Genomic DNA, 88,500 nt, shown 5'->3' with positions numbered 1-88,500 from the left:
TTGTCGCGGCGACTTGTATATAATATCAACACCCCAATATAATGTCAACACTTTTTTTGAAAAATATTTAAATTTATTTTTTGTTTTTCAAAAAACCGCAGAAACCTGCACAGAAAGCGGCTTTACGGCATTTCAACCGCTCATGTTAAACGAGATATTTTAAAACCGGCGTATAATTAACCGATAAATTATTGCATATCTGCATTATTGTATAATAAATTTAATACAATACATTTATTAATTATAATTTGTGTCATATTTTTCCAAAAACATATCATCTAATATTTTTATACCGCTTTCGGTTTTAAATATGTTTTCTCTTATATTTTCCGCTTTACCGGATAAATCGGGATCCTCAAAAAGGTTAACAAGAAAATCAGCCTCAACCAATATCTGATAGTCCATTCCGGATATTTCCGTATATGTATGATGATGTCCAATAAGATAGCATATTCTTTCTTCTTCCTTCTTTGATATACCTTTGATATCTTTCAACAGTTTTTCCGCCTCCGACGGACCTTCAATCTCCTGATACTTTCCGTCGCAGGAATTATATTTTTCTTCACTCTTATGTATTCCTATATCATGGAGTACCGCTGCCGCTTCCAATATAAACTGCGTTTCCTCATCCAACCCCTCTGTTTCACCTATAACTCTGGCAAAATTATGCACTTTAATAAAATGCTGTATTCTCGCGGCATCGCCTTTATCATAATTTATCATTTTCATTGTTATTTCCGATATCCTTTTGTCCATAACTTCCTCCGATTAAATTTTAAAACATGACTGTTAATATTACTTACCGCAACGGCGTTTATCAGACTGTTCACATATTTACGCAGCACGGCATTTATTAAATATAATAACGCTTTGTCCGTTTTAATCAACGGATAAATCAACGTCAACATATGCAAAAAATCCCCGTTATCCAGACACTGTTATGGTAGTATCCGGACAACGGGAATTCAGATATATTGAAAAAAGGTATGAACAATTATCATTATAGTTAATACCATTATTTTTTTAACCCGTATACGGGGATAGAAACTAAATTTATTTTAACTAAACTTATTTTAAACTAAATTATACTGTATATATTATATGACGGAATCAACCAGGTTTTTTGTATACTCATTCCGAGGGTTGTTAATTATATCATCAACATCCCCCTCTTCCACGGCTTTACCGTTATGCATTACGATTGCTCTGTCACAAAAGCTTTGAACTACTCCCAAATCGTGCGATATGAATAAATATGACATATCCATTTCTTCTCTGAATTCATTAAGTAAATCAATTATTTCTCTCTGTATTGTAACGTCAAGAGCGGATGTACACTCATCACATATAAGAAGCTTCGGACAAATTGAGATCGCCCTGGCGATACCCGCTCTCTGGCATTGACCTCCCGAAACCTCATGGGGAAACTTATCGAGAAGTTCCTTTGATAAACTGCACCTTTCAAAAAGTTCTTCTGCTCTTCTTAAGGCGTCTGCCTTTGTGTATCCGTTATTAATCATAGGCTCTATGATACTTCTTCCCAATTTATGACGTCCGTCAAACGAGTCATAAGGTGATTGAAATACCATTTGCATATTTGCATACGCCTTTCTTAATTTTTTGCCTCTGATGTTAGTAATATCCTCTCCGTTAAGTATTATTTCCCCGTATGTCGAAGGAAGAAGTCTTGTGATCATTCTTACGAGTGTCGTTTTTCCGCTTCCCGATTCTCCCACTATTCCGAGGCTTTCGCCTTTATTTAGAACAAATGAGATATTGTCAACAGCGACGAATTCCATTCCCTTCTTTTTAAAAATCTTTGTTAATTTGTTTACTTCTAATATATGTTCCATATATTATCTTCCTTAATTTTAGTTTTAACAGGCATATGCCACTGTCTAAGAATATCAAATGTCGGATATAAATAATATATTGCACTGACACATACCCATATAACGAGTTCCCTGTCAGCTTATTATATGCATACGGATATATCCGTAAATTATTTACGTCTGTCTCTTTACCGGGCTTTTTTTATTTTAATCACAGAATTCATAAGAAGTTTGGTATATTCATCCCGCGGATTATTGATTACTTCTTTTGCATCGCCGAACTCTCTGATTTCACCGTCCTTAAGGACAACCACCGTATCACACATTTTTTCAACCAATCCTATATTATGCGTGACAACTATCATGGATGTCCCGTATTTATCCCGCATTTTCAACATTTCTTCCACTACTTTTTTCTGTGTCGTAACGTCAAGTGCGGATGTAGGCTCATCCGCCAACAGAACCTTCGGATTCATAAGCATCGCCATACAAATACCTACCCTTTGGTTCATACCACCTGATAATTGAAAAGGATAACTGTCGAGAATTCTGTCATAATCCGTAAGACCGATAATATTCATTATTTCGCCGACTCTTGTCCTGAATTCTTCTTTTGAAATCCTGAAATGCTCATTTATGCTTTCGTAAATCTGACTGCCGATTTTTCTGATTGGACACATTGAAAGTCCTACATTCTGAAATATCATTGCCAGTTCCGGTCCGCATATTTTCCTTAATTCTTCGCCTTTCAAATCCGGAAGGTCGTAATTCCCGTACCATATGTCGCCTTTGGTAACCAAACCGTCCTCTCCCAACAAATTCATGGCCGCTTTTATAATAGTGGACTTACCGCTTCCGGATTCACCCACAAGCCCCATTATTTCTCTCTCACGGAGAGTGAAGCTCACATCTCTTACCGCCTTTTTACCCCTATATGAGATATCCACATGTTCATATTTCAGTATGGGTTTATTTTCTGAATAATTGGTCATAATACTGCTCCGTATTTGTTAGTTATTTCATAACCATGTACATATATCACCGGTAACGGCTCTTTGATTATGCTTAAATATCACGTTATAAAAGCAATTTGTCGGCAGGTTTCATGTATGTGTTACTTATGACATATGTACATGGTTATAAAAAGGAAAGCCATGTGTACATAGCGAAATAACCGTCACCGTGGCTTTCCTGTGTTTATATTCTTATAATTATACTGTTATCAGTTTTTATCAAGATCGGCAGTTACTTCATAATAATCGCATGGATGAGGTTCGAGACCTGTTACTCCTGATTTAGTTACAATACCCATCTTTAAGTGAGACGCAAAGAAGTATGCGTTGTCGTCGAGTATTATCTGTGACATCTGTGTAGCAATCTTTCCTCTTTCGGCTGTATCAAATGTGCCGTGAAGAGTCTTTGCCAATGCGTCAAGCTTGGCGTTGCTGTATCCCTCATAGTTTGAAGGCGCACCCGTAACCGCATGCGTGTTGAAGAAATACTCAGGATCTCCCGTAGGAGCTGTTACCATTGCGCTTACATATATATCAAACTGTCCGCTCTTCCACAATGATTTGTGGTCCTGTGTTGAGTTAACCTGAATATCCACACCTATATTTTTAAGAGACGCCTGTGCCGATTCTGCGAGAAGAGGCAATTCCTGTCTGCCCGGATATGTTACCCATCTGAGTGAAAGTTTTTGTCCGTCCTTTTCTCTTATTCCGTCGCCGTCTGTGTCAACCCAGCCTGACTGTTCCAAGAGTGCTTTTGCTCCCTCCGGATCGTATGAAACCGTATTCACGGTATTATCGCCAAAGGTGAACGATGCCGGGAAAGGTCCCTTGGATACGGCGCCGTGTCCGTTAAGGAGTGTATTAACAAATCCCTCTTTATCAATTCCCATGGAGATTGCTTTTCTTACGTTCTGATCCTTAAGAGCGGCAGTATTATAGTTAAATTTACCAAAGAACTGACGGCTTGTTTCCACATAACTTATCTTATAATCAGAGTTGTTCTCAAAAAGTGAGTAGCTCGCATAAGGAAGACCGTATGTTGCGTCGATTTCTCCGTTCTGAAGTGCATTTGTGAGAGTCGTTCCGTCCACAATTCCCTTAACGGTTAACTTATCAAGCTTAACATCTCCGCCCCAGTAATTAGGATTCTTCACAAGATCGATCTGTGTATCCGATACGCTTGTTGCGATAAACGGACCTGTACCGGCAACTATCATATCCTTTTCAGGAACATTCATATCTATAATACATCCGTAAGGATCGCTTAAGAAATTGATAATGGCAGGTGTAGGCTCGCTTGTCTCTATTATGACAGTATAGTCTCCGTCTGTCGTAATATTGGCAATCTTTAAATCGGAAGGCGCTCTGTCATTGACCTTTATTAAGTCGTCAAGGCATTGCTTAACCGCAGTGGCGTCCATTTTTCTTCCGCTTGAAAATGTTACGTCATCACGAAGCTGGATTTTAACATGAGTGTTGTCGATAAACTCATATGATTTTGCAAGCCATGGCTGAATCTGCATTGAATCGTCATACTTAAAAAGAGTTTCTCCGATACCGTATCTTAACGTACTCCATCCCGTATATCCGTCATGAGGGTTGGTTCCCACATTGAGCATGTCTTTTCCGTATCCCGTGGTTCCGTATACAAATGTTTTCTCAGCCGTTGAATTACCCTGACCTGAACCGTTTCCGCATGCGGCAAGCGGAACTACCGCCGATGCAATCAATCCCAACGTAAGCAATTTTGATTTAAGTTTCATTAATATTCCTCCAAACAAACTGACAATAATATAAACATAACCGAACCTTGTATATAACTTAATTCGTATGCTTATTACTTAGTTCTCTGTCTTGGATCAAAGTAATCTCTTACTGTATCTCCAAGCATATTAAATATAACGACCGATATGAATATTGCTATTCCCGGTCCGAAAGCAACCCACGGAGCGGTTTGAATAAATTCTCTTGCCCCGCTCATCATGCTTCCCCACTCGGCTACCGGAGGCATGGCTCCCAGTCCGAGATATGAAAGTCCGGCAATCTCCATCATGGAAGTTCCGATATCCAGTACGGCGGTGACTATAATCGGCCCTATTATATTAGGCATTAAATGCCATATTATAATATGAAACATACCGTCACCGGATATTTTAGCCGCATCCATATATTGTTGTTTCTTTTGGGCAAGCGTTTGGCTTCTTGCAAGTCTTGCAAACTTAGGCCATCCCACGGCCGCAAGAGCTATAATTGCATTTTGCACGCCTCCGCCGAGAGCCCCGGCTACCGCAAGAGCAAAAACAAGCCCCGGAAAGGCAAGAAATATGTCGGATATACGCATTATAATCGTATCAATAATTCCGCCGTACAAACCTGCAATCACTCCAAGCACAGTTCCGACTACCGTCATAACCGCCACAAGGAGCAGTGTAGAATATATACTTGTCTGACTTCCTATGATTATTCTTGAAAGTAAATCTCTTCCGTATCTGTCCGTGCCGAGCCAGTGTTCCGCCGACGGCGGCTGCAAAGATTTGCTCAGATCCTGCGCATACGGATCATACGGGCATAACAGCGGAGCAATAACGGAACATACCAATAATGCCGCCGCCAGAATGCCGAACACAATAAGCATTGTCCTGGTTCGATTCTTTCTGATTTTTTGTATACGGACGGTCGGTGTATTATTCATCACATACACCTCCTATCCCAAGACGCACCCTCGGATCCAGGTAATTATAAAGCAAATCGGTTATTAAGTTTACAATTACATAAATGATTGCCATCCAAACAACATATGCCTGAATCATGGGATAATCTCTCATGGTAATCGAATCGACCGCAAGCTTTCCGACTCCGTCCCATCCGAAAATACTTTCGACTATTGTTGTTCCTCCCAGAAGCGAACCTATGGATATTGCAAGCAATGTTACTATGGTAAGCATCGACGCCTTAAGCACGCTTCCCCAGAGAATGACTTTGCCTCTTACGCCTCTTGCTTTTGCACCTGTAACATAATCTTTGTTCAATTCCTCCAGGACGGTAGCCCTTACCTGTCTTAAATACTTGGCGCCCATGGATATGGCAAGGGTAAGAGTCGGAAGGATTGCGCTGTATAAAGATGTACCCTTAGAAAGTATGGGAAACCATCCCAATTTTATGGATAAGAAGTACATTAAAAGAATCGCAACCACAAAATTAGGCAAAGAATTGCCTATGAGAGATGCTATTCTTATAATATAGTCCGTTATTTTATTTTGTTTTACAGCCGCAAGTATTCCGAGCGGAATTGAAATTGCCATGGTTGCAATAACCGAAGTCAGAGTAAGAAGAAGTGTTGCCGGGAGTTTTGAAATAAAAGTGCCGAAAACATCTTTGCCCGAGACATAACTTATTCCCATGTCCCCCTGCAACAAACCGCCCAACCAACTGAAATATTGGATTATAAAAGGTTTATCGAGCCCAAGCGCCTCCCTCGCTCTTTGCATAGCCTCGTCGGAAGCAATTATTCCCGTATTGTTGGCCGCCTGTTCAACAAAGTCACTTCCTGCCACCTGCATCATGGCAAAAGACAGAAACGTTATTCCCAAAACGATGGGAATAAGCTGTAACAGTCTTTTTATTACATACTTTGTCACAACACATACCTCTTCTTTCGATTTTATTCTTTGTATATAATACATACATTATGGTTTTTAATTATCCCCCCCCTACGGTTACGGATAAAATTTTTTTCACATTTTATTTATAATTAAAGTAATATTATTAAATTTCTTCAATAAGTTTTGTATCTTTATTGTAATGTATTTGCCGCATATTAGTGTACATAAAAATAAAGGTGTATTATATTCGGTTAGATCCGTATATATTATGAAACATATACTGATCTAACGAGCTATAACACAGCCTTTTAATATATAATCATTAATACGGCATATTAAAATAAAATTATAATCATGAATCCAGCTTTTCGATTAATTCCTGAATACTGAGCCCCGTCTTTTTGGCAATAAATTTTAAGTCATTATATTCATATTTATGTCTTACGGTTCCGTAGCCAAATCCGGTTTTCACCCTTACCATACCGTAATCCGTTGTTAAAGAGTCTTCTTTTCTGTCAAGAATATATCTGTGACATAAAGTTTCACGGATTCCTATGGTTGTGGTATGTTTAAAAATAAGTTTTATTATCTTTTCTCTGTTTTCTTCCTTACATATGACGGTAAAAAGTGTACCGAGACGCCCTTTTTTCATCACAACCGGCGTTGAATATACATCAAGAGCACCGTTACCCAACAAAACCTCACTCGCATATGATATTTGTTCCGGCGACTGATCGTCTATATTGCATCTCAATTCGATAACCCTGTCGGTAATGCCGTTTTCGTAAAATGAGTTGGCGGACTCTTTTGCAATGTCATAAATTTTTGTATTTATGAGTTTTTTCTTCTGACTGAGTATTGTGCCCAGTACATCTCCGTTATCCGATCCGATACTTTCCGTATGCACGGAATCCCTGCCATGCTCGGCAAAACCGGAAATATCTATCATATTACCAAGTGAAATTCTTAAAATATTGGCTCTTGCATAATCCTTTTTACCTGCGCCGTATCCCACTTTTATTACGTCCATGGGAGGCATGTTTCCGTATGCGTTGGCATAATATTTTATTATTGCCGCTCCCGTCGGAGTACATAATTCGCCCTCTGTTCCGTCCGAATATATGGGAACTCCAGTCAACAGATCAATGGCAGCCGGAGCGGGAACAGCCATAACTCCGTGAGCGCTTCTCACGGTACCGCATCCGACATTGACCGCAGAAGTAATTATGTTTTTTACCTTTAATTCATTTATCAGAAAACTTACCGCTGCAATATCGGCTATTGCATCATATTCACCGATTTCGTGAAAATGCACCTCCCCCGCGGGTTTTCCGTGTATTTTACCTTCAGAATCGGCTATGAGTCCGTATATGGCCTTCGTATCTTCCTTTGCTTTTTTCGGCAGATTTAAAGTATCTATAATATTTTTTATATCTTCAAGAGTATGATGTGTGTGCCTGTCGGCCTCTGTTTTATCATCCGTATTGTCGTTTTCCGTCACACCGTTTATGAGAACCTCCACATTTGTTCCCATAATTCCGGCTTTATTAACCTTACTTAAACGATATTCAACATTCGGCACTCCGATTCTGTTAAGCCTGTTCAGTGTACTTTTTTCATTTGGCATAAGTTCCAACAATGCCGCTGTTATCATGTCTCCGGCGGCTCCCATTGACGCGTCTATATACAATGTCCTCATTTATATTACCCCATATGATTTATTCTGCTTGCCATGGTTCCTGCACCGAATCCGTTATCTATATTTACCACGGCAATTCCGTCGGCACATGAATTAAGCATCGAAAGAAGAGCCGCAAGTCCTCCGAATGAAGCTCCGTATCCCACGCTCGTAGGCACGGCGATTACCGGGCAGTCGGCAAGACCTCCCATTACGCTTGCAAGAGCTCCCTCCATGCCTGCTACCACAATGATTACACTTGCTTTCATTATTTCATCTATATGTGAAAGTGTTCTGTGTATTCCCGCAACTCCCACATCGTATAATCTTGTAACAATATTTCCGTAAACTTCGGCAGTAACGGCTGCTTCTTCCGCAACCGGAATATCACTTGTCCCTCCTGTCGCAATAAGGATATTTCCCGTTACGTCAGGCTCAGGTATCTTTCCGATTATTCCAATTCTTGCTTCCGGTCTGTAATCCATGTCACGGACTTTGCGTATTGAGTCCGCCTTCTCTTTTGAAAGTCTCGTAATAAGAATTGCATTTTCCGTTTGTTTTTTTAATACATTCGCAATTCCGATTATCTGCTCCGCGGTCTTACCTTCGCCGTATATGACTTCCGATGCTCCCTGACGTACTCTTCTGTGCAAATCCGGTTTAGCATATCCTATATCCGCAAAAGGCTCTCTTTTTATCTGCAGAGCGGCCTCTTCCACAGATATTTGCCCCGACTTCACTTGTTCTAAAATATTTTTTATGTCACTGTTCATAATCTTTACTCTGTCTCATAAGAAAATTGCCCTTCGAAACCATAAACTTATTCATCTCTTGATTTCAAATCAAGGACGACGTCTTTATAAAATTTTTTAAATTCCATAATTATGGTGTGTCTGTGCTTTAGAATGCGTTCCATTTGTTCCGACGGAACCTGTATTTTAGCCGTTCCGTCAGCATACCTTACCCTGAAATCGGTAAAACCCAGAGAAAAAAGAAAGCCTTCGGCTTTCTCCGTATTCTCTAATATTTCTTTTGTAATGGGACTTCCTACGGGAACTCTTGTTGCAAGACATGCATATGACGGCTTATTCCAGGTAAATAAACCAGCGTCTTTGGATCTCTTTCTTATTTCCGTCTTGGTCAGACCGCACATTCTAAGAGGAGAAAGTATATTTAACTCCTCCAGGGCTTTCATCCCCGGTCTGTCACTTGGGTCATCCGACGCATTGGTTCCGTCCGACAGATACTCATATCCGTCTCTCTCAGATATCTCTTTCAGCTTTCCGAATACCGCATTTTTGCAATAATAACAACGAAGTTCATCATTTGATATAACCTTTTCATCAGCGAAAATGTCATTGTTGATTATTTCCATATCGGCTCCCAGCTTATCGGCAAGCTTCAATGCATCTTCAAGTTCAAAAACCGGCTGAAATGCCCCCTTTACAAAATATGCTTTTACATCCGCTCCGTGTGCCATAGCTTCATACAACAGATATGAGGAATCCGTTCCCCCTGAAAACGCTATTGCAATTTTCGGATATTCTCTGAAAAAATCATCCAACGTATAGTCCATATCCACCCCCGAATTATAATGAAATTTTAATCAAACGATAATTGCATCACTTTCCTCTCTGTCTTGCGGCTTCAAAACAAAGTATGGAAGTAGCCACGGCGGCATTAAGACTTTCCACTTCTCCCGACATCGGGATATTTATATTAAAGTCCGATAAAGCAATCATTTCATCTGTAAGGCCGTTTCCTTCATTTCCTATTACAAATGCCGTCGGTTTTTTATAATCGCATGAATAATATTTCGTCGAATCATCAAGAGTGGCGGCAAAAATATTTATCGACTTATTTTTAAGCTTTTCAACCGTACTTAGCAAGTCTTCGGAATAGATAACAGGCATTCTGTATATGGAACCCATACTTGAACGTATTGTCTTCGGATTATAGACATCAACGGTTCCGCTTCCCGTAATTACCGCATCAACGCCCGCTGCTTCACTCATTCTCACAATAGTACCCAAATTTCCCGGATCCTGAATATTCTCTAAAATAACAAAAAACGATTTATCATTTATATAATTATCCAATACAAAATGTTCACGCTTAACTACCGCCAGAACTCCCTGAGGTGTCTTTGTATCCGAAATTTTATCAAACACTTTATCGCTTACCAGCTCCAATCCGTGTTCAAGCCGGTTGGCGGTATCCTCTATCCACGGGTAACGTCTCAAAAAGCTCTCCGTGCAAAAACAGCTTAAAAGCCTGTCTTTAGGTACTTCTCTGAGCATTCGCATGCCTTCGGTAACAAAAACTTCCTGAATATCTCTTTCTTTCCTTAGGGTCTGCAGCCTGCTTACCCACTTAATTCTTTCATTTGATGTTGAAGTTATCATTATCGCTCCTAAAGTTATATTATGATTAACTGTCTGTAAGTCCTGCCGCATGTCCCATGAAGCCATGCACTGCGGCGAACTTTTGACGCGGTATCATATTATTTTAATTCTTCGTTATATACGGCTCTGTCGCCTCCGACAAACTTAGCTCTCGTTCTGGCAAATGTCACATGCGCATTTCCGATTCTGTCCGTATGTACTCTTACGGGAACCACCACATCTCTCATATGCATTCCGATAAATGTATCTCCTATGTCTATTCCCGCTCCGGCCTTTTTTTCAAGGGATTCAACGGCATACGCCTCTTCAAATCCATTGTATGCCGCCGTACCGAAAGAACCTCCCGCCTTAAGTACCGGAACAACATTAACCCTTGTTAATCCGTACTTCAAAGCACATTTTTTCTCAACAATAAGAGCTCTGTTAAGATGCTCACAGCATTGAGCCGCAAGATAAATGCCCTTTTCGTCACATACATTTTTTATCGCCGAAAATACTGTTTTTCCTATTTCCTCACTTGAGTATGTGCCTATCATATGAGCCGCAATTTCACTTGATGAACATCCGACAACAAGAATATCTTCCTCTTCGAGTTTTGCCGCATCAATAAGTTCTCTTACAGACTGTTCCGTCTCTGATTTAATCTCATTTATATTAATATCCGTACTGTCAGCTATTCCAGCAGCCATGGTAACCTCCTAATAAAATACAGCCAATATTTTTCTGAATGCAGACCTCGAAAATCCCTCTTCAAACAAAAAGTCCTCCGTAAGCTGCTCCATGTTGTCTTCAGAATATTCAAACTGCCTTGAAATCATTTTAATTTGTTCTATTCTGTCTTCCAATGTCATGACATTATTATTTATCTCAAGATAATATATATCGAATAACCTGAGACATATATACATCGCCACGGCAAATTTTGCCTTAAGTAAAATGTCTCCGTCAAAGACAGCCTTTCCGAAATATCTGTAAATCAGATATATGATAAACTTATCGTAATCATCCGCACGTTTCTGCTTTTCAATAACGTTTCGGCTATCTTTAAATGCTTTTATTATCTTTTTTCCGTGATATTTCTTTGAAATAAGCTTTTCAAGCTTTGTATGTGCTTTTTCATACTCTTCTTCCATATCCGGTACTTCAAAAAACGCCGTAAGTATTTCCTCTGTCTCGGCACTTATGTCATCCTTATATGAGGCTTTGTGCAAAACATCGAAAGTTACTCTTTCAATCGTGTCATAAATCCTATTCTTATAATCCGCGTCTTCTTTCAGAAACTCTTCCGAATTAATAACGTCCTGCAATTCAGAGCATACATTTAAATATATTGTAAGTTTTCTGCCGGAAGACATTTTTCCGTCGGCAAATATCTTAAACAATTCTTCTCTCAACGTGAATACAAAATCTTTTAGTTTTTCGTTTATTTTTTCAGCACAGCTTTCATCCGAAACGTCGTACGCTTCTTCAATTTCCTCTGTTTTGAAATTAATATCCGATTCTAAAATAATTCTTACGGCTTCTTCACAGGCACAACCTATGCCCGTTTCCTTAAAATCTCCGAAATATTCGGTAAATCTCGGAAACTGTACGCATACATTTGCAAGATATTCTTCTCCGAAACGCCCGTACATTCCGCACAGACCGTTTTTTTCCAACCAGACACATGCTCCGTTTTTCTTTTTGAAGCAATCATAACCTTCCGTATCCTCTATTGAATTCATCAACTTATCTTCATATATGGATGCTTTGTAATAATTTACGGCATCTTCATCCACTTCTATATCCCATGAGGCCCTGCAGCAGTTATCTTTGCATTTGCTCATTGTACATTTGAATTGTTTATAGTAATAAGGCTGTCGTACTTTCATTATTTCTCCGTTATATCAACTGTTTATAACATCTCCATATTCATAAATCTGTCATTAAGCATCTCAATAGTCTCAAGTTTTTTTCTGTCCGTAACCCGTACTCCCGATTCAAAGTATATTACTCTCGGCTCTCCGTCCGTTTTGTCGGCATCTGTTGCAAGAAGTCCGTTTTGTTCAAGACGTCGCTTAAGCTGCATGGCGGTTCCCCTGCCTCCGTCTATAATTTGTACTCCGTCTATAAGTTCCCTGAAACTGTCCTTAAAGAAAATGTAATGGGTACATCCCAGTATCAATATTCCGTATTGATCCAATGTATACCCCTTAAGCTCCTCTTTAAGATACGGAAGTATTATTTTCTTATCAAATATACCGTCTTCGGCATATTGGGCAAGATTTTTCAGACCTTTTTTATCTATTCTGTGCTCCGTGTCATATTTGTTAATAAGAGTTTCAAGCTTTTCACCCTCAATTGTTGCATTGGTTGCCAGAAGAAGAATTCTTTTATCCGTTTTATATTTTAATATTGCAGGCTTAACCGCAGGTTCTATCCCTATTATCGGAATATCGGGATATTTCCGCCTTATAACCTCCGCTCCTGCGCTTGTCGCGGTATTACAGGCTATTACCACGGCTTTAGATCCATGCTCAACCAGGAAATCAATTGCCTCTTCCGAATATTTTAAAATGTCTTCTCTGCTCTTATTTCCGTATGGAACATTCTTTACATCGGCATAGTATAAAAAATTTTCCTTCGGGAGAACTTTAAGCGCGTGATTTAATACGGATAATCCGCCAAGCCCCGAATCAAAGAATCCTACTCTCATTGTAACCTCTTTAAAACCGTTAATCAGATACGCATTATATATGACAAAACGCCGAATTAAGTACAATGCGCAATAATAATTATTTGTATTATATTACTTAAATATATATTTGTCATTGAATACAGGTTATTTCGTTTTATATGCAGTTAACCGCATGCATATTAAAATACATAAACACAAAAAGAGACGCTTTCCGCATTGTGCCCCATATCATAATGATATGCTGCACTCTTCGCGGTATACGTCTCTTTTTAATATATCAGATTGAACCTGTCTTTTCCGCAAGCAGGTCAACAAGCTGCTCTATATTCTTCTTTCCGAATGAAATTTCGCTGTCATTTATTACAAGGCAAGGAACACTTTGAACATTGTATTTGTTCTTTAATTCCTCATAGTTCATAACATCAAATACTTCCGTTGTAATATTGTCATTTAATGTTGCCATTTTCTGAGCCGCAACAACAAGATCCGGACACATTGTACATGAAAGTGAAACAAGTACCTTCATGTCTATAGGTTCTTTAACATTTTCTATTCTTGTCTTTACCGAATCGTCGATGCTCTGGCCTGAACCTGACGCATTGTATAATCCTAAGATAAATGATGTAAATTCATGTCCTCCCGGAACTCCGTGGAACGCAAGTCCGGTATACTGTCCGTTTTCGCGATAAACCTTTACACAAGGCATGTAATCGGTTGTTTCTCCCGTTTTCTCTACAATGATTTTATCCGTTAAGTTGCCTATTGCATTCATGTAATTTTCCAACTCTTCGGCCTTTTCGCTGTTATCAAGATAGAGCTTAAGGATAACCTTTGATTCCATTCTGTCAAATACGGCGTTGAGCTGGGCAAGCATTTTGTCATTAAATAAACCGCTTGCATCCTTTGCAGCCGGAGCATTGCCTGCATCCGCAGTCTTCTCAGGCTCCTTCGCTTCCTTAACCGCAGGAGAGAATCCTGTTTTTTCATGAAGCTTAGCCACATATTTTTCCAGCTCAGTTGCGGCAATTGCGCCGTCCGCCACAGCCGTTACCACCTGTCTGAGGTTCTTTATACATACATCTCCCGCAGCATAGAGACCGTCGACACTCGTCTTCTGATTTCTGTCTGTAACAACATAACCCCTGTCAAGTTCGGCTATTCCGTCAAGAAGTTCTGTTTCCGGCTCGTATCCGGCAAATACGAATACACCGAAATTCTCATCTGATTTGTATTCCGTAACTTCACCTGTCTTGGAGTTTTTATATCTGATGTAATTTACGCCGTTATCATCGCCGCTTACTTCTTCGACATTTACATTGGTAATAACCGTTATTTTCTCATGATTCTTTGTTTTATCCGATACCGACGCCGCGCAGGAAAAATCATCCTTTCTTACAAGAACCGTTACATGTTTTGCAAATTTAGTTAAGAATACGCTTTCTTCAGCTGCTGCAAATCCGCCGCCTACCACAAATACTTCTTTTCCCGTAAAGAATTCACCGTCACATGTGGCACAATATGCAACGCCCCTTCCCTTAAATTCAGCCTCGCCGTTAAATCCTATCATTCTCGGATGTGCTCCGGTTGCGAAAACAATTCCATACGCATATAAATCTCCTCTTGATGTGGATACCGTCTTGATATCTCCTTCAACGTTCAAAGACTTAACTTCCGCGGACATAAATTCAGCACCGAAGTTCTCGGCCTGAACTCTCATTGTTTCCGTAAGTTCGGCACCGCTTGTCTGTAAGATACCCGGATAATTAACAACTTCTTCCGTTATTGTTATTTGTCCTCCGAAATTTTCTTTTTCAAGAACAAGTACGCGGTATTTTGCTCTCGCAAGATATATCGCCGATGTAAGACCTGCAGGACCGCCTCCCACTACAATCACATCATACATTTTACTTTTATCAATATCGTTAATATTCATAATCATCACCTCTTATCTCAGTACAGTTAGTCTATAGCAACTAACTTGACACTATTGTACTATGAATAAATTATTTATCAATTGTTTTTATAAGAGTTTTGTTCTAAAAAAAGTGCTCTTTACATATGAGCATCAATATGTAAAGAGCACTTTCATTTAATAGCTGTTGACCGTATCGTCAAAATTAAAGCTTACCTACAAGGTCAAGGCTTGGCTCAAGTGTCTCTGCACCAGGTGTCCACTTAGCAGGGCAAACTTCGTTACCGTGCTCTGCTACGAACTGGCAAGCCTGAAGCTTTCTGAATAACTCATCTGCGTTACGTCCTACGTTACCGTCATTTACTTCGTATGCAACAATCTTTCCTTCAGGATTTACGATAAATGATCCTCTCTCAGCAAGACCTGACTCAGGGATAAGTACTTCGAAATCTGTTGAAAGTGCATGTGTAGGATCTGCAAGCATTACATACTCAAGCTTCTTGATTCTGTCTGATGTATCAGCCCATGCCTTATGTACAAAGTGTGTATCTGTTGAAACTGAGTATACTTCACAACCTGCTGCCTTGAAATCAGCATATCTGTTCTGAAGATCTTCAAGCTCTGTAGGGCAAACGAATGTGAAGTCTGCAGGGTAGAAGAAGAATACGCTCCACTTACCTGCGATGTCTGCCTTCTTTACTTCCTTAAATTCACCTGCCTGATAAGCCTGTACTGTGAAATCTGCAACTTCTTTATTGATTAATGACATAATAAGTTCCTCCTAAATTTTAAAATAAATCTTTGTTTTGTTATCAGTAATGATTAATTATCATGTATCTGTTCGATGACGTAATAATAACTCTTATTATTAAATTCGTCAATAGTAATAATTACTATTATTATGATTTTATTTTTTCTTTATATATTTTTTTACATATCGACGCATATGTAATTTAAATTACCTCCTCCGATGACAATTTTCTTAATTCTCATGTTCTTTTTTATTAATTCATGCACAATTTCCGGAGAATATTTTGCTTTTATTTCATTTAGGATAATATTTCTGGCTCTAAATCCATGTATAAAAAAGAAAAGGGAAAACAGAAAAATAACTTTAATATGCGCCGGTATGATATTCCATAAAGCAGTATACATTTCAATATTAATAACCGACAGAGTAATTAACAGGACAGCATATATTATCAATGTAAATAAATACGATACAAGCCACTCGTTCACGCTTACGGACGTATATGCTTTAAACATGTTTTTATACATTTTCTCATCTTCTTCGTCTATCTTATATTGAAAAGTTGTTTCTTTGCCCCTGTTCTTATGAAGATAATTATTACGTCGATTTCCATCATTATACAATTCCGCATACTTCATAAACATCCCCCCTCTCACATATTAATTCGTATTTAACAGAATTTTAAACCGTACGATAAAATACCGTTTTTCGTGTAAAATATTATTTTATGTTTTTATATTAATACCATTATGTTAATCACATTTAACTTTTTATATGCATATCTTTAAACAAAATTTGAATAATATGTAAACACCTGCTCTTGACCGAGCATTATGTCCAAAAAAATGTTATACTTTATAAATAATATGTCGAAAGGAACTTGGGATATGAATTGGAAAGAACAGCTAAAGACAAATATTACGGAAGCGAAAGACCTGGCAGAACTTCTCCATTTGTCGGATAACGAAACCGAACAATATCATGATTTACTTGAAAAGTATCCTATGACGGTAACAGATTATTATTTATCGCTTATTAATTGGGAAGACAAAAACGATCCGATAAGAAAAATGTGTCTGCCTTCACTTGATGAATTTGACACGGACGGTTCTCTCGATACAAGCGGCGAGGCATCCAATACGGTTATTGAGGGATTACAGCATAAATACAAACAGACGGCTCTTATTCTGTCCACAAATATCTGCGCAATGTACTGCAGACACTGCTTCAGAAAAAGACTGGTAGGTCTTTCGGGAGAGGAGATTCTGAAGGAATATCCTAAGATTGTAGAATATATAAAGGAACATAAAGAAATATCAAATGTTTTAATAAGCGGCGGCGATGCATTTATCAATGAAACCTCCGTTATCGAAGCGTTTTTAAAACCGTTGGCGGAATTGGATAATCTTGACTTTATACGATTCGGAACAAGAACACCAGTTGTTTTCCCTCAAAGAATCACTGAGGATAAGGAACTTGTAGATATCCTTCGAAAATACAACGAACGCAAACAGATTATGGTTGTTACGCAATTTAATCATCCGAATGAGTTTACACCGGAGGCCGTTGATTCAATAAATAAATTGAGAAATGCCGGACTTGTCATTAAAAATCAAACGGTTCTTCTTAAAGGAATAAATGATAATCCCGAAGTGCTTTCAACTCTTCTCAGAAAACTCACATCAGTCGGTATCGTTCCTTATTATGTGTTCCAATGCCGTCCCGTTACGGGAGTTAAGCACCAGTTCCAGGTACCTATAAAAAAGGCCGTAAATATCATTAATGAGACCCGTTCTCTGCTTAACGGGCAGGCAAAGTGCTTCAGATACGGAATGTCTCATCCGCTTGGAAAAATAGAAATTATAGATAATCTTTCCGACGGAACCACATTATTCAGATTCCATCAGGCGAAATATGATGCATATAACAATAAACTCTTTGCCGTTAATCTCGGAGATGATCAATGTTGGCTTGAAGATGATATTAAACCGTAATAATTCGGAAAATTACGAATTATTTAAACCACCTATATATAACCATACTGTTATTAAAACATATAAAAAGTCATTACCCGGGCAAAATACCCATGTAATGACTTTTTATATTATCTTCTGTTATATCTGTATTTATTTTTATGATTATATATCGGTTATATGACTTAATCAAAACCCGATGAACCGGATTTTAATAAAATCACTGTATTTCCCTGAGGATATTTTTCATCTCTTCATCCGAAAGATTGATTACACAGCAGTCCGCATCGTATTTTCTCGACTTATCAATGAGAGATACGAATTTATTATAATCCACTCTTTCTCTGTCATATTTATCAAATGTAAGAAGAACATCCCTTTTTATTACATTTACGGGCTTTTTTGAAAATACTCTCGGTACTATCGGAAAAATTGTATCACGGCCGGCAGGAACGGTGTGAGTAACACTTACATCCGGCTTCAATCCTTTTGTCCTGTTTTTTCCGAAAAACCCCTTGGTCTTTTGGTCTATCTTTTTCTCAACCGTTGATATGGGAGCCGAATAATAATAATCATGCTGTTGCATTTTATCCATATACTCCGCAAATTCGTCTATATCAGACCCGAATTGTTCCATCTCATTTTTATCTATCGCAATCGGATTCTTTACACCGAATATAAAATATACCGGTACTTCTCCATTGTTAATCTTATCCGCCATTTCGCTTAAAGCTCTTTTTGTGTTATCTATGTCAATATCAACAAGATTGTCAATATCGGATAAAAGCATTTTTATACCGTTATGCGAAAACTTTTTTACATTCATTTTTTCGCAGATCTTTCTGAGATATTCGTAAAAACCGTATATTTCCTTTCTGGAAGTCGGATCCGAGTGTGTGAGAGATACAAAGTAATTGGCTCTCTCCAAATTGATTCCCCTTGCTATTTTCTCATCTTCATAAACAAGCGTATTGTTGCCTATGTCCCCCGGCTCAAGGGCAAATCCCTTATCCCATGTTCCGTATTCCCACCCCGGCAATAACAATTCCTGAATAACAGGCGGTTTTTTAAATACTGCCGCAGGCTCTATGTTAACTCTTACTGACATTTGACTATGCTCCCTTTCTTATTGCACCTTTATATATCGTAAGTACCATATTCGAAATGACAAATAACTATTTCATAAATCTTTTTCAGCCGTATTCCGCAGATTAAAATCCGTGAATACAAAAAGTAAGGTGTATTTGAATTATAACATTTCGGGGCACCGCAATATAGCTTGTAATTATAAAATTCATATAACATGCTCTTACGGATATTTTGTCAAAGAATAAAAGCCGAATTATTGATGCAAATGCATCAATAATTCGGCTTTTATTCTATATAAGTATTAAGGCTCTCTTTTGTGTCTGTTAAGATATCCCGTACCAATAAGATTAAATTAAAGAAAAACAATCATTGAACGGAAAAACGGATTATTTTACGGCATTAATCATAAACATTGGATTATTCTTATAATTCTCTCTTTCTTCCGATGTCAAAACATTATAGACGTCTTCCGTTCCCGCATTCGCTTTGCTGAAACCTATATCCTTTAACTTACATATATCCCAATTAGGTCTGATTATATATGTCAAAGGAATCTGTCTTGCGATATCCTCCATCCAATCGTTGTCGATACCTTCACCGTCAAGAAAATAATCATATACCCCGTTTCTTTTAAGATCTTCTCTGGTAATATCGTATTCTCTCTTCTTGGCCTCATCGCTTAAATGGCAATACCAGTTTGCATCAAAGTTAAGGAGCTTGCCGCCGTTCTTTAAAACTCTGTACCACTCCTTATATGCCTTCTCCGGATCTTCCAAAACCCATGTCAAATTTCTTGTCACTATGAGATCGAACTCTTCGCTTTCAAATTCAAGGTTCTGAGCGTCCATTCTTCTGAAATCTATTTGATCCCCGAGAGGACCGGCATTATTCTTTGCTTTTTTAAGCATTTCTTCGGTACAGTCCACGGCGCTTACATTATATCCTCTTTCCGTAAGAAGAATTGAGAAAAATCCCGGACCCGTACCGATATCAAGAACTTTAATTTCTTTTTTATCCTTAACATTCTTTAAATGCTCCGGCATATTTGCTTCAATAAGATTGCCCCAAAGCATTCTCTGAGCTCCGGCCAGTTCCTGTTTGTTGAGCTTGGAATATCCTTCTGCTCTGTTGGTCCAGTATGATTCTATTTCATTAAGTAACATGACACACACCTCTTATATTCAGAAAATCAAGTATCATACACATACAATACTTTATATGCTGTATATTAATTAATCTGTATACATATCTTAACCCCCCAGGGGGTATCTTTCGATGCCTTATCATGATGAATTTATACACTTAGTTATAATAATAAATAAAATTTTACGTATTAGGAAACAGAACTTTATTATGACACGGACCCAAATCAAACATTTACTCTTCCGTTAATTCATTTAATAAATTCATTTCCTCCGTGAAGTCGGACTTAAGCAATCTTCTGTTATATTCAAAAAATTTTTCATAATTATGTTCCGTCATAAAGAACATTCCGGATTTTCCCGCTGCCAGCTCTGTCGTAAACAATGTAAGTTCTTCCGCTTTTCCGTATACATCTTCAATAAAGCCGTAAAATCTGTCCAATTTATTTTTTAAAGCACTGTTAAAGTTCTCGACTTCTTCATTTCTTTCAAAAAATTTCGCCTTTAATTCTTCCGTATCCGCGGATTTTGAATACCAATCTTTAAAAACGGAATATGAAATCCTTTCAAAATGATCTTCCGCCCTGATATCCGAAAGAGAAACTCCGTCCGCAGAAGCTTTTATAAATTTATAAAGTCCGTCCTGAACTTTTGTCATTTTTTCAGATTCCTTAAAGTCTTTATTTAAATGAGCAATTATAATTCCTATAAGACTTACCCTTCCGTCAAACGGAATATTGACATAATCCTCTTTAATATATTCACCTGAAAGTATCTTATCCATATCAAATACTTTTTCGTATTTTTTATAGAGCAGATAAAAATTATAAAAATCGGACGCTGTCTGTTCGTCGGTTATATATTCTATTATGGTTTCTTCTTTTATTTCCAGACCCAATTTCGTGTATGCTTTAATACAATCCGATAAATCTTCCCAACCTCTTGCCGTTACAAATGACATACCGTCTATATTCAGTTCTGCTTTATAAAAATTATCACTTTTTATGCTCAGATACGAATTGACGGACCCGTCTATTCCGTTATTAAGCGCATACTCTCTCCATATTTTATAATCCGGCTGAATCCATATCTGCCTCACTCTGTCCAAGGTCACCATGTCAAATTCTTTTACCGACTTGTTATATTCTTCCGGATTTCCCGCACATACAATGACCCAACCGTCCGGAATATTTAAACGTCCGAACATTTTATTTTGCAGCAGCTGCAATACAATAGGGCTCATGGTTTCCGAAACACAGTTTATCTCATCTAAAAACAGTATACCCCTGTCCGTGTTTTTTTCGTTCATTTCATCATATACGGAAGCTATGATTTCACTCATTGTATACTCCGTGACCTTCACTTTTTTACCGCCGTATGTCCTTTCGGATACAACGGGAAGTCCCAGCGCACTTTGTCTTGTATGATGAGTCATATTATATGTTACCAGACCTATACCCATTTCATCGGCAATCTGTTCCATTATGGCTGACTTTCCCAATCCGGGCGCTCCCATAATCAAGATGGGTCTTTGACGATTTCGGGCAATAAGCATGTTGCCGTTTTCATCAGTCAGAGAATACGCCTTTACGGTATTCATTATTTCTTCTTTTGCTGTCTTAATATTCATTATTTAATTATTCCATCCTTAAGCGTATATTTTATTACCCATGAAGGCGCCGTATATTCATTCATCCGATCCGCATCTGCCGCAATATTAAATCCGTTTTCCCTGTCGGAATATACAAATGCGCTTTTCCATGCAGGTTTTTTCTTCGGATAGACTCCGCGCCCGTCGGTAAAATATATAAGACCTCTAAGAGATTTTATTTCCCTTTTCCCAAGCAAATCGTTTATATATTCAAATACCGGTCTGAAATCCGTTCCGCCGCATCCCTTAGGTGAAAAATTACGGAAAATTCCGTCAATATCCGTATTTTTATCTGCAACCGTAACTCTTTGAATGATATTGTCACACTCTATTATATAGATTTTGGTGTTTTTCCCCATGACATTTTCGGTTTTTAAAATCCCATATGTTGTATTTACAAATCTTTCAACAAGATCTCCGCTGCATGAGCCTGATGTGTCAACAGCAATTACCAGTCCGTCTACGGCCTCTTCTTCCGAAACCTCCGTTTCTTCTATAAGAGCAATATTTTTATACAGAGATATGCCATAGTTATAATATCCCATATCGAAACTGTCCAAATCCGGCTTATTGTCTTCTTTCAGACTCATAAATTTTTTAAGGAATAACCTGTATGAGATTTTCTTTTGAATGGCGTTGTCAAGAGATCTTGCCAACTGCTTAAATCTGTCGCCCGTTCCGGATGAAGCAAAGAAACCGTTAGTCTTTTTCGCCTCATCGGACCATTCTTTCTTTAATTTATCGCGCCTTATGGCAACTTTATGCGTATAAGATTTTTCGGATTCATCAATTCCCTGATTTCCTCCAATTCCTTCTTTTTGTTTATTATCTTTTTGACTGATTTCTTTGTCATTCTTAATATTATTATCACTTTTATTATCCTGCGGATTTTCCTTTTGTTCATTTTCATGCGACTTATCCCCGTTATAATCAGATTGTTTGCGTCCGTTGTCGTTTATTTTATACCAATACGAATGATCGTCCGTATAAAAATATTCCGCAAGTTTATATTTTTCGGTTTCGGGCCATGTCTTTATAATATTGTATATTGAATTTATACTGTAAATATCTCCGTTTTCACGCAGTTTTTTATATATGCTTTCCTTTATGTCAGACTCCGGACTTAAAATACACGATATATCCATGGAATCTATTATTGATTCCGCATGAATGTCCGCCGCAAGATTCCAGTCGAAATCTTCGCTGTCCGGTCCCGTAAAGGGAGCCAGAAAAAGACAGTGTAGACTTATGTGAAGGTATGCTCTGTTTATATATACCGGATCTTCCGTATATTTTTGAACAAGCAGCATGGGATTAAAATATATATTTTCTCCGTCCGTTGACATAAGCTTCGACTTTGGGTCCGGTATAAAATCAAATCTGTTAAATACCGCAAACATTCCTCTCATTGCGATAAACAAGTCTTTTTTTACATTTTCGAGAATCTTTTCTCCGACAGAAGCATATCTGTCCATTGAAGTCTCTTTCAATCTCCCGTCCCCTTTACCGTTATTCCGCATATGTTTACATAAGTTACGAATAGTGAATATTATCAGAATTCGTATTTCTTTTTTTCCCGTCCGTATAATCTGTTGTACTTATCAAGAAGCAGACTCTGTATGTCCGTATAACCCTTTTCACGCATTATGTCGGTAATTTTCCATAATTTTGTCTTATCCGTTATGCAAATATCCGTAAGCCTCTCTATGTCGGTGGACCTGCCGGATTCGGCAAGCATGATAACCGCCTTACAAATATTTTCGATGACAAAGTCTTTGTATTTAATCTCTGCCTGCTCCGATAAGCGATACGGATATAACAGCCTTTCCACGGCTATTCGTATTCCCGCTTTATAAAGATCCACATTCATGCCTAAAATAAATGTTTTATCGTAATCTCTGTAATTAATCTCTCCGGCCGAAATACTCTCTCTGTAAAGACTCCCAGAACCTTCGGATATTTCGGTTATTATCCTTGCAGGCGTATTTTCTTCGTAATTATCTATACCGTACGGAAATATCAAGGAAGCCTCTCCGTCGCCGTAAAAAATATGAACTTTTACTTCCGTATGTATATCCGCAAGTATTGACTTGAGACTTTTTAAATTACCGCCGTTTCCGTAATATATTAATATTTCCCTGAGGCGCTCGCAATTTTTAAATGCTCCGTCGCCTATATCCACGGCTGCATTTTTTAAGGTGAGTCTGTAAATGCTCCTGCAATTATAAAACGCATGAGCGCCTATTTTTTTTACGCTTTCCGATATATATAACTCTTTAATGTCCCTGTTTTCACTATATGCAAACGGAGCAATTTCCGTGGGATATTTTCCCGTTATATCGGACCCGATTGACAAAACTGTATTATCAGTCATTTGCATGCCTTTCACGATAATATTTATAAGAATATATATCCTTAATATATGAGGATAATACTTCATTTCCTTTATTATAGTCACAACTTCATGTAATTGGTATCAAACCATACATTTAATTTCAATTGTACAAGAAAGAAATTCTCCGTTGCAATAGAATATAACATATATAAGTGCAATTAAGTTTGTAGTCAATCTCATAAAAGCATGTGCGACGTCAAGCTTTTACACCGTAATTATCATATAAAATCAAATGTTACTTATTTGGATATAAACATATTATTTATTAAAGTTTGGGGATGGGGTAGTTATGTTTTCAATAAGTAAGCGCAGAAATCTACGCAAAAGCGTGTTTTTTTTAATATTCCCTTTAATAATGGTTGCATTACTTCTGTTTACAACCATTTTTTTCAATGCACGTACAGAAGCTGAAAATACACCTTCAATCACGAGGACGCAAAATACAGGCTCACCGAATATTAACAATTCGGGCAGCGCTCCCAATTCGCCGAATGCCGAACATCAAATCAACGCTTCAGTCGTAAATATTCAGGATATTAAAGCATATATACTTAAAGACGAGAATATAGAAAGCGTTAAATTATATTATGAGGATCCTGTAGGATCGGAACAATTCAAACCAACGGACAGTGCAAAGGGGATACTTGGAAATACAAGGATGAAAATAGCCATAACAATGAAAAATCTTCCTCATGAAGAGGTTGCGGCCAATGACTATACGGTAGCCACCGAACTTCCGAATATATTTGCCGGTATATCTCCGCCGTACGATTATAAAACCAATGAAAAGTTCAATAAAATAGTTGAAAACGGTATTGAGATAGGAACCGTGGATACTCCTGCCGGTACTAATATAATAACAATAAAGTTTGATAAACAGTGGGTGGATTCTCAGGAAAGACTGTATGACGAATCCGAAGACCCTGCCGCAAGAACGTTCAATTTATATGCCGTACCCAATATTAATGTAATAGACGGCGGCGACGTAAAAACAAGCATCGGCGGCAGTGACATCAACATAAATTTCGAAGACGATTTAAAATCGAAATACGGCAAAATTCAAACAACGAAAAGTAATCCGGTATTAAGAGAAGATAACGGAAATTTTTACCTTGATTATGAACTTAAGGTAAAAACGGAAAGTAATCCCGTACCTGATGTCAAGGTAATCGATTCATTCAGCAATCAGTCCGAATTTGCACAAATACTCTCCGAAAATGTCAATACGTCCGTACAGGGCAATCAAATTACATGGAATGTCGGAGATATGAATGCCAATGAAGAAAAAAGTTTAAAATATTCCCTAAAGATAAAAAATACGGATATATTGGATCCATATGTCAATACAGCCGATACTTATTCCAAAACGTATAAGAGAGATTCCGATACGGTACGATATACTCCGAAATCCAATGTAAGGATTGTAAAGAAAGCCGGAAACGTAATTAATAATAACGACGGCACATATACCATACATTATACACTGGACGTAACATCGGAGTCGGATCTTCCTTTGAAAAACGTAAAGCTCGTAAGCAATGTCGATAAGGATTATACTCAATATACCAATATAAACGGGGGAAGCAACACATCAGTAAACGGAAGAACCCTCACGACATATATAGATTCTCTTCAAAAAAACGAACACAGACAGATAACATATGATTTGATTGTAAGCGAAGAGATATTTACAAAATACGGAAATCAAAGAATTAACATTAAGGATAATACAACCGCCACTTCCAATACGAATAAACAAATCGGCAAATATACCGTTAACAGAGATATCGGACAAAAGTTATGGGATACCAAACAAAGCGAGATTACAAAATCCGATCAGACAATAACAACAGATAACGGTACATTTACGGTTCCGGCAGGTTCGGTAAAATACACCGTACAGGTAAATATCACTCCCGACTTTGATGCAAGCACATTAAGCTTTATTGACAGGCTTGGTTCTGACTATCTTGTTTATACGGGATATTTAAAAATTGACCAAACCGACACAAACAATGTTGTCACCACCAGATACATCAATATCGACGGAAAGAACAACTTTACGACATCTCCGCAGAATATAGGACTTCCCGGAGGAAACTATAAATATACGCTTACATACTATGCCAAACCACAAAATGTGGATAATATAGCTAAAGTTCAGGTTACCAACTCTTTCCGATTGGACGGCAATGTCATCGGAAAGGGCGGAACATATTCCCTAAATCCGTTCAATACGAATGTAACCACGGAGATTTCCGGAGGACTTGATTACTCAACAAAAAAGAAATTCTGGTACTTCAGTAAAAATGATTCCGACAGTACATATACTCACGGAACCATATATTGGACCATTGAAATTACCGGAAAGCGTATCCCGCAGAGCATATACTTCAGAGATCTGATCGGAAATACCGAGAATCAACGACTTCAAATCGAAGACGGAATAAGCGTATACAAAGTTCCCAGCGACTTAACGTTCAGTCAGTATAAAGACGGCAATTCCGTTACCACCGTTGATGAACTTAAAAAGCATATATTATATACATACTCCGGCGTAAATGTATATAATATTATAACGGATGTCAGCAAAACCGCGGAATATTCATATAACGGCAGCGGTGATAATTTTAATATACGTTTTAATAATTTGGTAATTAACGACGGTGAAAAGATTTTAATCCTGGTAAAGACTAATCCATATAAGAATCTTTCCAGTAAAGAGTCTTATATGCAGGTAACCAATACCATATACAGCGGAAATTACTACAACGACTTAAGCAATCCGTCAAGAGATCAGAGAGAAATATTCCTGAACGAGAAAATATATAAGGAATTCAGGGCTTACGGTGATTATGACGGCAATACCGTTACCAATTTACACTGGGGTCCGAACAGCGTAAGAGACATATATCCCGACAGTCAGATACTCAAATCCATAAATGCGCCTAAAGGCACTTATGCGGACTGGCATATAAAAATAAATTATGAAGGCAATGTCGGCGGAAGCGTCATACTTGAAGACGATATACCGGAAGGTCTGGAATTTACATATCTCAAGGTATCGGCAATTCATAACGGATATACCGCACAAAACTATCCGCGCATAACGGAGATTGACAATCCGGGAGACGGATGGGAAAAAATAACATATAACATACCGTCAGGAAGCTTCGACAGTTATCCGATAACCGTATATAAGAAGGGCAATAAAATTAAATTTAAAGTTGACGGACTTATTGCGGGAAACAAGCAATATGACTATGCAATAGGCTTCCAGCTCGTAACAAGAGTTACCGACGATGCGGTAATGCACGGCGGACAAAAGCAGTTTATTAATAATGTAAAAGAGTTTCAAAATGACGCTGAAATAGGTCATGACAGCGACTATGTAACAATACAAAAAGACACTTTAAAGAAACAACTGGGTAATACAAGTACGAGCAGCAACGTATATCCTTTTACTCTTACCATAAATAATTTATCCGAAGATTTAGATCCTAACTCCGACAGATTAACAATCGTCGATAAATTAAATTCTTTAATACCTCAGCTGGACAGTTTTGTCGTGACCAACAGCATTACCGAAGAAACACTTACAAAGGGAAGCACAGATGCAAACGGATATATTCTGTCTCTTGATGACAGCGATCACACACAGCCTGTTATAAGGATAAATGTACCTGATAATACGCCTTTAACAATAAAATATGATACATTGCTGGCATTTGCACCGGGTGTATCCGGAACCATAAAAAATACCGCAAGCTGGGACGGATATACTGAAACAAAATCAACCACAATTACAAAGACCACCGAATTCAGAACTGCAGGTTCGGGTACCGGCGGATCTAATCCGCATATAGTAATTAATAAAATGGACAGAACAAACTCGTCCGTTAAGTTAAAGGGAATTGAGTTTAAACTTGAAGAAATACAGGATTCCGAAGACGCAGGTGTCGGAGACGGCGCTCCGGATAAAGACGGTGCAGGTAACGATATTGTCCTTAATACATATACAGGCACTACCGATGATAACGGTAATCTTACCTTCGGCGTTAACGAACATCTTTATTTCAACAGGATATATAAGATAGTAGAAGTAAAATCCGCAAACGGATATGTCCTTGAGCCTATTAACAGATATGTGGCCATTGCAAAAGCAAATACCGACGGAACATATCCTAAGACATTCCGCAACGATGTACATGTTCAATACAACGGCAATACTCTGAACGTAAATATAACCAACCGACGTCCTAATATAGTAGTTCATAAAATCGTTAACGATACAAGAGACGGAACGGCGCATATAAATGCGACATATAACTTCGGCCTTTTCAAGCTCAATAACGACACCGGCCGTGTAGATCTTTCACACCCGATAAGCACCAAATCCATAACTTACAACGGTGAAATTTCGGGAACGGAAAAAACGGCCGTCTTCGATAATCTGGAAACCGGAACTTATTATATTTACGAATTGGATGATAATGGAAATGTACTTTATAACGATTTTAACGTATACTTTTCCGGAAATTGGCACCATTTACTTTACAATATAGACGGAGAAGCAACCAACAAGATAAGCATTTTCCCTAATTTATCTTATAACGGCGACTTGAGTATTAATGTTGAAAATTATATTTATACTCCTAATACTGTTATGCTGCCTTTCACGGGCGGTACAAAGACTGCCGTTGTGGTTGTTATCATTACAAGTATTTCAATATTCGGGGCAGCGATTGTATTCTTAATACTGTCAAGAAAAAGATATATTAACAATACAAATGACCCGGACGATGAATACTATATTTAAAAAATAAATATCAGTATATTAAGACACTTATACAGATATTCATTACTCATAATTCATATATTTACAAAACATTGCATGAAGCACAAACCGCAATATTCATTGTTATCCGAAGCTTCATGCAATGTTTTTTGCACTCATTTTGTTTTGCATTTCATACGTTTATACAATATGATACCTTTGACAGCTGATAAAAACATTCAAATGTGCAAGAATTGTATGGCATTATTATGTTAATTAACTGCTTGCATTGTGTAGGTATATCCGGAGGTATCATGAAAGTCGGAATAGTTTTTGAAGGCGGGGCTTACCGCACCATATTTGCCTGCGGAGTAATAGACGCTCTTTTGGCAAATCACATTTATACGGATTATATGATAGGAGTTTCCGCAGGAGCGGGATACGGTGTATCCTACGCCACCAGGCAATATAAACGAAATCTTAAAATTATCATGAGATACTGCGACGACAGTCGTTATCTGAGTCTAAAAAATTGGTTTAATAAAAACAACCGCTCAATATTCGGCCTTGATTTTGTATATAATAAAGTTCCAAACGAATTAATTCTCTTTGACTACGACGCATATATTAAAAACGGTGTTGATTTTATTTGCGTGGGAACAAATACGGCAACCGGTAAGGCTGAATATTTTTCTTTTGACCCAAACGATAAAAATATGGTGGCTCTACAGGCCACATGCGCGTTACCCGTTCTTTTTCCAAGAATAGAATTAAACGGAAAGCAGTATTTGGACGGAGGTATAACAGATCCCATTCCGTTTAAAAAAGCTTTTTCGGACGGATGCGATAAAGTCATCGTTGTATCCACAAGAGAAAAATATTACAGAAAAAAAAGCAACGACAGACTTAAACATCTTCTTCCGTTATTTAAGAAAAATCATGAATTATTTGTGGCTTTAAGCAACTTCCATGATAATTACAACCGTTCTGTCGAAGAACTGGAAAAATATGAATCCGACGGGAAGGTAATTGTATTTCGCCCCAAGACAACAAAAGGATTCAAAATGATGGAAAGAGACAGAAAAAAACTTATTACAATGTACAATGACGGTTATAAACAGACAATAAGAAGATTGGATGAACTTAAAGAATATCTGTCTTAATAATAAACCGTAATGTTATTTATACGCGAATCCGTTATAAGGAGTTCTTTATGATATATATAATAAAAAGAAATAACGAAAAACAGAAATATAATAAAAACAAAATTGCCAATGCAATAAAAAAATGCTTTATTGCATGCGGTACTCCCATTCAGCAGGACAAGATTGACCTTATCGTTGAATACGTGGACAATCTTATCGTAAATTCAAGTGATACATGGTCTGTCGAACAGATACAGGACTCCGTTGAATATGCTCTTATGAAAGAGGGATATCTTACGGAAGCCAAAAAATATATATTATACCGTGAAAAACAGGCCGGTCTTCGCAATATTAAACATCAGATAACTGAAAAAACAGGCATTCCGGAATTATTTGATGTGCTGAGTAAAATAAAAAACGATTTTACCGAAGACGTATACTCTCTTTCAGTCCTTAACAATAAATTTAATAATTTTATTAAGGCCGGAGATACAAAAGAGGAAATAACTGAGGCTCTTATATATGCCGCCGCCGAACTTTCAAGTGAACAGGCTCCCAAGTGGGAGTACATTGCCGCAAGACTTCTTAATTTTAAATTTGCGACAGAACTTAAGGAAAAAGAGAAAGCTCACGGCATTAATTCCTTCTATGAAAAGATTTTATATCTTACGAATGAAGGACTTTACGGAGATTATATTATTTCACACTACAGCCGTGAAGAGATTGAGGAAGCATATTCATATATAGATGAATCCAGAAATGAATTATTTACATATTCCGCTCTTGAACTTCTTTTGAAAAGATATGTTATACGAAACAGAAAAAATATTCCTCTCGAAAGTCCTCAGGAAATGTATCTTGGTATATCCCTTCATCTTGCAATGAATGAGAAGAAGGACAAAATGAAGTGGGTCAGAAAGTTCTACGACACCTTAAGCAAGCTCTATGTAACAATGGCAACTCCTACCCTGTCCAACGCCAGAAGACCGTTTCATCAGCTTTCAAGCTGTTTTATCGACACGGTTCCGGACAGCCTTGACGGCATATACAGAAGTATAGATAACTTTGCGCAGGTAAGTAAATCAGGCGGAGGAATGGGGCTCTATTTCGGAAAGGTCAGAGCAAGCGGAAGTTCAATCCGAGGTTTTGAAGGCGCCGCAGGAGGCGTAATAAGATGGATACGACTTGCAAATGATACGGCTGTTGCAGTCGATCAGCTTGGTGTGCGCCAGGGAGCCGTTGCTGTTTACCTTGACGTATGGCATAAGGACCTTCCTGAATTTTTGGGGTTAAGAACAAATAACGGCGACGACAGATTAAAAGCACATGATGTATTTCCTGCTATATGTTATCCTGATTTATTTTGGAAGCTTGCAAAAGAAAATATAAATGCCGATTGGTATATGATGTGCCCGCATGAGATATTGTCCGTAAAGGGATATTCCCTCGAAGATTATTACGGAGAAGAGTGGGAAAAAAGATATCTTGATTGTGTAAACGACAGCAGAATAAGCAAAAGAACAATGTCAGTCAAAGATATTGTAAGGCTTATTTTAAAATCTGCCGTTGAAACGGGAACTCCTTTTGCATTTAACAGAGATATCGTCAATAAAATGAATCCTAACAAACATCAGGGTATAATTTATTGCTCCAATCTCTGTACGGAAATAGCACAGAATATGTCTCCCATAGAAACAATAAGCCGTGAGATAAAAACCGAAAACGGAGATACTGTTGTGGTAACCACAACAAGACCGGGAGATTTTGTTGTGTGTAATCTGGCAAGTCTTTCGCTCGGACATATTCCGTTGGATGACGATTCCGTTTTAAGGGATACGGTTCATACGGCAATCAGAGCTCTTGATAACGTTATAGATTTAAATTCATATCCTACGCCTTATGCAAAAATAACCAATCGCTCATACAGAAGTCTGGGCTTGGGCGTATCAGGATATCACCATATGCTGGCCAAACGAAAGCTCATATGGGAAAGCGAGGAACATTTGTCATTTGTTGACAGGCTGTTTGAAAAAATAAATATGTATGCAATAGAAGAAAGCTGCGAACTCGCTAAAGAAAGAGGTTCGTATGATTACTTCGAAGGAAGCGATTGGCAGAACGGATCTTACTTCAGTTCCAGAAATTATACTTCAAAGGAGTGGGCATCCGTAAGAGAAAATGTGTCGAAGTACGGAATGCGCAATGCATATCTTATGGCTGTTGCTCCGACCGGATCGACATCCATTATCGCCGGAACAAGCGCAGGAGTAGATCCTGTTATGAACAGATTCTTTCTTGAAGAAAAGAAAGGACATATGCTTCCGAGAGTCGCTCCGGAATTAAGCATCGACACATACTGGTTTTATAAATCGGCATATGTAACAGACCAAAAATGGAGTATAAAGGCCGCAGGCATAAGAAGCAGACACATAGATCAGGCACAGAGCATGAATCTGTATATTACGGATAAATTCACCATGAGGGGAGTTCTTGACCTTTATATCGAAGCCTGGGAAAATGATGTAAAAACAATCTATTATGTACGCTCCAAATCTCTCGAAGTCGAAGAATGTGAGAGCTGTGCAACATAATATTCAGAAAGGACATTCATATGGATAAATTAACAAAAAGACCTCTGTTTAATCCTGACGGAGATACTGATATATATCTCAGAAGAATGATAGGCGGCAATACCACCAATCTCAATGATTTTAATAATTTGAAATATCCATGGACAAGCGACTGGTACAGACAGGCCATGAATAACTTCTGGGTTCCCGAAGAAATAAGTCTTGCACAGGATCTTAAAGATTATCCAAAGCTTTCCGTATATGAAAAAAATGCATACGATAAAATTTTAAGTTTTCTTATATTTCTGGACTCCATACAGACAGCCAATCTTCCGAGAATCAGCGAGTATATAACCGCAAACGAAGTGAATTTATGCCTCTCCATACAGACATTCCAGGAAAGTCTGCACAGCCAAAGCTACAGTTATATGCTTGATACAATATGTTCTCCCGAAGAGCGCAATGACATTTTGTATCAATGGAAAGACGACAAACATCTGTTGGACAGAAACACCCTTATCGGAAACATTTATAATGAATTTACCGAATCTTCCGATAAAAAAACTTTCTTAAAAGTTCTTATGGCAAACTATATATTGGAGGGTATTTACTTCTATTCGGGATTTATGTTTTTCTATAACTTAAGCCGTAACGGAAAAATGCCGGGATCGGCTCAGGAAATAAGATATATTAACCGAGACGAAAATACTCATTTATGGTTATTCAGAAACATAATTCTGGAACTGCAAAAGGAAGAACCGGAACTTTTTACGGACGAAAATATAACCATGATTAAAGAACTCCTTAAACAGGGTGTAAAACAGGAAATAGAATGGGGTAAATATGTAATAGGCAATAATATTCCGGGACTTTCTTCGAAAATGGTAGAAGACTATATATTATATCTCGGCAACCTCCGTTGGTCCGGACTGGGATACGGTACACTGTTTGAAGGACACAACGAAGAGCCTGAAGACATGAAATGGGTAAGCCAATACTCCAACGCCAATATGGTAAAGACCGACTTCTTTGAAGCCCGCAGTACGGCATATGCCAAAAGTACGGCTCTTATAGACGATTTATAAGATTCATAATATGTAATAAAATATAAAAATACAGCGTAATGCGATTAACACATTACGCTGTATTTTCTTTTGTTTATATTATTCTTCCGGTCTTATCTTTTTAATAAGAAACGGTCTGAAATCATTAAGAGTTCCCTTCGTAAATTGTTCTTTATGAATAGGAATTACTTCTTTCTTACCGATCTGCAATACCACAAATGTTTCGGTTTCTCTTACTCTGGTTATTTCTTCATATGAATAATGCTTTCCCTGATTAAGAGTGACATCCTCCATTGTAAATTCATCTTCGGAAAATGCGGTTTCACATATCATGTGTTCACCGATTTTTCTGCGATATCCGCTCAATGTCTGCTTTGCAAGTATTGTAGGTTCCAATATCTTAAATACCGATAAAGCTCCGAGAAGAACCATTGATATAATAAGGAGTTGTAAAAGTCTTGTTTCACCCATTATTGCGAATATGATATTTGCAACAACATTGGCGGCAAGAATACAATAAATAAAAATCGAATTAACTCTTCTTGCCTTATCCCACTTTAAAACACCTTTATATAACTCTTTAAGAAGAGGCGTCGTATATTCAAAATTATTTCTATACAATATCTTCTCTTCATAGGCAGCTTCATCAAAAGATGTATCAACATCCTCGTCAAATTCATCGGAATCGGCATTGCCGTTTACATTATCCTGTTCGACATATTCCTCAGAATCTGCAATCTCTTCTTCCACAATCTCTGTTTCTACATCATCAGATACTTTACCTGTTGAATTGTAGATATCTCCAAAACCCTTCTTATTATCTTCCATATTATCTCAATGCCTGTCTCTTTTTATAATTCTCATAGTATTCACGGGTTTTAACATAGATATTATCACATGAACCCTTGTAAAATACTACTTCAATACTGTCAACTTCTTCGCCTCTGATACCTGATTCCATATCTCTTATTGTAGCAATAGAATCAGCAACTATACCGTCTGCAAGAATATCAAGCTGCTTTCTTGCATCTTCCTTTTCCGCATCGGTAGCGTTCTTATCTTCAAGAATATCGTGAAGAAGAAGACCCTTTCTTCCGATCTTTCTTGTGATAATACACTTATAATTATCATTGGCCGTAATGGCAATCTCCGCAATATCCTTATCGCTGTTCTCTACCGAATTGGCAACCGCATCCGCAAAGCTGTCATATGCCGTTAAATCTCCGTCTGCTGTTCTACAAACAATAATATTCTCTTCCATTATGAAATCTCCTCTCAAATTCTGTTTTTTATTATAACAATTTTTGTACTCTTTTAACAAGATATTTAAATTCAAAAATAATAATAAAAACTAACAAATTAAAAATGTAAGCCGCAGAAAATATCCGCAACTTACATTTATAAAAATAATTATCTGACTGTTGTATTCATATCAACATCGGTACTTATTCCGTTAACTCTTCCTACACTTGAATACTGCCAGTATTTATAAGGAATACTGCTGTTTAAATTAAGTGTATTGGTATCGGTCGGGGTATTGGTATAATATCTTGCAACCCACATATATCCCTCTAATTCGTCAGAATACAGAACATCTTTAAAGTAAGATTCACTTGCATATACGCCGACGCTGTATCCCTCTGCCTTTAATCTGTCACAGACTCTCTTTGTAACGTCCGTAATCCTTCTTCTTGCATAAGAATTATATATATTTCCGAGCTTTTCCTGATATACCACCGTGGACTCAATATCAATATAAACACCCCTTGAAGGATTCTTTCCTTTTATGGCATTTATAATTGCATCTGCTTCTTCATCGGCCTCGGCAATGGTTGTTGCTGTTGAGTAGAAGTAAACTCCGTACGGCATACCGACTTTTTCGGCATTTGAAATATTCTCCTCAAACTTTACATCCTTGCCTATATTTCTTTTTCCGGTTGTCGTACTTGTATATTCCGATCTGTAACCGGATCTGATTATCGCATAAGAAATGTTGTCGGCCTTTACCTTTGCCCAATCAATGGTTCCGTTGTGGTATGAAACATCAATTCCGACTTCCGGCTTATTGCCGTTTTCGTTGAAGTAATACTTTCTGTCACCGCTTATATACCAGGCACTGCCCTTACTTAAAGTAAATTTTTGCGTATTATCCTTTTCGTTATAATCCGCAAGGGTAAGCGGTGCTCCGTTTCCGATTCCCGAAGCGTCCAATACGAGACTGTCATCAAGGACAGATCTGAACACATATCCGTCTCCTACCTTTGTTATCCTCCAGCGCTGAGTATTCAAGTTATTGTTTGTCCATTGGTCAATTACTGCATTTGCCGTATTTCCGCCCAGTACATCTATACTTGAATTATAGAAAGTCGCGCCTGTATTTATAATATATTCACCGTTTCCGGCATATTGTATTCTGAACAGCTGGGCAACTCCTCCGTTTCTGTTCATAAGCTGTATTTTGGTTGCATTTTTGGAGCTGCCGTAAGCCACGTCAAATACATAATTGTTATTTGACGCCAGACCTATTGTATATGTTCCGTTCGGTATTTCCTGTACATATGAAATATTTGCCGTTGTCGGAACAAGATTCCATTCCTGAGTATTTGCTCCGTAATAATCCCATGTCCATACATTGGTACCTGCCGTTGTCTTTGCTCCCGTAAGGTCAAGAACCTTATCTCCCGTGGATGATACAAATATATAATTGCCATCCGTATCTTTATACAGCTTCCAATGTACGGCATCTCCTCCGTAGTATTCCCACTGACCGACATTGGTGCCTCTGTCGGGAGATGCTCCGGATACGTCCATGGCTTTGGTTTTATTGCTTACGGCTGTTTTAACTGCATATTCATTGTCGCCCACGGATTCAATATAAAACTTCTGACTGTTACTTCCGCTCTTTGTATTACCGAAAATATTGGCGCCGTTTTTATCGGCTCCGTCCTTTACTTCCAGTGCAAGATTGCTGTTTGCCGATGATGTTATCTGATACCATCCGTTATTTATCTTTGCCGGAACAATGTCATTTACCTTATTGAGCTTCCACTCCTGAGTATTCGCTCCGTAATAATTCCATGTCCATACATTGGTACCTGCCGTTGTCTTTGCTCCCGTAAGATCAAGAACCTTATCTCCCGTGGATGATACAAGCACATAATTGCCGTCATCGTCCGTATATAACTTCCAGTGTACCGCGTTTCCGTCATAATATTCCCACTGTCTTACATTTACTCCCTTTTCGGGTGAGCCCCCCGATACGTCAACGGCCTTTGACTTATTGCTTACATATGTCTTTATTGCATACTCGTTACCGCCTACGGATTCAAAATAAAACTTTTGATTGGCACTGTTATTTTTAGTATTTCCGAAAATGTTTGTGCCGTTTTTATCGGATCCGTTCTCAACTTCAAGCGCTAAATTATTATTTGCCGAAGATAATATCTGATACCATCCGTTCTCCACGGTGGCGGGTTTTAAAGAATCTATAGGATTTGCAACCGGGACAAGTTTCCATTCCTGTGTTCCCGCTCCGTAATAATCCCATGTCCATACATTGGTACCTGCCGTTGTCTTTGCTCCCGTAAGATCAAGAACCTTTTCTCCGGTGGATGATACAAGTACATAATTGCCGTCATCGTCCGTATATAACTTCCAGTGTACTGCATTTCCGTTATAATATTCCCACTGCCTTACGTTTACTCCTCTTTCAGGCGAGCCTCCGGATACGTCTACGGCTTTTCTTTTATCACTTACGGCTGTTTTTATGGCATATTCATTGCCGCCTACGGATTCAAAATAAAATTGTTGATTCTTACTTTCACTTTTTGTATTTCCGTAAATATTAGCACCGTTTTTATCGGCTCCGTCCTTAACTTCCAGCACAAGATTATTGTTTGCGGAAGATGATATCATGTACCATCCGTCCTGCACGGTGGCAGCTTTCAGATTATTCAACGGAGATATAACATGGTTTACCGAACTTACGGGATTAAGTTTCCATTTTTGAGTTTTTGCGCCGTAATAATTCCATAACCAGATATTGGTATTATTTGACATTACGGTTCCGCATATGTCCAATACTTTATCGCCCGTTGATGAAAGGAATACATAATTTCCGGATGTATCCTGATATATCTTCCATTTCTCGTCGGATGACGAGCTTGAATAAGTATACTGATTTACATTATCGCCTAAAGAATTATCACCTTTAACGGCATTAAGTGTAAGATTTCCGTTACTTGCACCTGTATTTATCTTATATTCGCCGTTTCCGACAGATTCTATATAGAATTTCTGCTGTTCTGAACCGTTATTTTTATATAATCTGAGATTTTTATTTTTCTCCGGACCGCCGACATTTATATCAAGTACAAATGATTCATCCTGTACACTTGCGAATGTGTACCAACCGTCCTTTACGGATACCTGTTTAAGGTTAGATAAAGTCTCGGCGGCATATGTATTAACAATTCCTGTTCCGATTCCCGCGGCTGTGCCGCCTATAGCCATTCCTCCCGCTAAACTCAGGGTAAACCCGCTTTTTAAAGTATGTTTTATCTTTTTATTCATAGATTCACCTTCATTTATCTGTATTCAATCTGTCCGTTAATCCGGGTAAGTCGTCTACCGATTCAATAATATAATCGGCAATTTCTTCCAAATCACGTCTTGAACTTACGCCTGACAACACTCCTATGGCAGTTCCTCCGTTATTTTTCGCAAACAACATATCATTGAAAGTATCTCCCACCACCGCAATCTCATCGGCGGATAATCCTGTTTTGTCAATAAATTCAACAAACATGTCGGAATACGGTTTAGGTCTTCTTATGCCGTCATCCGATCCTATATAATCAAAATAGTCAAATATTCCCAATTCTTTCAGAGTTTTATATGCAGACTCTTCTATATCCGATGTGGCAAGACCTATTCTTATCCCCTTCTCTCTTAAATTCTCCATAAGTTTAGGGGTATCCGTAAATGTAATATATTTCATGTTTGCATTTCTCATGGTGTCGTTAAACATATCTTTTATCTGTCTGTAAACACCGTTTACGGTCATGTTAATACCGTATTTGTTTAAACAATCACATATGTCTTCGGATATTTCCGTATATGATTTATATGCAAATGCTCCCCTGGGATCTACCACCCCTTCATGAAGTCCGATACTTTTGAAAAGATCCTCTTCCATATCTTTATGTTCATTTAATCCGTTTAATTCAAGAAATGCCGGAATTACCCTCTTTGCTATCTCCGGCCATATAGAAAAGAAGTCAATAAGAGTTCCGTCTTTATCAAACAATATGCCTTTTATCATTAATTCTCCCTAATAAAACAATAATATAATTGTTAAAAAAATAACCATATATAATATTTACATTTCAGTATAATATATTTAGCAGAATTTATCTTTATTTTCGGCAAATTTAATAATTAGCAACTTTAATATATCAATATTCCCAATGAGGTTCCGTATTATTAACCCATTTTCTTCCCGTTACCACCGTCTCATAATAACCATGGTCTTCTGTATGATACTTATCCGGAACTTTCTTACTTACATTCAAATAGTTTCCTATATAACCCTCTTCTTTCATTTTCTTAATAATAATTTTGTTAAAATCTTCCATTGTAAATCCGTTTTCCAACCAATATGTTTCCCCCCCTTTAGTGGTCCATACTGTTTCTGATTCTTTTACATAAAGCTTACATCCGTATACAATATGCTCAGGCTCATCAACTATTTTTAATATATTCGGTTTCCACACCTGTTTTGTGGTATTTTCCCAGTGACCTTTTCCGTCAACCCATCGTCTGTCCTTAGTCAGGTTCCATTTTTGAGTATTCGCTCCGTAGTAATCCCATGTCCATACGTTTGTGCCGGCTGTTGTCCTTGCTCCTGTTATATCAAGTACTCTGTCTCCTGTAGATGATACCATTACATATTTATCGTCATCTGATTTATACAGTTTCCATCTCACAGCATTTCCGCCGTGATAATACCATTGTCCTACATTTACTCCTCTGGCAGATGAACCCCCCGAAACATCTAAAGCCTTATCTTTATTGCTTACGGCTGTTTTTATGGCATATTCATTGCCTCCCAAGGATTCGAAATAGAATTTCTGCATATTTTCATCTTTTTTATTGTTAATAAAAATATTGGCTCCGTTTCTGTCGGCTCCGTCTTTTACTTCCAGTGACATATTATTGTTTGCGGATGACGTTATCCGATACCAACCGTTTTCTACCGTTGCCGGCTTAAGATGTTCGATTGCAGGTATATTACTGTCCGAAACTTTATTAAGTATCCATTTTTGTGTATCTACATTGATATAATTCCACGTCCATATATTTGTTCCGGGAGTTGTCTTTGCCCCCGTAAGGTCCAGAACAATATCTCCTTTATTATATGGAAGTATGGCAGATTTCAATAAATATTTGCCGTTATTATCCTTATAAAGCTTCCAACGTACCGCATTACCGCCGTAATATCTCCACTGACCTACATTAACTCCGGCAAACGGACTCGCACCTGATACGTCCAAAGCCTTTGTCTTATTACTTGCAGCTGTTTTTATGGCATATTCATTATCCCCCAGTGACTCAAAATAAAATTTCTGACTGTCACTGTTACTTTTCCTATTACCGAATACATTGGCACCGTCTACATAAGATCCGTCTTTAACATCAACGGCCAAATTACTGTCAGCCGCAGATGTTATCTGATACCATCCATCTTCCACGGTTGCCGGTTTAAAAGAATCATCAAAAGTATAATCTGTCTTAATGAGTTTCCATTTTTGAGTTTTCGCTCCGTAATAATCCCATGTCCATACATTTGTTCCCGGAGTTGTCTTTGCTCCCGTAATATCAAGTACTTTGTTTCCCGTAGAAGATTCAAATATATAATTTCCATCTTTGTCCATGTAGATTCTCCATCTCACCGCATTGCCGCCGTGATAATGCCATTGTCCTACATTTACTCCTCTGGCAGGCGATCCTCCGGAAACATCCAATGCCTTCTCTGTATTGCTTACGGCTGTTTTTATTGCATACTCATTTCCGCCCGGTTTCAAATTATTAATAAAAAATTTTTGGCTGTTGCTGTCACTTCTCTTATTGACATATACATTGGCGCCGTTTACATTAGCTCCGTCCTTAACTTCAAGTGCTAAATTACTGTCGGCTGCCGATACTATCTGATACCAACCGCTATCCATAACCAATAAAGATAAATCAGATGACGTCTGCAATTCATTCAATTCTATTTTCGAAATATTTTTTTCTTCCGTACTTACATTGTCGTTATCTGACTGTAATTCACCGGCATATGTGCCGATTGTTCCGACACCCGAGGTAACACCCAATGAAACTACTCCGCATGATAAAGCGATTAATCCGCTTTTTATAAAATGTTTGATTTTTTTCATGATAAACCCCTTAAAATTAATAAATATAAATAATCTTTTAATATAATTATACATCAGAAAAAAAATATTGATTAAAAAAAAACAAAAAAAAGGAAGCCATACATGGCTTCCCCTACCAAGCGGAGAAAGAGGGATTCGAACCCTCGCGCCGGTTTCCCGACCTATACCCTTAGCAGGGGCACCTCTTCGGCCTCTTGAGTATTTCTCCTTAAGAAATAATGCCTTCAATTTGAATGCAACATGGTTATGCTATCAAAATGATTATACTTTGTCAACAACTATTACCCAAATACGGATAAAATACATTTTTCGGCAAATAACCTGTATCTGCAAAATTAATTTATGTTTTATCTTATTAAAACATTAACATATTTACTGTATACATTTTTGTGTTAAAATCTAATGTATTGAGTTTTATATTTTAAAAGTACAGAAAGGATTCACTATGAAATATTCAGATATCCCTTATAAAATTATTCTTGATGAAAAGGAAATTCCCACACAATGGTATAATGTCCGCTCAGACATGAAAAATAAACCGGCACCACTCCTTAATCCGGGAACATTAAAGCCTTTAACATTTGAGGAGATGCAGCCTATATTCTGCGATGAACTTATCAAACAGGAATTGGACGACACTACGGCATACTTTGATATTCCTACTCCTGTTCAGGATTTCTACAGAATGTACCGTCCTTCACCTCTTATTCACGCCGAATATTTGGAAAAGGCTCTCGATACCCCGGCTAAAATTTTCTACAAATATGAAGGATCCAATACATCCGGAAGCCATAAACTTAACTCTGCCATTGCACAGGCTTATTATGCAAAAGAACAGGGACTTAAAGGCGTAACAACCGAAACCGGTGCAGGACAATGGGGAACCGCTCTTTCAATGGCTTCTTCATTTTTCGGAATAGACTGCAAAGTATATATGGTTAAAGTTTCTTATGAACAGAAGCCTTTCAGAAAAGAAGTAATGCGTACATACGGTGCAAGCGTAACCCCTTCTCCGTCCATGGAAACTGAAGTGGGAAGAGCAATAAACGCGGCACATCCCGGCACTACAGGTTCTCTCGGATGTGCCATTTCCGAAGCCGTTGAAGTTGCAACTAAATCAGAGGGCTACAGATATGTACTCGGAAGTGTTCTTAACCAGGTTCTTCTTCATCAGACAGTCATAGGTCTTGAGACGATGACGGCATGTAAAAAATATGATATAAAACCGGATATTATTATCGGCTGTGCCGGCGGCGGCTCTAACCTCGGAGGACTCATCTCTCCTTTCGTTGGAGAAAAGCTTCGCGGCGAAGCGGATTACAGAATTATTGCCGTTGAGCCTGCTTCATGCCCTTCTCTTACGAGAGGTAAGTTTGCATATGACTTTGCGGATCTCGGAAAAGTATGTCCTATGGCCAAAATGTATACATTGGGTCATGACTTTATTCCGTCAGCTAACCATGCCGGAGGTCTTCGTTACCACGGTATGAGCCCTGTTGTTTCTCAGCTCTATCATGACGGCATTATCGAGGCCACATCTGTTGAACAGACATCCGTATTTGAAGCTGCAACTCTCTTTGCACGTACGGAGGGAATCCTTCCTGCCCCTGAATCAGGTCATGCAATAAGAACCGCTGTCGACGAAGCTCTTAAATGCAAAGAAACCGGAGAAGATAAGACGATTATATTCGGTCTTACCGGTACGGGATACTTCGATCTTGCGGCATATGCTCAGTATAATAACGGCACAATGACGGATACGGTTCCTACGGATAAGGATCTTGAAGAAGGATTTGCAACCATTCCCGATGTAGAATTATAAAGAGGAATTCATGAAAAAAAATAAAATTTATTACATTATATCAGGATGTATATTTGCATTCTTTGTTATTTACACAATTATGGTGTCTGCAGTCGGAGTAAAGCCCCTCGGTGTAAACGGTACAAATATAGGATTTGCGGATATTAATATTAATTTTCACAATATGACCGGACTGCATCTCGATATGTATGATCTTACCGATAAGTTAAGTATTATAATATATGCACTGATGGGAATGTTTGCGGCTGTTTGGGTAATTAAGCTTTTTATGAAGAAATTTGATAAAACAATATTTATGCTGGGTATATTGTATATTTTATTGTTTATTTTCTATTTCATATTCCAAAAGATTATTATTAATTACAGACCGGTACTTATTGACGGCGCCATGGAGGCTTCATATCCTTCAAGTACCACCATGCTTGCAACAACGGTACTTATTACAGCCATAATGGCATTCTTTTATCTGATAAAATCAAAGATTATACGAACCGTATTAACTGTTGCTCTCATTGCCTTTGCGGCATACATGGTAATAGTAAGAATGACATGCGGCGTACATTGGCTTACGGATATTATCGGAGGTCTTATTGCAAGTGCCGGTTTTATATTCCTTTATGCCGGTTTTTGCACATCAGTAAATAAGACAAAAAGAAACGGAAGATATTACAGATAATTAATAAAAATATATCTTATTTAAGAATACACAAACTATAATAAAAACGGATTTGCAGAAATAATTTATTTCATCAAATCCGTTTTTTATGTTCTTATATATTAATAATTCCGATAATTATAAATCATTTATTGAATATTATTCTTTACATATCCACATAAGTATATTTATAATCTGCTCTGCATTATACATTGCGATTTTATATGTATCACTTGACAGAGAAACCTGTCTGTCCAATACGTATATCGGAAGTTCAGGTCTGTCGTTTAAATTGGTTTTTATTCTTATGAGAATCTCGCTGCAGCTTGCCGTATCGTCATTTTTTCCCGGCATTTCCGTATAAAATGCAAATACACCCGTATCCTGAGCTTTGTTATCTCTTCCTCCTTCGGAAATTACATTTCCGTCTTTTAGCAAAGTATAACCAACTACCGAATCAAACGATATAATATCATCGGGATCCACATTCGGTACATTCTTTACAAGACCCGAAAGATACGGAATAGTAAGCTGTTTACTTTCATTATCTACAAATAAAAACGAGCCTGATTTATTGGTTACGTTAAATGTATCCGCCTTATCTGATTTTTTTTGTATAAGTTCTTTTAACGCTTCATCAGAATAATTTTCGACTTCTTTTTTATGGCGCATAATTGCGGACTTGCCCGCACAGTCATCACATATATAAAAATCTCTTGTAATTTTATTCTTATTAAATGCTCCGAGTTCTGCACCGCATACACAGCATTTTATATCTTCTTTTATTTCAATCACTTCTCCCGTATTGGAATCTATGATCTCTCTTTTCTTTTTAGGACTGAATAAACCCATAATTATCCTCCTTTTCTTATATTAAGTGAAAAATTATCCACAATTTTAATATATAAATCACACTGTAACCGTATATGTTTATTTTAACATATAAAATAAATATGATATATAAATAAACGGATATCAATATGCATCCTTAAATATGGGGCATATTAATATCCGTAATTTTTCATATTATTAATTTTTGTTTTTACGTTTTATCATATAAACCGACGATAATATTGTTACGCATGACGCTGCCGCAATTATGGATATCCACAAAACAATATTTGAATTATCCCCCGTTTTTACTGTATTCTTAACGGCTTCATTACTTTTGATAAGTTTAATGTCATTTTTATTTTCCTGAGTTGTACCTCCGGAATTATCTTTATCTTCAGTTTTGTTATTTTCATTATCGGGAACTGTTTCATTTTCATTATTATTTTTTACCTGAAGTGTAAAAAATATTCCCTCATCTCCCTCAGGTGATATAAAATCTCTTCCTTCATCAGACTGCTTTGCTTCCCATTCAAATTCAAATACTCCCTGACGGTTATTCATGGAAGCGACTGAGTGAAACATACCTCCGGATGCGCCTTTTACGGTATAATATTCTCCCTCTTTGGCATTATCGCTTAATTTAATTCCCGGAACGGTTATTTTTAATACATCGTCACATGCATATACCGCCTGCTCCAACTGATAGAAATTGGTTATATTATCGGTATTTAATGACATTATAACCTCTATGGTATCTCCCACAACCTGAACATTGCTGACTGAAAATGTAGATGCTCCGCCTTCGAATTTAATTTCGTCCGGAGTAGGAATCTTTGTGAATTCCATTCCTTCCGGAAGAGTCATTGAAGCATAAAATTCCGACCTGAGGTCACTTAATTTAATCTGTTCCTTATCTAACTGATTTGAATTGGTATTGGCTATTCTTGAAAGTTCCTTTTTTACCGGGATTGTTGTATATGTTCCGGTAAACGAATATACTCCTCCGGCTTTTGCCTCAAAAACCTTATCATGTTCCGTATCGTCACCGATAAGTATATCTCCTTCGGTAAAAACATTTTCACCTGTAGGAATTCCCGGAACAAATTCGGTAGTCAAAAGATTTACATTTGATCCCGTAAGACCGACACTTGCCGAAATCCATCTTCCGTATCCTATATTTCTTTCAGACGGGGTAACCGAAGATACATACTGTGATGAATCCGTTCCCTCTTTTGCTTTCCCCGTATAATTTATTTTAAATGCAACCACGGCGTCTCTAGGCTCTGTTTTATAACTTTCCACGGTTTCCTTAACGGTTCTTACCGTCGGATCCTTACCGCCGGTTATAAAAACTCTTACAACAAATACATTATCCGTATTTGATATCAGCTTTGTATTAACTATTGTTGCGGTGCTTGCATCCTCATATGTTCCCGAAAATCCTTCCGGAAGCGTGACCGTAACGTCAACATAATTATTATTGTCTAATATTGTATACGCACCGCCGAGATAACTCTGAGCTATTTCAAGCAATCCGTTTATTTCATCAAGCATATCAGACTGATTAAAAGAATATGTCAATGTTCCGGAAACATCCGTATCTTCATATACTTTGTTTCCCTCATCAACTTCAACTTTACTTACGTTTGTTGTTTCTCCCGAAAATGAAGCATTGTAATCTGCAGCTTTTACATCTGTTTTAAATCCTGTTATTCCGATGACGGCTGTTGATAAGGCTGCAAAAAGAACAATAGCACTCTTTACCGATTTTTTCACATAATTTTCCATATTTTGCAATCCCCTGACTATATTAAAAATTAAACATATTTATATATCTGTCTTAAATATAGCAAGTAATTAAAAAGCAAAATATTAAATTACCTAAAATGCCGAATGAATACTTATTTTGTATATTTTTTTATATTTGTAAAATATAATAAAATGATATTTCTCATTCTTCGCACGATTTTCTGATTCATAACACATAAAAAAATCCTGCCGAACGGCAGGATTTGAGAATGAAAACTTTACACTATAAATTCTTTGGGGAAGAAAATAATAGTTTAATAACTACCGCTTTAAATAGCACGAAGGAGAAATGTACATATTTACCCCGGTAGTATAAAGTTTGGGAAATATCATCGTCTATGGGATATTCCGATGATACCGTTGAAGTGTAAACACTTCACAAACAAATATATTTATTATAAATATATTCGTCTGCTTATTAGGGTAGTTAGATAGTAACATCATAATTTATGATTTTCCATTTTTTTACCCAAACTGTAAATTAAGTACCCGAATTGCGTTTATATTTGTATTATTTGAATATATTACATATTATCGGCACATTCGTCATATAAATTTCTTCCGCCGGAGTCGGTTGCAACTATAACCGGGAAATTCTTAACCGTGAGTTTTCTTACGGCTTCCGGTCCCAGGTCTTCATATGCTATTACCTCGGAAGAAGTAATACATTTTGAAAGGAGGGCTCCCGCTCCTCCGACGGCAACAAAGTATATACATTTATTTCTTTTTATTGACTCCGTTACTTCGCCGGACCTTCTTCCTTTTCCTATCATTCCGATAAGTCCGTTATTTAACAATGTAGGCGTATATTTATCCATTCTTCCGCTTGTGGTGGGACCTGCCGAGCCTATTACCGCTCCCGGTCTTGCAGGAGTCGGACCCAGATAATATATGGTTTGGTTTCTTATGTCGAAGGGGAAAGGTTCTCCCTTTTCGTATGATTCCGTCATTCTTTTATGGGCCGCATCCCTTGCCGAATAAATTACTCCTGACAGGTATACCACATCGCCTGCTTCAAATTCCTTTATGTCATCTTTTGAAAACGGAACATTTAAATATCTCTCCATTATCATATCTCCCTGATTTTATGTCTGTTAACATGACAGCACATATTTACGGCAAGAGGCATACCCGCAATATGAGTGGGATATGTTTCAATATTTATGCCGAGTGCCGTATTTTTTCCTCCCAGTCCCGCAGGACCCAATCCGATTTTATTTATTTCGGTGAGAAGTTCTTCTTCAAGTTCGTCAACATATGGCTTTCTGTACGGAGAAGACGATTTCCCGTCAATATTTCTTGTAAGCGCTCTCTTTGCAAGTATGGCCGCCGTTTCAAAATCTCCTCCGATTCCGACTCCCACGATAAAAGGCGGACATGCATTCGGTCCCGCATCCCTTACTGTATCCAATATTGTTTTTTTTATTCCTTCAAGACCGTCGGAAGGTTTGAGCATGAAAATACGGCTCATATTTTCACTTCCGAAGCCTTTTGGAGAAACCGTTATTTTAACTTTACTCCCGGGAACTATATTCATATGTATTATTGCCGGAGTATTGTCATTTGTATTTATTCTTTCAACCGGATCTTCCACAACGGATTTACGAAGATAACCCTCTTTATATCCTTCTCTTACTCCCCTGTTTACGGCTTCAGTCAGATCTCCTCCGAAAAAATGTACATCCTGTCCTATATCCAGAAATATAACTGCCATTCCCGTGTCCTGACATATTGGTATCATTTCATTTTCGGCTATGTCCACATTTTTATGAAGTTGATTCAGAACCGATTTCCCTACTTCTGAATTCTCTGTTTTTTCTGCATTAAATAATGATTTTTTTATATCACTTTCAAGATAGTAATTTGCTTCAATACACATTTCTTTAATATTTGACGCTATCTCGTTTACATCTATTTCTCTCATACTTCCTCCGAAATTTTAATTATCTGAATTATATATGCTGAGAACGGTTATTTACAAAGTATATTTAAATATATAATAAAACCGCCCGGTATTATATGTCCGGGCGGTTTTTACAACAAATTAATTAAGATAATTAATCAATTTTCATCAGATTCGGATTTATCCGAAATATCATCTTCAGATTCTCCGTTTATATCGTCAATTTTGGCAATTGCCGCAACTTTAATATCATTTTCCAAATTAATTAACTTCACTCCCGTGGTAACTCTTCCGTTAATCGAAATGTCATTACACTTGATTTTAATGATTATTCCTTCGTCTGTTATAATCATAAGTCCCTGAGAGTCGTTAACCAATTTGAAACCTACAAGATTGCCGCTCTTGCTGACTATCTTATAGCACTTTACGCCTTTACCTCCGCGTTTTTGAGGAGTAAATTCACTTATTTTTGTTCTCTTTCCGAATCCGTTTTCCGAAACCAGAAGTAAATAATCTTCTTCATTTCCGTCAGAGGCAATGTTTGGAGTTATCTGCATGCCTATTACATGGTCATTTGCCGAAAGATTAATTCCTTTAACGCCTCTTGCGGTTCTTCCCATTGAACGAACATCATTTTCATCAAATAATATGCACTGTCCGAGCTTTGTTACAAGAATTATTTTCTTCGTTCCGTCGGTAACTCTTACACCTATAAGTTCATCATCTTCCGAAAGAGTAAGAGCTCTTAAGCCGTTTTTATTGATATTGGCAAATTCCATAATATTGGTTTTCTTAACGATACCGCTCTTAGTAGACATAAATAATTTATTCTCGTCGCTGAGAACATCTTTATTTACCGGAATAATGGCGCTTATTTTTTCATCCGGCATAAGATTAAGAAGATTTATTACGGCAGTACCTCTTGATGTTCTTGAACTTTCCGGAATCTGATATCCCTTTAACTTATATACTCTTCCCTGGTTGGTAAAGAATAAAAGAGAATCGTGAGTCATGGTTGCAAATAATTCTTCAACATAATCATCTTCAACGGTTTGCATTCCCTTAATGCCTTTTCCGCCGCGCTTTTGATTTTTAAAATTATCCGAACTCTGTCTCTTAATATATCCGAGATTGGTTCTTGTAATAATAACGGGTTCGTTCGGAATAAGATCTTCATCCGAAAAATCGGTTATGTCCGAATCGATGGCCGTTCTTCTTTTATCTGAATATTTCTCGGATATTTCAGTTATTTCTTTTCTGATTACGAGAAGGAGCTTCTTTCTGTCATTTAAGATTTCTTTATATTCTTTAATCTTAGCCTGAAGTTCTTTTAATTCATCTTCTATCTTTTCTCTTTCAAGTCCGGTCAAAGCACGAAGTCTCATATCTACAATAGCCTGAGCCTGAACTTCGCTTAATTCAAATTCTTTGATAAGACTTTCTTTTGCAACGGATACGTTAGCCGAACCTCTTATTATACTTATTACTCTGTCGATATTATCAAGAGCCGTTATTAAACCTTTTAATATATGAGCTCTCTCTTCGGCTTTGTTAAGATCATACTTTGTTCTTCTTGTAATAACATCTTCCTGATGAGCAAGATAATACTTCAACATCTCAAGAAGATTTAAAACCTTAGGTTCGTTATTAACAAGTGACAGCATTATAACGCCGAATGTATCCTGGAGCTGCGTATATTTAAATAATCTGTTGAGAATAACATTTGCATTAACGTCTCTTCTGAGTTCTATTACTATTCTCATACCGGTTCTGTCGGATTCATCCCTGAGAGCCGTAATTCCGTCAATTCTCTTGTTTTTTACAAGCTCTCCGATTTTTCCGATAAGACGCTCCTTATTAACCATATAAGGAATTTCCGTAACAACTATTCTGTTTTTTCCGTTATCCATCGGTTCAATGTCTGTTACGGCACGAACAATTATCTTTCCTCTTCCGGTTCTGTATGCCTGCTCAATACCTGAACGTCCTTTTATTATCGCTCCCATAGGAAAATCAGGTCCTTTTACAATATCCATGACTTCATCGATGGTTGTATCCGAATCATTTTCAACGATGTTATCAATTATCTTTACCACGGCTCCTATTACCTCTCCCAGATTATGAGGAGGTATGTTGGTTGCCATACCTACGGCAATACCTGAAGTTCCGTTAACAAGAAGATTAGGATATCTGGCGGGAAGTACATTCGGCTCTCTTTCCGTTTCATCAAAGTTAGGAACAAAATCAACTGTATCCTTGTTGATGTCGGACAGCATTTCCATTGATATTTTACTTAATCTGGCCTCGGTATAACGCATTGCGGCAGCTCCGTCACCGTCCACGGAACCGAAATTTCCGTGACCGTCAACCAGCGGATATCTTGTTGAAAAATCCTGTGCAAGTTTTACAAGGGCGTCGTATATAGATGAATCACCGTGAGGGTGATATTTACCCATTGTATCACCTACGATACGAGCACATTTTCTGTGTGGTTTATCAGGACCGTTATTAAGCTCTATCATTGAGAATAATATTCTTCTCTGAACAGGCTTAAGACCGTCTCTTACATCAGGAAGGGCTCTCTGAGCTATTACGCTCATTGAATAATCGATGTAATACTCTTCCATAGTCTTTTTTATATCTACATCGCTTATTTTATCAAAAATGTGTTCATCCATAGTAATCTCCGTTAAATATCCAGGTTCTTAACAAATTTGGCGTTGGCCTCAATAAACTCTCTTCTCGGCTCTACCTCATCTCCCATAAGAGTTGAAAATGTAATATCCACGTCAGATTCATTATCTTCATCCATGTTAACTCTAAGAAGAACCCTTCTTTCGGGATCCATAGTCGTCTCCCAAAGTTGTTCCGCATCCATCTCACCGAGACCTTTATATCTTTGAATCTTATTATTCTGATCTCTTCCGAGTTCATCCAGAATACTCTCAAGTTCTCTGTCATCATAGGCATATCTGACTTTTTTATTACGTTCGACCTTATATAAAGGCGGCTGAGCAAGATATACATGACCCTGTTTAATAAGTTCCGGCATAAATCTATAGAAAAATGTCAACAGAAGCGTAGCAATATGAGCACCGTCAACATCGGCATCCGTCATAATTATTATTTTCCAATATTTAAGTTTGGAAATATCAAAATCTTCATGTATTCCCGTACCGAATGCCGTTATCATTGTGAGAATTTCCTGATTCTCCAATACTTTATCAAGTCTTGCCTTTTCAACATTCAGAATTTTTCCCCTCAAAGGAAGAATTGCCTGAGTTGCTCTTGTTCTTGCGCTCTTTGCCGAACCACCGGCAGAATCTCCCTCAACGAGGAATATTTCGCAATTTTCCGGATTTCTGTCAGAGCAGTCGGCAAGCTTACCCGGAAGTCCGCCTCCGTCAAGGGCACTCTTTCTTCTTGTAAGATCCCTTGCCTTTCTTGCAGCCTCTCTTGCTCTCTGCGCAAGAAGTGATTTTTCACATATAATTTTGGCAATATTCGGATTTTGCTCAAGATACAGAGTAAGTGATTCCGTAACCACCGAGTCAACTGCGCTTCTTGCCTCCGTATTACCGAGCTTGTCCTTTGTCTGTCCTTCAAATTGAGGGTTTTCTATTTTTACGCTTACAATGGCTGTTATTCCCTCTCTTATGTCTTCGCCGGAAAGAGACGCTTCATTGTCTTTGATTATTTTATTTTTCTTTGCATAATCGTTAAATGTCTTTGTAAGAGCATTTTTAAATCCCGTAAGATGCATACCGCCGCCGGGCGTATTGATATTATTGGCAAAACATTCAACATTTTCCGTATATCCGTCGTTATGCTGAAAAGCTACTTCTACCTGGAGAGGTACTTCCACCCTTTCATCTTCTTTCATAACTTCAAAGTACTTAGTTCCCTCAAAGTATATTACATCGTCATATAAAGGCTTCTTACTTCTGTTGAGATAACTTACAAATTCTTTAATACCGCCCTCGTAGAAAAATACTTCATGTCTATATCCTTCAAAATCGGCGTCATTTACGTCATTTGTTCCTTCCTCATTTTCGGAAACGGCTTCTTCGCCGTTAATACCCATAAGAGTTTCTCTTGCATAATCATCGGTTTTTTCCTGAAAAACATCCGAATAAACATCATCGTTATGTTCTGATTCTTCAATATCCGTATATGTATTGTTTTCTTTTTCGAGGGCCGCGCTTATTTCTTCATCGGATCTCATATCCCTGATTGTTATCTTAAGTCCCTTTGTTAAAAAAGCCATCTCTCTTAAACGACGGCGAAGAGTATCATACTTATATACCGTGGTTTCTGTAAAAATAGACTTATCGGGTAAAAATGTTACCTTGGTTCCCGTGTCTTCAATGTCACATTCCCCGATTACGGTAAGTTCGGTTTGAATCTTACCCTTTGCATATCTCTGTTCGTAAATTTTTCCGCCTCTTTTTACATTTACAACGAGCCACTCGGACAATGCATTGACAACAGATGCTCCTACACCGTGGAGACCTCCGGATACTTTATATCCTCCTCCTCCGAACTTTCCTCCGGCATGAAGTTCCGTATATACAAGTTCTATCGCCGGTCTTCCTGTTTTGTGGTTTATGTCTACCGGTACTCCTCGTCCGTTATCAATTACGGTTATGGAGTTGTCTTTATTAATAATTACATTTATCTCTGTACAAAAACCCGCAAGAGCTTCATCTACCGAGTTATCTACAATTTCATAAACTAAATGGTGTAATCCACGTTCGGATGTACTTCCGATGTACATTCCGGGTCTTTTTCTTACGGCTTCAAGTCCCTCAAGGACATCTATCTGATCGCCCCCGTATTTTTGTTCAGCATTATTTGCCAATATCAACACCTCCTATAATGTACTCCGTTTTACAACCTTTCCGTTATTAACCTCATAAATGGTACCTTCCGACATATCAGATATATTTAATTCATCATATCCCGTACATGTTATGACTGTCTGAATATTCTTAATGTTAGAAAATAATAATTTCTGTCTGTTCTCATCCAATTCAGATAATACATCATCAAGAAGAAGCACCGGGTCATCGCCGGTCTCCTCTTTTATCATGCTTATCTCGGCAAGTTTGGTACTTATTGCCGCAGTTCTCTTCTGCCCCTGAGATCCGAATACTTTAACATCCATATCATTTATATAAAATGTTATATCGTCTCTATGAGGTCCGAAAGATGTTAATCCATACTTTAAATCTCTCTGTCTGTTTTCCGAAATTTTATCAGCCAGTTCATCAGCCCTTGTATTTGGATTATATTCCATGCGAAGACTCTCTTTTCCGCCTGTAATATTATAATGTATTTCGGATACAATTTGTGATAATTTTTCTATATAAACGAATCTGTCTTTTATAATTTTTTTTGCATAAAAGACAAACTGCTCATCCAATATATCCAAAAGAGTTATATCACCGTTACCGTGAACGTCACGGTTTTTCAGATATTTATTCCTGCTGTCCAATATTTTATTAAAGTTAACCAGGTTATTATAATATATTTTACTGACAGATATCAGTTCACTGTCTATAAAATCTCTTCTTACGGCCGGTCCCATTCTTATGATATCCAGATTTTCCGGAGAAAATACCACAACATTTAAAATCCCTATAAGTTCTCCGAGATTTTTAACAGGAAACTTATCTACCGCAATTCCCTTCCTTGCCGATTTTTTTATATGTACGTCTATTCTGTTCGAAGTATACTTTTTTTCAACAATAAGCTTTATATGTGCATCGTCACATTGATTTAAACCGTCAGTAAATCTTAAAAGCTCTTTATCCTTTGCGCCTCTGTATGATTTTGCGGCGGCGCACATATATATTGCCTCCAATATATTGCTCTTCCCCTGAGCATTGCTGCCGTACAGTATATTTATTCCGTCGCTTAATTCTAATTTTAAATACGGATAATTACGAAAATCTTTTAACTCGATTTCTTTAATCTTCATCCCTTATAACCTTAAAAACGGTTCCGTTAAATTCAACAGTCTCACCGCCGTATAATTTGGCTCCCCGTCTTGTATCAACTTCTCCGTTTAATTTAACATTTCCGGACTGTATTTCCGTTTTTGATTCAGCTCCGTTATATACAAGTCCCGCAAGTTTAAGAGCCTGTCCGAGTTTTATAAACTCTCCGGTAAAATGTACTTCTTCCATAATTTAATCCTCAATAAAGTTAACAGGTAAAATAAGATAAATATATGATCCTTCTTCATCTCTTATGAAACAAGGAGACATTGCATTGACAAATGTCAATGTAACGGTTTCGTCATCTATTACTTTAAGGGCGTCAAGTAAAAACTTTGGATTAAATCCTATCTTTATATCCTTACCCTCTTTTTCCGTTTCAACTTCTTCCTTACCTTCACCGAGAGTTGATTTTACGCTTAAAAGAATGTTGTTATCCGTTATATTGAGAATAACAGGTCTTTTATCACTTTCTTTTATAAATATCATCTCTGTATCAATGGCGTCTATAAGGGATTTTCTGTTAACTTTAAGCTTTGTTTCATAGTCATTTGATATCATTTTATTGATATTAAAATAATCTCCCTGAATAAGTCTTGAAACCACTCTTGTACTGTTAAATTCAAACATTACATGATTATCCGAAAAATATATTGTTACGGTCTTGTCGTTATCCGCTTCCAGTATTCTCTCTATTTCATTAAGAGATTTGCCGGGAATTATTACATATATATTGCCGTCATATTCAACATGAAGATTTCTTATTGCTATTCTGTGACTGTCCAGTGCAACTACTTTAAGGTTATTATTCTTAACTTCAAACAATTCTCCGGTCATTATCGGATTATTGTCATTAGGTGATAATGAAAATTTAGTTTGTTTGATAATATCTTTTAATTCCAGCTGTGATATTGTAATGCTTATATTTTTTTCAACTTCCGTTAAATATGAAAACTCTTCTGAAGGTAAACCGTTTAATCTGTAATTTTTTCTTTCACATGTAACCGTAACGATATTTTTATCGTCAGACTCAATAGTTATCGGCATATCCGGAAGTTTTTTTACCAAATCCGAAATTATCTTCGCGTCTATTGCAACGCTTCCCTTTTCAATAATTTCTCCTTCCACGGTAGTTTCAATACCGAGATCTAAATCATTTCCGGTTAATTTTATGCAGTTTGATTCGGCGTCTATTAATATACATTCAAGTATATTCATTGTTGTTCGTATCGTTACTGCTTTTTGTACTATATCAACAGCTTTTACAAGATTATTTTTTTCAAAAACTAATTTCATGTGAATAACTCCTTTCGTCTTATACAGACAAGAATTCATATGTATATATATATTATTTTCAGTAGTCGTAGTAATAGTGTGTGTGAATTAGTGGATAAGTACATCAAATGCAGAAGTTATGCACATTTCGTGAAAGGATAACTGTGTTTATTCACATTGAATATTATGTGCATGAGTGTGAATAAAAAATTCGGTAAAAGTTATTCACATAAGTTATTCACATTTATCACCACTAAATCACAAGTTATTCACATATTTATATGAATAACTTTTTAAATCACATATTAATTAGGATCTATCTTCTTTATAAGAATATTAATTGTATTTTTAAGATTTTCATCCGTCAACAATTCTTCCGTTATGGTCTTTGCCCCGTGAATAACGGTTGAATGATCTTTTTTTCCGAGTTTTTTTGCAATATTAAGAGCCGGTTCCTGAGTCATCTGTCTGCATAAATACATAACTATCTGGCGCGGTTTTGAAATATTGGCATTTTTTTTTCGTGAAACAAGATCGTCTATCGTTATATGAAAATGCTCCGCAACTATTTCCATGATTAATTCAACATTTACTTCTCTTTTATTATTGGAAGAAATAAGATCCTTTAATGCTTCCTGAGCCAATGAGAGGGTTATGGGAGCTCCGCTTAAAGATGCAAATGCCGAAAGATTGTTAATTGCTCCCTCAAGTTCACGTATCGAGGATTTAACATTGCTTGCGATATAATCCTTAACGTCTTCCGGAATTACAAGTCCCTTTTTCTTTTCTATCTTACTGTCAAGAATCGCTCTTATTGTTTCATATGTCGGAACCTGAATGTCACATATGAGACCTTCCGAAAATCTTGTTCTTAATCTGTCTTCAAGTGTTGAAATTTCACTCGGCGGTTTATCGGAGGTAATTACGATTTGTTTGTTGTGCTGGTATAAATCGTTAAATGTATGGAAAAATTCTTCCTGTGTAGATTCTTTACCTATAACGAACTGTATGTCGTCTATGAGAAGAACATCTACATTTCTGTATTTTTCTCTGAATTTTTCTACATTTCTGTCTCCGATTGCTTTTATGATTTCATTTGTAAATGTTTCCGAAGTAACATATAAAACTTTAAAATCAGGTCTTGTATCTATAATATGATGCGCTATTGCCTGCATTAAATGAGTTTTACCGAGTCCGGCGCCTCCGTGAATAAACAAAGGGTTATATTCGGTTGCAGGTTCTTCCGCAACAGATACGGATGCTGCATGTGCAAATCTGTTATTTGTTCCTACTATAAAATTATCAAAAGTATAGTTTGGATTGAGATTTCTTGCATATTCGCTGTTGTTTGCCGCAGGTTTTGTTTCGTTTACGATATTTTTGTCATGGTTCGATATATCTGATGCGGAAAGTATTTTCAGTGTATAATTTTTACCGAGAGTATCATTTATACTGAACTGCAAGGGTGTAAGATATTTTTTCTTTATGATGTTTATTCCGACGGATTCTGTCTCTTTACTTACTATAGTAACAACATCATTTTCAACGCTGTAAATTTCCAGAGGTTTTATCCATGTATTATAAGATAAAGAACCTATTTCGAAATCTTTTTTGAAATTTTCAATAATTTCATCCCATTTAGATAGTAATTCATCCATTATTTAATTCCTTAAAAGCTGTTCAATCGCTAAATTGAATACAAATAGCAACTTAATAGGGGTTAAAAAATGTACATATCATACATATAGCTATAAAAATATACGTACCGATATGCACAAGAGAGTTAATATACACTTTTTTATCTTTTACGGCAATTGTGAAATATAAAAAATTTCAACAAAAAAAATGTGAATAAGATCACAAAAATCTGACTGAAAACAAAATAAATCACATTTTTATAATATGTGAATAAAAACATATACACATTTTATAATTAATTTTTGAGCATACAAAAAAAACAAAAAATAATTATTTTAAGCGAAATATACTCAAAAATTTTAAATAAAAATGGCTTATTTGTATGATTATTCGTATAATAACACCTATAAATCCATAAAATTCATAAATTTATTTTGTACTAATAATACATTAGAAAATAAATTTTTTCAATGATATTCACATATTTCACATAATTATTCACATAGTTATCCACAAAAATTCACAAAATGTGAATAAAAATGTGAATAATTGTGATTATAGGTGAATAAATAAATATATAGGTAAAAACGGTTGACTATATACCCATATTTACTTATAATGTGATACGGTATTCTCTAAAAGTGTGTAATTTATTACAGTGCGTAAGATTTCGATAGTCTTGACAGAGAAATCTGTATTAATAAGTCGGTTATTATCCGCGCAATATTCTGTAAAACGGAGGTGAGTTTAATAATGAAGATGACATTTCAGCCAAACAAGAGAAAAAGATCTAAGGTTCATGGTTTCAGAGCAAGAATGAGCACTTCAGGTGGAAGAAAAGTTCTCGCAGCTCGTAGAGCAAAGGGCAGAAAAGTTCTTTCTGCATAATCTTATTGAAAGATGTAAGCAGATGAATAATTCATCTGCTTTTTCCTTTATATAAGCAATCGTTACTGTTAATTTTATTATTTTTGTTATTTATAACGATAAAAACCATATGAAATATTCTGATTTTGAAACAATAAAAACCACATTTGAATTTCAAAATGTCTATAATAACGGTGTTTCTTTTGCCAACAGAGATTTTGTAATGTATGTTGCAGCTAATCAATGCGGTAAAAGAAGACTGGGAGTGTCGGTCAGCAAAAAGATCGGCAACAGTGTAATAAGACACAGACTTTCAAGATTAGTAAGGGAGGCATTCAGACTTAATGCATCCAATGTAGATGAGGATATCGACATAGTTGTAATAATCAGATCTCATATGGTAGGTAAAGGATACAGGGAAGCCGAAAGCTCAATGTTACATTTACTCAGAAAGCATAATATTATAAGTATGTGATTGAATTAAAGGAGAATATTGCATGAAGAATCCATTGATTGCAGGTATAAATTTGTATCAAAAAGCGTTTTCTCCATACAAAGCAGGAAGTTATTGTAAATATTATCCTACCTGTTCCGAGTATGCTAAGGAAGCGATACAAAAATACGGAAGTTTAAAAGGAACTTCCATGGCAATGAAAAGAATATTAAGATGTAATCCTTTTTCTAAAGGAGGATATGATCCCGTTCCATAAACTAATTGGAGGAAATTGTTTTGGGTAATTTTTTCGGTACAGTATTTAGCCCTATCGGTTCAGGTATAGGCTGGTTAATGAACCTCATTTTTGAGGGCATCAACGCTATTGGAATAGGAAACGTAGGTTTGGCGATTATTTTAATTACGATTATCATTAAGGTCGCTATGCTTCCTCTTCTTATGGGGCAATTAAAACAGGCTAAATTAAGCAGATACATGTCTCCTGAATTAAGAGCAATAAGAGCTAAATACAGAGGCAGAAGAGATGAAAAATCTTTGTCGGCAATGCAGGCGGAGACAAAGGCATTATATGATAAATACGGTGTTTCTCAGACAGGCGGATGTATACAGTTGCTCATCCAGATTCCTATTCTTTTCTCACTCTATAATGTTTTGAGAAATATTCCTACGTATATCGGCAGAATTAACGGCCTTCTTACGGGAGTACTTACAGGAAGCAACGGTAATAACGGTATTATGAGTGATCCGAACTTTATCGATACAATGAATAACAACTTCGGCGGAGTAGATTGGTCAAATACGAGTACGGCAATTAATGCGCTTAACTCATTTACGTCAGATGCATGGAACAAGCTTGCAGATCTTTTCCCGGCTTACAGTGACAGTATTCATTCAACATCGAGTACAATTCTCGGAATGAATAATTTCCTTGGACTTAACGTTACCATAAGCCCTAACCAGATACTCGGAGTATATATACTTATTCCTATTATAGCTGCGGTAGCACAGTTCTTCTCCGGAAGACTTTCACAGCAGTCAACGGGAGATCCTTCTACCGAAACAACTGCTAAGATTATGATGTTCATTGCACCTATAATGACAGGTTTTATCGGATTTACGGTTCCTACGGGTCTCGGTATTTACTGGATTGCCACATCAGGCGTACAGATTGTAATGTCATACTTTATCAATAAGCATTATGATAAGATCGGAGCCGAAGAACTTATAAGAATTGCTTCTGAAAAGAAAAAGAAGAAACTTGCAAAGAAGGGTATCGATGCGGAAACTCTTGTTAACAATGCCAATATAAGCACAAGACATATTAAGAGATCGGGTTCAGGTCTTTCATCATTTAAAGATATGAATTCGGCGGCATCATCCAACCAATCAGACACTTCGGGCAGGAATAAAAATAACAAAAACAACGGTAACAGAAATAACAAAAATAATAACGGTTCAAACAACAGTCAGGGGAACACGGAAAATACTTCGGCAGAAACCGAATCCGGTTCGACTTCGGGTGAATCCGTAACAACGGAATCAAAATCCGACAACGGTAAGAAAAAAGGGCAGGAAAGCGGTTCTCTTGCAGCAAAAGCATCTCTTGCCAATAACAATAATAAGAAAAACAAAAAATAATTCGAGAGAGATTAATTATGTCAATTGAGAATTCTGAAAAAAATAAACTTACTAAAGAAGAAGTTGCGAAGAATGCGTTATCATTTTTAAAAGGTTTTTTTGAAAATACCGAAGATAAGGCAGATATATCCTATACTTATGATGAAAAAAACGAAATATTGTTTTTTAATATAAATTGCGGAAATACGGCTCAGCTTATAGGGAAAAGAGGATCGACCATAGATTCGCTTCAATTTATTACAAATATTGTTGCAAACAAAGGAAACAGCCATAATATAAGTATAGTAATTGACACACAGAACTATAGAGAAAAAAGAAAAGCAAGTCTTGATATTTTGGCAGACACGGTAGCAAGGAAGGTTATCAAACAAAAGAAAGATACGGTACTTGAATCAATGAATCCGTCGGCCAGAAGAATTATACACAGGGCTTTGGACAATGTTCCTCATATTGTCACAGAGACAATAGGCGAAGAACCTAATAAAAAAGTGGTTATAAAATATGTAAATTAACAAAAACCGTGACAAAATTCTTTTATATTTTGTCACGGTTTTTATATGTTTTATTATTTTTACATATTTAATTTTATATTAAGAGTTAAAATACATGATTAGTATAATTATTTGTAAAAATAATAATTAAGCATCAAACAGTGTATTTAATGTAATTACATGGTTTTGACCGTGACAAATATATAATTTATAATAGAAAAGTTAATTAGAATTTATTACAGAAATATTGTATGCGATGTTTAATAATTATTCTGATAAATCATTGCATAGGTACATAAGGATATAAAAATGAGTGATACAATAGCAGCCATATCGACGTCTTCCCTGGGTTCGGGCGGAATAGGAATAGTCAGAATAAGCGGAGATGATGCGATTAACATTGCGGATAAAGTATTTATAGGGAAAAACGGAAAGAAACTTTCAGATGCTGAAACTCATACCATTCATTACGGTAATATCAGAGATGAACATGACAATATTGTAGATGAAGTGTTGGTTTCCGTTATGAAAGCTCCTAACACATATACAAGGGAAGATGTAATAGAGATAAACACACACGGAGGTAATCTCGTTACGGGTAAGGTATTGGAATGTGTGCTTAATGCCGGAGCCATAGCCGCAGAACCGGGAGAATTTACAAAAAGAGCATTTTTAAACGGAAGAATAGACCTTTCAAAGGCTGAGGCCGTTATAGATATAATTAATTCCAAGACAGAATTTAATCTCAGAAATTCCATGGGACAGCTAAACGGCAGATTAACCCGGGAAATAGATAATCTCAGAGACACTATATTGGATGAAATAGCTTATATGGAAGCAGCCATGGACGACCCCGAAAACATACCCATGGAAGACCATCTGGAAGACTTAAAAAATACGGTAAATAATCTTATAAAGAGAATAGGAAAACTAAAAGATACATACAAGGAAGGAAGCCTTCTCAAAGAGGGGATAACAACGGTAATTGTAGGAAAAACCAATGCGGGTAAATCGTCATTGCTTAATTTGCTCACCGGCGATGAAAGCGCAATCGTAACCGATATAGCGGGTACCACAAGAGATACCGTAAAGGAACAGATAAGCCTCGGGGGAATTCTTATTAATCTCGTGGATACGGCCGGAATCAGAGATACCGACGATATTGTTGAAGCAATGGGAATAAGGAAGGCAAAGGAACATTTAAATGATGCGGATCTTGTAATATATGTCGTTGATTCAACGGGGAATATGGGAGATGAAGACAGGAAAATAATTAATCTTCTGAAAAATAAAAATTATATTGTTCTTCTTAATAAATCAGATATGAATCAGACCGTAACTCCGGAAGAACTGTATAAGAACGGAATAGACAAAAATATTCACATAATAAATTTTTCAACCGTAACCGCCGACGGATTGGAACAGTTGACCTCCGTTATAAAAGAGATGTTTTCTTTAAACGATATATTGATAAATGATGAAATTGTAATTACAAACAGCAGACACAAATATTTGCTTGACGAAAGCATAAAAAGTCTGAATCTCGCGCTGGACGGCATTGATGCGGGATTCAGCGAAGATCTTATAAGTATTGATATTTATAATTCATATATTGCGCTCGGTAAGATTTTGGGTAAAGAAATAGAAGATGATCTGGCAGACAGAATATTTGAAAAATTTTGTATGGGAAAATGATTAAGGGGGAAAAATGTCTAATATAGAGGAATATTATGATGTAGTAGTTGTCGGAGCGGGACATGCCGGATGTGAAGCAGCCCTTGCAACATCAAGACTCGGGCTTAGTACCGTATGTTTCACCGTAAGTGCGGATGCAATAGCAATGATGGCATGCAATCCCAACATAGGAGGAACTTCAAAAGGGCACCTGGTAAGAGAAATCGATGCATTGGGCGGTGAAATGGGTAAAGCCATAGACGATACATTTATACAGTCTAAAATGTTAAATGCATCAAAGGGACCGGCGGTACATTCTTTAAGGGCTCAGGCTGATAAAGCCGCTTATTCAAACAGAATGAGAAATGCAATGGAAGCCGAAAAAAATCTTGTTATCAGACAGGGTGAGGTTTCAGAGCTGATCGTTGAAAATAAAAAAATTACGGGTGTAAAAACCGTTTCGGGAGCCTTATATAAATGTAAGTGCGTTATTCTGGCTACGGGAGTATATCTTAAAGCCAGGTGTATATTCGGAGATACAAGTTATAATACGGGACCTAACGGACTTATGGCCGCCAATAATCTTACAAAATCATTAATCGATAACGACATTAAAATCAGAAGATTTAAAACAGGTACACCGGCAAGAATCGACGGCAAAACCATTGATTACTCAAAAATGACGGAACAGTTCGGAGATGAAAGGATTATTCCATTTTCATTTTCCACGGATCCTGACACTATACAAAAAGAGCAGGTGTCATGCTGGTTAACATATACAAATGAAGAAACCCATAAAATCATTATGGACAATATAGACAGATCTCCTCTTTACTCAGGTGAAATTGAAGGTACCGGTCCGAGATATTGCCCATCCATTGAGGATAAGGTAGTCAGATTTTCAGACAAAAACAGACATCAGATATTTGCAGAACCGGAAGGTCTGTATACTGATGAAGTGTATCTCAGCGGTCTTTCGTCTTCAATGCCGGAAGATGTGCAATATGCCATGATAAGAACAATTGCAGGTCTTGAAAACGCCAAAGTCGTAAGAAACGGATATGCCATAGAATATGATTGCATAGATGCAACACAATTAAAACCTTCTCTTGAATTTATCAATATAGACGGACTTTTCTCCGCCGGACAGATAAACGGAAGTTCAGGTTATGAAGAAGCTGCCGCACAGGGTCTTATGGCCGGAATAAATGCCGCAAGAAAGATATTTAACAGGGATTATATAGTTATAGACAGATCGGAAGGTTATATAGGGGTTCTGATTGATGACCTTGTTACAAAAGAAACACAGGAACCTTACAGAATGATGACTTCAAGAGCCGAGTACAGGCTGCTTCTCAGACAGGACAACGCAGATATAAGACTCAGGAGAATCGGATATGAGGCGGGGCTTATAAGTGATAAGCAGATTGAAGAACTGAACAATAAGGAAGAGTTGATAAAGGCGGAAATCGAAAGGCTTAAAAATACATATGTGGGTCCTTCCAAAGAGCTGGAAGAAATATTCAATTCGGTAGGCAGCGAGCCTATAAGTAACGGTATGTCCATGGCCGATTTAATAAAGAGGCCGGAACTTAATTATGAAATACTTGCCCCTGTTGACGGGGAAAGGCCGGAACTTCGTGAGGATATCAGATTTCAGGTAAATGTTCAAATTAAGTATGAAGGGTATATTGCAAGACAGCTTAAGCAGGTAGAATCATTTAAAAAACTTGAAAAGCGCCTCATTCCGGAGGATTTTGATTATAAAAGCGTATACGGATTACGAATCGAAGCAGTACAGAAACTTGATAAATACAGACCTGTATCCATAGGACAGGCAGGCAGAATATCAGGAGTGTCGCCTGCGGACATATCAGTACTTTTGATTGCTTTGGAACAGTATCTGAAAAATTCTGAAAAAAATAACATGAAATAACATATAATCCGGATATTAAACAGGGAGATGAAATGTGCCTTTAATAAGAGCATGTTTCACGTGAAACATTATGAAAGAAAGAATAGATTTAAACAGTGTCGAAACGGAAGAGCTGGTTAAGATTGACGGACCTGTTTCGGGAGCGGAGAAAGAACTTGAAAGTAAGCTCACGGAATACGGATATACCGATACATTCAACATAATAAAGAAATTCCGCAAATACTATAACATTTTAATTAAGTGGAATAATGTAATGAATCTTACGGGTATTACGGAATATAACGAGGTTGTTGAAAAACATTTTACGGACAGTATTGCCTTTTTTAAGGTATATGGGGAGCTTAAAAAAAAGGGAGAAATTCCGCAATTATCCGGAAGCTTGCTTGTTGACATAGGTACGGGAGCGGGATTTCCGGGAGTTCCCATTGCATTGGTTGACAGTGAAATCAAAGTTACTTTAATAGATTCGTTAAAGAAAAGAATAGATTTTTTAAATGCCGTGATAAATGAAACCGGTATCACAAATGCGGTTGCCGTACACGGAAGAAGCGAAGATCTGGCTCGGGATGAGATGTTAAGAGAAAGGTTTGATTTTGCCGTTTCAAGAGCCGTGGCCGCAATGAATACGCTTTCAGAATATTGCATTCCGTTTGTAAAAACCGGCGGATACTTTATAGCATATAAGACCGGAAACAATAAAGATGAGATAGAGTCATCGGTAAAAGCAATAAACATGCTCGGCGGCAATATAGATGAAATAATAAAAAGCAAAGTGGAAAGTCTTGATTATGACAGAGAATACATCTGCATAAAAAAGACGGAAAAAACCAAAAAGAAGTATCCGAGAAAAGCGGGAGAACCTAAAAATAATCCGTTGTAAATGTATTATAAGTAAACGGGAATGTTACAGGCAAAAATCAAACAAGAAAATTAAATAAAAAATAAATAAAAATTATTTTATAAAAATCCGTTTTAAGCGATTGATAAATATACGGGAACAGGAAAATCCGAATTTCCCGCATAATATCCCGCTTTTAACGGTTTTTTTTAATTAAATTTAAAGCATATTATTTTAGTATGGTATTAGAAAAAAAACAATTTCTGGTTCTATTAAATACAACTTTTTTCGGATAAAGTGATATACACAGACGGAAACAGATAACAAAGTTAACCGGTCTGATAATGATAAAAATAATGTTTTAATGTTTTATTATTTTATTGTTTAAGTTATTCGGATAGGAGGAAACTGTTATGAAAGCTTTTGCTATGTTAAAAATCGGAGAAGCAGGTTGGATAGAAAAAGAACGTCCCGTATGCGGGCCGCAGGATGCAATATGTAAACCGCTTGCGGTTGCCATATGTACATCTGATATTCATACAGTGTATGAAGGCGGCGTAGGCGAACGTTTTAACATGGTACTCGGACATGAGTGCTGCGCTGAAGTAGTTGAAGTCGGCGAACTTGTCAAAGACTTTAAGCCGGGAGACAAAGTTCTTGTTCCCGCAATTACACCGGACTGGAACTCACTTGAGGCTCAGGCAGGATACTCAATGCACTCAAACGGAATGCTTGCGGGATGGAAATTCTCCAATCACAAGGACGGAGTATTCGGAGAGTACTTCCATGTAAACGATCCTGACGGAAACCTGGCTTTACTTCCTGAGGGAATGAGCTATGAAGACGCATGTATGTTATCTGACATGGTTCCTACAGGTTTCCACGCAGTAGAGCAGGCTGACGTTCAGTTTGGTGATACGGTTCTTGTTATAGGTATAGGGCCTGTAGGACTTATGGCTGTTGCCGGTGCAAACTTACGAGGAGCATCAAGAATAATAGTTGTAGGTACACGTTCCGTATGTGTGGAAGCTGCAAAGGGTTACGGAGCAACCGATTTTATAAGTTATAAGGACGGTTCCATATCCGAACAGGTAATGAAACTTACAGACGGCAAGGGCGTTGACAGAGTATGTATTGCCGGAGGTACTGTAGCTACATTTGAAGAAGCCGTTAAAGCTCTTAAGCCGGGCGGAAAAATCGGCAACGTTAACTACCTCGGAAAGGGTGAATTTATTACCATTCCTCGTGTAGAGTGGGGCGCAGGTATGGGTCATAAGGTTATAAGCGGAGGACTTATGCCGGGCGGAAGACTTCGTATGGAGAAGCTCGGAGCTCTTATTGCTTCGGGAAAGCTTGACGTTTCACCTCTTTCAACGCATGTATTCCACGGTTGGGAGCATATTCCGGAAGGCTTGGAAATGATGAGAAATAAGGCTGATAATTTAATTAAGCCTGTAATCATACTCGACTAATGTGAGTGCTTATAATACTACAACAGAGGGAGGAGGTTCAGATATTGAAGATTTTGGTTGTATCGGGATTTTTAGGTTCGGGAAAAACAACATTTATAAAGACCATGACTGAAAAAACGGGACAAAATTTCGTTATATACGAGAATGAGTATGCCGGAAGCGGCGTGGATACCGAGAGACTGAAAGAGACCTCTGAACTCGAAGTATGGGAATCGCTGAATAATTGCGTATGCTGCAGCGGAAAAACGGATTTTGCCGAAGATATTCTTACAATATCGGGCACCGTGGATCCGGATTATCTTATAGTTGAACCTACGGGGGCGGCGAAACTAAGCAGTGTTGTAAACAACATCAGGGCAGTGGAATATGACAGAATATCTCTGTTAAAACCTGTTGTAATGGCAGATCCTCTTAATTATGCGGAGCAGAAGAAAGAATTTTCGGACATACTTACAGATCAGATCAAAAATGCAAGCAGTGTTATAATATCACGAAAAACATCGGATCCTGAATTAATAAAATATGTAATTGATGATATAAAAACAATAAATCCGAATGTTGATATTATCAGTGAAGATTATTCGACAGCTGACTCTGAATGGTTTATGAAGCTTTTGGATGACGGAAGTATTTCAGACAATTATCCGAAGGATTATTCGGATGAATCGGAAGAATTGGATAAAATCGTTTTGCGGAACATAAGTCTTTCGTCCCCATCCCATCTTATCACATTCCTTAACTCTCTTATATACAGGGATATGGGGTACGCGGTTCGTGCAAAAGGGTCTTTGAAATGCGGAAATGAGTGGATTAAGTTTGATCTTGTGGGAATGAATTGGTCCGTTACGGGCGATTCTGAAAGGGATGAATCTCAATTCGTAATCATAGGTAAACATTTAGATAAAGCGCAAATAAGAAAAAAGCTGCAAGGAAGTCCGCTGGAAATAAAATTAAATATGTCAAATACAAATAAAAGTTCGAAAATAATAAAAATGCTTCCCGCATAACAATGATAATTTAAAAGAATAAAAAGATTCGTTTTGAAAAAAGCTTCGCGGAGTTTTATTCCGCGAAGCTTTTTTATATTGCGCCGTTTATTATCTTCAAAACTACGTTGGAGAATGTTGTGGCTTTTTCCAAATGAGGGAGATATCTTGAATTATTAACCGTAATTACATGTGTTGTATTATTTAATTTTTTAAATTCTTCTACGATTTCTCTCCTGTCAGGTTCATCATAACCGTTGATTATATAAATATTATCGATTGAAGGAATCAGTTTTTTCTCCTTAGAGAAAAGGAAACCGTTAACCAGGCTGGAAGATAAATATTTATTATTGGATCCGCCTATATGCGAATTTTCGTAATATATACGATATGTATCCCTTTTAAGTTTTCTGTTTCCTTTTGATATTTGAGAGCAGGCCTTAATATATGCTCCGAGTCTCGAAGTATATATATTATACATACTTGTTCCCGCTATCTGAAAATTCATCATATTTTTGATAAATTCGTCGGATTTATCCGGCAGTTTATCAATAGCGGAAGGAGCAACGGGGGCCGAAAGAATAACTTTATTAATAAGAGCCGGCTCATAATATTTTAATTGAATCGCTATTGCGGAAGAAAGTCCGGATGTAACTATATCTGTCTTTTGACGTATTACTCTTTTTATAAATGCTCCGATAATAAGCTGATACAAATAAATTGTATATGTTATGGGATCTTTTTCGGAGTGTCCGCATCCCGGGAGATCAACGGCATATACGGTATGTTTTTTAGACAGTTTCTCCATGGTTTTATTCCACTCATAGACAGATGAAAAAGTCGATATGTCGTGAATCAGAAGGATAGGGGATCCGGATCCCTTCTTTATATAGTTAACAGTTGTGTTTTTATATGTAAAATCATATTTCACATAATCGCCCGTAAGTTTATTCTTTCTTGCCGTTTTGAATATCATATTGTTTATACCCTTTACAACCAAGAGGGCAAGAGCGGTATCAATCAGCAGTGTGGTCGGTCTTAATTTTTTCATGTTTAAAATTCATATGTTTCGCATATGACTGTAAATAAATTGCCGAATCATATGCCATATGTCTCTCCTTTCACTGTATTGTACTCAGTGGATGTCTTACAATCCGCAATCATATACGTAGTATGCCAAGACAGCCGATTACATAAGAAATTATACCATAACGGGCATAAACATATTATTAATATTTTAAGAGCAATGTATAGAATTTTCTTTTGCATATTTATAAAAAGGCAAGACTAAATACATAAAATATATTATAATGTTTCACGTGAAACATTATAATATATTTTATGTATTTGTGTTATATCTTTGAACCGTAGATTTATAACGACGGTTCGCGGGAAATTAATTCCGCATAGTTGAAAGGGCGGTAATATGGGCAAGGTAATAGCTGTTACAAACCAAAAGGGCGGTGTCGGAAAAACGACGACATCCATTAATTTAGCTGCATGTCTTGCAGATAACAGAAAGAAAGTTCTTCTTATAGATATAGATCCACAGGGTAACGCAACTTCCGGAATAGGTATAGAAAAAGATAATTTAACATTCAGCATTTACGATCTTATGATAGGAAAATGCGACATGGATGAAGTACTTATCAAAGCTTATAATCACAATTTGGATGTGCTTCCCGCAAACATGAATTTATCGGGTATCGAAATAGATCTGATAGACAGAGCCGAAAGGGAATATGTATTAAAAAACATAATAGACGATGTTAAAAAGAATTACAATTATGTAATAATCGACTGTCCTCCGTCTCTGAATATGCTTACAATAAATGCCATGGTTGCGGCTGATTCCGTTATAATTCCCGTTCAATGCGAATATTTTGCCTTGGAAGGTCTTACACAGCTTTTAAAGACACTGGATCTTATAAAAGAAAAACTCAACACTTCTTTAAAGGTGGACGGTATAGTATTTACAATGTATGATTCAAGAACCAATTTGGCAAATCAGGTAGTTGAAGATGTCAAAGAGAATTTACATGAGCATGTATTTGAAACAAAAATACCGCGTAACGTGAGGTTGGCGGAAGCTCCGAGTTTCGGTCTTACAATAAATATGTATGACGATAAGTCTACGGGTGCCGTGGCATATGAGGCGCTCGCAAAAGAAGTAATAGCATTGGATAAGAAAAAATAATGCAGAAAGGAATACGGCGCCGTTTATACCTTATTTGAAATATTTTAAGGATGTATAACAGCGCGTTTATCGGTAATTGATATATGAGTACTGTCAGAAGAGGTAATCGCGGGCTCGGAAGAGGACTCGGCAATCTTATTCCGGTTTCGTCGGATGAAGAAACAGAAAATCCCGTTAAGGCAGAGTCAAACGGGGAATCCGCAAAGGATGTTAAAAAAAGTTCTTTAGCCAAATCGGATAAAACAAAGGCCGGAACCATGGCATCAAAATCGGGAACAAAATCAACTGATAAAGCCGTTCCGTCGAAGACAGCCGTTAAAACAAGAGGTAAGACCCCGACCGTAAACGGTCAGGTATATATAAAAGTCACGGACATAGAGCCCAATAAAGATCAGCCGAGAAAAATATTTGATGAAAACGCTCTTACGGAACTTGCACAGTCCATTAAGGAAGTGGGAGTAATACAGCCGATAGTAGTACAAAAAAACGGTGAATTTTATAAAATAATAGCCGGAGAGAGAAGATGGAGAGCTTCAAAACTTGTCGGACTTAAGGAAATACCGGCCGTAATCAAAGATTATTCGGACAAAGAGGCGCTTGAAATCGCTCTTATCGAAAATATTCAAAGAGAGGACTTAAACCCCATAGAAGAAGCTCTTGCCTATGACGGACTTCTTAAGGATTATAAAATAAAGCAGGATGAATTGGCTTTAAGGGTTTCCAAGTCCAGATCCGCAATCAGTAATTCAATAAGGCTTTTGAAGCTTGATCCGAGAGTTATGGAAATGGTATCCGAAGGAAAGATAAGCAGCGGACACGGAAGGGCACTGCTCGGAATCAGAAACAAAGATCTGCAGTTCCAAATTGCGTCCGAAGTATTTGAAAAAAATCTGAGCGTAAGAGATATCGAAAAAAGAATAAACGCTCTCAGGGAAAACAAGCCTAAGAAAGAGTATGATTCTTCGGAGACATTTATATACAAAAAAATGGAAGACGAGCTTAAAGAGAGGCTGGGAAGCAGGGTTATAATCAGAAGAAAAGACGAAAATAAAGGAAAAATCGAAATAGATTATTCTTCCAGAGAAGAGTTTGAAAGATTATATGACTTATTTAACGGAATAAACAGAGCATAGTTACTAAAATCGGACGATTATCGGTCGGACGGACATATTTTTTATGACATAATTGGGAAAAGAAGGGATATTGTAATGATTGACATTAAATTAATTCGTGAAAACGAAGATTTGGTAAAAGAAAATATCAAAAAGAAGTTTCAGGATGAGAAACTTCCTCTTGTGGATGAAGTTAAGGAACTTGACATAAAGTTAAGAGACATACAGACAGAGGCTGACGGACTCAGAGCAGAGAGGAACAAAAACTCCAAGCAAATCGGCGCATGCATGGCCAAGGGAGATAAGGAAGAGGCTGAAAGACTTAAGGCGGAGGTTGAAAAGAATGCCGGCAGATTAAAGACTCTTGAAGAAGAAACGGAAACAATAAGCGGCAGAATCAAAGAAATCATGATGACGATACCTAACATTATCGATGATGTTGTGCCTATCGGAAAGGATGATACGGAAAATGTCGAAAGACAGAAATTCGGAGATCCTGCGGTTCCGGACTTTGAGATTCCTTACCATGTGGATATAATGGAAAGTCTTAACGGAATTGACCTGGATGCAGCTGGAAAGGTTGCGGGAAGCGGATTCTATTATCTTATGGGGGATATTGCAAGATTACATTCGGCAATTCTTACATATGCGAGAGATTTCATGATTAATAAAGGCTTTACATATTGCGTGCCTCCTTTCATGATAAGAAGCGCAGTTGTAAACGGCGTTATGAGTTTCGGTGAAATGGATGAAATGATGTACAAGGTGGAAGGAGAGGATCTCTACCTTATAGGAACAAGTGAACATTCAATGATAGGTAAATTCATCAACTCCGCAACGGAAGAATCCAAGCTTCCGCTTACACTTACAAGTTATTCTCCATGTTTCAGAAAAGAAAAAGGCTCTCACGGTATTGAAGAAAGAGGCGTGTACAGAATTCATCAGTTTGAGAAACAGGAAATGATAGTTGTATGTAAACCTGAGGACAGCAAAGCATGGTTTGATAAATTATGGAATAATACCGTAGAATTATTCAGAAGTATGGATATTCCTGTAAGAACTCTTGAGTGCTGTTCAGGAGATTTGGCAGATCTTAAGGAACGTTCAATCGACGTTGAGGCATGGTCACCAAGACAAAAGAAGTACTTTGAAGTAGGATCATGCTCTAACCTTGGAGATGCTCAGGCAAGAAGACTTAACATAAAGATAGTAACTGATGACAATAAGAGATATTTTGCTCATACTCTTAACAATACTGTTGTGGCATCTCCGAGAATGCTTATCGCATTCCTTGAAAACAATCTAAGGGAAGACGGAAGCATAGTTATTCCTGAAGTTTTGAGACCTTATATGGGAGGTCAGGACAAGCTTCACAAAGCATAAATATAATCAAAAAAGTAAAACGGGCTTATATATCGGTTTAATTACACTTTATACCGATGCATATAGGCCTGTTATTTATTTGCTTGACAATAAATAATATTGTTCCTATAATTGAACAGATTTTAAAGATGTTTCCGTAGCTCAGCAGGATAGAGCGACCGCCTCCTAAGCGGTAGGTCGGGTGTTCGAATCACCTCGGGAACACTGATTGCAAAAGCATGGAAGATTTCATTTGAAATTCTCCCATGCTTTTTGTTTTATCTGATGATTTACGGATTCAATCAGAGGACTGTTGATAAAGCGGTGCTTTTTGAAAGGGAAAAGTCAGGATAAAGCCGAGAGCACATCTTTCCTGGCAGAAAATTTTGTGGGGTGACTTATATATAGAATGAGTAAAAAATTGAAAAATGTTGAATTAAGTGATATTTTAGTATAAATATATTAAATATATTGAACTAACTTAACGCTTATTATAAAAAAGAAGAGATAATTAGACTAAAAAACGGTTAAGTCTAATTATCTTGAGAATATTAGAACCGGCGACATTTAAGTATAAAATGACGAAAATCATTGAACTAATAGATAGGAGTTCCGATATGAATTTTGAAGATATTTACCAGAACGTTCCGAAACCTCATATTCCGGCAAAGTTACCGTTAGAATTAAGTCCCATATTGTTCGACAAAGACATTATTCATCTGATTTCAAAAGCAAATAATGCAATGGGAGCTTACAGAGGATTTCTTATAAATATTATAAATCCGAAACTCCTTATTTCTCCGTTGATTTCGCAGGAAGCAGTCCTGTCGTCTAAGTTAGAGGGCACACATGCTACAATAGAAGATTTTATTAACTATGATGCAGGTAATCGGGTTTCTGTTTCTAAAGATGAAATGAAAGAAGTAATGAATTATAGAAGCGCAATATTTTATGCATTAAAAAATATGTCTACGATGTCGGACAATTCAGAGGAAGAGCTACATAAATTGCCGTTATGTACACGTTTAATTAAGGAAATGCATAAGATACTTCTCGACAATGTACGAGGTAAAACAAAATCTCCCGGTGAATTTAAAACAGAGCAGAACTATATCGGTAGTGCAAGTGCAATATCATTCACACCATTATCTCCTGAATTGACGCCTGAGTACATGGGAAATTTAGAGCAGTATATTCATTATGATGAAGTGGATTTACTTGTTCAGGCAGCTCTTATACATTGTCAATTTGAAATGATTCATCCTTTTAAGGACAGAAATGGGCGTATTGGACGATTATTAATACCTCTTTTTTTGTATTATAGAAATATGTTGCCGGTACCGACATTTTATATGAGTGCTTATTTTGAAAAAAATCGTTCTTTATATTTAGAGAAACTTTCTGCCGTATCTAAAAATAATGATTATGCCACATGGATCAAATACTTCTTGGAAGGAGTCGTAGAACAGGCTGAGATCAATACGCAAAAAGCGAAAGCTATGCTGGATATATATAGTAATTTTAAGGAAGTTTGCATTTCTGATATGAGTTCTAAGTATGCGATAATGCTTTTAGATGAGATATTTAAAAGACCTGCATTCAAGGTAAGGCAAATACAGGACAATATTCCGGCAAGTAAGGGGACATTATATAACATATTAGATGAGTTTGTAGCGAAGGGAATCCTCAATAAGGATGAAAAGGTAAGAAATACAACTTATTTTTGTTCTGCCATATTAAATATATTAGAAGTTTGAAATAAGTTTGGACATAAAAATTTATAAATAGGAGATATAAACTGATTGCAAAAGCATGGAAGATTTCATTTGAAATTCTCCCATGCTTTTTGTTTTATCTGATATTTCCGTTGTTCATACTGAAATATTACCGGATTGAATGTGTACGTGCTTGTTTCTTAACTTTATTCGTTTTAGAATCCGGATTGAGTTTTGTTAATTCTTCTCACTTGCAAATGCAACAAAACCAAGCTGCTCTTTATGCTTACCGAAGAATGTAAACATTCTCTCGAAAAAGTCTGCATTTTCTTCCTTTAAGGCATTTGAAAGTATTTCAAGCGTCCTTTCTTCCCCTTTGTCATGCTTCATTCCGTCAGGATCAAGGAGCGTCATTTCTCCGTCTTTTTTCGTTACACTAAAACCTTGTGTTTCAAATTTCTCTGTCCAGTCAGTTATCGTCAGAGGTTCCACGTTTACATTGATTGCGCGGCTGATGCCGGCTCTGATGTTATTCTGAATATCCTTGTCATCCGAACGGATACAGACATCCTGAGTAAGCAGCAGTCCGCCGGGTTTTAAAACACGGTGATATTCAGAAACAGCCCTATCCTTCTGATCTCCGATTAACATTGTAAGCATTGCTTCGTTAATCACAATGTCGAAGCTTTCATCCGGGAACGGGAGCTCAAATGCGCTTCCTTGTACCAATGTGATATGGTTTTCCAAATTGTGTTCTTTTACGTTATTCTCCGCATTCTTTAAAGCTTCACCGTCAAGATCAAGTCCGGTAAGGCTGCAACCGTACTTTTCGGCAATCTGAATCAATGTTGTTCCCATATTACATGCGACTTCAAGAATTTTTGTATCCGAAGTGATATCAGCCTTATTCAGCAACCATTCCGTCGCATCAATTCCGCCGGGACGAAGCCTTGTCTTCCCCATTCGTGCAAGAAATGTGTGTCCGGGTTCATGAGCGTGCTTCCTTCGTTCTTCTTCCGTTTTTGTATTATTTTCATTCGAACCGGTTTCTGTTCCGGTAACGGCAAAGCCGTTCTCCGCAAGCGCAAACATGATTTTATCCATCGGGATATTCATTTTCTTTGAAGCCTTCAAAACAGTCATATGTGAACCGATTATTTTTCTCATAAGGGGATTGGCCAAAGGCTTGAATCCAAGATCTGAAAGAATTTTTATAAGTTCCGGGTAATCATTGCAAAGCGCGGCAACATTTTGTGAAAGGTCGATTATCTTTGCCATTTTTTCCCTCCTGTCTGAAATATTAATTTTATTATTTTCTGTTCCGTTATCCGTAGCCGTTGAATTTTATATGTGAAAATATTTATATGGCTAATAAAAATAAGCCTGCAAAAACAGCTCATTTTATCGGAACCATAGCTAGTTACCATATGCTAACTAAGTTAGCATATGGTAACTAGCATGTCAATATTTGTTATACAATGTCATTATCGGGTATGATTTTTTTATAGTCGGTTTTCCGCAATTTTCAGGTATTTCTAAAAGGGAAAAATTTTACATTAGACAATAAGACCGTAATTTATTATAAAAATTTAATATAAATATGAGATTTTATGATATAAATTCGATATATTGTATAAAACACTCTTGTCAAAATACCTACTAAATAAGTATATTATATATTATCCAATTTACTTATATATTACCGATAATGACCGTAGAGGGCGGGTCAGCTTCGTATGACAGGATTCGGAAGTAGGTTTGATATGAGAAAATACATACCCGCACTTTTTACCGTGCTTATTATTGTGGCAATGGTTGGCACATCGGAACTGATACATGAGAAAGAAGTTATCTTTCCTGAGATAGCGGCCATTGCTGTCGGCGCAATGCTTGCACCAAAATTTACATGGAATACAAGTAAGCTTAGAATATTTATTTTTATTATGCTTGCGGCGGCAATCGGAATGCTTATAGTATTTATCGGACCCGGACCGCTGTGGCTTCAGATGATAATAGCTTTTTCCGTAAGTCAGCTGCTTCTTGCATATTCAGGGACAAGTTTTGCGCCCATGGCTTCGGCCGTTGTTCTGCCGGTTATGCTGCAAACGAGAACGCCGATATATCTTTTATCCGCTTTTATTTTTACCGTTGGAATATTGCTGCTTCGCATTGTTTTGGAAAGGCTTAACATACGGGAGCCTGTTACCTATAACAGATTGGGTAAACCGGAAGGCAAAGAAGAATGGCTTTTTATTTTGAAAAAGATTGCGGCATCATCAGCAATGATTATCGCAGCGGTTTTGCTCGGTTGGCCCTTTGCTGTTGCTCCTCCGATACTTGTTGCGTTTACGGAATTTGCGGAGAAATCTTCAAAAGCACGAAGAAAACCCGTTAAGGTTGTAATTTTGATATCTGTATGCGCTGCGGTCGGGGCAATGTCAAGATATTTATTCACAATGACATTAGGGCTTCCGCTGACATTGGCGGCACTTATTGCGGCAGTTGTTATTATTGCAATTATATACGGTTTCGGCATGTTTGTTCCTCCGGCGGGAGCCATGGGAATACTTGCCATGCTTGTGCCGGAAGAGGTTGTGCTTTTTTATCCGGTTATGTCTCTTGTCGGAACGGGAATATTTATGGTTCTTGCCAAAGCATTTTTCAAGAAAAAGAAAAAGGCGGATTAAAATAATATATTAGAATATTTTCAAAACGGATGAATGTAATGCGGTTTTGTCGGTTATCTATGTGGCAATGATTATTTGTTTCACATGACAATTAATGAAATTCGCTTGCAATTTCATCCGTTTTGTATATAATAAAGTACATAATATATTTTACACAACACTATTTTGCGAAATCAATTATTTCAGATATAAACATGAATTTATTTAAAGGAGTACGAATATGAATATTTATGATTTTACCGTTAAAGCTCAGGACGGAAGTGATGTATCATTGGCAGATTACAAGGGCAAGCTCTTACTTGTGGTAAATACTGCAACCGAATGCGGACTTACACCTCAATATGCGCCTTTGCAGAAGATTTATGAAGAATTTAAAGATCAGGGATTCGAGATACTTGACTTTCCTTGCAACCAGTTTTTAGGTCAGGCTCCGGGAACCGACAGTGAGATTAATGCATTCTGTACAGGTCGCTTCGGAATTACGTTCCCACAGTTTTCAAAGGTGGAAGTAAACGGCGAGAATTCGGCTCCTTTATTTAAGTGGCTTAGGGAAAATACGGAATTCGGAGGCCTTGACGATTCTCCTCTCGGCGTTGCCATCGCTGCCGAAGCGGAGAAAATGGACAGTGATTATAAGAACAACAGCAACATTAAGTGGAATTTCACAAAGTTCTTAATTGACAGAGAAGGCAACATCGTTAAGAGATTTGAACCTACGGATATTGACAATGTAGCTGATGAAATTAAAAAGCATATTTAATATATTTTGAAGATATATTTACATTAAATTACATACAATCAGAGCACTTTTGATGTTTTTATTCACACAGGTTATTCAAATTTTATATAAATCAATGATTGACAGTTAAAATTCTTAGTGCTACGATAACACCATCATATGACTGACGGATTTGTGGAGAGTACCACATGGAGTATGATCGTGATTTAAGCCGACCGTCTGGGCAAAAAAGCCCGGACTGCGTCGGCTTTTTTTATTGTTTGGAGGATAGGTTTTGGGTTTTATTCATTCTGTTGAATCAATGGGACTTGTTGACGGACCGGGGATACGTACCGTTATATTTCTTCAGGGATGTCCATTAAGATGTGTATATTGTCACAATCCCGACACATGGAAGATATGTGATAAAAACTCGGATGAGTTTACTCCCGAAGAACTTTTGAGCAAAATTCTCAGATTTAAATCTTACTACGGAGCCGAAGGAGGAGTTACATTTTCCGGAGGAGAGCCGTTGATTCAGGGGGATTTTCTTAAGGAATGCCTGAGATTGTGTAAAGAGAACGGGATTAACACATGCATAGACACTTCCGGGGCGGGCAACGGTGATTATGAAGATATTTTAAAATATACGGATTTGATTTTGTTCGACGTGAAACATTTTACAAGAGACGGATACAGGAATATAACCGGTGCGGAGATTGATAAAGCCGAAGAATTCCTTAATGTCTCTCAGAGGTTAAATGTTCCGCTTTGGATAAGGCATGTGGTTGTACCGGGATTAACGGACGGAGACGAACATTTTAAAGAATTGGAAAAATATCTTGAGAATATAAACAACATCAGAAAAGTGGAACTTCTGCCGTACCATGAACTGGGTGTTCACAAGTATAAAGAAATGAATATACCCTACGGACTTGAAAATATTTCTGCATTGGATCCGAATGATATTGCGGAATGGAATGAAAGACTTAATAGAACCTGTATTAAAAGATAATCATATTTTGGAGGTACTCAAATGAGCATTGATGTAAACTGCAGCGCATGGAGCGGATTCAGAACCGGCGAATGGAGACATTTGGTTAATGTAAGTAACTTTATTCAGAAGAATTATACGCCATACACGGGAGACGATTCTTTCCTCGCTCCGATTTCCGAAAAGACATCTAAGGTCTGGGCAAAAGCAAGGGATCTTATTGTGGAAGAAGTGAAAAAGGGAATCATCGATGTTGAAGTTGATGCCGTATCCGGAATTGATAATTTTGAGCCGGGTTTTATCGACAAGGAAAATGAAGTAATAGTAGGTCTTCAGACAGACCAACCTCTTAAACGTATCGTAAACTTATACGGAGGACTTCGTACCGCAAAGTCTGCGCTCGAGCAGTACGGATATGAACTTAATCCTGAGATTGAGAAACATTTTAAATTATACAGAAAGACTCACAACGAGGGTGTATTTGATGCTTATCCGAAGCGCACAAGACTTGCAAGAACAGCAGGCCTTCTTACGGGACTTCCGGATGCTTACGGCAGAGGCCGTCTTGTCGGTGATTACAGAAGAGTTGCGCTGTACGGAACGGATTTCTTAATTGAAGAAAAGCAGAAAGATCTGGATATTCTTGACGGTCCAATGACAGACGAAAGAATAAGACTTCGCGAAGAGGTTCAAATGCAGATTCGCGCTCTTAAGGAAATGACAAGCATGGCGGCAAAATACGGCTGCGACATAACGGCTCCGGCAGAAAATGCAAAAGAGGCCGTACAGCACTTATATATGGCTTATCTTGCGGGCATTAAGGAGAATAACGGCGCAGCAACAAGCCTTGGCCGTACTTCAACATTCCTTGACATCTATATCCAGAGAGATCTTGAAAGAGGACTGATTACGGAGGATGAAGCTCAGGAATTAATCGATCAGTTTGTAATTAAGCTCCGTTTGGTTCGTCATCTTCGTACGCCTGAATACAATGAATTGTTCGGCGGAGATCCTACATGGGTTACGGAGTCCATCGGAGGTATGGGGGTAGACGGAAGAACACTCGTAACCAAGAATTCTTTTCGAATCCTTCATACCCTTACTAATTTGGGTACGGCGCCGGAACCTAATCTTACAGTTCTTTGGAGCCAAAATCTTCCTGAAAACTTCAAAAGATACTGTTCCGAAATGAGTATCAAAACAGACTCAATACAGTATGAAAACGACGATATTATGCGACCTATGTACGGAGACGACTATTGTATCTCATGCTGCGTATCGGCAATGGCCGTAGGTAAGCAGATGCAGTTCTTCGGAGCCAGAGCAAATCTCGCAAAGAGTCTGCTTTATGCCATTAACGGAGGCGTGGATGAAATTAAGGACATAAAAGTTGTTCCGGATATTGAAAAGGATAACGATGAAATACTTGATTTCTCAAAGGTTATTACTAATTATAAGAAGGTATTGTCGTATGTTGCGGAATTATATGTTGATACAATAAACATAATTCATTACATGCATGATAAATATGCATACGAAAGCAGTCATATGGCCCTGCATGATACTTTTGTGGAAAGAATCGCAGCATTTGGCGTTGCCGGGCTATCAATAGCCGTAGACTCACTTTCAGCAATTAAGTTCGGAAAGGTGAAACCGATTAGAAATGAAGAGGGAATAGCCGTAGACTTCGAAGTATTGGGAGATTTCCCTAAGTACGGAAATGACGATGACAGAGTAGACGATATGGCAGTTGAAATAGTTTCATATTTCTCTGCAGAGTTAAAGAAACATCCTATGTACAGAGATGCAAAGCATACACTTTCCGCACTTACGATTACAAGCAACGTAATGTACGGCAAGAAAACGGGATCAACTCCGGACGGCAGAAAGGCGGGAGAGGCATTTGCTCCTGGAGCTAATCCTATGCACGGCAGAGATATGAACGGTGCACTTGCATCACTTAACTCAGTTGCAAAGATTCCTTACAGAAACGTATGTCAGGACGGTGTATCAAATACATTTTCCATTGTCCCTAATGCGCTTGGCAAAACGGACAGTGACAGAACAGCAAATCTTGTTTCAATCCTTGACGGTTATTTCGTTCAGGGAGCTCATCATCTCAATGTAAATGTGTTAAACAGGCAACTTCTTCAGGACGCCATGGAGCATCCGGAAGAATATCCTACACTTACAATCAGGGTATCAGGCTATGCGGTAAACTTCAGCAGACTCAGCAAAGAGCAGCAGCTTGAAGTAATAAAGAGAACATTCCACGATGCAATCTGATACGGAAAACATTAAAACATAACCTCAATAAAAACGAAAAGCCCGTTACATGTAAAACGGCAAAATATGATTAACAGCAGTAAAAACAGGGTTCAAAACCGTTAATCAAAATTAATAAGTAAAAATATAAGTAAAAATATAAGTAAAAAAGCAGGACGGCGGTACAATGTTTCACGTGAAACATTGTACCGCCGTCCTGTATTCGGGCGACAATCTGCGGGAAATCATGAATCATTGATCTAAAATTCCGTATTTCATAAATCACCGCTTATTATTTCAACAGCATCATCCTCAATAAGGGTTTCACAGTGTTCCCGAATATACGGTATCTGGAGTTTATCCGAATGAAGAAGCGTGCCGTCTCTCATAAGAGCGGCAATACAACTGTTGAATGCCGAAATGTCAGGCGCCGATGCCGATAATATAAGAATATATTTATTTCTGGGCGTAAGGTACAGCGAGCTTGAAAATCTTGTCTTATCCCATGAATTAAGCCTTTTTATGGCATTTTCAATATCCTTGATCGAATTGAATTTGCCGCCTACCGTCTTTTTGTAATTACTCTCTTTAAGCTCTTCCATTTTATTCTTCATAAAATCAATTTTATCAAGAGCCGAATCTGATGAATTTAATACGGTTCCAAGTTCGTCTCCGATATTTTCCAGGAAATCAAGATAATCTCCCAGTCTTATATCGCCGTCGGTTTCATCGAGTAATTCATTCGGAATACTTTCTCTTAATCTTGAAAATGTCTCTTTGAAATTGGATGTTATTGAGGAAGTATCGTATTCCTCCTGCTCGCTTTCAGGTTTTTGAAGTTCGGAAAGAGCGTCCTCCGCTGCCTGATTCGGATTTACGTTATTTAAGCGGTCGTCGTCATAAAGGCTGTTCAAAGAGAAAGAGCGGAAGGAGTTATCGGAAAACATGTCGGAGTAGTTGTTTTCGTTATTTTCGATAAAGTCTGTCCCGTCATTTTTATTTATATAATCTGAATTCCCGGTATCTGTTGTATCGGTACCGTTCACATCATCGTTAAGTGAATCGTTTATGGCTGTTTTATTCACACTGCCGGTAATTGAGCCGGTTACGTTGAAATTATTAACGTCAGCGGAAGATAATCCGGCGGCACCGGGAATAAACAGACCCGGAGTTGAAAAATTCACTATATTTCGGGAATGTTCATTTACGGCATCTTCATATCTTTTTCTTGCTTCGGCATCGGAGTTAATGTATTTTACGACCTCGCTTGCTATATATCCCTTTGCGGATGACAATTCCTCAGTCAGATACAATTCGATATCTTCTCTTGATATATACTCTTTTATGATATTTATAAAATCGGTCTTGAAATATTTATCTGAATCTTCTGACAGCGAGTCGGACAAAAATGAGACAACAAGTTCAAATATTAATCTCTGCTTCAGCTTTTCGACACTGTCTGAAAGATATTCGGTAACTTCGCTTAAAACCCGGTTAAGATAATTATATGCACCTGCCGTTGAACTGTTTAATGAATATCTTAATGTCGCTCCGTTGTATTCCGGAGTAAGATCTATATATTCAACGCATTGAACGGGAAGATTATATTCTTTTGCAATTTCATCGCGAACCCTAAGCGTCAAATCAAAAAAATTCTGTACGGCTTTATCTTTGAGCTTTTCATCGGTAACCGCATCTTCGTTTACGTTTAAACCGTATTCTTCAAGTTCGGAGCTGTTGAGAAAGCAGGTAACTTCGTTTTCTGATATTTTATTGATTTTCATATATGCACCTTTATAAGATAGTATAATGTTTTAATATAGTTATATTATTATAAGACTTTTTTGTATTGTATGCTTGTCTTTTTATTAATATAATTAAATCCCGACGGATTTCCCCTTTCTCCGTCGGGATTATGCGATAGGAAATCACATTATAAGTGATAATTAACAGGTGCGAGCAGCCATCTTTTCACAAATAATTAATCAAATAAATTAAAACTTCAAAATGTGTCATTATATTACTGAATACGATTATAAGTTGGGAATATGGTTTATTAAGGAATATAATTATTATTGAATATGTGAACAGATTAATGTCTTTAGATCGGTATCTGCAATTTATTGTATTAATAAACGGCAGATAAATATTTTTAAATTAAAAAGGGTATGAATGTCGCATAATACCGACATTTATAAAATGATAAACATAAATGGGGATACATCACCTCCGGTGATGACTGCCTGTTTGTAATTTACCACAATCGAACAAATTTTTCAATAACTTTATTTATGGTATACTTAACATAAATCGTAAATATTAAAATACATTTAAAATAAATTAATTCAACGTGAAATAATGCGCCTTATTATGTGACTTGCATAATAAAGCGTCAGACATATCAAAACGAAAATAACACATATTAAAACTAAAAAACACGGAATAATATATTTGGAGAGCGTCATGGGTGACAGATACAGAACCGGCGGAAAATACAAAAAAAACGGCAAAAAGAAAGTTATCATAGGCATGGTTTCCGCAGCGGCGGCCGTTATAGCCGTTGTCGCGGTGTTTTTTGCGCTTAAAGGAAACAATAATGAGAGGATGGATCCGGTTAAATATTTTAAACAGAATATTAACGGAGAAAATGAGACAATATTAGTGTCTGAAGGTAATACGGATGACAGTTTAAGAGGACTTAAAAAGAACGGTACGATTTATATTCCGCAAAAATATGTGGCGGATAATATTGATTCAAGGTTTTATTACGATTCGGAATCATCCTCGGTGCTTTACACCGACGGGGTAGGGACAATGGTCCTTGCTCCGGGAAAGACGGAATATAAAACCACGAACGGTGAATCAAAAAATGCCGATACAGCTCCGGTTATGGAAGAAAACGGAACAATATATATAGATATGGCGTTTATCAAGCCTTATGTGGACGGAACACTTGAGAGCTTTGACAACCCAAACAGAGTTGTTTATCTCAAGGGAGACACATCATCGGAGGTTAAGTCAGACGATGTTGTAAGATATTATGCGGGTCCGAAGAGTGACATATTGACAAACGTATCATCCGGAGACAGAGTTGTAAGGCTTGAAGAAGAGGGAAATTATACAAAGGTTCAAACTAAAGACGGATTTCAGGGATATATAAGAACTTCGTCTTTGGGAGATGCCGAAAACGCACCGATTAAGAGAGCGGATATTGACAGAAATAATCCTCACAAGAAGTTTGACGGAAATATAAGCCTCGGATTTGTGCAAGTTACAAACGATGCGGCAAACAACAATGTATTATCAACGGTAAACGATACAAAGGGAGCCGTAAATGTAGCAGCTCCCACATGGTATGCATATGCCGACAGCAACGGAACGATAAGTGATTTATCATACGAGGCGGTGGTAAGCTCACTTCACGATTCAAATGTTCAGGTGTGGCCTGTCGTAAGTGATTTTAAGTATGATGTTGACGTGGAGAAGCTGTTAAGCTCCAAGAGACTCAGACAGAGAATGATAAACCGTCTGGTGTCGGATGCGGTGGACATGAACTATGACGGTATAAATATTGATTTTGAAAAAATAACAAGTTCAAGCAGTGACGATTATCTCCAATTTATCAGAGAATTATCATTGGAACTGAGAAAGAACGGTAAATATCTGTCCGTAGACGTCTATCCGATAGAAATCTATAATGCATTTTATAATCCGGAAGAAATAGGCAATTATGCGGATTATCTTGTGGTTATGAACTATGACGAGCACTATAGCGGTTCCGAAGAAGCCGGTCCAGTATCATCAATGGGATTCGTAAAGAGAAATCTTGAAAGACTGAGTCAGCACGTTTCTTCAGAGCAAATAATAAACGCTCTTCCTCTTTATACGAGACTTTGGAAGGAAAGCAACGGCAAGTTAAGCAGCGATGCCGTAAGCATGGTTGAATCACAGTCGATAGTTAAAGAGTCTGGAGCTTCTCCGGTATATGACAGCGATGCGGGAAGCAACTATATAGAATATAAAGACAATTCGGGAGCCACATGTAAAATGTGGATAGAAGACAAGGATACTTTGGGAAAGAAGATAGATTTGACGAAAGATAACAACGGCGGAGGCAACACCAACGTGGCATATTGGAGACTGGGTCTTGAAGATGAAAGCGTATGGCAGGTTGTAGGTGAAAAGCTCTTCTCTTGGGGTAATCAATGATGGATACAATATATGAGAAAATCACGGACGATGATAATAAAAATGACGAAATAATCAACAGAGCGGCGGATATTCTGAAGAATGGCGGACTTGTTGCGTTCCCGACGGAAACGGTTTACGGAATAGGCGGGGATGCATTAAACCCGGAAAGCAGCAGAAAGATATACAAGGCCAAGGGCAGACCGAGCGATAATCCCCTTATAGTACATATAGGAAACAGGAATCAGATAGACGGCATTGCGGAAGAGTTCCCGGAGAAAGCGGAATTGCTTGCGGAAAGATTCTGGCCGGGACCGCTTACCATGGTATTAAAGAAAAAGTCATGTGTACCGCCTGAAACAACGGGAGGACTTGAAACCGTCGCAGTCAGAATGCCTGCCCATAAAGTTGCGAAAAAGCTCCTTTCGTCAGGCATATACATAGCTGCTCCCAGCGCCAACACATCGGGCAAGCCAAGTCCGACAAAGGCAGGATACGTATATGAAGATCTAAACGGCAGGATTGACATGATCATTGAAGACGATACGGTAAATATCGGGGTTGAATCCACAATCATAGATATGACAAAGGATGTACCCGTGTTGCTTCGTCCGGGACATATAAGTCGGGAAGACATAGAGGAAATAATAGGGCATATAGATGTGGATAAGACCATAGCCGGAGTCGATAATTATAAGAAAGTCGATAAAAACACAAGGCCTCTCGCTCCCGGAATGATGTACAGGCATTATGCGCCGGATGCCTCGCTTGTCCTTGTGGATTCGGATAACAAGGGCGGCCTGTCCGTGGCGGAGAATATTGTAAAGCTTTCCCTGGCGGACGCTGCCCGTAATAAAAAAACGGTTATATTGACTACGGATGAGAATACGAATGTTTACAGGAAACTGATATCGGAAGCAAATGTGCCGGAGAATGGAGTTTTGTTCATAAAATGCGGTGAATTTATCAAAACTTTATCAGATATTAGTAACAATATTTTGATTTATGTTGTATCATTAGGAAATAGGAGTGATCTCTCGAGTATAGAACACAACCTGTTTACGGCGCTCAGATTATGCAATGACATAGAAGCCGGGAGTATATACTCGGAGACATTTGACACAGATAATCAGGGATTGGCCGTTATGAATCGTTTGATTAAGGCGGCAGGGGATAAAATAATTAAAGTATGAATGTAATTAACAGAATTGTATTCGTAAGTGAAACGGACACGGATATAGGGCCCATGGCTGTTACAATTCTTGAAAAGCTGCTTGATTTAAAAGAGAGAAAGCTTATTGTGGAATCGAGAGGTTTAATAGTTTTGTTTCCCGAGCCATGTAATTCCAAGGCCGTTACTGTTGCCAGGGAAAGACTTATGGATATGCCGAGCCATTTTTCAAGACAATTGACGGAGTCGGATTTTTCGGAGGATACGGTTGTTCTGACTGTTAATAAGGATGAGAAGGATCGAATATATCGGGACTTTGAAAATGCAATTAATGTTTTTACACTTTCGGAATATGCCAGAGTTCCGGAAAAAGAAATTCCTAATCCGATAGGTAAAGATGAAGATGAATACAGGCTGTGTTTTGACGAATTATACAGCGTTGTATTCAAAGTTGCGAGTGAATTAAATGAAGCAGACAAGAAGGAGAAGTCATGATTATAGCAATAGGAAGCGATCACGGTGGTCTTAAATTAAAAACGGAAATAGTTAATCATCTCAAAGAGAGAGGATTTGAAGTGTCGGATAAGGGATGCAACTCGTTTGACTCATGCGATTATCCGGATTATGCGGCGGCGGTAACGGATGCGGTGGTCGGAAAAGAAGCCGATTTGGGTATCCTTGTATGCGGTACCGGAATAGGAATGTCAATGGCTGCCAACAAGGTGCACGGAATAAGAGCCGCACTTTGCGGAGACTGTTTCAGTGCACAGGCAACAAAAGAACATAACAATGCCAATGTATTATGTCTCGGAGAAAGAGTTACCGGTCCGGGGCTTGCATTAAAAATTGTGGATATATTTGTTGATACTCCGTTTTCAAATGAAGACAGACATATTAGAAGGATAGATAAGTTTGATAAGTGATAAGAGATCGGATTACATTACATGGGACGAATATTTTATGGGTGTTGCCAAGCTGTCTGCACTCAGGTCGAAAGACCCGCATACACAGGTCGGAGCATGTATAGTAAGCGATGACAATAAGATATTGTCCATGGGTTACAACGGGCTTCCCATAGGTTGTTCCGATGATGATTTCCCATGGGTAAGAGAAGGTGCGCCTTTGGAAAATAAATATTTATATACCGCTCACAGCGAACTTAATGCCATTCTTAATTACAGGGGCGGCAATCTGGAAGGGGCCAAGATTTATGTTACGCTGTTTCCGTGCAATGAATGCACAAAGGCAATCATTCAGGCGGGAATAAAAACAATAGTATATGAGAGAGACCTGTATCCGGATTCGGATTCCGTTATTGCGGCAAAGAGAATGCTCGACGCGGCAAAGGTCAGATATTATATGTATAACGGTTCCGGCAGAAAAATAAACATGGAATTGTGATTAGGAGGACATTTTGAATATTCGTGACAGACTTGCAAATATTAATTCGGTTCTTCCGATACTTGTATTTGCCGAACTTATATATTTGGCGGCAGGGGAAATAATCATATTATTTACTCCGCTTGATAAGCTTACATGTATGATCGGGTTTGCCATCGGAGTAGGACTTGCAATGTTTTCATCCATACAAAATGCCGTGATGTTAAACAGGACCGTAACTGCGGAAAAGGTCACAAGGAGCGGCGTTGTATGGGGATACATAATCAGACTTGCAGTGTTTGGAGCGGTCGTGGCCATAGCTTTCTTTACGCGGTTTGCCGATCCGGTTGCAATTCTGATCGGACTTTTGTCCGTACAGGCAGGCGTATATTTTGTACCGTTTGTTAAAGGAAGATCCGCTGATAAGAATAAAACAGATGAGAATAAAATAGATGAGAAGAAGCTATAAAAGTTTATATAGAAGGATGAACAAAGGACAGGGTAAGAACGGCAAAAGAAAGTCGGTCTTACTGGTCCTTATTTTAATTATTGCGGCCGTTGCGGTGACTGCGATATTTTTATTTAAAAGCAACATTATTAATTTTGCAAGAAAAGACGGAATAGTTGCGGTTGCGGGAGAAGTGAACATTGAAACCGCCGAAAGGAACCCCACGGTTACCTTTAAAACCGCCAAGGGAAACGTTTACAACAAAATAACCGGCGTATCGGGAAATGATTTTACGTTTGAAAAGGACATAAATACATATTCGCCGCTTGATACCGACAGAAAGCAGCGCATAAGTATAGATGTTGATAAGAACAGCATAAAAAGTATTTCATATGAGGTGAGAAAGATATCAGACGGATCCCTTATGGAGAAGACCGATGTCTCATATACTTCAAACGGCGGAAATACGGATGCGGAGCTGAATATAAAGAATCTGCTCAATCCCAATGAAAAGTATCAGCTGCAAATAAGGGTGGAATATACGGATAAAACGCTTTATTATAATACTCTTATCGAAAACAGAGGTTCGGCATACCTTGATGAAAAAATAGCGTTTGTCAATTCCTTTAGCGACAATATATATGATTCCGCGAAGGAAAAAGAGGTCTTTTCATATCTTGCACCCAAATCGGGAGTTGATATAACAAATTATGCCGTGGCGGACATATTTTCGCCTACATCGCTTGTTACGTGGAATACTTTAAATCCTAAAAAAGTTTCACGTGAAACACCGACAGTGATTGGCGTGGATGACAATTCGACAAGGATGACCATGAGTTATCCCATATCCTTAA

71 protein-coding genes, 2 tRNA genes and 1 riboswitch (1 of these 74 cut by a window edge) are annotated in these 88,500 nt (G+C 37.6%); of the genes, 33 read left to right on the top strand and 40 right to left on the bottom strand.

All coding sequences use genetic code 11. The features are described from left to right. Positions 1 to 237: 237 nt before the first annotated feature. The 16 genes from ACYQ1N_RS02655 to ACYQ1N_RS02580 all read right to left on the bottom strand — a co-directional run bounded on the left by ACYQ1N_RS02655 (position 238) and on the right by ACYQ1N_RS02580 (position 16,508). The gene (locus tag ACYQ1N_RS02655) at positions 238 to 756 is read right to left on the bottom strand and encodes an HD domain-containing protein (protein ID WP_459832428.1); all 519 of its coding nucleotides are present in this window, start codon (positions 754 to 756) and stop codon (positions 238 to 240) included. Between the two features lie 341 nt (positions 757 to 1,097). Continuing rightward, positions 1,098 to 1,853 (bottom strand): ABC transporter ATP-binding protein, encoded by a 756-nt coding sequence (locus ACYQ1N_RS02650; protein ID WP_459832425.1) that lies wholly within the window; start codon positions 1,851 to 1,853, stop codon positions 1,098 to 1,100. Positions 1,854 to 2,020: 167 nt separating this feature from the next. Next, positions 2,021 to 2,824, bottom strand: coding sequence for an ABC transporter ATP-binding protein (locus ACYQ1N_RS02645; RefSeq protein ID WP_459832422.1), 804 nt, complete (start codon positions 2,822 to 2,824; stop codon positions 2,021 to 2,023). A gap of 230 nt (positions 2,825 to 3,054) precedes the next feature. Further along, positions 3,055 to 4,608 (bottom strand): ABC transporter substrate-binding protein, encoded by a 1,554-nt coding sequence (locus tag ACYQ1N_RS02640; RefSeq protein WP_459832419.1) that lies wholly within the window; start codon positions 4,606 to 4,608, stop codon positions 3,055 to 3,057. 74 nt (positions 4,609 to 4,682) lie between these two features. Continuing rightward, positions 4,683 to 5,537 (bottom strand): nickel transporter permease, encoded by an 855-nt coding sequence (gene nikC / locus ACYQ1N_RS02635; protein WP_459832416.1) that lies wholly within the window; start codon positions 5,535 to 5,537, stop codon positions 4,683 to 4,685. Continuing rightward, the gene (gene nikB / locus ACYQ1N_RS02630) at positions 5,530 to 6,483 is read right to left on the bottom strand and encodes a nickel ABC transporter permease (RefSeq protein WP_459832414.1); all 954 of its coding nucleotides are present in this window, start codon (positions 6,481 to 6,483) and stop codon (positions 5,530 to 5,532) included. Before nikB ends, nikC begins: the two co-directional genes overlap by 8 nt. A 316-nt stretch (positions 6,484 to 6,799) precedes the next feature. After that, positions 6,800 to 8,146 carry a nickel pincer cofactor biosynthesis protein LarC gene (gene larC / locus ACYQ1N_RS02625; RefSeq protein ID WP_459832412.1) on the bottom strand — a complete coding sequence of 449 codons (1,347 nt, stop codon included), beginning with the start codon at positions 8,144 to 8,146 and terminating at the stop codon, positions 6,800 to 6,802. A 5-nt stretch (positions 8,147 to 8,151) separates the two neighbouring features. Then, positions 8,152 to 8,898: a nickel pincer cofactor biosynthesis protein LarB gene (larB, locus tag ACYQ1N_RS02620; protein ID WP_459832410.1), complete on the bottom strand. Its 747-nt coding sequence runs from the start codon at positions 8,896 to 8,898 to the stop codon at positions 8,152 to 8,154. Positions 8,899 to 8,945: 47 nt separating this feature from the next. Continuing rightward, the gene (larE, locus tag ACYQ1N_RS02615) at positions 8,946 to 9,701 is read right to left on the bottom strand and encodes an ATP-dependent sacrificial sulfur transferase LarE (protein WP_459832407.1); all 756 of its coding nucleotides are present in this window, start codon (positions 9,699 to 9,701) and stop codon (positions 8,946 to 8,948) included. Between the two features lie 46 nt (positions 9,702 to 9,747). Continuing rightward, positions 9,748 to 10,530 carry a TrmH family RNA methyltransferase gene (locus ACYQ1N_RS02610; protein ID WP_459832405.1) on the bottom strand — a complete coding sequence of 261 codons (783 nt, stop codon included), beginning with the start codon at positions 10,528 to 10,530 and terminating at the stop codon, positions 9,748 to 9,750. 98 nt (positions 10,531 to 10,628) lie between these two features. Next, entirely contained in the window at positions 10,629 to 11,219 is a 591-nt protein-coding gene (locus ACYQ1N_RS02605) for a TIGR01440 family protein (RefSeq protein ID WP_459832402.1), read from the bottom strand. Positions 11,220 to 11,228: 9 nt separating this feature from the next. Continuing rightward, positions 11,229 to 12,401: a flagellin lysine-N-methylase gene (gene fliB / locus ACYQ1N_RS02600; RefSeq protein WP_459832400.1), complete on the bottom strand. Its 1,173-nt coding sequence runs from the start codon at positions 12,399 to 12,401 to the stop codon at positions 11,229 to 11,231. 23 nt (positions 12,402 to 12,424) lie between these two features. Next, complete coding sequence (murI, locus tag ACYQ1N_RS02595) at positions 12,425 to 13,225, bottom strand: glutamate racemase (RefSeq protein ID WP_459832398.1); 801 nt, start codon at positions 13,223 to 13,225, stop codon at positions 12,425 to 12,427. A 259-nt stretch (positions 13,226 to 13,484) separates the two neighbouring features. Beyond that, positions 13,485 to 15,140, bottom strand: coding sequence for an FAD-dependent oxidoreductase (locus ACYQ1N_RS02590; protein WP_459832395.1), 1,656 nt, complete (start codon positions 15,138 to 15,140; stop codon positions 13,485 to 13,487). Positions 15,141 to 15,324: 184 nt separating this feature from the next. Beyond that, positions 15,325 to 15,888 (bottom strand): alkyl hydroperoxide reductase subunit C, encoded by a 564-nt coding sequence (gene ahpC / locus ACYQ1N_RS02585; protein WP_459832393.1) that lies wholly within the window; start codon positions 15,886 to 15,888, stop codon positions 15,325 to 15,327. Positions 15,889 to 16,049: 161 nt separating this feature from the next. Beyond that, complete coding sequence (locus ACYQ1N_RS02580; protein WP_459832391.1) at positions 16,050 to 16,508, bottom strand: hypothetical protein; 459 nt, start codon at positions 16,506 to 16,508, stop codon at positions 16,050 to 16,052. 195 nt (positions 16,509 to 16,703) lie between these two features. On the opposite strand from ACYQ1N_RS02580, the gene ACYQ1N_RS02575 reads away from it, so the two are divergent. After that, positions 16,704 to 17,864 (top strand): KamA family radical SAM protein, encoded by a 1,161-nt coding sequence (locus ACYQ1N_RS02575; RefSeq protein WP_459832388.1) that lies wholly within the window; start codon positions 16,704 to 16,706, stop codon positions 17,862 to 17,864. A 199-nt stretch (positions 17,865 to 18,063) separates the two neighbouring features. On the opposite strand, the gene ACYQ1N_RS02570 is transcribed toward ACYQ1N_RS02575, so the two are convergent. From ACYQ1N_RS02570 to ACYQ1N_RS02550, 5 genes are all read right to left on the bottom strand, one after another. After that, positions 18,064 to 18,951: a DUF4299 family protein gene (locus ACYQ1N_RS02570; RefSeq protein ID WP_459832386.1), complete on the bottom strand. Its 888-nt coding sequence runs from the start codon at positions 18,949 to 18,951 to the stop codon at positions 18,064 to 18,066. Positions 18,952 to 19,318: 367 nt separating this feature from the next. Continuing rightward, positions 19,319 to 20,095: a class I SAM-dependent methyltransferase gene (locus ACYQ1N_RS02565; protein WP_459832384.1), complete on the bottom strand. Its 777-nt coding sequence runs from the start codon at positions 20,093 to 20,095 to the stop codon at positions 19,319 to 19,321. Between the two features lie 214 nt (positions 20,096 to 20,309). After that, positions 20,310 to 21,704 carry an ATP-binding protein gene (locus tag ACYQ1N_RS02560; RefSeq protein ID WP_459832381.1) on the bottom strand — a complete coding sequence of 465 codons (1,395 nt, stop codon included), beginning with the start codon at positions 21,702 to 21,704 and terminating at the stop codon, positions 20,310 to 20,312. Then, a complete protein-coding gene (locus ACYQ1N_RS02555) occupies positions 21,704 to 23,215 on the bottom strand; it encodes a VWA-like domain-containing protein (RefSeq protein ID WP_459832378.1) in 1,512 nt (503 codons plus the stop codon). The genes ACYQ1N_RS02560 and ACYQ1N_RS02555 overlap by 1 nt, the downstream gene beginning before the upstream one ends. 62 nt (positions 23,216 to 23,277) lie before the next feature. Beyond that, positions 23,278 to 24,099 carry a leucine-rich repeat protein gene (locus tag ACYQ1N_RS02550; protein ID WP_459832375.1) on the bottom strand — a complete coding sequence of 274 codons (822 nt, stop codon included), beginning with the start codon at positions 24,097 to 24,099 and terminating at the stop codon, positions 23,278 to 23,280. A 310-nt stretch (positions 24,100 to 24,409) separates the two neighbouring features. On the opposite strand from ACYQ1N_RS02550, the gene ACYQ1N_RS02545 reads away from it, so the two are divergent. The 4 genes from ACYQ1N_RS02545 to ACYQ1N_RS02530 all read left to right on the top strand — a co-directional run bounded on the left by ACYQ1N_RS02545 (position 24,410) and on the right by ACYQ1N_RS02530 (position 33,697). Beyond that, positions 24,410 to 28,939 (top strand): SpaA isopeptide-forming pilin-related protein, encoded by a 4,530-nt coding sequence (locus tag ACYQ1N_RS02545; protein ID WP_459832373.1) that lies wholly within the window; start codon positions 24,410 to 24,412, stop codon positions 28,937 to 28,939. A gap of 272 nt (positions 28,940 to 29,211) precedes the next feature. Beyond that, positions 29,212 to 30,060, top strand: coding sequence for a patatin-like phospholipase family protein (locus ACYQ1N_RS02540; RefSeq protein ID WP_459832371.1), 849 nt, complete (start codon positions 29,212 to 29,214; stop codon positions 30,058 to 30,060). Positions 30,061 to 30,110: 50 nt separating this feature from the next. Further along, positions 30,111 to 32,633 carry a ribonucleoside-diphosphate reductase subunit alpha gene (locus tag ACYQ1N_RS02535; RefSeq protein ID WP_459832369.1) on the top strand — a complete coding sequence of 841 codons (2,523 nt, stop codon included), beginning with the start codon at positions 30,111 to 30,113 and terminating at the stop codon, positions 32,631 to 32,633. A 20-nt stretch (positions 32,634 to 32,653) separates the two neighbouring features. Then, a complete protein-coding gene (locus ACYQ1N_RS02530) occupies positions 32,654 to 33,697 on the top strand; it encodes a ribonucleotide-diphosphate reductase subunit beta (protein WP_459832367.1) in 1,044 nt (347 codons plus the stop codon). A 78-nt stretch (positions 33,698 to 33,775) separates the two neighbouring features. On the opposite strand, the gene ACYQ1N_RS02525 is transcribed toward ACYQ1N_RS02530, so the two are convergent. From ACYQ1N_RS02525 to ACYQ1N_RS02500, 6 genes are all read right to left on the bottom strand, one after another. Continuing rightward, positions 33,776 to 34,504: a YcxB family protein gene (locus tag ACYQ1N_RS02525; RefSeq protein ID WP_459832364.1), complete on the bottom strand. Its 729-nt coding sequence runs from the start codon at positions 34,502 to 34,504 to the stop codon at positions 33,776 to 33,778. 1 nt (position 34,505) lies between these two features. Further along, entirely contained in the window at positions 34,506 to 34,937 is a 432-nt protein-coding gene (locus tag ACYQ1N_RS02520) for a hypothetical protein (protein WP_459832361.1), read from the bottom strand. A gap of 149 nt (positions 34,938 to 35,086) precedes the next feature. Continuing rightward, positions 35,087 to 38,248, bottom strand: coding sequence for an RICIN domain-containing protein (locus tag ACYQ1N_RS02515; RefSeq protein WP_459832359.1), 3,162 nt, complete (start codon positions 38,246 to 38,248; stop codon positions 35,087 to 35,089). 10 nt (positions 38,249 to 38,258) lie between these two features. Further along, the gene (locus ACYQ1N_RS02510; protein ID WP_459832357.1) at positions 38,259 to 38,999 is read right to left on the bottom strand and encodes an HAD family hydrolase; all 741 of its coding nucleotides are present in this window, start codon (positions 38,997 to 38,999) and stop codon (positions 38,259 to 38,261) included. Between the two features lie 133 nt (positions 39,000 to 39,132). Then, complete coding sequence (locus ACYQ1N_RS02505; protein ID WP_459832354.1) at positions 39,133 to 41,115, bottom strand: RICIN domain-containing protein; 1,983 nt, start codon at positions 41,113 to 41,115, stop codon at positions 39,133 to 39,135. 120 nt (positions 41,116 to 41,235) lie between these two features. Continuing rightward, positions 41,236 to 41,323, bottom strand: a tRNA-Ser gene (locus tag ACYQ1N_RS02500). Positions 41,324 to 41,560: 237 nt separating this feature from the next. Here ACYQ1N_RS02500 and ACYQ1N_RS02495 point away from each other — a divergent pair. Both ACYQ1N_RS02495 and ACYQ1N_RS02490 read left to right on the top strand, forming a co-directional pair. Further along, positions 41,561 to 42,937: a TrpB-like pyridoxal phosphate-dependent enzyme gene (locus tag ACYQ1N_RS02495; protein WP_459832352.1), complete on the top strand. Its 1,377-nt coding sequence runs from the start codon at positions 41,561 to 41,563 to the stop codon at positions 42,935 to 42,937. 10 nt (positions 42,938 to 42,947) lie between these two features. Beyond that, positions 42,948 to 43,613: a phosphatase PAP2 family protein gene (locus ACYQ1N_RS02490; RefSeq protein ID WP_459832349.1), complete on the top strand. Its 666-nt coding sequence runs from the start codon at positions 42,948 to 42,950 to the stop codon at positions 43,611 to 43,613. Between the two features lie 138 nt (positions 43,614 to 43,751). Here the strand turns inward: ACYQ1N_RS02490 and ACYQ1N_RS02485 are convergent, their stop codons facing one another. The 10 genes from ACYQ1N_RS02485 to dnaA all read right to left on the bottom strand — a co-directional run bounded on the left by ACYQ1N_RS02485 (position 43,752) and on the right by dnaA (position 57,073). Further along, the gene (locus ACYQ1N_RS02485) at positions 43,752 to 44,444 is read right to left on the bottom strand and encodes a DUF4428 domain-containing protein (RefSeq protein ID WP_459832347.1); all 693 of its coding nucleotides are present in this window, start codon (positions 44,442 to 44,444) and stop codon (positions 43,752 to 43,754) included. A gap of 177 nt (positions 44,445 to 44,621) precedes the next feature. After that, a complete protein-coding gene (locus tag ACYQ1N_RS02480) occupies positions 44,622 to 46,214 on the bottom strand; it encodes a hypothetical protein (RefSeq protein WP_459832344.1) in 1,593 nt (530 codons plus the stop codon). Positions 46,215 to 46,759: 545 nt separating this feature from the next. Continuing rightward, the gene (locus ACYQ1N_RS02475; RefSeq protein WP_459832341.1) at positions 46,760 to 47,302 is read right to left on the bottom strand and encodes a Fe-S-containing hydro-lyase; all 543 of its coding nucleotides are present in this window, start codon (positions 47,300 to 47,302) and stop codon (positions 46,760 to 46,762) included. A gap of 2 nt (positions 47,303 to 47,304) precedes the next feature. Continuing rightward, positions 47,305 to 48,159 carry a fumarate hydratase gene (locus ACYQ1N_RS02470; RefSeq protein ID WP_459832339.1) on the bottom strand — a complete coding sequence of 285 codons (855 nt, stop codon included), beginning with the start codon at positions 48,157 to 48,159 and terminating at the stop codon, positions 47,305 to 47,307. A gap of 137 nt (positions 48,160 to 48,296) precedes the next feature. Next, positions 48,297 to 50,816 carry a DNA gyrase subunit A gene (gyrA, locus tag ACYQ1N_RS02465; RefSeq protein ID WP_459832336.1) on the bottom strand — a complete coding sequence of 840 codons (2,520 nt, stop codon included), beginning with the start codon at positions 50,814 to 50,816 and terminating at the stop codon, positions 48,297 to 48,299. 11 nt (positions 50,817 to 50,827) lie between these two features. Continuing rightward, on the bottom strand, positions 50,828 to 52,999 hold the full coding sequence (gene gyrB, locus ACYQ1N_RS02460) for a DNA topoisomerase (ATP-hydrolyzing) subunit B (protein WP_459832334.1): 2,172 nt from the start codon (positions 52,997 to 52,999) through the stop codon (positions 50,828 to 50,830). Positions 53,000 to 53,011: 12 nt separating this feature from the next. Continuing rightward, positions 53,012 to 54,121 carry a DNA replication/repair protein RecF gene (recF, locus tag ACYQ1N_RS02455; RefSeq protein ID WP_459832331.1) on the bottom strand — a complete coding sequence of 370 codons (1,110 nt, stop codon included), beginning with the start codon at positions 54,119 to 54,121 and terminating at the stop codon, positions 53,012 to 53,014. Beyond that, positions 54,111 to 54,329: an RNA-binding S4 domain-containing protein gene (locus ACYQ1N_RS02450; RefSeq protein WP_459832328.1), complete on the bottom strand. Its 219-nt coding sequence runs from the start codon at positions 54,327 to 54,329 to the stop codon at positions 54,111 to 54,113. The genes recF and ACYQ1N_RS02450 overlap by 11 nt, the downstream gene beginning before the upstream one ends. Before the next feature lie 3 nt (positions 54,330 to 54,332). Further along, on the bottom strand, positions 54,333 to 55,436 hold the full coding sequence (gene dnaN, locus ACYQ1N_RS02445) for a DNA polymerase III subunit beta (RefSeq protein ID WP_459832326.1): 1,104 nt from the start codon (positions 55,434 to 55,436) through the stop codon (positions 54,333 to 54,335). Between the two features lie 284 nt (positions 55,437 to 55,720). After that, positions 55,721 to 57,073 carry a chromosomal replication initiator protein DnaA gene (dnaA, locus tag ACYQ1N_RS02440; protein WP_459832323.1) on the bottom strand — a complete coding sequence of 451 codons (1,353 nt, stop codon included), beginning with the start codon at positions 57,071 to 57,073 and terminating at the stop codon, positions 55,721 to 55,723. Positions 57,074 to 57,806: 733 nt separating this feature from the next. Here dnaA and rpmH point away from each other — a divergent pair. From rpmH to ACYQ1N_RS02390, 10 genes are all read left to right on the top strand, one after another. Continuing rightward, a complete protein-coding gene (gene rpmH, locus ACYQ1N_RS02435; protein ID WP_177955568.1) occupies positions 57,807 to 57,941 on the top strand; it encodes a 50S ribosomal protein L34 in 135 nt (44 codons plus the stop codon). Between the two features lie 109 nt (positions 57,942 to 58,050). After that, positions 58,051 to 58,395: a ribonuclease P protein component gene (rnpA, locus tag ACYQ1N_RS02430; RefSeq protein WP_459832320.1), complete on the top strand. Its 345-nt coding sequence runs from the start codon at positions 58,051 to 58,053 to the stop codon at positions 58,393 to 58,395. 22 nt (positions 58,396 to 58,417) lie between these two features. Further along, positions 58,418 to 58,630 (top strand): membrane protein insertion efficiency factor YidD, encoded by a 213-nt coding sequence (yidD, locus tag ACYQ1N_RS02425; RefSeq protein WP_459832318.1) that lies wholly within the window; start codon positions 58,418 to 58,420, stop codon positions 58,628 to 58,630. Between the two features lie 20 nt (positions 58,631 to 58,650). Further along, positions 58,651 to 60,012 carry a YidC/Oxa1 family membrane protein insertase gene (locus ACYQ1N_RS02420; RefSeq protein ID WP_459832314.1) on the top strand — a complete coding sequence of 454 codons (1,362 nt, stop codon included), beginning with the start codon at positions 58,651 to 58,653 and terminating at the stop codon, positions 60,010 to 60,012. Positions 60,013 to 60,029: 17 nt separating this feature from the next. Next, positions 60,030 to 60,524 (top strand): R3H domain-containing nucleic acid-binding protein, encoded by a 495-nt coding sequence (locus ACYQ1N_RS02415; RefSeq protein WP_459832311.1) that lies wholly within the window; start codon positions 60,030 to 60,032, stop codon positions 60,522 to 60,524. A 288-nt stretch (positions 60,525 to 60,812) separates the two neighbouring features. Continuing rightward, on the top strand, positions 60,813 to 62,198 hold the full coding sequence (gene mnmE / locus ACYQ1N_RS02410) for a tRNA uridine-5-carboxymethylaminomethyl(34) synthesis GTPase MnmE (RefSeq protein ID WP_459832308.1): 1,386 nt from the start codon (positions 60,813 to 60,815) through the stop codon (positions 62,196 to 62,198). Between the two features lie 13 nt (positions 62,199 to 62,211). Continuing rightward, positions 62,212 to 64,113, top strand: a complete 1,902-nt coding sequence (gene mnmG / locus ACYQ1N_RS02405; RefSeq protein WP_459832305.1) for a tRNA uridine-5-carboxymethylaminomethyl(34) synthesis enzyme MnmG — start codon at positions 62,212 to 62,214, stop codon at positions 64,111 to 64,113. Between the two features lie 70 nt (positions 64,114 to 64,183). After that, positions 64,184 to 64,993, top strand: coding sequence for a 16S rRNA (guanine(527)-N(7))-methyltransferase RsmG (gene rsmG, locus ACYQ1N_RS02400; RefSeq protein ID WP_459832302.1), 810 nt, complete (start codon positions 64,184 to 64,186; stop codon positions 64,991 to 64,993). 371 nt (positions 64,994 to 65,364) lie between these two features. Continuing rightward, complete coding sequence (locus ACYQ1N_RS02395) at positions 65,365 to 66,423, top strand: NAD(P)-dependent alcohol dehydrogenase (protein ID WP_459832299.1); 1,059 nt, start codon at positions 65,365 to 65,367, stop codon at positions 66,421 to 66,423. A gap of 44 nt (positions 66,424 to 66,467) precedes the next feature. Beyond that, complete coding sequence (locus tag ACYQ1N_RS02390; RefSeq protein WP_459832297.1) at positions 66,468 to 67,430, top strand: CobW family GTP-binding protein; 963 nt, start codon at positions 66,468 to 66,470, stop codon at positions 67,428 to 67,430. Between the two features lie 73 nt (positions 67,431 to 67,503). On the opposite strand, the gene ACYQ1N_RS02385 is transcribed toward ACYQ1N_RS02390, so the two are convergent. Continuing rightward, positions 67,504 to 68,460: an alpha/beta fold hydrolase gene (locus ACYQ1N_RS02385; protein ID WP_459832294.1), complete on the bottom strand. Its 957-nt coding sequence runs from the start codon at positions 68,458 to 68,460 to the stop codon at positions 67,504 to 67,506. Between the two features lie 375 nt (positions 68,461 to 68,835). Between ACYQ1N_RS02385 and ACYQ1N_RS02380 the strand changes: the two genes are divergently transcribed. From ACYQ1N_RS02380 to ACYQ1N_RS02360, 5 genes are all read left to right on the top strand, one after another. After that, positions 68,836 to 69,606: a ParA family protein gene (locus tag ACYQ1N_RS02380; protein WP_459832292.1), complete on the top strand. Its 771-nt coding sequence runs from the start codon at positions 68,836 to 68,838 to the stop codon at positions 69,604 to 69,606. 83 nt (positions 69,607 to 69,689) lie between these two features. After that, positions 69,690 to 70,739 (top strand): ParB/RepB/Spo0J family partition protein, encoded by a 1,050-nt coding sequence (locus ACYQ1N_RS02375; protein ID WP_459832290.1) that lies wholly within the window; start codon positions 69,690 to 69,692, stop codon positions 70,737 to 70,739. 75 nt (positions 70,740 to 70,814) lie between these two features. After that, entirely contained in the window at positions 70,815 to 72,101 is a 1,287-nt protein-coding gene (serS, locus tag ACYQ1N_RS02370; RefSeq protein ID WP_459832287.1) for a serine--tRNA ligase, read from the top strand. A gap of 130 nt (positions 72,102 to 72,231) precedes the next feature. Further along, positions 72,232 to 72,305, top strand: a tRNA-Arg gene (locus tag ACYQ1N_RS02365). 392 nt (positions 72,306 to 72,697) lie between these two features. Further along, positions 72,698 to 73,837 carry a Fic family protein gene (locus tag ACYQ1N_RS02360; protein WP_459832284.1) on the top strand — a complete coding sequence of 380 codons (1,140 nt, stop codon included), beginning with the start codon at positions 72,698 to 72,700 and terminating at the stop codon, positions 73,835 to 73,837. A gap of 195 nt (positions 73,838 to 74,032) precedes the next feature. Here the strand turns inward: ACYQ1N_RS02360 and ACYQ1N_RS02355 are convergent, their stop codons facing one another. Continuing rightward, positions 74,033 to 75,073 carry a methyltransferase domain-containing protein gene (locus ACYQ1N_RS02355; protein WP_459832282.1) on the bottom strand — a complete coding sequence of 347 codons (1,041 nt, stop codon included), beginning with the start codon at positions 75,071 to 75,073 and terminating at the stop codon, positions 74,033 to 74,035. Positions 75,074 to 75,558: 485 nt separating this feature from the next. On the opposite strand from ACYQ1N_RS02355, the gene ACYQ1N_RS02350 reads away from it, so the two are divergent. The 4 genes from ACYQ1N_RS02350 to pflB all read left to right on the top strand — a co-directional run bounded on the left by ACYQ1N_RS02350 (position 75,559) and on the right by pflB (position 80,480). Continuing rightward, positions 75,559 to 76,482: a hypothetical protein gene (locus ACYQ1N_RS02350; RefSeq protein WP_459832280.1), complete on the top strand. Its 924-nt coding sequence runs from the start codon at positions 75,559 to 75,561 to the stop codon at positions 76,480 to 76,482. Between the two features lie 220 nt (positions 76,483 to 76,702). Continuing rightward, positions 76,703 to 77,242, top strand: coding sequence for a glutathione peroxidase (locus tag ACYQ1N_RS02345; RefSeq protein ID WP_459832278.1), 540 nt, complete (start codon positions 76,703 to 76,705; stop codon positions 77,240 to 77,242). 128 nt (positions 77,243 to 77,370) lie between these two features. Continuing rightward, positions 77,371 to 77,453, top strand: a riboswitch (ZMP/ZTP riboswitch). Between the two features lie 42 nt (positions 77,454 to 77,495). Beyond that, on the top strand, positions 77,496 to 78,215 hold the full coding sequence (gene pflA / locus ACYQ1N_RS02340; protein ID WP_459832276.1) for a pyruvate formate-lyase-activating protein: 720 nt from the start codon (positions 77,496 to 77,498) through the stop codon (positions 78,213 to 78,215). A 21-nt stretch (positions 78,216 to 78,236) separates the two neighbouring features. Next, positions 78,237 to 80,480 carry a formate C-acetyltransferase gene (gene pflB / locus ACYQ1N_RS02335; protein WP_459832274.1) on the top strand — a complete coding sequence of 748 codons (2,244 nt, stop codon included), beginning with the start codon at positions 78,237 to 78,239 and terminating at the stop codon, positions 80,478 to 80,480. Between the two features lie 254 nt (positions 80,481 to 80,734). Here pflB and ACYQ1N_RS02330 read toward each other — a convergent pair whose 3' ends face one another. After that, positions 80,735 to 82,243, bottom strand: a complete 1,509-nt coding sequence (locus tag ACYQ1N_RS02330; RefSeq protein ID WP_459832271.1) for an adaptor protein MecA — start codon at positions 82,241 to 82,243, stop codon at positions 80,735 to 80,737. A gap of 679 nt (positions 82,244 to 82,922) precedes the next feature. Here ACYQ1N_RS02330 and ACYQ1N_RS02325 point away from each other — a divergent pair. The 7 genes in view from ACYQ1N_RS02325 to ACYQ1N_RS02295 are tightly spaced (at most 13 nt apart) and all read left to right on the top strand, a layout consistent with a single transcriptional unit that may run on beyond the window. Beyond that, the gene (locus ACYQ1N_RS02325) at positions 82,923 to 84,668 is read left to right on the top strand and encodes a glycosyl hydrolase family 18 protein (protein WP_459832269.1); all 1,746 of its coding nucleotides are present in this window, start codon (positions 82,923 to 82,925) and stop codon (positions 84,666 to 84,668) included. Next, positions 84,665 to 85,840 carry an L-threonylcarbamoyladenylate synthase gene (locus tag ACYQ1N_RS02320; RefSeq protein ID WP_459832266.1) on the top strand — a complete coding sequence of 392 codons (1,176 nt, stop codon included), beginning with the start codon at positions 84,665 to 84,667 and terminating at the stop codon, positions 85,838 to 85,840. The genes ACYQ1N_RS02325 and ACYQ1N_RS02320 overlap by 4 nt, the downstream gene beginning before the upstream one ends. Next, positions 85,837 to 86,313, top strand: a complete 477-nt coding sequence (locus ACYQ1N_RS02315; RefSeq protein ID WP_459832263.1) for an arsenate reductase/protein-tyrosine-phosphatase family protein — start codon at positions 85,837 to 85,839, stop codon at positions 86,311 to 86,313. Before ACYQ1N_RS02320 ends, ACYQ1N_RS02315 begins: the two co-directional genes overlap by 4 nt. After that, positions 86,310 to 86,741: a ribose 5-phosphate isomerase B gene (gene rpiB, locus ACYQ1N_RS02310; RefSeq protein WP_459832261.1), complete on the top strand. Its 432-nt coding sequence runs from the start codon at positions 86,310 to 86,312 to the stop codon at positions 86,739 to 86,741. Before ACYQ1N_RS02315 ends, rpiB begins: the two co-directional genes overlap by 4 nt. Beyond that, positions 86,734 to 87,219, top strand: a complete 486-nt coding sequence (locus ACYQ1N_RS02305) for a deoxycytidylate deaminase (protein WP_459832430.1) — start codon at positions 86,734 to 86,736, stop codon at positions 87,217 to 87,219. The genes rpiB and ACYQ1N_RS02305 overlap by 8 nt, the downstream gene beginning before the upstream one ends. A 13-nt stretch (positions 87,220 to 87,232) precedes the next feature. Then, positions 87,233 to 87,667 carry a hypothetical protein gene (locus ACYQ1N_RS02300; RefSeq protein WP_459832258.1) on the top strand — a complete coding sequence of 145 codons (435 nt, stop codon included), beginning with the start codon at positions 87,233 to 87,235 and terminating at the stop codon, positions 87,665 to 87,667. After that, positions 87,651 to 88,500: the 5' portion of a hypothetical protein gene (locus tag ACYQ1N_RS02295; protein WP_459832256.1), read on the top strand. 1,238 nt of this gene lie beyond the right edge of the window; only the first 850 of its 2,088 coding nucleotides appear in the window; the start codon lies at positions 87,651 to 87,653; its stop codon lies beyond the right edge, outside the window. Before ACYQ1N_RS02300 ends, ACYQ1N_RS02295 begins: the two co-directional genes overlap by 17 nt.

The sequence above is a fragment of the Howardella ureilytica genome (assembly GCF_054657495.1).
The sequence above is the reverse complement of the archived record's forward strand: the minus strand, read 5'-3'. Positions and strand labels throughout refer to the sequence as shown.

Excerpts from the sequence above, each read along its gene's own strand:
- rpmH (WP_177955568.1), top strand. The coding sequence starts at position 57,807 with ATGAAGATGACATTTCAGCCAAACAAGAGAAAAAGATCTAAGGTTCAT.
- ACYQ1N_RS02470 (WP_459832339.1), bottom strand. The coding sequence starts at position 48,159 with ATGAGAGAAATAGATGTAAACGAGATAGCGTCAAATATTAAAGAAATG.
- gyrA (WP_459832336.1), bottom strand. The coding sequence starts at position 50,816 with ATGGATGAACACATTTTTGATAAAATAAGCGATGTAGATATAAAAAAG.
- ACYQ1N_RS02565 (WP_459832384.1), bottom strand. The coding sequence starts at position 20,095 with ATGTTACTTAATGAAATAGAATCATACTGGACCAACAGAGCAGAAGGA.
- ACYQ1N_RS02380 (WP_459832292.1), top strand. The coding sequence starts at position 68,836 with ATGGGCAAGGTAATAGCTGTTACAAACCAAAAGGGCGGTGTCGGAAAA.
- ACYQ1N_RS02520 (WP_459832361.1), bottom strand. The coding sequence starts at position 34,937 with ATGGAAGAGAATATTATTGTTTGTAGAACAGCAGACGGAGATTTAACG.
- serS (WP_459832287.1), top strand. The coding sequence starts at position 70,815 with ATGATTGACATTAAATTAATTCGTGAAAACGAAGATTTGGTAAAAGAA.
- ACYQ1N_RS02540 (WP_459832371.1), top strand. The coding sequence starts at position 29,212 with ATGAAAGTCGGAATAGTTTTTGAAGGCGGGGCTTACCGCACCATATTT.
- larB (WP_459832410.1), bottom strand. The coding sequence starts at position 8,898 with ATGAACAGTGACATAAAAAATATTTTAGAACAAGTGAAGTCGGGGCAA.
- ACYQ1N_RS02580 (WP_459832391.1), bottom strand. The coding sequence starts at position 16,508 with ATGAAGTATGCGGAATTGTATAATGATGGAAATCGACGTAATAATTAT.
- ACYQ1N_RS02375 (WP_459832290.1), top strand. The coding sequence starts at position 69,690 with ATGAGTACTGTCAGAAGAGGTAATCGCGGGCTCGGAAGAGGACTCGGC.
- ACYQ1N_RS02640 (WP_459832419.1), bottom strand. The coding sequence starts at position 4,608 with ATGAAACTTAAATCAAAATTGCTTACGTTGGGATTGATTGCATCGGCG.
- ACYQ1N_RS02395 (WP_459832299.1), top strand. The coding sequence starts at position 65,365 with ATGAAAGCTTTTGCTATGTTAAAAATCGGAGAAGCAGGTTGGATAGAA.
- ACYQ1N_RS02450 (WP_459832328.1), bottom strand. The coding sequence starts at position 54,329 with ATGGAAGAAGTACATTTTACCGGAGAGTTTATAAAACTCGGACAGGCT.
- nikC (WP_459832416.1), bottom strand. The coding sequence starts at position 5,537 with ATGAATAATACACCGACCGTCCGTATACAAAAAATCAGAAAGAATCGA.
- ACYQ1N_RS02575 (WP_459832388.1), top strand. The coding sequence starts at position 16,704 with ATGTCCAAAAAAATGTTATACTTTATAAATAATATGTCGAAAGGAACT.
- ACYQ1N_RS02530 (WP_459832367.1), top strand. The coding sequence starts at position 32,654 with ATGGATAAATTAACAAAAAGACCTCTGTTTAATCCTGACGGAGATACT.
- ACYQ1N_RS02475 (WP_459832341.1), bottom strand. The coding sequence starts at position 47,302 with ATGGAGAGATATTTAAATGTTCCGTTTTCAAAAGATGACATAAAGGAA.
- ACYQ1N_RS02495 (WP_459832352.1), top strand. The coding sequence starts at position 41,561 with ATGAAATATTCAGATATCCCTTATAAAATTATTCTTGATGAAAAGGAA.
- ACYQ1N_RS02590 (WP_459832395.1), bottom strand. The coding sequence starts at position 15,140 with ATGAATATTAACGATATTGATAAAAGTAAAATGTATGATGTGATTGTA.
- recF (WP_459832331.1), bottom strand. The coding sequence starts at position 54,121 with ATGAAGATTAAAGAAATCGAGTTAAAAGATTTTCGTAATTATCCGTAT.
- ACYQ1N_RS02315 (WP_459832263.1), top strand. The coding sequence starts at position 85,837 with ATGAATGTAATTAACAGAATTGTATTCGTAAGTGAAACGGACACGGAT.
- ACYQ1N_RS02570 (WP_459832386.1), bottom strand. The coding sequence starts at position 18,951 with ATGTCAGTAAGAGTTAACATAGAGCCTGCGGCAGTATTTAAAAAACCG.
- ACYQ1N_RS02330 (WP_459832271.1), bottom strand. The coding sequence starts at position 82,243 with ATGAAAATCAATAAAATATCAGAAAACGAAGTTACCTGCTTTCTCAAC.
- ACYQ1N_RS02480 (WP_459832344.1), bottom strand. The coding sequence starts at position 46,214 with ATGGAAAATTATGTGAAAAAATCGGTAAAGAGTGCTATTGTTCTTTTT.
- ACYQ1N_RS02485 (WP_459832347.1), bottom strand. The coding sequence starts at position 44,444 with ATGGGTTTATTCAGTCCTAAAAAGAAAAGAGAGATCATAGATTCCAAT.
- ACYQ1N_RS02560 (WP_459832381.1), bottom strand. The coding sequence starts at position 21,704 with ATGAATATTAAGACAGCAAAAGAAGAAATAATGAATACCGTAAAGGCG.
- ACYQ1N_RS02545 (WP_459832373.1), top strand. The coding sequence starts at position 24,410 with ATGTTTTCAATAAGTAAGCGCAGAAATCTACGCAAAAGCGTGTTTTTT.
- ACYQ1N_RS02345 (WP_459832278.1), top strand. The coding sequence starts at position 76,703 with ATGAATATTTATGATTTTACCGTTAAAGCTCAGGACGGAAGTGATGTA.
- fliB (WP_459832400.1), bottom strand. The coding sequence starts at position 12,401 with ATGAAAGTACGACAGCCTTATTACTATAAACAATTCAAATGTACAATG.
- yidD (WP_459832318.1), top strand. The coding sequence starts at position 58,418 with ATGAAGAATCCATTGATTGCAGGTATAAATTTGTATCAAAAAGCGTTT.
- ACYQ1N_RS02385 (WP_459832294.1), bottom strand. The coding sequence starts at position 68,460 with ATGAAAAAATTAAGACCGACCACACTGCTGATTGATACCGCTCTTGCC.
- pflB (WP_459832274.1), top strand. The coding sequence starts at position 78,237 with ATGAGCATTGATGTAAACTGCAGCGCATGGAGCGGATTCAGAACCGGC.
- ACYQ1N_RS02535 (WP_459832369.1), top strand. The coding sequence starts at position 30,111 with ATGATATATATAATAAAAAGAAATAACGAAAAACAGAAATATAATAAA.
- mnmG (WP_459832305.1), top strand. The coding sequence starts at position 62,212 with ATGTCTAATATAGAGGAATATTATGATGTAGTAGTTGTCGGAGCGGGA.
- dnaN (WP_459832326.1), bottom strand. The coding sequence starts at position 55,436 with ATGAAATTAGTTTTTGAAAAAAATAATCTTGTAAAAGCTGTTGATATA.
- ACYQ1N_RS02525 (WP_459832364.1), bottom strand. The coding sequence starts at position 34,504 with ATGGAAGATAATAAGAAGGGTTTTGGAGATATCTACAATTCAACAGGT.
- larE (WP_459832407.1), bottom strand. The coding sequence starts at position 9,701 with ATGGACTATACGTTGGATGATTTTTTCAGAGAATATCCGAAAATTGCA.
- ACYQ1N_RS02355 (WP_459832282.1), bottom strand. The coding sequence starts at position 75,073 with ATGGCAAAGATAATCGACCTTTCACAAAATGTTGCCGCGCTTTGCAAT.
- rpiB (WP_459832261.1), top strand. The coding sequence starts at position 86,310 with ATGATTATAGCAATAGGAAGCGATCACGGTGGTCTTAAATTAAAAACG.
- ACYQ1N_RS02515 (WP_459832359.1), bottom strand. The coding sequence starts at position 38,248 with ATGAATAAAAAGATAAAACATACTTTAAAAAGCGGGTTTACCCTGAGT.
- mnmE (WP_459832308.1), top strand. The coding sequence starts at position 60,813 with ATGAGTGATACAATAGCAGCCATATCGACGTCTTCCCTGGGTTCGGGC.
- ACYQ1N_RS02655 (WP_459832428.1), bottom strand. The coding sequence starts at position 756 with ATGGACAAAAGGATATCGGAAATAACAATGAAAATGATAAATTATGAT.
- ACYQ1N_RS02505 (WP_459832354.1), bottom strand. The coding sequence starts at position 41,115 with ATGAAAAAAATCAAACATTTTATAAAAAGCGGATTAATCGCTTTATCA.
- ACYQ1N_RS02325 (WP_459832269.1), top strand. The coding sequence starts at position 82,923 with ATGGGTGACAGATACAGAACCGGCGGAAAATACAAAAAAAACGGCAAA.
- murI (WP_459832398.1), bottom strand. The coding sequence starts at position 13,225 with ATGAGAGTAGGATTCTTTGATTCGGGGCTTGGCGGATTATCCGTATTA.
- ACYQ1N_RS02610 (WP_459832405.1), bottom strand. The coding sequence starts at position 10,530 with ATGATAACTTCAACATCAAATGAAAGAATTAAGTGGGTAAGCAGGCTG.
- ACYQ1N_RS02650 (WP_459832425.1), bottom strand. The coding sequence starts at position 1,853 with ATGGAACATATATTAGAAGTAAACAAATTAACAAAGATTTTTAAAAAG.
- ACYQ1N_RS02490 (WP_459832349.1), top strand. The coding sequence starts at position 42,948 with ATGAAAAAAAATAAAATTTATTACATTATATCAGGATGTATATTTGCA.
- ahpC (WP_459832393.1), bottom strand. The coding sequence starts at position 15,888 with ATGTCATTAATCAATAAAGAAGTTGCAGATTTCACAGTACAGGCTTAT.
- dnaA (WP_459832323.1), bottom strand. The coding sequence starts at position 57,073 with ATGGATGAATTACTATCTAAATGGGATGAAATTATTGAAAATTTCAAA.
- larC (WP_459832412.1), bottom strand. The coding sequence starts at position 8,146 with ATGAGGACATTGTATATAGACGCGTCAATGGGAGCCGCCGGAGACATG.
- ACYQ1N_RS02360 (WP_459832284.1), top strand. The coding sequence starts at position 72,698 with ATGAATTTTGAAGATATTTACCAGAACGTTCCGAAACCTCATATTCCG.
- ACYQ1N_RS02510 (WP_459832357.1), bottom strand. The coding sequence starts at position 38,999 with ATGATAAAAGGCATATTGTTTGATAAAGACGGAACTCTTATTGACTTC.
- rnpA (WP_459832320.1), top strand. The coding sequence starts at position 58,051 with ATGAAATATTCTGATTTTGAAACAATAAAAACCACATTTGAATTTCAA.
- ACYQ1N_RS02605 (WP_459832402.1), bottom strand. The coding sequence starts at position 11,219 with ATGGCTGCTGGAATAGCTGACAGTACGGATATTAATATAAATGAGATT.
- rsmG (WP_459832302.1), top strand. The coding sequence starts at position 64,184 with ATGAAAGAAAGAATAGATTTAAACAGTGTCGAAACGGAAGAGCTGGTT.
- ACYQ1N_RS02320 (WP_459832266.1), top strand. The coding sequence starts at position 84,665 with ATGATGGATACAATATATGAGAAAATCACGGACGATGATAATAAAAAT.
- ACYQ1N_RS02350 (WP_459832280.1), top strand. The coding sequence starts at position 75,559 with ATGAGAAAATACATACCCGCACTTTTTACCGTGCTTATTATTGTGGCA.
- ACYQ1N_RS02415 (WP_459832311.1), top strand. The coding sequence starts at position 60,030 with ATGTCAATTGAGAATTCTGAAAAAAATAAACTTACTAAAGAAGAAGTT.
- ACYQ1N_RS02550 (WP_459832375.1), bottom strand. The coding sequence starts at position 24,099 with ATGACTGATAATACAGTTTTGTCAATCGGGTCCGATATAACGGGAAAA.
- ACYQ1N_RS02645 (WP_459832422.1), bottom strand. The coding sequence starts at position 2,824 with ATGACCAATTATTCAGAAAATAAACCCATACTGAAATATGAACATGTG.